We start from the raw sequence: 94,030 nt of genomic DNA, 5'->3' as shown, positions 1-94,030 counted from the left end.
GGCCGGCAGATCTGCCGGCCTCCCGCCGTCGTACTCCAGAACGTGTCGCTAACCGGCCAGCCCGGCCACGGCGAAGATGGCTGCGGAGATGCCGAAGCCCATCACGCCGATCAGCGTTTCCATGACGGTCCAGGTCTTCAGCGTGGTCTTGACGTCCATGCCGAAGAAGCGGCCCACCATCCAGAAGCCGGCGTCGTTCACGTGCGAGGCAACGACTGAACCGGCGGCACAGGCGATGACCAGGGCGGCCACCTGCATGGCGTTCATCCCGGCAGCGGCGACGCCCGGGGCGATCAGGCCGGCGGTGGTGGTGAGGGCAACGGTGGCGGAGCCCTGGGCGATGCGCAGGATGGACGAGATCAGGAAGCCGGCCAGGATGAGCGGGATGCCCATGTGGCCCAGGACGTCGGCCAGTGCGTCGCCGATGCCTGAGGTGCGCAGCACGCCGCCGAACATGCCGCCGGCGCCGGTGATGAGGATGACCGAGCAGACCGGACCGAGCGACGATTCGAGCAGGTTCTCCAGGACGCCGTTGTTGACGCCGCGGCGGGCGCCGAGCACGAACATGGCCACGAACACCGTGATGAGCAGCGCCACCGGGGTTTCACCCAGCGTCCGCAGGAACTGGAACCACTGTTCGTTCTTGACGGAGGCGGGCAGCACACCCGCTGAGGCCGCGGTGTTCAGGCCGGTGTTGATGAAGATGAAGAGCAGCGGCAGGAGCAGCAGCCCCATGATGGTGCGGAAGCGCGGCGGGTGGGATTCGGCCTCGGCGGTGGCGTGGCCCAGGAGTTCCGGAACCGGGAGCTCCAGCTTCTTGCCGGTCCAGAGGCCGTACAGGTATGCGGTGAGGTACCAGGTGGGGATGGCGGTGATCAGGCCGGCGATGGTCACGAGGCCGATGTTCGCTTCAAAGAAGGCCGACGCCGAGACGGGGCCCGGGTGCGGCGGCAGGTAGATGTGCATCACGGAGAACGCGCCGGCGGCGGGGAGGCCGTAGCGCAGCACTCCCCCGCCCAGGCGGTGGGCGACGGCGAAGACCACGGGGAGCATGACCACGAGGCCGGCGTCGAAGAAGATGGGGAAGCCGAAGACCAGCGAGGCCAGGCCCAGCGCGAACGGGGCGCGCTTCTCACCGAAGATGCCGATCATGTAGTCGGCCAGCACCTTGGCGCCGCCGCTGGTTTCCACGATGCGGCCGAGCATGGCGCCCAGGCCGACGAGCAGCGCCACGGTTCCGAGGGTCGTCCCGAAGCCGTTGATGAGCACCGGGACCACCTGGTTGGCGGGGATGCCCGTGGCGAAGGCGGTGCCGAGGCTGACCAGGATCAGGGCAAGCAGCGCGTGCATGCGCAGCCTGATGATCAGGAACAGCAGGACGCCGATCGCCACCGCCGCAATGAGCAGCAGCGGTCCCGCGCCCAGCGTTTGGGTCCATCCTTCGATGGTCATGGTTCTCCTTTGAAGCAGATTACTTGGGGGGTGGGTCCGCGCTTTTGGGGCGCGGAACCCGGGTCGTGCGGCTAGTTGGCGCAGGGCGCCTGGTTGGTGGAGAGCTCCTGGTTCGAGGAGAGCTCCTGGTTCGAGGGGAGCTGCAGGGCTGCCAGGATCTCCGCGATGAGTTCCTCAGGCGACCGGGTGATGTCCAGGCGGAGGCTTCCGGCCGCGAGTTCCTCCGCGGTCAGTGGTTCGAGGGTGGCCAGCTGGCTGGGCAGGAGCGTGGGCGGCATGAAGTGGCCTTCGCGGCCCTGCATGCGCTGGCTGAGGACGTCCGCCTCGCCGTGCAGGTGGATGAAGAGGACGCGGCCTTCGGCGTCGGACAGCAGCTGGCGGTATGTCCGCTTGAGCGCGGAGCACGTGAGCACGGTGCTGTGCCTGGAGCGCGCCCGTTCGGTCATCCATTTCTGGATCTCCTGCAGCCAGGGCCAGCGGTCCTCGTCCTGTAGCGGAACACCCTGGCTCATCTTGGCGATGTTGGCCTGCGGGTGGAACTCATCCGCCTCCGCGCATGCCCAGCCCAGATGCTTGGACAGTGCCGCGGCAATCGTGGACTTGCCGGAACCGGCGACGCCCATCACCACCAGGTGCGTGGCTGGATACTGCATCGTTTACCTCCGAAGAAGACGTCTTTGGCTTGTGGAAGAAGCTCAATCTGCAGTCCGTTTCGAACTGCGCTGGAGATAAGGTATCACCATTTGTGGCGAAAGATACTATCTTTGCGTGTCACAGGTCATACCTTTGCCTCAACTTCCGGTACGCTGGGAGAGCGCCTGCGGCGCGAAAGAGAGGCAGGATCATGTCGACGGCGACAGGGAACCACGCGGTCACCGCGTACGACGGCGGGTTGTCACCCGCTATGCATGAACGCGTACTTGACGCTGTTGGCGTGGCCATCGCGTCCGGAAGCCTCGCGCCGGGAAGCCGGCTGACCCTTGAAGGCCTGCAGCAGGAGTACGGCGTGTCCCGCACCGTCGCCCGCGACACCATGAAGGTCCTGGAATCGATGAACCTGGTGTACTCGCGCCGCCGGGTGGGCATTGTGGTGCAGAGCCCGGACCTCTGGAACGTCTACGACCCCAAGCTGGTGCGCTGGCGCCTCGCGTCAGACCGCCGCGCCCAGCAGTACGCCAGCCTCACCGAGCTGCGCATCGCCGTCGAGCCCATTGCCGCGGCCGGTGCCGCCCGCCGGGCGAGTGCCGCCGAGCGCAGCCAGCTGGTGGCCCTGGCCGCGGAGCTTCGGCGGCTGGGTGAGGCCGGAGACCTGGAGGCGTTCACGGCAGCCGATATCGCCTACCACCGGCTGCTGCTGAAGAGCTGCGGCAACGAGATGTTCTCGTCCCTCGAAGGGATGGTGGCCGAGGTGCTGACCAGCCGGACCCAGCAGGGCCTCATGCCGTTCAAGCCGCGCCAGGAAGCCCTCGAAGCCCACGAGAATGTTGCCTCAGCCGTGGCCGGCGGGGACGCCGTCGCCGCAGAGGCCGCCATGCACCACATCCTGGACGAGGTACGCGAAGCGATGGGGCTGCACTAGCCGCCGCAGGTTGAGCCCGTCGAAACCAACCCCGTTCGTTGAGCCTGGGCCCCCGGCGGCGGCTTCACGGTGGAAACCACCTTAGACGGCGTTCGTGGCCCTGAAGACGGGCGAGGCTTCAGGGTGCAGCGTGTAGGTCCGAAGCTCATCTGCGGACAGTGCCGAATAGTGCGAGAACTCCACAAGTGGAATGATCCGCCCCTGACGTTCGACGCCGGTTGTGGCCTCGGTGAGCGTGGCCAGGCCGTCCCCGACCAGTCGCAGTGAGAAACCGGGGGCCACGCTGTCGGCCGTCACGGGAACGGGCGTGACCAGCAGCAACGGTTGGCCCTGCCGACGGCGGTAAAGGCTTGTGAGACGGAACACCAGGAACTTCTCGATGTCGTCAAGGACAGGCGATACGAACACGATTCGCTCTGACCGTTCGCGCTCGGCCTCGGTGAGCACAAAGCGCCCGTCCACCTCGCGAAGGTACAGCTGGACTTCCCCGCCAAGATTGTAGAGGCACCATGAGTCGTCCCCGGACCTGGCCATGCTGTAATTGGCGGCCTTGGCCAACTCGGGAAAACGGGACATTGTGGGTTCTATATTGATAGTCACTTGGTCAGCACCCCGGCCTTCAGCAGTTCGTCGACCGTCAGAATTGTGCCGTCCGCGTCGCGGAACAGCACCTGGCTGGCTCCTCCGGCGCGGCCAAAGCCGGGGCCCACGACTGAACCCTCCACAGTCCACCCTTCGGTGCCCAGAGGCCAGTCTTCCGCCATCTGATACCGGGAGTAGGGCAGCTCCAGCGCATTCACCGGGAGGGATCTGGCTTCAAAGCTGGATGGGTTGCCGTCCATGAGCAGGTACAGGTGCGAACCGTCCTCACTACCAACCCTGTCCACGGTTCCGCCGTAGAGCCGGCGGAATTCGCTTAGGCTCTTGAGCGCCAGGCGGTCACCGGGCAGGGCGCCGTTATCGGGCGGGTAGACGTCAAACATACTTTCCCTCTCTGGAAAAGGCAGGCCAAAAGATCTTGAAGTTTGTTTACGTCAACGGGAAGAAGGGTGGTTTCCCTCCGGGCGCCAAGCACGCCTCACGCAATTCCTCCGGGGACATGTTGACGTAATGGGAAAAATGAACCAACCCCGATGCGTTAGAGGTACGCCGCTCAGCGCCGGTGGCTGCCTCCCTAAGCACCCAAGCGGAGCCATCGCGTTCCAAGCTGAATCCTGGCGCTACTTTGTCAATCGTGACAGGTACGGGAACCGTCAACAACTTGGGAAGACGTCGCTGCGACCGCCAGCTGCTGCACAGCCAGAAGACGATAAACAGCTCCGTATCGCGAGCGTACTCTGACGTAAAAACATCGTACTCGGGGTTGTTGCGGTCGACCTGTCCAACAACGAACAATCCGTCACGGACCAGAACGTGCCTGTAGTTGTCGCCGCTCGGGGCAAAGTACCAGGAGCCGTCGCTGTCGCTCTTGCTGGCTGTGTGCCCGGCTTTGGCAATAATGTCGCCTGTTCTGGCCATTAGTTCGTCCAGCTGCTGCTGCATGTCACTCACGGCGTCAGCACTCCTTCGTCCAGCAGCGAGTCGACCGGGACTGGCTTACCCAGATTATCCATAATCTGCAATTGCATGGCCCCGCCTTCCCGCCCGAAGGCAGGAGCAATCTTTGATACTTCAATCGTCCAGCCTTCCGCGCCCGGGGGCCAATCTTCTACCAACCGATACTTGGAGTATGCCTTCTCCAGTGACGCCACCGGCAGGGAACGGTCCTCAAAACTAGCTGGTACGCCATCCTCTATCAGTCCCAAGTACGACCCGTCGGAATCACCTATCCGGTCCACTTGGCCCCCGTAATCCCGGACGAAGGCTTTCAAGCTCATGTAATCCCAACCCGTGCCCTGGACCCTCCCCGCGTTGGGCGGATACTCGGACCATACGGCGCCTTCTCTGCCCGGCTTGGTGTAGCGCTCGTCGTACTCAGCTTTGCTGAACGGAGTTCCCTCGGGAGCGCGGCCCCAGGGAGCCTGCGGATCGGAGACCAATTCCATGGTCTCCCTGTTGACATCCGTAATCGCAGGGTACGGCGAGTGCTCGGCGTGGACATCACGTGGCAGCCCGTACAGCGCGTCCTCGGGTTTGGGCTCGTCGTCCACGTGGGGCACCCGTTCGCCCGGGACCTCGGACGAACCGGCAACCGCCTTGGCATCGTCGTCGGGAACGTCGCCCGCCCCCTCGCCGCGGGGCGCCGGGCTCTCCTCAGCCGCCCCAGGCCGAGCCACCCTGGCATCCTCGTGCCCCAGAGGTGCAGGTCCGTTGCCTTCGGCGATGCCCGTGCGAGGGAGGTCCGTGGCGTCGGGCGTGTGGCTGGGCGCGGGCGCTTCGACGCGGACGTCGGCCAGTTTGTCCAGCAGCTTCGCCGTAGTTTCCGGCATGACGACGTCGGATATCTTCAGGGCAACAGAGCCTGGCTTCGACAAGACGGCACCGGCCGTTCCCAGGGCATCGGCGGAACTGCCCAAAGCAGGAGCCAGCCTTCCTAGCCGGGAGCCCTCCGTCGCGGCGGCACCCATCTTTTCGGCGGCCATTCCGGCCTTGCTGGCGGCCGTCCCCGCCTTCAATCCGACGCCGGCGCCACCGGCAAAAAGTCCCGCAACGTCCACCGTAGCGCCGCCGGCCGCGTACCACGGGTCCTTGCCCCACTCGTCGTAGTAAACCGCACCCTTAACGGCGTCGCCCACGGTGAGCATGGCATTCAACTCTTCCGCGGAGAACTTTCCGTCGGCCCGCGAGATCGCCCGGTGAGTGGTCAGCGCCGCGCCGGCGAGCATCCCGAGGCCCTGCCAGGCACGGACCTGCTGCTCCTTGTCCGTGGTACCCAGGAGCGTGTACAGGCCCTGGCCGGCACCAACCACTGCGGCAAGGGCGCCCTGCCCCAGGGAGGCGAGCCCGCCCGCGCGAAGGGAGACGTTGGCCGGCCCCCATGGCTGGTCGGCAATCTCTAGGTCGCTGCCCAGGAAGTGCTGCACGTTCGAAAAAACATTCGACAGGACGTCCGTGGAGCCGTTCAGGTTTTGCCTGGGAATGACAGCAGCGGAAACCTTCTCGCCACCGGCCAGTACATTGAGTGCGGAAGCGCAGGCGGCGTCTGAATCCAGGATGTCCTGGGCCAGCGCACTGCAGCGGTCATAGGTTTCGCGGCGCTGATCGACAATGTCGATCTTCGACTGCCAGTCATCATTTCCCAGGATCAGCTCGTCCAGTGCGCTGACTTCAGCCCTCAGGGCCTCAACCCGGAGCTTCAGATCCCGCGTCCGCCCGGCAAAGGAACGCAGCGCCGCGGAGCACTGTTCAGCTATGCCCTGCAGGCTGGCCGCGCGGTAGGCGATCGGCGAGAATCCAGAAAGCACCACGCCTTGTTCCGGTGCCTCGTAGGCGCCGGACAGGCCGGTCCATGTCCGGGAAGCGGCATTCACTCCCGCACTGATCGATGCACTGGCCCCGGCAAGTGCGGTGGCGTGCGTTTCCAGCGCGTCGGCGTCGGGCAATGGCGGGAGGCCGCCGACGTCGATACCGCTTGCTCCGGCCCCAATCGTGCAAACTTCCGCGAACCCGCTGCTCATCGCCGTCCTGATTCCCTAAATTTGAAGTGGTTAGTTGGGCCGCGGTTGCGGGCCGGCGGCCTTTGCCCAGCCCGCCGGCATTGCTGACGCCCCGCGGGCCGCGTTCGCTGCCATGTTCAGGTCACCGGCCGCGTAGTGGCCGACTGCTTCCGCCGTGCTCTCCAAAACGTTCACGCTCTTCGAAACCAGCCCCTGGGTCGCCGGAACGATCACGGCCTCCACCAAGGCGCCGAGGGCCGCCTGGACCACGGGCGAGGGCACCGACTCGGAGACACCCATCAGCGCTGCCTGCATCTGGCCAATTGGCTCCTGCAGCCCCTGGACAGACGATGCTGCTGAGCCGATCACGGCCTGGCTGGCCGGCACGTCGATGTTCCATGCACCTGCCATGGGAATGAACCGCCGCGTCAGCCGATGCCCTGCACCGCGTTGCGGGCAGAAGTGGCGGCGGTTGTGGCGGATTCATCGTTAAGCCCAAGGGTGCTGCGGACCAGGGTGACGATGGCCCGCACTTCGTTGGCGGCGCTTCCCCAGCGTGCCTCGACGGCCTGGTACTCGGCATCCACGCCGTCAGCGCGGAAGTCAGCCATGGCCTGGTTGACATCGGACTGGCGCTGGGCGATGAGGCTTTCCAGCTGGGCTGCGAGAGCCTGGATGTCTCCCTGCACCTGGGATGAAACGTTCGTGTCGTAGGCAATGCGGTTTGCAGTCATGGTTTGTGTCGGAGCCCTGGCGGCCCCTACTCCGTTCCGGATCTAAAGGGTGTTGGTGACGGAATTCAGCAGGCGCCCGGCTCAGCCGGCGCGCCCCTGGAAGCGGGCGCCGTCGAAGTTCGCGGACCCCTCGGTGCGGCGGGCGTTGTCGCTGGCCGCAAGATCGCCCTGCTGGAATGCCGTATTCATCCCCGACTGGCCCTCGACAATAGCCGCGAGTGCAGCGTTCAGTTCGGTGGCCACCAGATCGGACCGGTTTTTGAAGGAGTCGAAGGACGCTTTTCCGGCACCGCTGAAGCGGCCCTCCAGCGGAGCAACAGCGTCGACGAACCTGCGGACCAGGGCTCCGAGGTCCTGGTGCGATGCGTCTGTCTGCTTGTTCAGGCTGCCGAGCGTGTCCGCGCCCATGTCGAAGATGGCCATGACTCCCCCAAATGATGTTCTGAGACTAAAGATGCTCTGAGACCGTACCCGCGCCGGACGGCGACGGCACGTTCAAGCATGGACATGGAGGCCGCAATATGTCCAGTCGATGCAGTAAATAAGCCCCCGTGCGGCCCTTGACTTGCACAGCCACGCAGAACCCGCGATAGGTTTAAGGGCTGATAGCCGCCGCGCGGTGGCCACAGCGGGCCGTGCTTGCTTACTAAGGGGGAAACAGGCGATGGCTGAAGATTTCGACTCAAGGCTTCTCGAGTCGGCGAAGGTCCGCAAAAGCCGCCTGGATGATGCATTTCTGTTTGGCAGGAATCTCCAGGAACGCAGCTACTCAACGTTCACTGCCCGGCTGCTGCAGTCACTTCTGGTCGCAGCCCTGATCGCTGCCATCTGCGTCGGGTACAGCTTTGTCCAGCACCTGCTCAGTGAGCAGTCCAGCCAACCCGGTAAGTCCAGCCAGCAGGCTGGCGCATCCCCCGTGGCGCACAACTACCAGGCGGGAGCCGCATGAGCACCTCACTGAGCCGCATCACCATCATCGGTGACAACCGGCATCTCGATGTGCGGCTCCCTTCTGACGAGCCGGTGGCTTCCCTTCTTCCGCAACTCCTGCAGCTGATGGCTGACGAAGACGGCTCCGTGACGAGTACCAAGAGGACCGGCGGGCTGCAGGCGCCGGCCGCGTCCTCAGTGCTGACCACAAGCACCGGGACCACGCTCGAGGACTCGCTCAGCCTGCGCCAGTCCGGGATCACCGACGGCACGCTGCTGTACCTTCGCGACGACGTCAGCGTGCCGCCCGCACCTGAGGTCTACGACGTTGCCTCATTCGCTGCCGACACCACGGAGCGCACACCCGCCCTGTGGTCCGGACGGCTGCGCACCACGGGGCTTGCCTCCCTGGGAGGCCTCCTGCTGGCAGGGTCCGTCATTGCCGCGGTGATGTTGCTGGACGGACCTGACGCAGGCGTCGGGGTGGCCCTCGCCGCAGCCTTGCTGGTGGCCGGCGCCGCCCTGGGCCGCTGGCGCTCGGTGCCTGCCGGACTTGCCCTGATACTGGCGGGCCTGGCAGCCGCCGTGGCGGTCGCCCTCACGCTGGAGCCTCTCGCCCAGGCGGCCGTGCTCTCAGCCGGCGCTGTGGTCTCAGGCCTTGCCGCCGCCGCCGTGGCTACGCGCAGATATGTGCCCTTCCTCTCCAGCGCGGGCCTCCTGGCCGGGCTCAGCGGGATCTGGACGCTCATGGGCTGGAGCACGGGGGACGTGCCGCTGGCGGCAGGAACCACGGGCATCGCTGCCGTCTTCGCTGTGGGCGTTGCTCCGCGCCTTGCCACCGTGCTCACCGGGCTGAGCGCCCTGGACGACGACCAGCGGCAGGGCAGGCGTATCAGCCGAAAGAGCACACTGGACGCCGTCCGTGCAGCGCACTCCACACTCACGGGGTGGACTCTGGCCGCAAGCGGCATGGCGGGGCTGTCCGCCGTCATCACCGCCACCGCTGCCGACAGGCCCGCATGGGCAACGGCCCTGGCCTTCTCCCTGCTGGGGGCGCTGACGCTCCGCGGGCTCTCCCTGCCGCTGTTGAGCCAGCGGGCGGGACTGTATCTGGCCGCTGCCGGCTCCTGCCTGGGCGTCGCCGTCGCCCTCTCCCTTGCGTTGCGGCAGCCCTGGCTCGTGGGTGGCGTCGGGGCCGTGGCCCTGGCCATCCTTCTCGCCTCAGTGGTCAGGGTCCGCGAGGAGACGGCGGCCCGGCTCCGCTTGACGGCCTCCCGGCTGGAACTTCTCTGCGTACTGGCCACCATCCCCCTGGTTCTGGGCTTGTCCGGGACCTACACACAGCTAGGACAGACCTTTGGCTGATCAGCCCCGCGCAGGTTTCCCCTTCTCCTCCGCATCATCCGGAGAACCATCCGCAGCCCCGGGACAGGTTACGACGACGGCGGGCAGCGGCTTTCCGGGCATGTCACCGGCCCTGCCGGTCACTGCCCTCTCCGCTTCGGAGACCGTTGCACACGTGACCAGGCCCCGGGCGGCCGGCACCCGCACGACCAGCCCCCGCGCTGTGGCGGCCGCCCCTGCCGTTTCTCCCGCGGTGAACCCGGGGACGCGCAGGAAGGGCGGCGACACGCTGTGGGAGCGCGTGCGGTTTGAGGTGACCGACGCCGTCACGTCCGGTGCGCTGTCCGAACGCCTCATCCGCGCCAGCGCCGACGTCGAGGCTCCCATCACCACGGGGCGCCGCATCGTTGTCCTGGGCACTGCCGGCGGCGCAGGCACCACCACAGTCACCGCCGTACTGGCCAAACTGCTGGGAAGCATCCGCCAGGAATCTGTGATGGCCGTGGACGCAACAGACCAGTCGGGCATGCTGCTGCAGAGACTGGGTACTGCTACTGCAGCGCCACTGTCCGTCCTGATCCAGCAGTTCCGCACCCAGCCGGTGCGGACTCTGCCAGACGCCACAGCGAACGCTGCGGCGTGCGGCAACCAGGTGTTCGCCGCCGCCCGGACCGATGTGCGGGCGATGGCGGACTCCCCTGTGCCCCTGGCCGAGTGGACAGATGTGTCCTCCACCCTGTCCCGGTTCATGGCCGTGACAGTAGTGGACGCCGGAGCCTCTCCCCTGTCCCGGCACGCGGGAGCCCTGCTGGAAACCGCCCATGCCGTGGTGCTGGTGTCCCCTCCCGGTGAGGAAAGGGCCCTGCCGGGTGGGGACAGGGCTCTCCGGTTGGAGTCTGTGCGGAACACCTTGGCCGAGGCCTTCCCGAACGTGCAGCAGGTGGCTGTTACAGTGCACTCGCGGCAGCAGATGCATTCTCGGCTGGAGGGCAGGAACCCGGCTGGGAACCTGCTGCCCTTCGACCGGCATCTGGCTGGCGGTGGCGCCCTGCAGCTGAGCAGGCTCGGGTCGCGGACAAGGATTGCCGCCACCGAAGCCGTCGGCCGGGCGCTCCTTGCCGCAAACAGGGCCTGACCATGACCACCAGAATTGTCCACCGCCCCGCCCGGACCACGCTGCCCGAGCAGGCTCCGCCGTCCTCGCGGCTGGATGCACCGCCACAACTGGCCTCGGGCGCAGGAGGCATGAACCTGCTGGCGTTGGTGCCCATGCTGGGTGCCGCCACGTCCGTCACAGTCATGATGCTGTTCCGCGGATCCTCGCTGGCCGGCATCGGCGCCATCATGATGGTGGCCACCGTCCTGGCGTCAGTGGTCCTCATGTTTTCCCAGCGCGGCAAGGCTACCCGGCAGCGCGCAGGAAAACGCCGGCTCTACATGGATTACGTCCGCCGGCGCCGCCAGGACTTCGAGGGCGAGGAGCAGCAGGCACGCACCGCAGCACACGCTGCCAACCCACCGGCCGGGCACCTGGTGGAAAGGGTCATCAATGATCCGCACCGTCTTTGGGAACGCCGGCGGACCTCCGGGGACTTTCTCGTGGCACGGTTCGGCACGGGCACTGTCCCCCGACGGGACATCGCCGTGCAGGACAGCGGTGACGCGGTCGAGCGGCCTGACGCGTTCATGCTCTCCGAGGCGGAACAGCTCCGCGAGCGCTTCAGCCGCACCCCCAACATGCCCTTGACCCTTCCCCTCGGCTCGGTCTCCGACATCTCGATCGTCGGAGACCGGGCGACGGCTCTGATGGTCTGCCGCAGCCTGCTGTGCCAGCTGGCGGCCGGGCAGTCACCCGAGGACCTGGAACTGGCCATTCTTTCCGCGGACCGGGACGGCGCGGCGTGGGAGTGGACCAAGTGGCTGCCGCACCTGCAGGACCGCGGAAAACTGCGCTGGGCGGACTCGGCGCAGGGTCTGGCCGCGCTCCTGCGCAACTCGCTGGATGCCCGTGCCGCCGCGCTGAGCAGTGCGGCAAGGAACTTCCAGCGGCTCGCCCCCGACGCGCTGCCGCGGCTGGTCATCATCACGGACCTGCCCGGCCAGAACGCGGCGCCGCTGCCTGGACTGCCGCCCGAGGTGCCTCTTAGCCAGCTGGCCGTCACCAGGATCCACGTCCTGTCCGGGCAGCAGCAGGAGCCTGGCACGGTGGACCTGAGGCTGACGGTGGCACCGGACACGCTGACGCTGGAGGTCACGGCCAGCGGCCAGGCAATCATCGGCACCGCAGACGAGGTTCCCATGGTGGTGGCGGAGGCTGTGGCACGGTCACTGGCACCGCTGCGGCTTTCCGAGCTGTCCCACGAGTTCGGCCAACACAAGTCATCCCGCAGCTATGCCGAGGCTTTGGGCCTGGACGGCTACACGGCAGAGGCCATGCTCCAGCTGTGGAGTACGCCGCGCGGGACTGACTTCCTGCGGATCGCCGTCGGCGAGGACGAGGACGGTACGCCCGTCCACCTGGACCTGAAGGAGCCCGCCCAGCAGGGCATGGGACCGCACGGCCTGTGCGTCGGTGCCACGGGGTCCGGCAAGAGTGAGCTGCTCCGCACCATCGTGCTGTCCCTGATCGCGTCGCACTCCCCCAAGGACCTGAACATGGTGCTGGTGGACTACAAGGGCGGGGCCACCTTCGCCCCCTTCCAGGAAGCGCCCCATGTGGCAGGACTGGTCACCAACCTGGTCAGCGACGCAAGCCTGGTGGACCGGATCTACTCAAGCCTCTCCGGGGAGGTCAAACGGCGCCAGGAGCTGCTGAAAAACGGCGGGGACTTTGCCCACATCAATGACTACCGCCAGGCCAGGGACCGCCAGCCGGACAACCCCGCGCTGGCTGACCCCATGCCCTACCTGTTCGTGTGCATCGACGAGTTCGGCGAACTTCTCACCGCCCGGTCGGACTTTATTGACCTGCTCCTCTCCATTGGCAGGATCGGCCGCTCGATCGGCATCCACCTGCTGCTCGCTTCCCAGAAGGTTGAGACCGGAATGCTGCGCGGCTTGGAGACCTACCTCGCCTACCGCATTGCCCTGCACACGAATTCCGAGAGTGAAAGCCGGACCATTATCGATGTGCCGGATGCCTACCACCTGCCCAGCACCCCGGGACACGGCATCCTGAAGGTGGACACCACGGTGTTCAAACGGTTCCGTGCCGCGTACGTCTCCGTTGCGCTTCCTTCGGCTGAGGACGAGCGGTTCGAGGAGGCGGATGCCGTCCTCCCCGTCGGCACCTTCCGTCTCGATGCCCGGGACACCCGGGAAGCTGCCGAAAGTACGGCGGCGGCAGACGCCGTCGTACCTCGTCCGGCCCCTCCGGAGCTGGGAGCTGCCGTCCCCGCGGAGGCGGCGACCATCCTGTCATCGCTGGTGGGATTCGCTTCCGCCCAGCCCCGGCAGACGCCGCCGGTCTGGCTGCCGCCGTTGCCGGCCGCGGTGGCGCTGGGCAGGACCGGCGCCTCCCTGGACCTGACATCCGCCGGGCCGCGGCTGCGGCAGCCCCGCTACCTGAACCCGTCCGTCGGCATCCTCGACGATCCGGCGCGGCAGTGGCAGGGCCCGTGGCATCTGGACCTGACCGCGCGCGGCGGGAATCTCGCCGTCATCGGCGCGCCCCAGAGCGGACGTTCAACGGCGTTGCGAACCGTTGCCGCGTCGCTCGCCTTGAGCCACAGCGTGGACGACGTCAACCTCTACGCAGTAGATCTGCAGGGCAACTCGCTGGCGGCGCTTGCCGGGCTGCCGCACTGCAGCGGCGTGGCGGGACGCGGAAACAGGGAACTGATCCGCCGCACCCTTGAGGAAGTGCAGCATCTGATAGCCGAGCGGCAGGCCGCCTTTGAGAGGCACGCCGTGGACTCCCTGCCCGCAATGCGCGCGCTGCGCAGCCGGGGCGGCGTCCCGGAACTGGGCTGTACCGACGCTTTCCTGCTGATCGACGGCTTCGGGAGCCTGACCACGGAGTTCCCCGAACTTGAGGACGTGGTCACGGATGTGATGACCCGCGGCAGCTCCCTTGGAGTCCACGTGCTGGTGACTGTCCGCAGCTGGTCCGAGGTCCGGATGTCCCGCCAGTCCCTGCTGGGCAACAGGATCGAGCTGCACATCTCCGACCCCGCAGATTCGATCGACCGCCGTCTGGCCAGCACCCTCGGCGCCAACCGGCCCGGCAGGGCGCTGACCATGGACAAGACCATCGGCCAGTTCGCGCTGCCGTCGCTCGCTGAGACAGCCGACCCAGGCAGCGCCGGCCGGGATCTCGTCGAGCTGTCCGCCGCGCTGTCGCAATACGCCACCCGGCGCGCCGCCCCGGTCCGGGTCCTCCCCGGGCGCGCCGTCCTTCCATCCGAACACCGCTCCTCCCCGGGCGCGATCGCACTGGGCATCCGCGAGCAGGATGCCGGCGTGGAGGAGCTGGAGCTGCTGGGAAGCGACCGCGGCGCCGTCATTTTCGGCGACCCGGAAACGGGCAGAACCAACCTCCTCCGCACGGCAGCAGCCCAGCTGATAACCGCGCACCAGCCCGGCGAGCTGGTCTTCGCCGTGTTCGATCCCCGCCAGCAGCTCCAGAACTTCATTCCCGAGGAATACCTGGGCGAGTATGCTGCCAACGGCCAAAGGGCTGGCCAGCTGGCCGAGTTCGTGGCCAGCCAGGTGCGTGACCGGCTCGGTGACGGAAGCACAGCGCCGGTGCGGACTCCGCGGATCGTGCTCCTTGTGGATGACTACGACATCCTCGTTGCCACCGGCAACCAGCCCCTGCGGCCGCTGGCCGGATATCTTCCCTCCGGTGCCGACGTCGGACTTCACGCCTTGGTGACGGGCCGGACCAGCGGCGCGGCCGTCACCGTCCATGATCCGTTCATCGCCGGCCTCCGGGCTGCCGGGTCCCCGGTGATCCTGTTCTCCGGGGACAGGTCCGAAGGGGTCATCGCAAACGGTGAGCGGCCCCTGCCCCTGGCTACCGGACGAGCCAGGATCCTGCGGCCCAGCCGGAACCCCGTCATGATCCAGACATTCCAGTTTGACGGCGAGGTCCCGCAGTGACCTACGAATTCCACCTCATCTGCCCTGAAGATCCTCGGCTGGGACGGTTCGCGTACGCCTCTGAACAGTTTGAGAACAAGTTCACCGTGGTGGCCGTCAAAGACACGGAGCACCTGGTCCTGGGCTTCGACGGCGACGACCTGGCGCTCCTGACGGCCCCTCACAGGGTCCCCGGCGAGGAGCTCGGGAGGATCTACGGCAGCGAGACCGCAGCCCAGCTGCGGGGCGACGCGTGGGTCTCGGAGATCAGCTGCCCCAATGACAAGGACACTGCAGAGGCGGTTCGGTCTTTCCTAATGATCACGGTGATCGGCACCCGGGGATTGCTCATGGATCCGCAGTCCAATGAGCTCATCAACGCGGACTGGGGCAAACGAGCGGCACCGGGCACATGAGCGGCGCGCCCCTGGCAGTGGTCCGGGTCCCAGGCCGGCGGCCATGGCTGAGCCGCACGTTGCTCGCAAGGTTGCGTGAAGCAGCGCAGGGCGCGGCCGGGCTGGGCATTGTGACCGTGCAGACAGAACGCACGGCACGGCCCAGCTACCCCATGCTCGCGTTTCTTCGCTCGGCCGGCATTCCGTGGGTCACGCCCGGAGCCGCGGGGCTGGAGGACGGCTTCGCCGGGGCCCCGTTGCCGGAGGGCCACACACCATGCCGCGCCACCGTGATCCGAGGGAGCGTGCTCCATGAGGCCAGCGCCGGCCTGAAAATAGGCGACTTCACGGAACGGCTGTTGGGCTCGTGTGTCGGGTTGGCCCCGCTCCTGATGGACGATAGCGAGCCGTTGGGCAGGGCCTGGGATCCGGACAGACTGACCACCTGGCTCCGTCAGCGAATGCCGCTGGCGTGTGCGCTCGTTGCCGGCGCGGGTTTCGCAGGCACGGTGACCGCGTACCGGACGGAATCGGGCGTGGTGGAGGCTTTCGACGTGCTGGCCGAGCGAGATGGAGAGGCCGTACCCGCTGCGGCTGCCGCCGCGGCGGCTGCGGTGGAAGCCAACGTGCAGGAACTGTCCATAGAGCGGCACTTCGGCGCCGACGGGCCGGGCGTCGGCGCCGGGATGGACCGGCTGCGGATGCCCGAGCTTCTGGTTCTGGGACCAGGGCGTCACCTGGGCATCCCGGTGGATCCAGAAGTGGCCGCGGTCGCAACGGCTGAGCTGGCCGGCGTCGCGCCTTTCCAGCACCTGGTGGTGCGTTACCGCCAGAGCGGTGAGGGGGACCTGGGCCGGGCCAGGGACGTGCAGCACAAACTCCTGTTCCCCGCCGCAGGATGAGGGACCGCCGTCAGCCTTGAGGCGACGGGCTCCGGGTCCTCTAGACGTAGCCGTCCACGATTGCGGCAGCGATTTCCTTGTACGCCCTGCGGGTTGCCGGGGAGATCTTGTCCAGGGAGATGCGGTCGCCGTCCGCCACGCCGCGGTCGTGGGGGACGGTGATGAGCTGCCGGCAGTAGCCGGCCAGGTGTTCCTCAATAGCCCGTTTGTTCACACGGCTGGACACCTGGTCCTTGTCTGTGACCACCACGACCGCGTTGCGGGCGAGGTCCTCGTAGCCGTGGCCGGCAAGCCACTGCAGCGTGTTGCGTGCGCGCTTGGCGCCGCTCACCGCGTAGCCCGAGGCGATCACAAGGTTGGTGGCCTCCGGGAGCACCCCGGCCATGGCCGGGTGGGACACGCCGGTGCCGCAGTCCGTGAGGGTCACGGCGTAATACTGCGAGACGAGGTGTTTGATCTTGAGGTATTCGGATGCCGTCAGGGCGTCGGACAGGGCAGGATCCTGCTCACCGGCCACTAGGTGCAGCCGGTTGGCGTGATGCATGTAGTCGGTCAGCGTGGTGAGGGACTTGATGCGGTCAACGTCCCGGACGATATCGGTCACGGTCCGCGGTTTGACCTTCTGGTAGATCATTTCGCCCATGGCCCGTTCCGCGAGGTCACCGCTGTCCGGGTTCGCGTCGATGGCACACGGGTGGTCGCCGCGGTACTCGGCCAGGATCATGCCGACGCCCACAGTGGTGGAGGTCTTGCCGATGCCGCCCTTCAGGCTGAGGATTGCGGTGTTGAAGCTACCCGAGAGCGGCCGGGCGATCCGGCGCTCCAGTTCGGCCTCGTCCTGGTCCTTGGCGCTGGGGCCCAGGTTCACGTAGCCGCCGGTGGCCGCATAGAGTGCTCCACGGATGCCGGACGTGGGGCGCGGCCGGTCCGGCCGAACAAACTGTGTTTCCGCATGGGCGAAACCGTAGGCCTGCCGCTCGGCGGCTGTGTCTGCCTGCGCTGTGCCCGTCTGTTGATAGGTTACAGGCGGCTCATCCCCCGGGGCAGACACCGGCTGCTTTGGAGCTGCGGTTTGGGGAGCGGCGCTTCCCGGGACGGGAGCTTCGGGGGTGGAAGCCTGCGGCATGGAAGCTTGGGGGGCGGCCACGGGCTCAGCGCGGCCGTCCGGAAATACGTGGAACTCTCCTTCCTGGCCGCTGGAGTGATCCGTCGCCTCGGCCCGCACAGGACTCCCGGACATCTTGGCGTAGTCAGCCAGGACAGCAATGGCTGCGGAGTAAGGATCTACGCCTTCGGACGGCGAAATGAACTCTCCGCCCACGGATACCCTGCCGTCGGCAAAGACCTCAACCTTCGTGGCCCCCAGTTCCATCCCTGCTCCTCAAGATCTTTGGACGCCAGGCGACGCCACCAATCGATCCTAGCCGGATGGCCGGTCGAGTTCCTGGTTGGCCGACGAAACATAACCCCGCTGGTTGAGCTTCCCGGAGCGGTTGAGCCTGTCGAAACCAGGCCCGCTGGTGGAGCCTGTCCGAACCAGGCTCGCCAGCGGCCGTCGCCCCTAAAACCTCTCCCGCCCCTAGAGCCGCGCCTCAGAGAACGGCACGCTGGGCAGGCGGCCCGCCTGCCAGGGCTCGGTGGAGCGCTCGCCCGGAGTGTGGCCCCGGCCGTCATGCAGGATGGCACGGACGGTGGCGCCTGCAGCCCAGAGTCCCGCAAGAACGATGATGATGAGCAGTTCCATGGTGTTTCCCTCGGATGAGTGGTGGTGTTGATTGGGTGATTTCAGTGTGTCCGGCGGGCGTGTGAGCAAGCGTGTGAACGCCCGCTGACGGCGCGGAACGCCGGGGCTAAAATGACGCGTATGGCCGAAAGCCTTATTCGGCTCCTCGGTCCGCCCGCGATCGAGTCCACCGACAACGCTCCCCCGCAGCCCCGGGGCCGCAAGGCCTGGGCGGTGCTGGCCTACCTTGCGCTGCAGCCGGACGGCACCGGGCGGTCGCGGCTGGCAACGCTGCTGTTTCCGGACGCGGCTGATCCGCTCGGCGCCCTGCGCTGGAACCTGTCCGAGCTCCGCCGGACGCTCGCCGGTGTCTCGTTCGACGGCGATCCGCTGCGGCTGGCGCTGCAGCCGCCGTGGCGCTGCGACGCCGTCGAACTGGTCGGGTCGGGGTCGGTCCGACGCCCGGACCCGCGCAGCCTGAACGGCCAGCTGCTTGAGGGGCTGTCCTTCGTGGATTGCCCGGTCTTCGACTCCTGGCTGGCGGACCAGCGCTACCGGCTGGAGAACTGCGCGCAGTCCCTGCTGTACGAGTCCTCCGTGTCCGCCCTGGCTTCGGGCGATCCGCGCGAGGCCGCCGAGCTGGCCACACGGGCGCTGCAGCGGGACCCGTTCCACACCGACTGCAACGCCGTGCTGGTCAGGGCGCTGGTGGCGATCGGCGAGCACCGGCGTGCGCGCGAGCACGTGACCAAGTGCGCCAACCTTTACCGCGATGAACTGGGGCTGCCGCTGCCGCCCGAAATCCGCACAGCGCTGTCCGGCGCCGCACCGGAGACAGACCCGGGGATTCCCGCCACCGTGGCGACGGTGCGCTCATATCTCGACGCCGGCGGGGCCTCGCTCTCGGTCGGAGCCGTGGACCGGGGGCTGGACCAGCTGCGGCTCGCCGTCGTCCTGGCGCAGCGCACGCCTGACCGGCACCTGCTCGCCGAGTCGCTGGTCACACTGGCGGGGGCGATGATCCACCAGGCGGGCGGCCGCGGCGCAGAGGTGGCGGATTTCCTCCACCGGGCGCTCTCGGCCGAATCGCCGTCGGACACATCGCCGTCGGACAAGGCGCCGACGGAAAAGTACGACGGCGCGTCCCCCACGGCGGCGGCCGCCTACCGCGAGCTGGGGTACCTGTCCGTCCAGCGCGGCGTCCCGGACCGCGCGGCCGGCTGGCTGGAGCGGGCCGGCGCCGCTGCCGCCGGGTTCCCTGACGAGCAGGCACGGGTCCTGGCGATCCAGGGAATGCTGGCGTCGGATACCGCCCGCTATGGCGACGCGGTGGATGCGTTGACCTCGTCCGTCAGGCTTGCCCGCGAGGTGCGGAACCGCCGGCAGCTGGCGTTCAGCAGCGCGCTCCTCGGCCGCGTGTGGCTGCTGCGCGGGGAGCTGGAACTCGCGGCCGAAACCCTGGACCACGCACTGCACTGGATTCTCGCCGAGCACTGGACAGCGTTCGAGCCCTTCGTTGCCGGAGTGCGCGGCGAAACCTACCTCGAGGCGGGCGACCTCGAGGCGGCCGCGGAGATGATCGACCGGTCATGGGTGATGGCGGACCTGGCCGGGGACCACTGCTACATGGCCCTCGCAGCGGGGGCGGAAGCGCGGCTGTTCCTGGCACACGGCGACCTGGCCGCCGCACAGCACTGGGTGGAAAGGGGCATGGAGCCCAAGCCCTGGTACCTCTGGTATTCGGCCCGGCTGCTGGACGTTGCGGCGGAGGTGGCCATCGCGGCGAGGTCTGATCGGGCCGGAGCAGTGGCGGAGCGGCTCGGGGCCCTTGCGAGCCGGAGCGGAATGCGGGAGTTCGTAGTCAGGGCGCAGTCCCACCGCGCCGTGCTCGGTGACGAGGCCGCAGCCCAGGCCGTTCCCTGGCTGGCGAAGGAGATTGACAGCCCGGCGCTGACGGCTTTCCTGGCAGCCCGCCGCCAGCTCTGAACAATCAGCGGTAACGGGCGCGATCGGTCAACGTCCGGCTGACTTCCAGAAAGACCTTCACGCCGCCGTCAGTGAGCTGCCCGCGCCGCGAGAAGATGTCTTTGATGACCAAGTCCCACAAATCGCCGGGTCGGTCCAGGGCCCGCCTGCCGGCAGGCGCCAGGACCAGCCGGCCATTCAGCTTCCGAAGAAGCCGCCATTTGGTGAGGTGCTCCCGGAGTTCCAGGACGGGCGGTACGTTCGCCTCCCGGTTCGCCTTGCCCACTGCGCGTTCCACCATCGCGGGCCTCAGGTAGCCGCCCTTGGTGAGTTCCACGCCGTCGGGCGATGGGGTCCAGGAGGTCGGAAAGTACGACGCCGGAGACCGGCGCCGCTTCCAAATCTTCCGTTTCGTCGTCCGGACCGGCGAGAACGCCTGGCTTGCCGCTTGGGTCCACGTACCGAATGCCATACATGTGACGGTCCTCCCACCCGAATGCGGCCTGAACGGCCAGGTGGAACTGAGCTACCGCCAGCCCCGCCGGCACCTGAAGCCTGCGCCAGATCTCCGGCTCCGAGCCCTGGATGCTGATGCGCAAGTCGAAGGCGGGGACGGTGTCGGTTGATTGCATGGTGGCAATTGTTCCAGAGCGCGCAGTGGTTGACGTTCAGCCGGCGGGGACAGGCGCAACCAGCGGGCTCGATATGACCCGTAGGCGTCACCGCCAGAAATCGGTCAGCCGCTCGGCGAGGGCTCTGCCTTGCTCGTATCCGGCTCGGGCGGCGGGCTGCCGCAGCGACGGATCCATCGCGTTGGCGCCGAACATGTGCTCGGAATCGCTGTCCGGGAAGATCGTCTCGACTCTGCTGCCGCGTGCGCGCAGTTCGTCGACCTGTGTGGCGAGGTGCATCCCCCAGCCCACCGGAGTCCGTGACCTGCCGCCGAACGGCGACAGCACCAGCACCCGCGCGTATCCGGCTGCCAGGTCGGCATTGTCGGCGTTGGACCGGTAGCCGCCGTCGATGTACCGGCCGCCGCCGATACTGTACGCGAAGCCACTGGAACAGCTGGCGGCCACGGCGTCCACCAGGTCCACCCCGCTGTGGCGGTCGAACACCACCGGCTCACCGGAATGGGCATCGACCGCCGTGATGAGCACCCGCCGCTGCGGCCAGAGCTGATTCGGCAGCCGTGCGGCGACGGTAGCGCGCCACCGCGTCTGCCCGGAGCCGTCCGACGCAGCATCCAGCTCAAGCGCCGCCGCGCCCATTCTGCGGCGCATGTCGGCCGCATCCTCGGCGGCGGCGATGATGGCGCCCGTCCGCTCCAGATGGTTCGTCACGGGCCGCGCCGGGACAGGTCCCCCGCCGGATCCGGCAGGACCAGTCCGTGGCTGGGGCGCTGCGGCGAGGATGTCGGCAAACAGCTCGGCCGGGTTCGCGCCGGTGATTTGGGCCGCGGCGGTGGATCCGGCCGATGTGCCGATGATCAGGTCGGCCGCGGTCACATCCAGCCCGGCCTCAAACAGGCCGGCGATGACGCCGATCAGCCACGCGTTGCCTGTCGATCCGCCGCCGCCGAGGACCAGCGCCCGCTCACCCGCGGCGCGCATCCGGTTGGTGGCGTCGACCAGCGGCTGTTCCTGATGGGACCCCGGCCGGTCAGAGGCCGTTGCCGGGGCGGGATGCAGAGTTGAAGAAGGTGTTGTGTTCATGGGAGTCGCCTTTCGCGAATTGCCTGTGTAGGCGCTCCCGGTGGCGACTAGCTCAGCCGCGCGATCGTGGACTGCAGGGGAGCACCCATTGCGGATACTGCGTTCATGGGTCTCACCTCCTGCCAGCGGGTCACGATCGCCAAGACGTTAGCACGCCACAGCGCGTGTGCGCAATCAATCCGCGGGTTAAAAAAGCAGGGCCCGTCCGGAGACGGGCCCTGCTCAGAAACCTTGCGGTCCCAGATTATCTAGGAAATTAGATAGCCTGGATGTTGACGGCCTGGGGACCCTTGGGGCCCTGCTCGGTTTCGAAGGAAACCTTCTGGTTCTCTTCGAGGGAGCGGAAGCCGGAGGAGTTGATCGCGGAGTAGTGCGCGAAAACGTCCTGCGAGGAGTCGTCCGGGGAGATGAAGCCGAAGCCCTTTTCAGCGTTAAACCATTTGACGGTGCCAGTAGCCATTATTTATGTCCTTCGTGAAGGTGGAGGAAAAGTCCCGACTTTCGGGTCCTCCGGTGTGGGGTGTTCAAAACCGCTACTTCAGAAGAACGCGGACTTTCGACCGCGCGTACTGCCTGAACTACCAAATGCAAACACAACAACGTGATCAACTCTACAGGACATCCACCAGCGCAAACGCCAAACTTGCAGGAACAACCTTTCGGAGGCAGCGCCCCGGCCGGAAGAACGGAGAAGAACCTACTCCTGCACGTTCCCGTCAAGTGCCGGGCTGTAGGCCGTGTACCCGGGCCGCAACCGGACGGACCGCTCGCCCAGCACCTCGATGTCCTCCCACATCACGAAGAAGGATCCGCGGTGCCGCCACCGCAGCAGTTTGGGCAGCGGCCACGGCTGCGTGAGGCTATTCCGCTCGTAGCCCAGGAACGAGGACCAGCTGTGCGGGCTGACCACCAAGCCCAGCAGGCGGGCATCGGCCATCAGCCGGTGCGGGGCGCCGTCCACCACAAACCTGGCGTCGGCCACGCGCCCCAGCCGCACGCCGTCGTCGTTATGCACCGGTGTGCCCAGGAGGTCACCGAGGATCACGGCGGCCCCCCGATCCCGGAATCCGGGCGATGATCTTGTCCCGGATCCAGCGCTCCACCCAGTCGGCGTCGAGGCCCTGGCCGCTGACGCCGAGCCGGACCACCACGCCGACGTCGGCCACGTCCGTCCACGGAATCCGGATCAGCCGGGACGACGGCGGCCTGCCGCCGAAGATGCGCGTCCCCAGGACCGGACCGGTCAGCAGTGCGGTGAGCACCGGCGCCGGCGTTCCCTCGGGAATCACCGCGCCCAGGGGAAGCTCAGGCGCACCCTCGGGGACGCCGAGTTCGAGGTCGTCCACGGTGGTGACGGGGACGCCGTCGGAATCCAGGACCTGGCGGTCCAGGAGGTGCAGCTGGGCGTCCAGGGTCTGCCCGGCGACGGGCGGAACGGAGGGCAGCGGGCGGGGTGTTGTCATGCGCCGGCTCCTGTCACGATCATCAGCGGTATGGCCGCCAGCGAGGCGACGAGGATCACCACGAGGTAGATCATCGCCACCACATTCACGCCCCGGCCGTTGACGTGTTTGGCCATGTACTGGGGGTCGTTGGCCACGATCAGGATGGGCAGGTAGGTCAGCGGCAGCGCCACGGCGGAGAACACCACGGAGTATTCGGTGACCAGCACGGGATCCACGCCGGTGGCCAGCACCGCCAGCCCCACGAGCAGGCAGATCATCATCGACAGGTGGAAACGGGCGGCTTCCGCGGGCTTGCGGAACTTGCCCCAGGACCAGCCGAAGAACTGCGCCAGCGTGTAGCCGCTGGAGAGCGTCGTCTCCAGCGCCGCCCCGAATGTCGCCGCCACCACGCCGATAAGTACGACGGCGAGCCCCAGTTTTCCGGCGCCCGCCGCCACCGGGAGGATCACCTGGGACAGGGACGTGACGGCGATCCCGGCGGGAAGGAGCACGACGGCGGCGCACGCGGCGATCGCGACGGACAGCAGCCCGCCGAGCGGGAACCCTATCAGGACGTTGATCCGCGACTGGATCAGGTCCTTGATCTTCCACCCCTCCTCCACGGCGCCGGAGGAAAAGAAGAACACCTCATACGGCGTCATGGCGGCGCCGAACAGGGCAATGGCGAAGTACCAGTACGTGGCGCCGGTCTCCTCGGCCGGGACGGCGGGGATGGCCTGGCTGGCAAGGTTGCCCCAGTCCGGCTTGAGCAGGAACAGTGCCACGGCGAAGACGATCAGCGTCAGGCCCAGGAGTCCGGTGACGTTTTCCATGATGGAGAACTTGACCCGCCAGATCACCAGCCACACGGCCACCGCGGCCAGTGGAATCCAGAGCAGGTAGTTGACGCTGCTGGCCAGCTGCAGGGCCAGCGCGATGCCGCCGATTTCCGCCGTCACGGTCATCAGGTTGATGAGGAAGGAGGCGGACAGGTTCGCCAGCCCGGCCCGCGGCCCCAGCCGTTCGCGGATCACCTCGAACGTGGCCCGGCCGGAGGCGGCAGCCACCCGCCCGGACATGTTGGCGAACACACAGATGCCGACGACGCCCACCAGCACCACCCACACGAGCGACATCCCGAACCGGGATCCGACGACGGCGTTGGTCACCAGGTCGCCGATGTCCACGAAGCCGCCGATGGCGGTCAGGATGCCGAGGGCCACGCCGAGCAGGCGCTTCATTTCTTGCCCACCTTCGATGTCAGCTGCGCCAGCGCGTCCTCAGCCGCGGCGAGCGCCCGGGCGCCCTCGGAAAGTGACGGTCCGCCGTCGTCGGACGACACGGCGTTCCGCGCGGTGGTGAGGCTGGCGGCCGAACCGTCCAGAACCTTCAGCGCCTCCTCCCGCACTTGCCGGTCCGCGGGCGAGCTGGGCGAGAGCCGCAGGACGGTGTCGCGGCTGGTCTGCACTTCCTTGAGCGCGTCGTCGAGCGAGGTGGAGGTGGCGGCCCTGGTGAGCTGGCCGCCGGAGTCGAGGCCGACGGCGAGCTTGGCGGTGGCGATGGCGGAGGAGCTGTCCTGGGCGGCGGTGGACACGGTGTCCGTGACCGCGCTGCCGGCTGAGCAGGAGGTGAGGAGTGCTCCGAGGCAGGCAACTGAAACGAGTGCCCGGCGTCCCGTCCGCGGTCCGGCTGGCCTGGTCAGCACCTTCCCTCCAGCCTCCGGGCAGGCCCGGTCCGTCCGAAACGCCACTGCATTTAGTTGCCTTGAGCTATGTATAGCACTGCACGCCGGGAAACAGCAGAGCGCCGCGTGGGCAACTTGCCGGGTGCCCGAAACGGTGGCCGGGGCCGCCTGCCGGGCGTATGATCCCGGCATGGCCCGGCATGGGACGGCACTGAGCCGCGCCCATGACATGCTGCCCGAGCCCTGCTACCCGGAGGTGCACCGATGGAAATGCCCAAACCGACCGAGGCTGACAAGGAGCACTTCCGGGCCGTGGTGCCTGACCATCCCGAGGTGGTCATCAAGCCGATGTTCGGCAACCTGGGGGCGTTCGTCAACGGCAACATGTTCGCCGGGCTGTTCGGGCCGACCATCGGGATCAAACTCTCCGACGGGGACCGGGAGGTGCTCGAGTCCTCGGAGCGGACGGTGCCGTTCGGCCCCGCCGAGCGTCCCATGGGCGGGTACACGGGCCTGCCGGAGATGTGGAACGAGGAAGGCGACGGCGACGATGCGCGGGCGCGGGCCTGGACGGAGAAAGCGTTCGCGTATGTCGCCAGCCTGCCGCCCAAGGCCGCGAAGGAACCCAAGCCCAGGGCCGCCAAGAAGTAGCCATGCCACCGTCTTCTGCCGCCGCACGTGACATCGACACCCTGGTCATCGGGGCGGGGCAGGCCGGCCTGGCCACGAGCTACTGGCTGGGCAGGGCCGGCGTCGACCATCTGCTGCTGGAGCAGCGCCCGGAACTGGGCGGCGCGTGGCAGGACCGCTGGGACTCGTTCTATCTGAATACGCCGAACTTCGCGTTCCTGCTGCCGGGGATGATGTACGACGGCCCGGAGCCTGACGCCTTCCTCCCCCGGGACGAGGTGATCGAACTGTTCCGGGACTACGCCCGGAAAATCGGGGCGCCTGTGCAGCTGGGGACCGAGGTCACGCGGGTTGCCCGGGCCGCCCGGGCGGGTGGCGGGCCGACGGCGGACGGCGGGTTCGCCGTCGACACGAACCAGGGGCGCTGGCTGGCACGGAACGTGGTCCTGGCGAACGGGGCCTATCAGCGGCCGCGGATTCCGCCGTCGGCCGCCAAACTCCCCCGGCACATTGCCCAGCTGCACAGCCATGAGTACCGCAATCCGCAGCAGCTGCCGGCCGGCGTGGTGCTGGTGGTGGGGACCGGGCAGTCGGGCGGGCAGATCACCGAGGACCTATTGGCCGCCGGCCGGGAAGTGCACCTGTCCGTCTCGGCCTGCCCCGAGGCACCGCGGCGCTACCGCGGACAGGACACGTTCTACTGGCTCCTCGAGGTGAACCTGCACGGGCCGGACTACGGCATCAACGGCCTGCAGCTGGAGCAGCTCCCCTCGCCCGCCGCCCGCTTCATGTGCAACCCGCTGGTCTCCGGCAACGACGGCGGGCACAGCATCCGCCTCCGGGACCTGGGCCGCCGGGGCGTCCGCCTGCACGGCCACTTTGAGGGAACGGACGACGGCGTCATCACCTTCAGCGACGACCTCGCCGCCCGCATCGCGCTGATGGAGCAGGCGTTCGGGCAGCGTATGCAGGTGATGCTTGACGCGTACATTGCCGCGGCCGGGATCGGGGCGCCTGCTGCTGAACCTGTGCCGGCCATCGACTGGCAGCCGTCTTCCTCCGGGGCGCGCCTGGATCTTGAGGCCGAGGGTATCAGCACCGTCATTTGGAGCACCGGCTACGGGCTGGACTTCGGCTTCCTGGACATCCCGGTCCTCGACGAGTGGAACTACCCGCGCCATCAGCGGGGCGTCACCGAGGTTCCGGGGCTCTATGCGGTGGGGCTGCCGTGGCTCACCAGGCACGCATCGTCCACGGTAGCGGCGGTGGGGATGGACGCGGAGTACGTGGCGACGCACCTCGCCGCGCGGTAGCCGCTGGTTGAGCTTGTCGAACCCAGGCTAGGAGTTTTTGTCCAGATAATGGCTCCTAAAGCCCCCGGAGCGGCCATTATCTGGACAAAAACTCGGCGCCGGTGGGTTGAGCTGCGGTGAGCCCGCGTAGGGCCTGGGCCTTGCCCGCCGTTCACGCTGCATTCTAAAATTAGAGAACTTAGTTTTAGAATGCAGCGGGAGGCGAGTGAGATGGACTGGCAGGGCTGGGCGTTGTTCGGGCTGCTCGCCACCACAGCCCTGACCGCGGTGATGATCGCCTGCCAGATGGCCGGCTGGACCCGGCTGGACCTGCCGCTGGTCCTCGGCAGTCTCGTCACGCCGGATCCGGACAAGGCGCGGATCGCCGGTTTCTTCATCCACCTCGCGGCCGGGCAGGTCTTCGCGCTCGGCTACGCGGCGGTATTCGCATTGCTGGGCAGGGCCACGTGGTGGATCGGCGCGCTGCTGGGGCTCCTGCACGTCGCCGTGGCGCTGACCGTCATTCTGCCCCTGCTGCCCGGCATCCATCCCCGGATGGCCAGCACCCGGGCCGGTCCGGCCGGCCGAGCAGCCCTTGAACCGCCTGGCCTGCTGGGCCTGAACTACGGAATCCAGACGCCGGCGGTGGCCGTGGCAGCCCATCTGGTCTACGGCTCGCTGCTCGGGCTGCTCCTCACCGTCAGTTGATGCCTCCCCGGACCGAGAGAAGGTGACCCATGAACCACGACAACTCCCCCGCCCTCGCGGATTACGGGCTGCTGGGAGACACGCGCACGGCCGCCCTGGTCTCGGCCGACGGCGGCGTCGACTGGCTCTGCGCGCCCGCCTTCGACGGCGAACCCGTTTTCGGTGCCCTGCTCGGCGGCCCGGACGCGGGTACCTTCCGCATTGGCCCCGCCCTGCCCGCCAAACGCCTCGTCCGCCGGTACCGGCCGCACACCGCCACGCTTGAGACTGTCTGGGCCACAGACGGCGGCGGCACCCTGACACTCACGGAGGCGATGGTGGCGGAAGTGTCGGGCCGCCTGCTGCCCACAACTCTCCTTGTCCGACGGCTGGAGGCCGAGGGCGCACCGGCGGAGTCCGCCGTCGTTTTTGACCCGCGCCTCGGCGAGCGCCATCTCCGCCCCCGCGTCCGGACGGGACAGCATGTGGTCTGCGAATGGGGCGCCCTGGCCATGTCGCTTGGCTGCAGCGGCGGGCTGCGGGTGGAGCCGGGTACGACGGCGGCAATCACCGTTGAGCCCGGGCGTCCCGTTCTGATGGTGCTCGCCCTGGCGCACACGGAACCCCTGATCTGGGTCGATCCCGAAACTGCGTGGGACCTCGTGAAGAATGACGAGACCCGCTGGCGGGAGTGGGCGTCAGGCATCAGCGAAGACGTGCCGTTCCGGGAACCGGTGCTGCGGAGCTTGCTGACGCTGAAGCTGCTGACCTATTCCCCCTCGGGCGCTCCGGTGGCCGCCCCCACCACGTCCCTGCCGGAGGATCCGGGCGGCATCCGGAACTGGGACTACAGGTACGCGTGGCCGCGGGACGCCAGCATCGGGATCGCCGCGTTCCTCGGGCTGGGCAAGGACGGCGAGGCGCTGAACTTCCTGAACTGGCTCCTGCACGCCAGCAGGCTGCAGCGCCCGCGGCTGCCGGCCCTCCTGACGCTGACCGGAGGGCATGTCCCCCGCGAGCGCACCCTGGAGAACTGGCCGGGCTACGCCGGCAGCGCTCCGGTGCGGGTAGGCAACGGCGCCGCGCACCAGCACCAGCTCGACGGCTACGGCTGGGTTATTGATGCGGCGTGGAACCTCGTCCGGCAGGGGCACCGGCTCAATTCGGAGACCTGGCGGGCGATGCGCGGCTTCACGGATCTCGTGGCACGGCGCTGGCCGGAACCCGACGCCGGCATCTGGGAAGTCCGCGCCGACACCGCGCACCACGTGCACTCCAAGATCATGGGCTGGCTCGCGCTGGACCGGGCCTTATGGATCTCCGAGACGCACCGCATCAGCGCCCGGCGGAGGCGCCGGTGGGATGCGGCGAGAAGCGAGATCTCGGCGGACATCAGGACCCGGGGATTCGACGCCGCCCGGAATACGTACACCCGTTCATACGGATCGGCCGACCTGGACTCCGCCCTGCTGATCCTGCCCGTGACGGGCTTCGAGTCGCCGGACTCTGCACGGCTGCGGGGCACGGTGGATGCCGTCCGGGCGGAGCTGTCGGCCGGCTACCCGTTCCTCTACCGCTACCCGCCGGGCCAGGACGGGCTGCCCGGGGACGAGGGTGCCTTCCTGCCGTGCTCGTTCTGGCTGGCTCAGGCCCTCGCGCTGACGGGAAGGGCGGCCGAGGCTGCGGAACTCTTCGAGGCGCTGCTTGGGGTTGCCGGTCCGCTGGGCCTGTTCAGCGAGGAAGCCGATCCCGCCACCGGGACGCTGCTCGGCAACTACCCCCAGGCCATGACCCACGCCGCGCTGGTCCAGGCAGCGTTGGCCCTCCGCGACGCTTCGCTGGTTGAGCCGACCGACCAAGCTAGGAGTTTTTGTCCAGATATTGGCTCCTAAAGCCCTCGGAGCGGCCATTATCTGGACAAAAACTCAATGCCGATTCCGTACCCTGCAAGCCATTGGTTCAGCCCGCCGCATCCCAAGCCTCTCGAATTCCGAGCCCCAGCGCCAACGGACGTCATTTCCCCGGGTTGAGTTCTCCGGGCTCTAACCCGCGGTGAACACGTTCTTCGCCACGGTCATGGCGGACATGGCCTTGGGCCAGCCGGCGTAGAAGGCGAGATGGGTGATGGCCTCGATAAGTTCCTGTTCGGTGGCGCCGTTCCTCCTGGCGTAGTCGAGGTGGAAGTTCAGCTGCTCCGTGTTGCCGCCGGCGAGGAGTGCGGCGACGGTGAGGAGGCTGCGGTCGCGCTTGGAGAGCTCGGGCCGCTCCCACACCTCGTCGAAGAGGACGCGGTCGGTGTAGTGGACCAGGCCTGGCGCGAAATCTCCAAAGGCGCGCTGGCCGCCGGTCCAGCCGGTTGTCTGGTCGGTCATGGTTGTTGTCCTTTCAGCGGGGATCGATGGGAACAAGTCAACGCCCTTTTCCTGCCCCCGCGGGAGTCCCTGCCCATACGGGTACTGGCAGGGACTCCCTCAGACCCGGATGGTGGACGTAGCGTGGTGGGCATGGACAACCGCAGCGAGATCCGTGAATTCCTCGCCACCCGGCGCGCGAAGCTCACCCCGGCGCAGGCTGGCCTGCCCACATTCGGAGGCACCCGGCGTGTCCCCGGGCTGCGCCGCGAAGAGGTTGCGCTGCTGGCCGGCGTCTCGGTGGAGTACTACACCAAACTCGAGCGCGGTTCGTTCGCCGGCGTCTCTGAAAGCGTGCTCGAGTCGCTCGCCCGGGCGCTGCAGCTGAACGAGGCCGAACGGGACCACCTGCACAATCTGGCCCGCGCGGCGTCCCCCTCGGCGCGGCCGCGGCGCAGGCCCAGCGAGGCTGTGACCCCCAGCATGCAAAGGCTGCTGGACTCAATGGTCGGCGTGCCCGCGTTTGTCCGCAACGGCCGGCTGGACGTCCTGGCAATCAACAGCCTCGGGCGTGCCCTGTACTCCGAGGTGTACGGCCAGGACGCCGCACCCGTGAACCTCGCGCGTTTCGCCTTCCTCGACCCCCGCGCCCATCTCCTCTACCCGGACTGGGAGAAGGCAGCCAGCACCTCCGTAGCCCTCCTCCATACGGAAGCGGGCCGCGACCCGTTCAACAAGTCCCTCACCGAGCTGATCGGGGAGCTGTCCACCCGTTCGGACGACTTCCGCAAGCGGTGGGCGCAACGCGACGTCCGCCTCCACCGCGGGGGCTACAAGGACTTCCACCATCCCGCCGTCGGGGATCTCCACCTGGCGTTCGACGCCCTCGAGCTCCCGAACGCGCCCGGGCTGACGCTTACCGCCTACAGCGCCGACCCCGGCACCCCGTCAGAGGACGGCCTCCGGCTGCTCGCCAGCTGGGCGGCGACAACGACGGCGACAGCAACGACGGCGACGGCGGCCACCGCCGCCGCCGCGTCGGTTGCGGCCACCGAATCGACTTCCACCACCCGCAAGGAGAACGCATGAACATCGAACCCACCAGGCCCACCGGCAAGAACCCGCCCGAGCAGTTCGCCGGTGATGTGTGGCTGGATCCGATCGCCCTTCCGCACGAAAGTGATCAGCGCATGATCGTGGCCACCGTCCGGTTCGCTCCCGGCGCGCGCACCGCCTGGCACTCCCACGCCCGCGGGCAGTACCTCCGCGTCACCCAGGGCGTGGCCCGGTTCGGTGGCCGCGACGGCAGGATCATCGAGGTCCACCCCGGCCAGACCCTGTACACCCCGCCCGGCGAAGAGCACTGGCACGCCGCCGCACCGGGTTGCTTCATGGAACACATCGCCATGCTCGAGAACGGTGACGACCCCGCCACGACCACCACCTGGCTCGAGCACATCACCGACGACGAGTACAACGGCACCCAGTCCTGACCCCTCGCCCGCGCCCCCTCGCCCGGGACTCTCGCTCAAGACCAACCACAGACCACCGACCGCAACGGAGACCGAACGATGCACACACGAACCCTCGGACAAGGCCTGACCGTCTCGGCTATCGGGCTGGGCTGCATGGGCATGTCACAGAGCTATGGGCCCAACCCCGGCAGCCGCGGGGACATGATCGCGGTGATCCGCTCCGCGTTCGACCTCGGGGTGACCTTCTTCGACACCGCCGAGGTGTATGGCCCGTACGTCAACGAGGAGCTGGTGGGTGAGGCCCTCGAGCCGATCCGGGGCCAGGTGCAGATCGCCACGAAGTTCGGCTGGCGCATCGAGGACGGAAAGAGCGTGGGCCTGGACAGCCGGCCCGAGCAGATCCGCCGCGTCGCCGACGCCTCGCTGAAGCGCCTGCGCACCGACGTCATCGACCTGTTCTACCAGCACCGCGTCGACCCGGACGTTCCCATCGAGGACGTCGCCGGCACCGTCGGTGAGCTGATCGCGGAAGGCAAGGTCCGGCACTTCGGGCTGTCGGAGGCGTCCGCCCAGACCATCCGCCGCGCCCACGCCGTGCAGCCGGTGACGGCCCTCCAAAGCGAGTATTCTCTCTGGACCCGCGACCCCGAGGCGGAGGTGCTTCCGACGCTCGCCGAGCTGGGCATCGGGTTCGTGCCGTTCAGCCCGCTCGGCAAGGGCTTCCTTACCGGCACGGTCAGCACGGCCACCACCTTCGCCGAGGGCGACGTCCGCGCCACCATCCCCCGCTTCACCGAGGAAAACCGGACCGCGAACGCCGCGCTCGTGGAGCACGTCGCCGCCCTCGCGGGCAGCAAGGGCACCACCCCCGCGCAGATCGCGCTGGCGTGGCTGCTCGCACAGCAGCCGTGGATCGTGCCCATTCCCGGCACCCGCAGCACCGCCAGGATCGAGGAAAACGCCGGCGCCACCGCCGTGGCACTCTCCGCCGACGAGGTCGCCGACCTGGACGCCCTCGCGCGGCGGATCGGCGTGCAGGGCGAACGCTACAACAGCCAGCACCTGGGATACGTCAACCGCTGACGGAAGGCCCGACGGCACCTAAGAAAGCACATGACGCAAACACACCCCCGCCCCGGCCGAACCGCCGCCCCCGCCGAGGGGCGCGGTTTCGTCGCGGCCACCGTCTCGTTCGTCTCCGTGTTCGCCGCCGGCGCCGCAGCGATCCCCCTCTACGACACCTACCGGAGCGCCGACGGCCTGACCAACGACCAGTTCTCGCTGGTGGCCGTCACGTACTTTGTCTGCGCCGTGTTCGCCCTGATCGTCCTCGGCCGGCTTTCCAACCACCACGGGCGCCGCCCCGTCGCGATTGCCGCGCTGCTGCTCGCCGTCGCCGGCTGCCTCACCCTGCTGTGGGTCCACAGCTTCCTCCCCCTCCTGCTCGGCCGGGCCCTCCAGGGCCTTGCCGCCGACCTCGCCTCCAGCGCCATCGGCGCCTACATTGTGGACACCGCTCCCCGGCGACCGCGGTGGCTTGTCGCGGCGGTGACCACTGCCGCCGCAACCGTCGGCCTCACCCTCGGCGTCTTCCTCTCCGGACTGCTCGTCGAGTTCGCACCCGCCCCGCGCGAGCTCACCTTCTGCGTGTTCGCCGCGCTCCTGCTGGGCTGCGCGGCAGCTCTCGCCACCCGTCCCGAGACGGTTGCCCGGACCCCCGGCGCGTGGTCCTCGCTGATCCCGCGGCTCGCCGTCCCGATGGCGTCCCGCCCCTTCCTGCCCCTCGCGTCGGGCATCTTCGTGGCCACCTGGGCGTTCGGCGGCTACTTCACCTCGTTCGGCCCCTCCATCGCCGCCGACAACCTCGGCTCGCACAGTCCACTGGTCGCGGCCGCCGTGTTCGCCTCCTACATGGCGCCGAGTTTCCTGGGCGGGTTCATTGCGGGACGCTTCAGCCCCGCGGCCGCGCAGCGCATCGGAATGACGCTGGTGGCCGCCGCGGGGCTCGGCCTTGCCTTTGCCAGCATGGCCGGAATTCTCGGCCTGTACATCGGTGCGGGCGTCGTGGGCGGCACCGGCATGGGCCTCGCCACCTCCGGCAGCATGAACACGCTCCTGCCCGAGGCGCTCCCCCGCGAGCGTGCCGGCCTGCTCGCCGTGATCTACGCCATTTCCTACACCGGGTCCGCTGTCCCCAGTCTCATCGCCGGCCAGGCCAGCCGCGTCCTCAGCCTCCCTGTCATCACCGCCGGCTACGCCGTCCTCGCCGGCCTCGTCTGGCTCGCCACACTTTTCGCCGCCCGGAACCCCGACGGCGTTCGGTGAGGGTACCGCCGTCGGCGTCTGTAAGGTGGGCCCGACGGCGGCCGGCGGCTGCCGCCGTCGGCCGTCAGTCCAGTCTTTTCCCAAGCTGCCGGTCCCACAGTGGCAGTGTCCCCTGGGAGGCGGCGATGGGCAGGATCATCGGGTGGCTGACGGCGGCGGTAGTCGTCACGGCACTGTTCGGCAGCGTCTACCTTGTGCTTCAGCAGGTGGAACGCCGGTCAGCCAATGACGCTCCGGCGGCCGCCGCCGCTGCGCAGGTCCAACTGATCGGCACGGGGACCGCGAGCGCCGGACCCCGGCTGGAACTGACCCCGGACAGCGGCGTGTTCATCCTGGTGTACGGCGCCGACGACAGGCCGGAATCAGGGACAGCCACCCTGCACAAGGAACTGCCGCTGATTCCTGCCGGGGTGCTGGAGGCGGCCAGGAGAACTGGGTACGACGCCGTGACCTGGCAGCCGGAGCCCGGGCTGCGGCTGGCGATCATCGCGAGGCCCTCCGACGGACGGGTGATCGTGGCCGGCCAGTCGCTCGCGCCGTACGAGGACAGGGACGGGTTCACGCTGGCCGTCCTGGCTCTCGGCTGGCTGGGCAGTGTCCTGGTGATCGCGGCGGGCTATGCCGCCACGGGGTACCTGCTCCGCCGGGGCAGTGTGCCGGACGGCCGCGGCTGAGCCCGGAGTTTCCCGGCCCGGAACCTCACGGGTCGATCCGGCGCACCTCGATCGGCCACAGCCGGGCCTCGCCGAGCTTACCGGCGATTTCCACGGCGCGGGCTGTGTCCACGCAGTCGACGACGTAGTAGCCGGCCACAATTTCCTTCGTCTCGATGAACGGACCGTCGGTTACGGCGTACCCGGTGCCGTTGTGCCTGACGAACTTCGCCTCCTCGCCCAGCTCATGGGCCTCCACGAACTCCCCTGAAGCGCGGAGCTCCTGCTGCAGGGAGGTGTGCGCCTGCATGATCGCCTCGATCTCGGAGGCGGGCAGGGCGTTCCAGATTTCAACATTGTTGGGGATCAGCATCAGATGTTTCATTGTTGTTCCTTCCCGGCAGGTGCCGAGTGCGTGTTCAGGCTGGATTCGGACGGGCACGCGGGGCTGGTCTCGGCGAGGCGTTTGTTCAGGTAGCGGCGCTCAGCTTCCGTCGGCGCGAGGTCCCGGGCCCGCCGGTACGCGAGGCCGGCCTCCGACTTTCGGCCCAGCCGGCGCAGGAGGTCCGCTCTCGCGGCCGGCAGCAGGTAGTAGCCCTCGAGTGACCGTGTCCGGTCCAGTTGGTCGATCAGCGCCAGCCCCGCCTCCGGCCCCTGGGACATGGCGACGGCGACCGCACGGTTGAGCTCGACGACGGGCGACGGTGCAATGTGCGCCAGGGCGTCGTAGAGCATGGCGATCCGGGCGAAGTCCGTGCTGTCCGGGCTGCCGGCCGTCATGTGGCACGCCGCAATGGCGGCCTGAATCCGGTAGCTCCCGGGCCTGGCACCGCGGGAAATGCCGAGCCGGTCGGCGGCCGCAAGCAGCGCGGCAGCCTCTGCAACGGCAGCCGAATCCCACAGTGCGCGGTCCTGGGCTTCCAGAGTGACCAGGTCCCCCGTCGCGTCAGTCCGTGCCGTCCGCCGGGCGTGGTGGAACAGCATGAGTGCCAGCAGGCCCATGGCCTCCGGTTCCTGCGGTGACCCGTCGAGCAGGGCGATCAGCAGCCGGGTGAGGCGGATGGCCTCCCGGACCAGCGGCTCGCGGATCAGTGAGTCGCCGCCGGTGGCCGAGTAGCCTTCGTTGAACAGCAGATAGAGCACGGCCAGGATCCCCGCCGTGCGTTCGGTGATCAGCTCCGGCGGCGGCACCCGGTACGGTATTCCGGCATCCCGGATCTTGGTCCGGGCCCGGACCAGCCGTTTGGACATGGTGGCCTCCGAGACCAGGAACGCGCGCGCGATCTCGGCGGTGGTGAGCCCCGCGACGGTACGCAGCGTCAGCGCCACGCGGGCATCGAACGGGAGGGCTGGGTGGCAACAGGTGTAAATCAAACGCAACCGGTCGTCGTCGGCCGCCGGATCAATGACGGCATCTTCGGCCAGCCCCTCGAGCTCCGCAAGAACTGTCAGTTCACGGACGGCCTTCCGTTCGCTGGCAGCGCTCCGCATGCGGTCGATCGCCCTGTTCCTGGCCACGGTTGTCAGCCACGCCCCGGGGTTCCGGGGAATGCCGCGTTCCGGCCAGTCTGCCAGGGCGCGGGCGAACGCGTCCTGCACACAGTCCTCGGCCAGGCTCCAGTCGCCCGTCACGCGGATGAGTGTTGCCGTGATCCGCGCGGTCTCGGCGGTGGAGGCGGTTTCGACGGCGGCCTGGACGGCCGCCGTCGTCGGTGCCACTTCGTCTCCGCTCCGGTCAGCGGAGCCGTCCGCCGGGCGGACGGCTACTCGCCGAACGGCCACACGGGCCTGATCTCGATCTTGCCGAACCGTGCCATGGGGTGCTTGGACGCCACCTCGATGGCCTCGTCGAGATCGGAGCACTTGATGACGTCATAGCCCGCGATCCATTCCTTCGTCTCCGCGAAGGGGCCGTCCGAGACCACTACCTCGCCGCCGCGGACGGTGACGGTGGTGGCGTCCTCGACGGGACGCAGCCGGTCGCCGTGCAGGGCGACGCCGCGTGCCTCCATCTCGGCCACCCATTCCTCGATGTTGTCCTCGGCTGCCACGTACTTCGGCGCTGTGGGATCGCTGCAGATGAAAAGCATGTACTCCACGATGACTCCTTCTTTTGGGGTTGCTACACCAGTACGACGGACGGGGTGCCGCCAAAAGGACACCCGGGCAAAATTATTTCCATCGGCCTCCCGCTAAGCCTGCCATCAGGTCTCCGGTTCCGACGGCCTTTCCGCCGCCGATGTCGCGCCGGCGTCAACGGAAGGCCGTTTCAGTTGCCCAGAAGCCGGCGTTCGTGGGCAAAGGCGATCAGCTGCAGGCGCGTCCGCAGCTCCAGCTTGTCCAGCACACTGCGCAGGTGCGTCTTGACGGTGGCCTCGGAGACGAACAGGCCCCCGGCCATTTCCCCGTTTGTGAGTCCCTTGGCGGCGAGGAGGAACACATCCCGCTCGCGGACCGAGAGAACATCCAGAACGGACAGATCTGGCCCCGCAACAGGCGCCCTTCTCGCCGCGTGTTCGAACAGCGAGTGCACCGATCCCGGCGCGATAACGGAGTATCCGGAGTGAACCGTCCGGATGGCGGCCAGCAGGAATTCCGGCTCGGCACTCTTGAGCAGGTACCCGCTGGCCCCTGCCTGTACGGCTTCTACAACTGCTTGGTCTCGGTTGAAGGTGGTCAGCGCGATGATCTTTGGCTTGTCCGTATTGCTGGCGTCAGCATGGCCGATGATCCGGCTGGTAGCAGTGACTCCGTCCAGGACGGGCATGCGCAAATCCATAAGCATCACGTCCGGACGGCGCTCGGCTGCCAAGGCCACGGCCTGTTCCCCGTCAGCAGCGTCCCCGGAGAACTCCATGTCCTGCTGGCTTTCGATGAGCATGCGGATGCCCGCCCGGAACAGTGGCTGGTCATCAACCAAGGCCACCTTGATGCGCGATGCGGCCTCAGTCACGATTGTCAGCTTCCACCGCCGTGGCGGACACCGCAACAAGAGCGGCCCGCCGGTTGGGCCGGTTGCCGGCCGCGTCATCCTCCGTCGGGTTGAGGTTTCCACCCGTGTAGGGGATGAACACCGTCACCCGGAATTGCTCGCCGTCCGGTCCGGCCGTCAGCCAGCCGCCCGCCATGTGCGCCCGTTCGCGCATTCCGGGAAGGCCCCGGCCAGTCCGGTGTGGCTCCACAGATTGTCCATGCTGGGCAGCCACAGTTGCCGATGCGACGTGCAAGGTCAGGCCCGGACCACTCCAATCGAAGTGGAGACGGACAGCCGTTCCCCTTCCTCCGTGTTTGAGGGCGTTGGTCAGGCATTCCTGGACGATTCGGAAGACCGCCACCTGCTGTCCGCCGGAAAGATCAACGCGTGTTCCGGACTCACTGGATTCGATTTGCAGGCTGCCCCGCTGCATACCCTCAATCAGCGCCTCAATGTCACTGAGCCGCGGTTGCGGTACGGCCATGCCGTCGTCGCGCACCCCCTCGATGACACGCTGGGCGTCCACCAGCGCATTCCGGGCCGATCCCGCAATGTTTTCCAGTGCCCTGAGGACAGCCTTCGGCTGGTCCTTGCTCAGGTACCGGGTTCCGTCGGCTTGCGCTGCAATGACCGCGAGGGAGTGGGCGAGGACATCGTGGAGGTCCCGGGCGATGCGCGTCCGTTCCTGCTCCACGATCAGGTCGACCTCGGCCGCCTCAAGCGTGCTCTGGGCAAGTTCCCGCGCACGGAACAAGGTGCCCCGCTCCTGGTAGAGGGCCAGCAGGAGCCCAAGGGCGAAGCACGCCGCGGCGATCAGGACGAACAGGGCAAAGAGTTGCCACCCGTTCCGTCGAAGCATCCCCATGTCGCCGTCGTAGTGAATGAACCACCCCACGCCGGCGCCGTACCTCCACGAGAGCATGAGGAAGGCCATGGCGGCGGCGAAGAGCACATTGGCACAGGCCGCGATCAGCCGCATCCACCCTTGGGATATCCAGGTCGTAAAGGCCAGCGCGACAAACGAACCGATGTAGATCGCCCAGTTGTTGTCATACATGGGCGGGATGGCGTGCGCCAGCTGGCCGCCCAGCAGCACAGTGATCAGAGCCAGCGACGCCACCGGCTGCCAAGCGGCGACGGAAATCGCCAGCGTGACCAGGACAAGCGGCACCGTGCCGGGCCACGAATGCAGTCCGCCCACTCCAAAACCTTCCATCGGCGCCATCCGGCCGGCTTCGGCCGTGCACCACAGGGAGAAGAAAATGACGGCCGCCACCGGGGCGCCCCAATGCCGTACAAAGTTCATGACTGGTTCCATGCCTGCCACCCTATCCACGGCTTTCCCGTGCATATGCCGTATCCGGCCAATCTCCACCCGGAAGCCAGAACAATCATGCTGACGGCCAGACATGCGCGACATAAAGCGATAGCCAGGGACCGGCGTCGTACTTAGTGAAAACGGGCCAGGATCCCGAACCGAGCCTGGCGGTCAACGCCCCATTTGGGTGGAGCACGCGATGCGCCGGCAGGGTTTTCCCAACGCATCGGGCAGACACTGGCGTCGCTGTACTTCAGGTCTCTGCATCTCCAAGGGGGAGGACGGACTCACGGCTAAAAAGCCGCGGGCCTTTGTATTCAATACGGCTGATCCCGATGCAGGAGGAGACAATGGCGTCTCGCAGGGAAGTACTGAAACTGGGTGTTGTGGGCGCTGCCATGACCGGCGTGTTGGCAGGCGCCGAGGCGGCGGCGACCACAGAGCCGATAAGTCAGAGCCAGCTTGCCCCGCAGAACAGGCCCGTCCCGTTCAGGGGCGTCTTCCGGCGGCCCCCGGAGCTCGTGCCGTTTCAGCGGGGCTTCGATGGCGGTGACCCGAAACGACCTTTCGAGCGCTACGCACTCACCCAGAAACTCGGTCAAGCCCGGATGCTGCCGGGGCTCACCACCACTGTGGCCGGGTTCAACGGAATCTTCCCGGGTCCCACCATCCGGGCAAGGCAGGGCACCAGGATCGAGGTGCGGATCCGCAACGCGTTCCCGCAGACCGGCCTGCTCCAGCCGGGGACGTTCAGCACCTCCACGCACCTGCACGGCTCGGCGTCCCTGCCCCAGTACGACGGCTATGCGAACGACATCACCGTTCCCGGCTTCTTCAAGAACTACCACTACCCCAACAGGCAGACATCGCGCACGCTTTGGTACCACGACCACAAGCACCACATCACCGCACAGAATGTGTATTCGGGACTCGCAGCGTTCTACCCCCTGTCGGACCGTTTTGACCGGGCGCAGCTGCCGCAAGGGGAGTTCGACGTGCCGCTGATGATTTCCGACGCACTCTTCCAGGCGGACGGCTCGCTCGGTTACAACGACAACGGCGAAAAGGGGCTGTGGGGCGACATCATCCTGGTCAACGGGGTGCCTTGGCCCACGATGAGGGTCAAGCCACGCATCTATCGGTTCCGCGTGCTCGATGCGTCAATCTCACGCTCCTACCGGCCTACCCTCTCCAACGGTGAACCCGTCTATATCGTCGGCACCGACGCCGGCATGACACCGGTGGTCCAGGCCGTGTCGTCGTGGCGGCAGGGCACAGCGGAGCGCTACGAAATCCTCATCGATTTCCGAAAGTACAGGCCCGGGCAGACCGTCGACCTGCGCAACCTCAGCAACAAGAACAACATCGACTTTGCCAACACGAACAAGATCATGCGGTTCCAGGTGGTGGCCGATTCGGGTTCCGGGGCAGGGTCCATCTCCTCTATCCCGTCGAGGCTGGACAACGGGGGCTCGCCCACCGCGTCCCGGGGCGGCATCGACACGATGAGCCTGACGCCGCAGATGGCTACGGTGAAGAGGCAGCTCAGGTTCGAGCGCCAGAACGGCCAATGGAGCATCAACGGGGTCCTGTGGGACGACATCGAAAGGTCCGGGTTCACCAAGCTGTTCGGCAACCCGCAGCCCTTCGCCGTCGAGCAGTGGACCATCATCAACCAGTCCGGAGGTTGGTTCCACCCCGTCCACATCCACCTGATCGATGCCAGGATCATCGCCCGCAACACCAACGGCGGCAAACCCTTCGCCTGGGAGCTCGGCCCCAAAGACGTCTTCTACGCAGGTGAGAACGAATCCATCACCGCGCTGATGCAGTTCGACGCCACGGCGCAGGAAGGAGGGAGGTACATGATCCACTGCCACAACCTGGTCCACGAGGACCACGACATGATGGTGCAGTACGCGGTGGCCAATTTGCGGACCAACGACCCGATCACGGCCGACCCGCCCAAACGTGACACCCTGCCCGCGAACGTCTTCCCGCCGGTGTACCGGCCACTGTTCCCGCCAGGGACGTGAGATGTATCCCTGACCGAAGCACGCCGGGCGGTCGGGCCCCGAGTTTTTGGGCAGATACCGCGACATGAATCGTGTCAAACGTGGATTACCTGGACAAAAACTCCGGGTGGGTGGTCAGGAGCGGTCGCTGGCTGAGCGTGCGAAACCGAGCCCGCAGACAACGTCAGTTCCGCGCTTTACAATGGGCATTCACAGGCAGGTGCGCGGGCGCTCCTGCTTCGTTCACGGCCGGTGTGAAGCGGCCGTGGGCGGATCATGAATGGGGATGACTGATCATGAGTGACGGCGCACCTGACTCCGGACCAGAACCCCGCGCCGTCCCGCCGCGAAGGCCGCCGAATCCTCCGCGTGCCGGAGCAAAAAAGGAAAGTCCGACGGCGGCCAACGGGCCGCCTGCCCAGCCCGCCATGCGGGTGGCGAGCAGGGAGGAAAGTCCCGCTCCGCCGTCGCTCGACAATTACGCAGAGTTCATCGCACGGCTGGACGCCGCGGCCGGCAAGCTCACTCCGCGGCGCGATGCCCTCAGCACGGCCCTGGGGGCCGCGGAAATGCTCTCCACCCAGAACCAGTCAGGGCTGGAGCTGTGGGGTCAGCGCCTCTCGCTCATCAGTCAGCTCCTGGCCCGGCACAGCGGACCACGTGAGGCGCGGAGATACAGCACCCTGAGGGAACTTCAGGACGTTGCAGCCAAGATGGAGCGGATGTTCACCAGTCGGACGCAGCGCGTGCAGGAAGTGTGCCGGTCGATCCGGGCGCGCCGGGACCAGATCAACACGTCCCTGTTTGAACTTGAGAAGAGCAGGGTCAAGCTGACGTCGTCCCGGATGCTCGCGCTGGAGCGGGAAAATCTCCGGAAGGCCGCCGATGATCTTTCCCTCTCACCGGAGGGCCTCAGCCTCGGCTTCCCGGATCCGGGCCTACGTGAAAGTCTTCGCGAAGCGCGGGAAGCAATCGTTCTGGCCGAGGCACTGCTGGAAGTGAAAGGGAACTGATCATGCCAACTCCACGCAGCGAGAACCGGGAAATCTGCAGCTTCACCTCCAAGGAATGGACGGGCAGGCCGGCCGACGGCGCGGGCGCCATGTTCGGCGGCCTTTCCATCATCGGCTTCGTGCTATGCCTGATCCTGATGATCTTTGCGCCTGGCCTCAGGGACGTCGGCGCCACAATTGTGTTCGTCGGAATCTTCGCTGCGACGTTCACGGTCCTGGCCATCCTGGGCACGAATTCGCGCGAGCGGGCCTTTTTGCAGCAGCTGACCGGAACTGTCAATGAGGTGATGCTTGAACTGACGGCCGACCGGACGACGCAACTCTCGCCGGATGAACTCCGTTCCCTCCTGGTCGAGGGCGGCAGCCACCCGCTGCTGGTGAACGGGGTGTCCGGCCTGCGCTTGAAGGTGGTTCGGGCACAGCTGCCGAAGCAGAGCAACAAGCCGAACACGGAGGCGGTCACCACGACGCGGATCGTCATCGCAGCCACCCCTCCCGATTACGGAATCGGCAGCTTTGACCGGCTGCTCGAAACTGCAACGACAGACCCAGGCTTCAATTCGGCCGCGTCGTAGCGCTGCAGTGTAACGGCGGCGACGTCGGGAAGAATGGGCGAGTACGGATCGAAGCCACGAAGGGGGCCGCATGGTCGTTGACTTCATACTCCTGCTCATCGAAGGAGCACTGGCCTTTGTCGAGCATCTGTTTCTGCACGGAAGGGCTTCGCGCAGAGGCCGAGTCCGCAAGAGCCTGGAACGCCGGATAGCTCAACGCTCCGAAAACGCCCAGAACTGATCTGCGGCAGAGCCCTGAGCATACAATCGCCCAAGTAGGGAACATCTGGCATCGCAGCCAACTTGGGGGAACATACAGTGCTGGAACTGAAGCGCATCTACTGGACACGGGTGTCCCTTCGGATGGCATACTCCGCGGCCATTGTTTGGCTCGCCGCAGCGTTCGTCTTTTCCTTCCAGCCGAACACAGTCCACACGACCTTCGGCGACGCCGGCCCGTCGGTCACCGACATCCTGGGCAAGATGTTCGACGGCGTCCTGGCGGCGGTCACGGCCCCGGGGCTCGTCATTGCTGCCCTGGTGATCACGGTGCTCATCATCCGCTCCCGGGATGTGCGGCGGCGGGATCCCGTCCGCCGTTTCACCCGGCAACAGCGCCGCGAAGGAATGGCCCGGGCCGACGGCCAGTGCGAGATGGAGGCGGGCTTCGGCCGCCGCTGTTCCCGCCCCGCCGAACATGGCGACCACTTCTATCCCTGGTCCAAGGGCGGCTCCACCAGCCTGCAGAACTTCGTCGCCGCGTGCAGCGGGTGCAACCGGGCCAAGGGCGCGCGGATCCCGTCGCCTTCGCAGCAGGAAAGGCTGGAACGACGACGGCGGACGTACGTCACGCTCGAGGACGCGGTGATCGTCGGGGAACGGCAGCCGCTGCCGTAGTCCGGCGAACGGCGCGCGTCCACTGCAACGCGGGCGTCGCAAGCACCGACCTGCGGAATGACTATTGACCCACCCCGGGACCGACACGGGCTGAGCAGGTGCGAAGAAAGCAACGCTGGGTCACTTAGCGCCCAATTTGCCGCCTTCATTGGGCGCTAAGCGGCCCCGCGGTGCCCCAAGTTGTCCGCGGCGACCTTTAGAGTGAACTGACTGGGTGTGAGCCGCCGCACGAAGGACACGATGGACTACTACGCAATCAACGCGCTGCGTGAGAACCATGCAGGCTGGTCCCTGCTGCGCGCCCAGAACGCCCCGCTGGCCATCTCGTTTTTCATGGCAGCATTCACGGAGCCCAACCAGCCAGCGTGCTGATGGATGAGGCGACGCTGCTCGCGCACCGGGAAGCGTGGGGAACGGTGCCGCCCCGTCGAGGGCTGCACTGGGCAGGCTGACGGCGGAGGAGGCTGCACTCTATGAGGCGCTGGGCAATGACACGTACGGGCCGTCCGTCCGCCTCGAACAGGAGCTGATCCGCTGGGACTGGGCCCTGGAGCGCCTCCACCCCGCTGGTTGAGCACGCCGAAAACCCCGGCCGGACCTTTACCGCCGCCCGCCTGCCACCCCGGCCCCGCGGGCGCGCCGGACGCGGGTCTTGCCGGTGTGCACCAGGAACGGAACCGCACGGCGGTGCACCCGCCCATGCGAGGCATGAACCGCCGCTGAGGGAACCGCAGCGGGCACTGCCCGCTCGGAAACGGCACGCTCCCGCAAGGCCCTCGCGTCCGCGCCCCGGTAGTAGAAGTGCTTGGCCGTCTCCACGAGCACGAGGTACAGCACCACCATTCCCACAAGCGCCAGGAAAAAGGGGCCAGGCAGGGGACGGAAACCGACGAGGCTGCCGAACGGCGTGTACGGAATGACGGCCCCGGCCGCCGCCACGGCCAGAACGCCGGCTGTGAGCGTGGCCGAGGCGCGGCTCCGGAAGAAGGGGATCCGGCGCGTCCGGATGACGAAGACGATCAGTGTCTGGGTGGCGAGCGATTCCACGAACCACCCGGCCCTGAACTCCTCCGGCGCCGCCTGGAAGACCCAGAGCATGAGCCCGAACGTCGCGAAGTCGAAGAGCGACGAGATAGGCCCGAAGATGAGCATGAAGTGCCGGATGGCGCCGATGTCCCAGTGCGCGGGCCGCCGGAGCTGGTCCGCGTCCACCCTGTCCGTGGGGATCGCCAGCTGGCTCGTGTCGTACAGCAGGTTGTTGAGCAGGATCTGCCCCGGGAGCATCGGCAGGAAGGCCAGGAACGCGCTGGCCGCCGCGGCGGAGAACATGTTGCCGAAGTTGCTGCTGGTTCCCATCAGCAGGTACTTGATGGTGTTGGCGAAGATCCGCCGCCCGCCCACCACGCCGTCGGCCAGCACGCCAAGGTCCTTCTCAAGAAGAACGACGTCGGCCGCGTCCTTCGCGACGTCCGTCGCGCTGTCCACGGAGATGCCGACGTCGGCCCGGTTCAGTGCGAGGGCGTCGTTAACGCCGTCGCCCAGGAAGCCGACGGCGTGGGCCCGCCTCAGAACGATGACGATCCGTGCCTTCTGCTCCGGTGAGACCCGGGCAAACACGCGGGCGCCGGCGGCGGCCGCGGCCAGTTCGTCGTCGTCCATGTCGCTGACCTGGGCACCGGTGAGGACGGCGCCCTCGGGCATGCCGAGCACGGAGATCACGTGCTGTGCCACGAGCGCGTTGTCGCCCGTGGCCACTTTGACCTCGACGCCGAGCCCCGCGAGCCGCTGGATCGACGCCCGGGCGTCGGCCTTGGGCTGGTCGATGAAGCTCAGGAAACCCGCCAGCGTGAGGCGGGTACCGCCGTCGTCCTTGTCTTCTGCGCCAGGCCCGGCGGCGGGCCCGCTCGCGACGGCGACTACCCGCGCCCCGCGCCGGAACAGTCCGTCGAGGAGCGTGCGGGCGTCGGGACTGACGCCGGCGCAGCGGTCGAGGACCGCCTCGGGCGCGCCCTTGAGGATGCGCACGGGGCCGCCGGCCCGGGCCACCGTGGTCTGGATGGTCCGCGTTTCGTGGTCGAAGGGGCGAAGGCCCAGCCGGTGCTGCCCGGCGAGCTGCGGCAGGAGTTCCGGAAAGGCCTCCCACAGGGCAGCGTCCACGGGGTTCTGCCCGGCACCGGAGGCGCCGGGTTCGGCGGGGTCGGCCTCGCAGCACAGCAGTGCGAGCTCGACGAGCTGCCCGGCCGCGTCCTGCCCCGGAGTGACCGGCAGCGCCTCCTCGAAGCCGATCCGCCCCTCGGTGAGCGTGCCGGTCTTGTCGGTGAGGAGGACGTCCAGGTTGCCCAGGTCCTCGATGGCGAGCAGCCGCTTGACCAGGACGCCGTCCTTGGCGAGGAGGCGCGAGCCTGCGGCGAGGCTGGTGCTCACGACGGCGGGCAGCAGCTGCGGCGTGATGCCCACGGCGATGGCGAGGGAGAAGAGGACCGAGTCGAGGAGCGGCCGCTGCAGCAGCAGGTTGATGGCCAGGATGCCCCCGGTGAGCGCCAGCCCGACCCACAGGAGCATGAGCGAGAACTCCTTGAGGCCGCGCTGGAAGGCCGTCTCGGGGAGGCCCTGGGCGAGGCCCGCGGCGATGTGGCCGAACTCCGTCTGGTGCCCGGTGGCGGTGACCACGGCGCGGGCGGTCCCGGCGTGGACCACCGTGCCCATGAGCAGGCAGCTGGAGAGGTCTGCGAGTGCAGAGCCGGCCGGAACGGGGTGCACGGACTTCTCCACCGCGGCCGATTCGCCGGTAAGGACGCCCTCGTCCGCCTCGAGGTCGTCGGCCTCGAGCAGGCGGGCGTCCGCCGGAACGATGTTCCCCAGGCCGATCCGGATCACGTCGCCCGGGACGAGTTCCCGCACGGGCAGGGGCCGCTCGGCCCCGGCCCTGACGACGACGATCGTGTGGCTGATGCGCCCGTGAAGATCCGCGGCGGTGCGTTCGGCCCTGTACTCATTCACGAAGCCGAGCAGGGCGCTGCCGAGCAGGATCGTGGCGATGATGGTCGCGTTCAGCTGGTCACCGGTAGCGAACGACATCCCCGCGGCGGCCACCAACAGCCCCTGCAGCGGGCTCGCGAACTGGCGGACCAGCACGTGCGGCCAGCTGACGCGCCGCGCCTCGAGGACGTTCGCGCCGAGGGCCAGGCGGCGGCCCGCTTCCGCCTCGGCGAGCCCGTCGGAGGCGGAGCCGAGCGCCGAAAGAACATCCCCGGCTGGCATCGTCGCCGCCCGGGCGACGGGCAGCTGCACGGACTGGGGGTGAGTCTGCACGCTCACGAGGCACACTCTACGCTCGCCCATCCCGGGCGCCTACACGCGGGAACGGGCCGGGGTTGGCAGGGGCCAGCCTCAGTCCCGGTCGTACCGGGCGAGTGCCTCTATGTAGACAGCGGCGGTTTCCTGGTCGCCCCTGTCGGTGTATTTGGCGATGATGTTCGCCAGGTCGTGTTTGATCACCCAGTGCGCGTCATAGGGTTCACGAGGAACCGGAACGTAATCGTTCATTGTTTCTCACCCCCTTGCGCATCCTCACGCTCCAGCAGATAGCGCAGAAACGCCGCCTGGTTGTCGATTTCCCGCTGTTTGCGCGGGGAAACCCACTCCAGCAATTCTTGGTCCTCAGCCATGTTGTCCACCCCTTCCAGGCTATGGATTGATGGTGAACCCGTTCATTCAAGATCGGCGAAAGTTTCAGGCAAGATCAGCCAAGTCTTCCTCTACAGCAACGCGGTCAGGACTCCAGCCCACGAAGGGTCTCCTTCGCGCCGTCGCCGTGCAGGCTGGCCAGGGCGTCGGAGTAGGCGGCCACAAAGCGCTCGTTGTCAACGAGGTCGCCGAAGACTTCCCGGTTCGAGATGAAGGACAGCGGGTCCTGCCGCTGGCGCGCTGCGGCGGCCATGAGCGTGTCCTTCAGCCGGTCCACCACGTCAATAGCACTGCCCTGCTCGTCAACGCCTTCCGCATACCGGGCCCAGCTCGCCACGATGGCCGCTGACCGCCGGATATCTCCCCCGTTACCGAGGTTGATGCGGACCACGGGCAGGAGCCACTTCGGGATCCTGTCCGAGCTCTCGGCGCACAGGCGGGCCAGAGTGTCGCGGACGTATTCGTTGGAGAACCGCTCGATCAGGGTGCGCTTGTAGGCGTCGAGGTCGATGCCGGGCACCGGCTGCAGGGTGGGGGTTGCTTCCCTGTCCATGTAGTCGAGCAGGAACCGGGCGAACAGCGGGTCCTGCGCCGCCTCGTGCGCGTAGCGGTAGCCGGCGAGATGGCCGAAGTAGCACATGCCCTGATGGCTGGCGTTGAGCAGCCGCAGCTTCATCAGCTCGTACGGCTCCACGTCCTCGACGAGCTGCACGCCGGCCTTTTCGAAGGACGGGCGGCCCAGGCTGAAGTGGTCCTCCAGCACCCACTGTTCGAACGGCTCGCAGACCACCGGCCAGCCGTCCTCCAGGCCGAATTCCTCGGCGATGGCCCGGCGGTCCTCGTCCGTGGTGACGGGGGTGATCCGGTCCACCATGCTGTTGGGGAACGGCACGTTCTCCGCCACCCAGGCGCCCAGCTCCGGATCCTTGAGCGACGCAAAGGCGGTGAACATCTTTCGCGCCACGTCGCCGTTGCCCTGGATGTTGTCGCAGGACATCACGGTGAAGGGCTCCAGGCCCCGATCACGACGGCGGCGCAGGGCTTCGGTGATGAGCCCGAAGGTTGTGCGCGGCGCGGCACCCGGCTGGAGGTCGTGGACCACGTCGGGGTTCCCGGCGTCGAAGTCCCCGGTGACGTGGTGGAAGTTGTACCCGCCCTCGGTGACTGTCAGCGAAACGATGCGGACGCCGTCGGACGCCATTTTCTCGATGACCGCCTCGGGGTCGTCGGGGGCGAAGAGGTACTCGATGATCGAGCCGATGACCCGGCCTTCGCGCGTGCCGTCGGGGTTCTTGACCACCAGCGTGTACAGGCAGTCCTGGCCGTCCATGACCTGCTTCATGCGGGCATCGCCGGGCAGGACGCCCACGCCGCAGATGGCCCAGTCGCGTGCCAGGCCGGCGTTCATCAGCTGGTCCAGGTACATGGCCTGGTGGGCGCGGTGGAAGCCGCCGACGCCGAAGTGGACGATCCCCGCGGTCAGGGCCGACCGGTCGTAGGACGGCCTGCCCAGGCTGACAGGGAGTTCGGTAAGTGTTGCATTCGTGAGCATGTGCTGTTTCCTTTCGGCGCGGGCTGTCAGCGGCCCGGGTAGACGACTGCTTTGAGCTGACCGGGCTGCTTGCCGGCCTTGAGCGCTTGCTCTGATTCGGCGAGGGTGAACCTGCCGGTGACCAGGATGTCCAGGTCCACCTTGCCGTCGGCTATGAGCTGGATGGCCAGCGGCCAGGTGTTGGTGTAGCGAAACACGCCGGAGAGCCAGATCTCACGGTTCTGGATGAAGGAGACGGGGAGTTCGACGTCGTCCGCCCCCAACCCGACCAGGATCACCTTGCCGGCGGGGCCGACGGCCCTTATGCCGGAACGGACCGCCTGGGGTGCGCCGGAAGCGTCAATAAACGCATCGACGTCGAGCCCTTCCACGCTGTCCGTCCGCGCGTTCAGCGCGTGCGTCGCCCCGTGCTCCAGCGCGAACGCGAGCCGGTCCTCGGCGATGTCGCTGATGTAGATCTCGGTGGCGGCGAACGCGCGGGCGGCCTGGGCGGCGATGATGCCGATGGGTCCGGCGCCGGCGATCAGCACCCGGCTGCCGGGCTTGATGCCGGCGCGTTCGCAGGCCCACAGCCCCACCGAGAGCGGCTCGATCAGGGCGGCGGCCTCGTCGCTGACGGTGTCCGGGATGTCGTACGCGAAGTCGGACTGGATGGTGACGTATTCGGCGAAGGCGCCGTCGACCGGCGGGGTGGCGTAGAACTCGATGTCCGGGCAGAGGTTGTACCGCCCGGCCTTGCATTGCCTGCAGGTCCGGCAGGGGCGCTGGGGTTCGACGGCGACCCGCTGGCCGATGCGTGCGGGGTCGACGGCGGTTCCGACGGCGGTGATCCGGCCGGAGAGTTCGTGGCCGAGGATCAGCGGGTGGTCCACCACGTAGTCGCCGATCCGGCCGTGCTCGTAGTAGTGGACGTCGCTGCCGCAGACGCCGACGGCGGCCACCTGCACCAGGACCTGGTCGGGCTCGAGGCCGGGGACGGGCAGGGTTTCCATCGACATGCTCCCCTGGCGCTTCAGGACGGCGGCGCGCATGGTGGCGGGCGTTGCTGGTTCCGTGTGGATGGCGGACTGGGCGGTTGATGTGGTCATCGAGGTGTTCCTTGGAAAATCGGGAGTGGAAGGGCGCTATTTGACGGCGCTGGTTATTTCACGGCGCCAAGGGAGAGGCCCTGGACGAGCTTGTCCTGCGCGGCGAAGCCGGCGCACAGCACGGGCAGGGAGATCACGACGGCGGCGGCGCAGACCTTCGCGAGGAACAGGCCCTGGCCGGAGACGAAGCCGGTGAGGAACACCGGGGCGGTGCCGGCGACGACGCCGGTGAGGACGCGGGCCAGCAGGAGTTCGTTCCAGCTGAAGATGAAGCAGATCAGGGCGGTGGCGGCGATGCCGGGCATGGCGACGGGGGCGATGATCTTGCGCAGGATGAGCAGGAGGCTGGCGCCGTCGATCTGGGCGGCCTCGAGCATTTCCTCCGGGACTTCGGCGAGGAAGGAGCGCATCATCCAGACGGCGATGGGCAGGTTCATGGAGGTGTACATCAGGATCAGGAACCAGATGTTGTCCAGCGCGCCCACGGTCCTCGCGAAGAGGTAGAGCGGCAGGATCGCGGCCACCACGGGCATCATCTTGGTGGAGAGGAAGAAGAACATGACGTCGGTCCACTTCTTCACCGGCCGGATGGACAGGGCGTAGGCGGCCGGGATGGCCAGTGCCAGGACCAGGACGGTGGAGAGGACCGAGGCGGTGGCGGAGTTGATCAGCGGCGGCCACGGGCTGACCCCGGAGCTGGCGCCGAAGAATTCCTTGTAGGCGTCCAGGGTGAGGTTGGCGGCGATGGACGGCGGGTTGGTGGCGGCGTCGGTTTCGGAGTGGAAGGAGGTCAGGATCATCCACAGGACCGGTGTGGCGAAGAGCAGGGCCAGCAGCCAGGCGGCGATGCCGGCGGCGGTGTTGTTCCGGGTGGGGTCCATCCGGGACTTGCGCCCGGATTTTCCGAAGCTGAGGCGGGAGCCTGTCTTCACGGCGGCGGGGCCGGGCTGCGTGCTGTGCGGCGTGGTGAGGGTGCTCATCGTGCTGCCTCCTTCTTGAAGAGCGAGAAAACGGTGCGCAGGGCGAAGGTCGCCACGATGATGGTGCCGATGACCACCACGACGCCGGCCGCGGAGGCCAGGCCGTATTCGTTGGCGAAGTAGAACGTCTGGTAGATCGCGTAGGGCAGGTTGGCGGTTCCCAGTCCCCCGGCGGTGAGGGTGAAGACGGAGTCGAAGTTCTGCACGATGTAGATCGCGCCGAGCAGGCCGCCGAGTTCGATGTACTGGCGCAGGTGCGGCAGGGTCAGGTGCCGGAAGATGGCCCAGGGCGTGGCGCCGTCCATCTGTGCGGCTTCCACGGTGTCCATCGGTCGGGACTGAAGTCCGGCCAGCAGGATGAGCATCATGAACGGGGTCCACTGCCAGACCAGGGACACGATGACGGCCATCAGCGGCGCCTGGGACAGCAGGTCCAGCTGGGGCGCGGCGTCGTTTCCGAACAGGGACCAGACCCAGGTCAGGATCCCGTTGATCAGCCCGTAGGTCGGGTTCAGCAGGGCGTGCTTCCAGATCAGGGCGGCGGCCACGGGCACCACCAGGAACGGGGCGATCAGCAGGGTCCGCGCCAGTCCCCTGCCGATGAATTTCTTGTCCAGCAGCAGGGCCAGGCCCAGTCCGATCAGCAGACTCAGCAGGACCACTGAAACGGTGAGGAGGATGGTGGTGAAGATGGCCTGGCGCAGGTCCGGATCGGTGAGGACCGTGACGTAGTTCTCCAGGCCGGCGAAGGCGGTCTTGTCCGGGCTCAGGCTGTTCCAGTTGAGGAACGAGATGATCAGCGTCACCGCGAACGGGAGCTGGGTGACGATGATGAGGAAGACCAGGGCCGGAAGCAGCGGTGCGCGCCGTGCCCAGGCCAGGGCGCGTTCCCGTGACCGGGCGTTCCGTGAGTTGGTGTTCCGTGGAGGTGTGGCTGCGTTGTGTCCCGGACGGGAGATACGCGCCGTTGCGGTAGTCATGGTGTTCTCCTGCGGTTGGGTTGAGGTCACTTGTACTTGGTGCCGACTTTTTCGGCGGCCTGCTGGCCCTTGGCCAGCGCGTCGGCCACGGTGCCCTGGCCCGCGATGGCGGAGCTGACGCCCTGGGAGACGCTGGTGCCCAGGGCCGCGAATTCGGGGATGCCGACGAACTGGATCCCGACGGCGGGGCGCGCCTGGGCTCCGGGGTTCTTCGGGTCGGCGTTTTCAATGGCGAAGCGTTCGGCCTTGAAGAACGGCGCGGCCTGCTGGAACTCGGCGTTCTCGTAGGTGGAGATGCGCTTGCCGGAAGGGACCTTCGCCCAGCCGAGCTTGGCGGCAACGAGTTCCTCGTAGTCCTTCGAGCTGGCCCAGGCGATGAACTTCCCGGCAGCGTCCTGCTTCTTCGAGGCCGCCTGCATGGCCCAGGACCAGGTCCACAGCCAGCCGGAGGACTTGGTGTTTTTCACCGGTGCCTGGGCGTAGCCGATCTTGCCCTTCACTGGTGATGCCTCGGATTCCAGCGCGCCGGCGGCCGAGGTGGCGTCGTACCACATGGCCACCTTGCCCTGGCTCATGTTGTTCAGGCACTCGGTGAACCCGGCCTGCGCGGCCCCGGCCTCCCCGTGCTCGCGGACCAGCTTGGTGTAGAACTCGGTGGCGGCGGTGAACTCGGGTGCGTTGACCTGCGCGTTCCAGTCCTTGTCGAACCAGGTCCCACCGTAGGTGTTCACCACGGTGGTCAGCGGAGCGAAGACCTGGCCCCAACCGGGCTGGCCGCGCAGGCAGATGCCCTTCATCCCCGGGGCTGCACCGTCCACCTTGGCCGCAATGTCGGCCACCTCATCCCACGTCGGCTTCTCCGGCATCGTCAGGCCCTTGGCCTCCAGGATGTCCTTGCGGTACATCAGGAACGAGGACTCGCCGTAGAAGGGCTCGCCATAGAGCTTGCCGTCCTTGCCCGTGAGGGATGCCGTGTAGGCGGGCAGGATGTCCGCCTGGTTGAACTTGGGATCCTTGGCCACGCTGTCCAGCGGTGCTAGCCAGTGGTTGGCCGCGAAGAAGGGGATCTCGTAGTTCGACAGGGACGCGACGTCGTACTGGCCGGCCTGGCTGGAGAACTCCTGGCTGATCTTGGCCCGGACGTCGTTCTCCGGCAGGACCGTGTAGTTGACCCGGATGCCGGTTTCCTTCGTGAAATTGTCCGCGGTCAGCTTCTGCAGGTCCTCCATCTGGGGGTTGTTCACCATCAGCACGTTGATGCTGTTCGGGTCGCCGGCAGCTGATCCGCCGCCCGCACCGGCGCAGGCCGAGGCGGACAAGGCGATGCACAGGGCACCTGCGGCCAGTGAGGCGGCGCGCATGTTGGGACGCATAAGAACTCCTTTGTGCTCAAGAGTCGGGACACGAGCCGGGCCGAAGTAGTAAGCCAGACTCAAGGGCCGCTAGGCCCGGTCGGTTCTCAGTTGAGATGCTCATATGAGCAACAGCAAATGCTCATCTGTCATGTGACTCTAGTCATATATACTCGTTTGAGCAAGAGGCAATACTCAAATGATCAGGTGTGCGAGAGGTGACGAGCATGACGGAGCATTCCCATGAGGAGCTTCTGGCGCGCATCAGCAGCGAGTACTACCTGGAAAACCGCTCCAAGGTGGAGATCGGCGCCAGCTACGAGATCTCGCGGTTCCAGGTGGCCCGGCTGCTCACGGAGGCCCGCGAGACGGGCATCGTGGAGATCAAGGTGAACTTTCCGTCCCGCGTCTCCAAAGCCGACATCCGCCGCATCGAGTCGGCGCTGGGGATTGGCGAGGTAATCGTCGCGGACACCAACGGGGATGTGATCCAGGCGCGCGGCATCCTGGCCAAGGCGGCCGCCGTCGAAATCTCCCGGCAGGCACCAGCGGGCGGGACCATGGGCATCTCCTGGTCCCGCACCCTGGACGTGGCGTCGCGGCTGGTCCGGGAGCTTCCCCGGTGCGACGTCGTCCAGCTTGCCGGCGCCCTCCCCACGGAAGGCGAGAGCAATCCGCTCGAGCTGATCCAGCGGCTGGGACATGTGAGCGGGGGGCTCACCTGGCCGCTGTGGGCACCGTTGGTGGTGGAAGATCCGACGACGGCGGCCGGCTTGCGCCGTCAGCCCGAGATCGCCGAGGCACTGGCCAAGGCGGATTCACTCGATCTGGCCGTCGTGGCAATCGGGGCGTGGAAGCCGGCCACCTCTACCATCTGGGACCGCGCCGACGCCGGACTGCGCCAGGCGGCCATCGAGGCCGGCGCAGTGGCCGAGTGTTCAGGCCGGCTGCTTGACGCTGCGGGTGTCCCGGTGGAATCGGGGCTGGACGAGCAGATCATCGCCGTCACCATCAAGCAGCTGCAGCGGACCCCGAAGGTGATTGCCGTGGCCCAGGGGGAAGGGCGCGCTGAAGGCGTGCTGGCCGTGGCCAAGGCCGGGTTCGTCACCACCCTGATCATCGATTCACCGCTGGCCCGGGCCCTGACTGACCTGATCGCCGAGTCCGCTGGCTGAGCCTTTCGAAACCCAGCACCGTTGGTTGAGCTGTTGAAACTGCTTCGGTCGCCGTCGTACCGCGCAACTCCACACCAACGCGGTCCGCGTCAGCGAGCGCCGCGAGCCACCTTGAGCGCCTAAACTCCCTTCGCCCTGGCCTGAACCAGATTGGCGAACGGCAGTCTTCCGTAAATGCCGATGAATTTCGCGTGGTACATGGCTTCGGCAGAGTTCACCTCGGAAGCCGGCAGTTCCTTCCACGCGATGAGTAGCGATTGGGAGTCGGCGAGTTGCCAGATGAGCCGCCCGTCCCAATGGCCCACAGGCTTCCCGCGGCCGAAGTCAGTGAACTCCTGAATATGTTTTCGTAGTCCCCGGTTGCCCGTGCTTCCTGGACCTGCTTTCCCGATGTACAGGACGTCAGCTTTCTCGACCCACTCGTCCTCCAAGGCAGGATGGGGCAGGGATGGATCCCGCTTCTTGAATCGGGCTCCCGAGCTCTTTGCAAGGAACTGTCGTTCGAAGCCCTCGGGTTTGAGCACCACATAGATTCCGGTGGACCTCGGAACCCGGTTGATGTCGAGCTGATCAAACGATCTAAATCCAGCGAACCCGTCGTCTGTTAGCGTCTGCTTGTTGATCTGCAATGCGTGTTCCTTAATCTGGATCGTTGCGCCTGAGCAGATACCGGCTACTCAAGGTGTGCGTAATCCGGTAGCGCGAACGTCTGGGCTGGTGGGCCGCCCCGGCTCATACGGGTGGCGATTCCACGCACCACCCGCGTGCCGGCTACGCGCACAGCAGCCTGCAGCAGGGCGACGCCGGCTCGTGAGGTGGGGTTCGCGATCCTCGGTACACCGGGCGGCAGCTTTTGGGTCTGGTTGACCCACGGCCGCATTATCCGCTCATACGCGGCCAAGCCATCGCATAGGGCCGTGTGCTTGGCGATCTCTCCCGCCAGCACGTAGGCCCCGACGACAGCGAGAGTCGTGCCCATCCCTGTCATCGGGGAAGGACAATGGGCGGCGTCACCGACCAGCACGACGTGGCCTTTCGACCATCGAGGGGCGTGCACTTGGCCCACTTCCTCGAAGTACAGGTCCTCGACGTCTTCCAGCGCTCTAAGTACGCGGTCGGTCTCCCAGCCGCCGCCGGAGAAGGTCTGGCGCAGCAGTGCGCGCTGCTCCTCCGGTGTCCGCCCGCTGGCGGGGTCGCGCTTTTCACCCCGGGACAGCGTGCGGGTAATCAGCACACGCATGGTGCCGTACCGGTCCGGCCGCAGGGAGATGGTGCCACCGGGGGTGTTGAACCACCGCCACCAGTCGGTGTCCGAGTCGGTGCGGGCGATCGTCGCCCAGGTCGCCTCCAGACCCAGGGACGTCACTACCGGTTCGTCACCGAAGACCAGCCTGCGGGTGTCGGAGCCGATGCCGTCGGCGGCGACGACGAGGTCGAACCGTTCCGCGCTGCCCTGCTCGAACGTCACCAGGGCGGCGTCGCCTTCCGGCTGCAGCGATGTGATGCGGTCGCCGAAGCGGTAGTCGGTACTGGCAGAGGTGTTGGAGACAAGCAGCTCGGCGAGGTCGCCGCGCAGGATCTCCACCTCGGAGGTCAGGCTCATGCCGCTTGGGTCCCCGACCGGGAACCGCGCCAACACCTGCCCGCGCGCCCCGACGAACTCCAGCCCAGACTCACCGGTGTGGGCAGCGCGGACCTGGTCCTCCAGCCCCATCCTCCGGATGACCTGAAGTCCCGCCCCGTTGACGTCAACGTTCTGCCCACCGGTGCGCAGAGCCGGCGCCCGCTCCACAACGGTCGTGCGCCAGCCATAGCGCTCCAGCCAGTAGGCCAGCGCCGGACCGGCGACGCTCGCACCTGCGATCAAAACGGAAGGAGTAGGCATGCTCCGAGGGTAGCCCAAGCAACCCTGCCGAAGATGCGGAAGAGTTTTTGTCCAGATAATGGCTTCTGGAAGCCTCTGAGCGGCCATTATCTGGACAAAAACTCGAAATGCGTTGCCTTTGGATGTCCGCGGTGCCCCTTAGAGTGAACTGACGGCAAGTGAGGCGCAGCACCGCGAGGACCGGATGGACTACTACGCAATCAACGCCCTGCGTGAGAACCATGCAGGCTGGTCCCTGCTGCGCGCCCAGAACGCCCCGCTCGCCATCTCGTTTTTCATGGCCGCCTTCACCGGTCCCAACCAAAGGAACCTCGGCCGGCAGCAGCTCATCGACAGCCTGGACGACGTGCTCTTCGGCCTGCGGGATGCCTACGGCGAGGACAAGTTCCCGCGGCAGGCAGCTGAATACCTGGACGACTGGGCCGCCCCCGAAAGGGCCTGGCTACGGAAGTACTACATCCAGGGCCACGACGAGCCACGGTACGATCTCACCCCTGCCGCGGAGGATGTGGTCCGCTGGGTGGAGAGCCTCAAGGGCAGGGACTTCGTCGCCACCCAGTCGCGGCTCACCAGCATCTTCGCCGTCCTCGAGCGGCTGGTCCAGCAGTCCGAGACGGACCCCGAGGTGCGCCTGAACGAACTGCAACAGCAAAGAGACAACATCGACGCCGAGATGCAGCGCATCCGCGACGGCAACATCCGCGTCATGACAGCCCCTGAAGCGCTGGACCACTTCCAACAGCTGCAAGCATTGGCCAAGGACCTCCTCTCCGACTTCCGCGAGGTCGAACAGAACTTCCGGAAACTGGACCGCCAGGTCCGCGAGCAGATCGCCACGTGGGATGGCACCCAGGGCGAGCTGCTGGAATCCATCTTCGCCAACCAGCAGGACATCAGCAGCTCCCTGCAGGGCCGGACGTTCCAGGGCTTCTGGGACTACCTCATGTCGCCGGAATCCCGGCGGAAACTGCAGGAACTCCTCCAGCGCGCCACCCAGATCGAGGCACTGGCCAGCACCGATAACCTGCACGCGGTGACCAATCTGCACCAGGACTGGCTGCCCGCCGTCGAACAGACGCAGGGCACCGTCCGCCAGCTGTCCCAGCAGATGCGCCGGCTGCTGGACGACAAGGTGTTCCTCGAGAACAAGCGCATCATGCAGCTGATCCGGAGCGTCGAATCGGGCGCGCTGGCAACACGGGAACAGCCCCCGCAAGGGGACTTCATCGCCATTGACGGTCCGCAGGTGGACATCACGTTGCCGTTCGAACGGCCGCTGTACGAGCCCAGCCGGCGGGTCATGGTGGAGGACCACATCGAAACCGCCGACGACGCAGACGTGGACGCCGGCGCACTGTTCAGCCAGTTCCACGTGGACAAAGAACGGCTCAAAGCCAACATCGACGCCGTCCTCGCCGAGGCGGAACAGGCCACTCTCGCCGAGATCACAAAGAAGCACCCCGTCACGCAGGGGCTGGCGGAGATCGTGGCCTACTACCAGCTGGCCACGGAGTCGGACTGGGCCACCATCAACGCAGAGACTGAGCAGCACATAGCCTGGCAACTGGAAGACGGCAGCATGCGCGAAGCCACCCTCGAACAGATCATCTTCGGAAGGCCCGCATGAATCCGGCAGCGAATTTCCCAGCCACAACCGAAACGGAAAGCCGCACGCCCGAGGAACTTCCCGGCGTCGTCACCCGGCTCTTCAAAGGCGTGCTGTACGCCGAAACTGACGAGAAGATCTGGCAGTCGCTGCTGGGCCTGTCCTCGCAGGTCCGCGACTACGTGTCCGTGCTTGGGCTGGACCTGATCCTGGACGAGTCCGAGGGCTACGCGTTCCTGAAGTCGCGCGAGGATCCCGACGGCACGCTTCCCCGGCTCATCGCCCGCCGCACGCTCACCTTCAACGTCAGCCTGCTGCTGGTGCTCCTGCGCCGCCGCATGCTGGAGTTCGACATCAACAGCAGCGAAGTCAGGCTCATCATGACCGAGCAGGACATCGTGGACATGGTCTCGCTGTTCCGGCCGGAATCCAGTAACGAGGCCCGGACGCTGGACCGGCTCCGTGCCGACATCAAGAAAGTGGTGGAGCTCGGCTTTCTTCGGAAGCTCAAGGGACAGGCGGACACGTACGAGGTGGCCCGCATCCTCAAGGCGTTCGTGGACGCCCAGTGGCTGGAGGAGTTCGATACGCGGCTGGCGGACTACCGTGCGACGCTCGCCGGAACGCTGGGCGCCGAGACGCTGGGCGCCGGGACCCCGGAGGAGGACAGCAAGTGAGCACTGAAGTGCAGGACACGCTCTTCAGCCTGGAGGAAAAGACGGACGACGGCGGGACTCCCCCGGGCTTCCGGCTGCACCGTCTGGAGCTGCTCAACTGGGGCACGTTCCACCAGGGCGTGCGGACATTCCGGTTGGACGGCGCCAACAGCCTGCTCACCGGCGACATCGGCTCGGGCAAGTCGACCGTCGTGGACGCGATCACCACCCTGCTGCTGCCGGCCCACAAGATCGAGTACAACAAGGCGGCCGGCGCGCAGAAGAAGGAACGCTCGCTGATGTCGTACGTGCGCGGCTTCCACAAGAGCACGCGCAGCATCGGCGGCGAGTACTCCAGGCCCGTGGCCCTGCGCAGCACCGGGGCACTGACCGTGGTGCTCGCGGTCTTCCACAATGCGGTGCTCGGCAGGTCGGTCACGCTGGCCATCACGCTGTGGGCCACGCAGGAGGCGGGCCAGCCAAGCCGCTTCTACTCCCTGGCCGAGGCGGACCAGTCCATCGCGGCGGACTTCTCCAACTTCGGCCAGGATCCCGCCAAGCTGAAGAAGAAGCTCCGTGCCGCCGGAGCCGCCGTGCACGACACCTTCGAACCCTACGCCGCGGCCTTCAAGCGGCAGTTCGGCATCAGCGGCAACCAGGCCATGGAGCTGTTCCACCGCACGGTGTCCATGAAGCAGGTGGAGAACATCACCTCCTTCGTGCGGATCAACATGCTGGAGGAGGACAACGTCGCCGAACGGATCGGCAAGCTCATCCACCACTTCGACGACCTGAAGAAGGCCCACGAGGCGGTGCTGCGGGCGAAGGACCAGATCGCCCTCCTGACCCCGATCAGGGACGGCGCCGAACAGCACGCCAAGCTGAGCCGCGAGGACGAGCTGGCCCGGCAGCAGCGGGACCAGCTGCACCCCTGGTTCACGGACCGGAAGCTGCAGCTGAGCCTGGAGCACCAGCAGGAGCTGGAGCGGACCGGGGAACGGCTGCAGGAGGACAGTGCCAAGCTCCGCACTGAGACCGCCGATAAGCGGCACGAGCTGCAGGCAGTGCAGGAGGATATCCGCACCAACGGCGGCGGCCGGCTCGCCGCGATCGATGCCGACATCGCCCGGCTCGCTGGTGAATCGAGGACCCAGCGGCAGCGCTTCGACACCTACACGGAGGCCGCGAAGGACCTGGGGCTGAGGACGCCCGAGGACAAGGTGCTCTTCGACGGCAACCGTGCACGGCTCGGCGACGTCGAGAAGCAGCTCGCCGAACAGTCCGATGAGCTGCAGGAGGACCGGACTCAGCTGACCATTGCCCGCACCGGACTGAACAACCGGCTCACGGAAATCGGCGCCGAGCTGCGCAGTCTGCAGTCCCGCCCCAACCTGCTGCCGATCCCCCAACTCGAGCTCCGCCGTCGGCTGTGTGACGGCACGGGGATTGCGGAAGCGGCGCTGCCGTATGCCGGCGAACTGCTGCGGGTCCGGGACGGTGAGGGCGCCTGGGAGGGCGCGGCAGAGCGCACGCTGCACGGCTTCGCGCTGTCCCTGCTGGTGCCGGCCGAACACTACGCGGCGGTGAGCAGCTGGGTGGATGCCAACAACCTGAAGGGCCGGCTGGTCTACCTCCGGATCGGCGAATCCCCGGCGGCCAGGACGGCGGAGCCAGGAACGCTGGCCGCGAAGATCGCCATCAAGCCGAACACACCCTTCCGCAACTTCCTGCTGGACGAGCTGGCCACCCGGTTCGACCACTACTGCTGCGACACCCTCGAGGACTTCCGCCGCTATCCGAAGGCGCTCACCGTCAACGGCCAGCTCAAGGGCGGCCGGGGCAGACACGAAAAGGATGACCGGCGCGAGCTCACGGACCGCCGCAACTATGTGCTCGGCTGGGACAACCACGACAAGATCAGCCGCTTCCTCGCCGAACAGGACGAGGTGTGGGGCCAGCTCCGGGTGACGGATGCGCAGCTGGCCAAGGTGAACGAGAGCCTCGGCGCGCTGGGCCGGCAGAACCAGCAGCTGGGCACCGTCCGGTCGGTGGCGGACTTCGGCGAGATCAGCTGGCAGCTTACGGCGCGAAGGATTGAGGAGCTCAAGGCCGAGAAGACCGAGCTGGAAACCGCCAGTGACGTGCTCAAACAGCTGACCGCCAAGGAATCTGCCGTCACCGCCGAGCTTGAGCGGCTGGAGGAGCGCGTCGGCAAGCTGCGCGAGCGCCTGGGCGCGAACGAGAAGGACGCGCGGGACATCTCCGAGGCGATCGAGGAATGCCGCGGCATTCTCGCCGAGACTCCCCTGACGGACGACGGCGGGGTGCTGGCCGCCGTCGAGCAGCTCACCACCGCGGCGCTTGGCGAGAAGACGCTGACCTACAAGAACACAGGCACGGCGGAAAGCACCGTCCGGGCCGGGCTGACGGACACCATCGACGCGCTGTCCAAGCGCATCGCGCGGGCGGCGGAGGGCACCGTCCGGCTGATGGCGGACTTCCGCAACAAGTACCCGAACGAGACCACGGACATCGACGCCGCCCTCGAGGCGGCGCCGGACTACAACCGGCTGCTGGAGCAGCTGGTCAGCAACGACCTGCCCCGGTTCGAGGCGCACTTCAAGGAGTCGCTGAACCAGAACACCATCCATGAGGTGGTGGCATTCAACGCGTTCCTGGACAGCCGGCGGCAGGACATCGTGAACCGGATTGGCGAGATCAACCAGTCGCTGGCGGGGATTGAGTACAACCCGGGCCGGCACATCCAGCTGGAGCACCAGAACAGCTCGGACCAGGACGTGCGCGAGTTCGGCGTGGATCTGCGGGCGTGCTCGGAGGGGACCATCGGCGACGAGGACCAGTACTCGGAGCAGAAGTACCTGCAGGTGGAGCGGCTGATCGAGCGCTTTCGGGGACGCGAGGGCCTGACCACGCTGGATGAGCGGTGGACGGCGAAGGTCACGGATGTCCGGAACTGGTTCACGTTCTCGGCGTCGGAGAAGTGGACCGAGACCGGCGAGGAGTTCGAGCACTTCACGGACTCGGGCGGCAAGTCCGGCGGGCAGAAGGAGAAGCTGGCGTACACGATCCTCGCGGCGGCGCTGGCGTTCCAGTTTGGGCTGGGGTCTGGTGCTGGCGCGTCGAAAAATGCGAAAAGCGGCCGGAGTTTCCGATTCGTGGTGATCGACGAGGCGTTCGGGCGCGGGTCCGACGAGTCCGCGCGGTACGGGCTGCAGCTGTTCCAGCGGATGAAGCTGCAGCTGCTGATCGTCACGCCGCTGCAGAAGATCCACGTGATCGAGCCGTTCGTCTCGCACGTGGGCTTTGTGGCGAACACCAACGGAGACGACTCGCAGCTGCGCAACATGACCATTCAGGAGTACCGCGACGAACGGGACCGGCGTGCCGGCTGAGACTTCGTCCTGGACCACGGTGGCCGGGCTTCGGGCGCTGTCGCTAAAGGCGTGGAACAGCGGGGCGCTGCTGCGGGAATTGCTGGAGCCGTCGGGCGCGTACCCGCGCCGCCGTTCGCTGAAACGCCCGACGGCGGCAGCCCTGTTGAGCGATTACGCTGCGGCCCATCGGTGGGCGGCTGAGCTGTTCGCTGGGGCGGGTCCCTACTCGTTGGAGACGGTGGAGGTGGGGCACCGGACCGTGGGCTCTAACCGGATTCCGGCTGCTGCGGTGTTCGTGACCGTGGAGGACGAAGTTGCCTTCGTTGGGAAGTCCCGGGAGGCCGCACGGTTCCAGGAGCTGGCCTCTCAGCTGGGTGAGCTGGATCCGCTGCTTCTGGGGTGGGCGGCCCGGCGGACGCTGAAGCTTTTGGAACTGGGTTCTGATGCTCTGACTGCTGCTCGGGTGGCAATGTGGCTTCGGGACAATGCTGTGCCGGGCATTTACGTCCGGCAGCTCGCACTTCCCGGCGTGCACACAAAGTTCATCGAGCGGAATCGGCAGGTTATTGATCAGCTGCTTGCCGCTCTTTCGCCGGTATCCGAAGGCAGCGAGGCGGATACCGACTCCGAAGCCTCCGCGGACGTCCCTGAGCCGGACGCGAGCGAGTCTGATGCTGCCCTGGAAAGCGGTGCCGGCCGTACCCCGGCGGCCCGCTTCGCCCGACGGCACGGATTCCTGCACCCGCCCGAGCTGGTCCGGTTCCGCATCCTCGACCCTGAAATTTCTGTGCTGGGCTGCGCCAGGGACATCACTGTGACGGCTGAGGCCTTCAGCACGCTCCAGCTGCCGGTGCACACCGTGATCGCGACAGAGAACCAGGTCAATTTCCTCGCATTACCGGAGCGGGGCGAAACCCTCGCCCTCTATGGAGCCGGATACGGATTCTCTTCCCTGCGTGACGCGGCGTGGCTTCGCGACTGCCAGATCCTGTACTGGGGCGACATCGACACCCATGGCTTCCGAATCCTGGACCAGCTCCGCGCGGTGCACCCGCACGTGGAGAGCGTGCTGATGGACGAGGAAACGCTGCTGACGCACAGAGACGCATGGGGACAGGAGCCGACGCCGTCGAGGGCGATCTTGACCAAACTCACGGCCACGGAAACCGCCCTGTACGAAGCCCTCGGCAATGACACCTACGGATCAGCCGTCCGCCTCGAACAGGAGTTGATCAACTGGCACTGGGCCCTCAAACGCCTCCTGTGATCGAGCCTATCGAGATCCGCTGGTTGAGCCCGTCGACAGAAACCTAGACCCCTCGTCCCGTACATGTGCGGCCCCCCCCGAGAACTACTTCCTCCACACCTGGTTCTCGGAACTTTATTTGCTTCGAATAAAGTTCCCTAAGATCAATAAATGTGGGTTGACACCCGCCCGCAGCCTGGTTTGTCCCTTCACCGCGTTTGCCCAGACTTAGCGACACGGTAGCTGCCCCCGCTGGTAAACCCAGGTATGCTGGCGGCATATGGTCGGGCGAACGGGCACCGCTTGACCCACGACATGTAGGCCCTGGTGAACAAGCAGTCTCCAGACACAGGTGCCCGATTAGAATTTCTAGCCGGCCACAGACTCTGGGTGGAATTCAACCAGATACTTCATGAAGCGGATATTCCGGGCCATGGACAGGGCCCGGCGGATCCGCAAATCGTCTCCCTGGGCGATTATGACGCCTTCGACAGACTGTCCCGGTTCGAGCAATGCTTCCTGAATGAACGAACCCCATGTAGCGCTGGATCTGGCCGATGACGGCGTCGGCGGCCCGGCGCCGCTTCAGCTCGACGACAAGAAGTCGGGTGCGATCCTTGCTGATCGCCAGGATGTCCATTGGTCCAGTGTCGGTGGGGTACTGCTGACCCACCGACTGACCGTCTTCCTCGTAGATGTCGTACCGCCCAAGGACGTGCTGGCCCAGTTGTGGACCAGCAAGTCTTCGAGCTGCTTCGACGACCTGCTCCACCTCATCGACCATGACCCCTTGGCGGCGGGCCAGCTTGCGCGGGGGCTGACCTCGTACTGGGCGTAGTGGAAGATGTGCAGGTCCAGATAAGCCGCGCATCGTTCAGCGACATGGTCCATGAAGTCGATGAATGCCGGGCGTTTCCTCCTCCAGGCTGTGGGCGGTGAAGGCAGGAATTCGGGGTAGTTATTCACCCGTCAGATGCCCGAGGGGGACGGTGAGGCTGCTTCCTTCATCTCACGGGACAGGCCCAGGCCCATGACGACGAGGACCGGGGTCGCCATGATGACCGCGAACAAGAGGACGGCTCCGCCAATGAACGGGACAGCCATGAGGGCCGCCAGCAATGCAAAGCCAGCGAAGCTGATGGAAGTGATCGGCGCACCGCGGGTCTTTCCGCGCTGCATCGTCAGGAGCACGATGCCGGACGTGATGTTGCCCAGGGCGGCGATCAGCAACAGTAGCCCGGCGATGGAGTTGGCGCGGAACCCGACGCCGGACGCGAGGAGCAGGATGAAGCCCAGCACGATCCCCACGATGCCTGCGGCGACCCGGAAGCCGGAGGACTTGGGCTTCGCTGCTGCCGGGGCCCACTGCGGCGTGCGCTGCTGGGGCGGGTAGGGAGCGTACTGCGGCTGCCCATAGGAGAGCTGCTGCACGTAAGGCTGCTGGCCATACGGCGCCGGTGTCGGCTGGCCGTACTGAGGCGGCTGGTAGGCAAGGAAGGTCTCGGGTGCCTGAGGCGGGTAAGGCTGCTGACCGTACGGCGCAGGCGCCGTCTGCGGGTACTGTGGCGGCTGGTTGGCCTGGACCGGTGCCTGCTGCGCGTAGCCTTCGGGTTGCCGCGGTGCCGGCGGGACCGGCGGGTAGTTTTCAGTCAATGGATCCCCCATGGAGTTGTATGTTCGGAGTCAGATTACACGTGCACGGCTTTCCCAAGGGGCAGTTTTCAATCAAGGCTTCCGCAGATTCTGGCCACCCTTCCACACTCGTCGCTTGGGACTGGGTCCTATCTCTGCTCCATCCTTCTGGTTGAGCTTATAGCGACCCAGCTGACGGAGTCAGAGTCCGACCGCCGCAACAAATGAATCCCCCAATCGCTACGGCAGGCCATGTCGTCCAGGCGCCCCGGATTTGTAGAAGCGCCGGGCCGAGGTTGCTGGCCAAACCGCGTATTTTCACGAGGAATGCCGCTGTACTGAGGGGTACATGTTCGCGCTTACTGCTTCTTCCACTCGCCACAGCGCGTTGACTTGAACGTTTGTCCTTCGATAAGGGTCACCATTGGGAAGCCGCCGGGAACAATATCGTTCTCGATGATGTCGCCCCCATTTGATCCAGTTCGAGTGATGGACCAATAACAACTGGAGGAAACAGCCTTGGTGGTCCGATAGTCACCTGGAGGCATATCCGTGCCGACTGTCCACACTCCTTCACCTATCGTGTTGGCAGCGGCGGTCTTCTCGGCCCCGGTTACGGCTATCTCACGGGCTTTGACGGCTGCTTCCGCCTTCTTGACGCCTTCTTCGCGTTCCGCGAGTTTTGCGGCCGACTCCGCTTCTGACTTCACCAACGCGTCTTCGCGAACCTTCAACTTTGCAGCAGCGTCGGCCTCGAGCGTTGCACTGGTCACGGGCTCTGCCGCCGAATCGCGACTGTTGCTCACGCCAGCCGCGATTCCTCCGAACAGCAAGGCTGCCGTGCCAGCTATAGCGACTGCTGTCGCCGCATTTCGGCTTGGGAGTGCTGCCCAAGACTTCCTCTTAAAGATGAGCGCGTACAAACCAGTCAAAAGCGCAGCGAGGCCCAGAATGACAAGAATCGACTCACCGTTTCCTGTCGCTGTGTTGGAAAGGACAATTAGGGCCAGCAGCCCTCCCACGATCCAGAACGACGGGCCGAGCGGTCCCTTCGGCGGCCGGGGACCCATGTCCCGAGCCGGTGGCTGAGGGGGCGGTCCATAGCCTTGCGGCGGAAAAGGTCCCTGTTGGTGCTGCGGCGGGTACGGCTGATGCTGGCCATACCCTTGCTGAGGATACTGGCCGTAAGGCGGTTGCTCGGGCCCTTGCGGAAAGGGCTGGGGTGGCGGAAAGTTCGGGTCGTTTGTCATTGGATTGCCCCCATGGAACGTTACAGTCGCTTCGTCGCGTCGAGGTCACATTAGCACCGGCTCGGGTACCTCCGCGCAAAGGCGTGATCGTGACGTCAATTCAAGGCTCAGGGCCCGGCAGGGCAGGTGATTCAGACTCGCACAGTCCTTTGGGGGGCGCTGAGGCTGCCTTGGCGTGCTGGTGGCATCTTGTCCAACAAGCCCGTACCACTTGCTACGCTGGAATCCCCCCCAAACAACCCGCAAGCGAGGCATAACGTGCACGAGGACGCCGTCCGGTTCCTGTCCCAGCCGGTGGAGGCCCAGCCCGGCTCACCGCTCCGGGTCGCCGTCTACTCCCGGATCGCCGAAGCCATCCGCAACAACCTGCTGCAGCCCGGCTCCATGCTCCCCACCGAGACCGAGCTCGGCACCGACATGAAGGTCAGCCGCACCGTCGTCCGCGAAGCCCTGATGCTGCTCGAGGAGGACGGACTCATCCGCGCCCGCCGCGGCGTCGGCCGGTTCGTCTCCGACACCCTCCCCCGCATCGGCATCGAACGCATCCGTCCCTTCGAGGAGGTCCTCGGCGGCCCCGGACACCAGGTCGAGATCAAGCGCATCCAGGTGGAGAAGCAGCCGGCCTCCGAATTCGTGGCCCCCGGCGTCGGCGTCGACCCCGGCAGCGACGTCTGGCTCTGGGACTCCGTCCTCATCCGCGACGGCGAACCCATCGCGCATCTCCAGGAAAACATCTCCGCCCTCCCTGTCAGCTTCGCGGGCGGCGCCGCGGCGCCTTTGGACATAAACGACGACGGCGGCATCACCTTGCTCACAGCGCTCAACAAGGCGGCGGGCCGGGGACTCGGGCCGGGTGAGTGCCAGATCAGCCTGAGCCAGGTCGGCCCGAGCCGCGCCAAGCTGCTGGACCTGCGGGCCTCGGACCCGGTGCTGGTCCTCACCCAGTACGTCCGGCACGCGAACCGGCCCTTCTACCTGGCCAAGTGCCTCATCGCGGACCGCGCCGGGCACCTCTCCGTGATGCAGTCCCTCCAATCCTGAGCGGGCCGGGAGCGCAGTCACACCGTGCGTTTTCGCTTCAAGGCGTAGAGAAATTTCCCGTCGTGTTCGTGCAGAACAGACTATTCGAAGAGTAATGCCCCGGCCGCAAACGGCCGGGGCACGCCTTGCGCCCTGAAGCTGCGCGTTCCAATCAATGCCGCATGTTCTAGAGTCCAGTCTTGCTCACGCCGTAGTCGGCCTGCGCCGGGGTGAAGCCCTCAAAGAGCAGTTGGTCAACCAGCCCGGCACGCGAGAAGGACGTGTATTCCAGGTAGTCCTTGGCCTTTTTCGCTGCCTGATCGTTCCAGTTGACGCTCACGCGATCCACTGCCCAGGTCGCATCGGCTGTCGAATACTTCTCAAAGACCAGCTGTTTGATGAGACCGGTGCGCGAGAATGCGGTGTACTCGAGATAATCCCCAGCCTTCTGCAGGGCATTCTGCTGACTGATCGTGCCAGCTTCGGCAGCAGCCTTCGCAGCAGCTGCAGCCTCCGCCTTAGCCTTTGCAGCAGCGTCAGCCTTGGCCTTGGCCTCAGCGTCAGCTTTCGCCTTGGCCTCGGCGTCAGCTTTAGCCTTCGCCTCCTTGGCAGCCGCGTCAGCCTTCGCTTTGGCCTCCGCATCAGCTTTAGCCTTCGCCTCCTTGGCAGCAGCGTCGGCCTTAGCTTTTGCGTCAGCCTCAGCCTTAGCCGCGGCGGGATCCAGCGTTGCAGTCTCGGCCGGAGCAGCAGTTGCGGGAGCAACCGAAGAGTCATTGGAAGTGGAAACGGCCGGCTCAGACGACGGGGCAGCTGCACTGCGGCTGGCGTTGAAGATAATGCCGAGGAGGATGAAAGCGCCCGTGACGATCAAGGCCACTTTCTTGTGCCTGTGGTAACCCTCCAGCGGAAGGCCCTGCTTATCGCTTGTCTTGTTCACCAGTACGAGGATGAGGTCGATCAGGGCCCATATCCCCAGACCGCCGAAGGTGATCAGCTTGAGGATGCCAGTACCGACTTTGCCCAGATAGAACCGATCCACGCCCAAACCGCCGAGGAGCAGGGAGAGCAACCACGTCACGAGGAATGACTTATTGCCCTGTTGTCCCTGCCCCCTCTGCGGGTACCCATAAGCGGCGCCCGGTATGGGCGGCTGCTGGGACATTTGCGGGTGCGGCTGCTGATTCAGGACTTGCCCCGGGTACGGCGTCTGAGCGGGCTGGCCAGGGTACGAAGCCGGCGGCTGCGGCGGCATGGCCGGCGGCCATTCGGGTTGACCGAAGGCGGAAGCCGCTCGGGGTGTTAGAGGCTGTTCGGGATAGGACTGGGGCATGCTGTTCCCTTCGATGGTGTGTCATGCGGATCATCTCGTCTTGAGGGCGTCTGGATTTCCCATCGAAAGCCGGCTTCCCCACAAGCCGCGTATTCCGCATTCATCTTTTTGCCACATGCTCAAGCTCGGCGTGGGTTTGGCAACGCAATACGCAAGGTTCAGCGCAGGATTTTGCAAAGGTCTGGCGTGCGTCAGACCCGCCGTCGGATCCTGACGGAAATCGCCGAGACAGCTGTAACGCCAGGTACGTGAATCGGCCCTGCTACCTCGCCAAGTGCCTCATCTCGGACCGCGCCGGGCACCTCTCGGTGATGCAGTCACTCCAGTCTTAAACGAAACGGCTCCGCCAGCTCATTCTCCTGGCGGAGTCTTCAAGCTAAGGGCAGTTAGTACTACCGACGGCCTTGCAGGCGTTCACCCGGCCATACGCCCAGAAGGTGCCAGTGCCGGAAATTTTGTCGGCGGTTGATTCGACATTTGCCCGGACGGACGTGTTCGTGGCGCCGGCATGCGAGCTCCAGGCAAGGGCGGCGGTTGCAGCGACAATGGGCGAGGCCATGGAGGTACCGCTGGCAATGTCATAACCCGTGTGCCGGCCGTTCTGCGTGCCCAGGACGAAGGTGTGGTTCGGGAAGGTCGAGTAGACATTGACACCGGGAGCCGCGACATCCACCCACTGGTCGCCGTAGCTTGAGAAGGATGCCTTGGCGTCGTTGTTGTCGGTTGCGGCCACGGCGATAACGTTGGGATAAGCGCCCGGGTAGATCTTGGCCTGGGTGCCGGCGTTGCCTGCTGCGGCGACGACCACCACTCCCCGGTTCCACGCATTGTTGACCGCAGCTTCCAGCGTGCGGGATGCGACGCGCTGCCCGAGGCTCATGTTGATGACCTTGGCACCGTTGTTGACGGCCCAGTTGATGCCGTTTGCTATGGCCGATGACGAGCCGGATCCGCTGTCGTTCAGCACCTTGGCATCCAGGATGGTGCAGCTCGGGCACACACCAGCCACACCGATCGTGTTGTTGGCGGTGGCGGCAACGATGCCGGCGACGTGTGTGCCATGGCCGTAATTATCTTCACCCGTTGCGGTACCACTGAAGTTGGCGCGTGCAACAACCTTTGGCGCAATGTCGGGATTGTCGCTTGCAACACCTGAATCAACAATGGCGACTTTGATGCCGCTGCCGGTCGTGACGTTCCACGCTTCGACGGCGTCGACGTCAGCGTCCTGCTTGCCCGTGGCTACAGTCTGCGTGCCGTCGGTGTTGGTGAATGATTGGCCGTTGTTTTGCAGTGCATATTGGCGAGGAAAGTACTCGTCGGCTGTGGCAGCCGTAGCCAGCTCGTCCGGCTCGGCGTACTCGACCACCGGGTTTCGGCTTAGGGCTTCGATGAGCTGAAGCTCTTTGCCGGCCGGCACTTTGACAAGTTGGGCCCCGGTGCTGCCGATACCGGGACCCTCCTTGAGGCCGTGCTGGCGCAGTACGCCGGCCGCCGAGGCTTTCTCACGGAACTTGACCATGATTTGCCCGGAGATGTGCGACGACGGGGTTGCCGCGTTGCTCATGGTCGCCGCGTTGCTCATGGTCACCGCGTTGCCTGGAGCTGCAAACGTGATTGCGCCACTGCCTATGATTACCGCCGCGAAACAGGCCACAACGATTCTTTTCATGGGACGTATCTTGCTTCAATCAGCACCTGCTGGACAGCTAATGCCCGAAAATTACTCCCGCGGCCTGCCGCCACGTACTGCTAAAGGCACTTGGGTTGGTAGGCCGGATCCGCGGGGCCGGACGCCTGGCCCAGCGCGTGGGCCACGATCTGGTGCACCACGGGGTCGTTCGGCGTCTGGTCGTGTTCGAGGGCGTCGGCCGGGCACTTGTCCTGAATGGTGACGTTGGTGACCTGCCGCGCCGGGCCGCTGAGGAACTGGCTGTTGTAGGGAATGACCACTTCGTCGTGGACCGTGGAGATGACGGTGTAGGAGGGTCCGGCAACCGTGTCGCCGATGGAGTTGAGCTTCTGCATGAAAGCCGACCCTGCCTGCTGGTCGGCGCAGGCGGCACAGCCCAGGCCGGTGTAGTTGGGATCGGGGACAACGCCCGGCGACGGGACGATCACACCTTCGGTGCCGTGGTTGGAGGGTGCGATCCCGATGAGCTGGTGGACATACTTGGCGCCGCCCAGGAAACCCATGTAGTAGCGGGGCATCATGCCGCCCTGGCTGTGGCCCACGAGGTCCACCTTCTTCGCGCCGGTGGCGGCACGCACTGAGTCCACGAACGGGGCGAGTTCCTGCGCCGATTTGGCCACCGGCGCGGTGGCGTAAACACCATTCGTCTCGCCGTAGTTCAAGGCGAAGACGCAGTACCCGGCGCTCTTGAGGTACGGCGAGAGGGTGGACCAGTTCTTTTCCATGCTCTCGAAAGTTCCGGGCACCAGAACCACGGGATACGGATGCTCGGCGCTTGGTTTGCAGGACCAGTCATTGGCTCCGGGCGGGGAAACCTGCACAGTTCCCGCATGGGCCGGAGCCACGGCCAAGGAGCCGGCTAGTACGGCAATGGCGGCGGCGGACAGGGCTTTGGTGAGCAGTGACATAGAAACCTCTTTGTTCGTGTCAGTGGGGGTGCGGCCCGGCCGCAATCCGTGTTCAGCGGAGTCAGCCAAGGTGGTACCCAATGTAGGCAGCCCGGGGTCCGACGCCGCCATGGTTTTGCACGGACGTGCGCGGAAATCCGTGCCTGGGCGAACCCTGTCTGCCCTGACACGATGCCCTGCTTTCACCCAAAGTTACTGGTCAGTACGCTCTTACCAATCGCGAGGCCCGCGAACATCGCCAAACGCGCCTGCACAAACGTTCACTGCCGGGCCTTACAACCATGCCAGCTCGCCGCCACCCGAGTTTTTGTCCAGGTGTCGCGGCTTGAATCGTGCCAAGCGTGGATTATCTGTACAAAACTCGGGGCCGGCGAAGCGTTAGGCGACTGCCGGCACCTGGCCGTCCTCCGCCGTCGTGCTTTCAGAAAGCGACAGCAGCGTCTCCACCAGATGCGGCGCGAAGTCGTCCTCCAGCGACAGCACCACCCGGCAGCGGGCGCCGGGCTGCTCCGGGTAGTCCATGTACAGCCCGCGCATGTCGCAGACGGTCTGCCCGCGGCCCGGCCCGGACGTGGTGTCGACGTCGACATGCACCACCGGCGCAAGGGCGGGCTTAACAGCCCCAACAGCAAGCGCCGCGGCCAGAGGATCATGCATGGCGGAGCAGGCGCGGCCGAATAGGCCCTCGTAGAACCGGAAGTAGTAGCCCAGCATCTCCCCCAGCGCCCGCGGCACGGCACCGGACGAGGCGAGCAGCTCCTGCCGGTGGTTCTCCTCCAGCACGTTGGTCATGGTCACGTCCAGCGGCACCAGGGTCACGTCCCAGCCGGCGGACAGCACCAGGGCCGCAGCCTCGGGGTCGTTGGCGATGTTCGCCTCCGCCACGGGCGTGAGGTTCCCCGGGGCCAGGGCCGCGCCGCCCATGATGGTGATCTCCGCAACCAACTGCGGCAGCGAAGGCTCCAGCCGCAGGGCCTCGACAATGTTGGTCAGCGGGCCGATGGCCAGGACCCGCAGCGTGCCGGGGTGCTCGTGGGCGAGCCGCACCAGCATCTCCGCCGCGGTCTCGGGCGCGAGCTCAGCGGCCGCCGTCGAAAGCTCAACCTCGCCGATGCCGTTTTCGCCGTGCACCCACGGCGCTCCCCCACCGAAGGAACCGGAGAGGGGGTCGTGCGCACCGAGGGCGACGGGGATGTGCGCGTGCCCGGCGAGCTCGAGCAGGTCCAGGGTGTTGCGGGCGCCGACGGCGGCACTGACGTTGCCGCTGACGGCGCCGATCCCCCGCACGTCCGCCTGCGGGGAGGCGAGCAGGTAGGCCAGGGCGAGGGCGTCGTCGATGCCGGTGTCGCAGTCGAGGTAGAACGGGTGGCTGGTCATGGGTGGTTCTTCTTTCGGTTGGTGCGGAAGGTCTAGAGGGATTCGCCCTTGGGGGCGGGGACGAAGAGGCTGACGATGAACGCGGCGGCAGTGATGCCCACCGAGATCCAGAGGGCGGTGGCGTACCCGGCTGCGGTCGCCTGGGCGGCGAACGGGGCAACAATTACGACGCCGAGGCTCGCCCCGATGCCGAAGGAGGCACCGTTGATGCTGGGCAGGGAAGCTGGTGCCTCCTTGGGCGAGAGCAGGACGGAGAGTCCGTTGATGGCGGTGAGGAAGAGTCCGTTGTAGAAGATGCCGAGGGCGGCGACGGCGACCATCACCGCGATCTGGTTGGTAGAGAACGCTGCGGCCGCAACGGCGCAGGTCAGACTCAGGGCGGTGCCGGTGCGGAGGACCTTGATCCAGCCGCGGCGGCCGGCCAGCCAACCTGCGAGCGGCGCGGCGAAGACGCCGATCAGCGCGGCCGGGGTGAGGAACAGCAGGGCGGACACGGACGGGCTGAGTCCGAAGCCGGAGCCCTTGTCCTGGCTGAGCAGCACCACGGTGAAGTTCATGATGGCGAAGATGCCGGCCAGGGTCAGGACGGTGGAGGCGATGACGGGCCACACCTGGCGGGAGCGCAGCTGGTGGACGGCGATGAGCGGGTGGCTGCGGCGCTTCTCGATCATCCAGAAGGCGGCGAATGAAGCAATCGTGCCGACCAGCAGCGCCAGGGTGCCGGGGGCGGTCCAGCCGGCGGCCGACCCGCCGGAGACGAAGTAGGTGATGAACACCAGGAACACGGAGAGCGAGCCCGCTCCCCACCAGTCCATGGCGCCGCGGACGTGCTGCGGCCGCCCCTTCGGGACGGTCTTGAGGATGCAGCCGGCGGCGATGGCGGTGAGCACCAGCACGACGGCGAAGATGGACCGGAAGCCCAGGGTCTCGGACATCAGGCCGCCGACGTAGCCGTCCACTCCCCCGATGCCGCCGTTGATGGCGGCGATGATGCCCACGGAGGTGCCGAAGACGCGCGGCTGCAGGTTCTCGCTGAGCACGATGTAGGACAGGGCGAAGACGGCGCTGGACACGCCCTGCAGGAAGCGGCCGGCGATGAGCAGCGGCAGCGTGGGCGCGGCGATGCAGAGGACGGTGCCGACGCCCATGATGGCCAGCGCCAGCAGGAGTGCCGGGCGGCGGCCGATGAAGTCGCTCCAGCGCCCGATGACCGGGCCGGCGATGGCGCCGGCGAGGAAGAACATGGACTGCACGGGGGCTGCGGCGTCGGCGGACTGGCCGAAGCTGGCGGCGATCTGCGGCAGAGCTGGGGTGACCATGCTGGCGTTGAGCTGGAAGGACAGCACGCCGAGGAGGAGGGTGACAATGAGCAGGGCGGCACGGCGGCCGCTCAGTTTGGTCTGGTCCACTGCTTCATTGTCGACGGCGGCTGGCGGCGAGGCGGTGCCCGCGGCTGGTGTGTTCACATCAAACTCCTTTGTTCTTCAGGCTGGTCCTGCCTTTGGGATGTGAGTTGTTATACAACCATGTATGACGAACAAGTTCAACCTGCCGTACACTGTTTCCTAATCCGGCCGCCCTTGGCCCGACCTGATAGGACTTCTCTATGAGCACTCGACTTCCTGCCGTCACCGTTGTCGGCAGCATCAACCTGGACATCATCGCCACCACGGACCGGCTCCCCACCGCCGGGGAGACCATCGGCGGCGGCGTCCTGCAGCAGCAGCCCGGCGGCAAGGGGGCCAACCAGGCCGTGGCCGCCGCCCGGCTGGGCGGAAGCGCGCGGATGATCGGCGCGGTGGGCGATGACGCCCAGGGCCGCCTGATGCTTGAGGCTCTTGCCGCTGCCGGCGTGGACACTGCGGATGTGGCAGTGCTCGACGGCGACGCGACGGGCACCGCGCTGATCGTGGTGGACCGCGACGGCGAGAACCAGATCGTGGTGTGCCCGGGGGCCAACTCAGCGTTTTCGTTGGAGGGCGTCTCGCTTGGTCCCGACGAAACGGTGCTGTGCCAGCTCGAGGTCGGCCTGGACGTGGTGCTGGAGGCCGCCCGGAAGTCCTCCGGCTTCTTCGTGCTGAATGCCGCGCCGGCGATGGACCTGCCCGCGGAGCTGCTGGACCGGTGCGACCTGGTGATCGTCAACGAGACGGAGTACGAACTGATCCCGGCGCTGGCCGACGCGAAGCTCGTGGCTGTCACGTATGGAAAGGACGGCTCGGCGATGTTCGAGCGCGGCCGGAAGGTGGCAGAAGCACCTGCTGCTGCCGTGACCGTGGCGAACACAATCGGTGCGGGCGATGCCTTCTGCGCGGCGCTGGTGTTGGCGCTGCGGGCTGGACTGGATTACGGGCGGGCGCTGGCCGTCGCGAACGCCATCGGAGCGGACGCAGTCGGCGACTCCTCGTCCCAGCCGACGCTTGCCTCACTGGAGCAGTACGTTGCCCGGGTAGCTGGAGCCGGGGTTTCCGGGCAGTGAATCTGGTTTTCAGGCTGGCAAGGTCAGCCGATTTTGCAGAAGTCCGGAGAATCACGCGGGAGGCGTACCTCCACGCTGGGCATTTCACCACCAACCACCCGAACATGAGTGTGCTGGACAACGTGTAGCACCAGGCTGAGCACGCGGAGGTGTGGGTGGCCGAATGCCCCAATCCGGTGGTTGCGGCAGTGACGCTTACCTTAGCCGGACAACCGTACAGCGAGATCGCCATGGAAAATGAGCTCGAGTTCCGGATGCTCGCGGTTGACCCTGCGGTTCAAGGCAACGGGGTTGGGCGCGCCGTTGTCCGTCAGGTCATCGAACACACCCAGTCGTTGCCGGCTATCAGCGCGATCAGCATTAGGAGTGCGACGTTTATGGAAAGGGCAGATGGTCTCTTCGAATTCCTGGGCTTCCGGCGGGTTCCGGCCCGTGACTGGTACGCGCCGGGCGAGGACGTGCTTCTCTGGGTGTTCCGGCTGGAGCTAAAGGAGCTGGTGCTTTGGGGCACGCCGGCGGACCAGCCGGCGGTCGGGCTTCCGTACCACGAACGGACTCAGCGGGAGGTCCCGCCACAGATGACGTAGTTCTGCCCAGTGATGGATTTCCCATGCGGTCCCAGCAGGAAAGCGGCCAGGCCAGCCACGTCGTCCGGATCCACGAGGGCGCCCAGGGCAGGCATCTGCGCCGGGGTGGCTGCCCGGCGGGGGTCGTTAAGCATCGGGGTATCGGTCGGTCCCGGGGAGAGCTCGTTGACCGTGATCCCCCGCGGCGCGAGCTCCGGAACGCCAGCCCGTGGTGATCGGCGACGCGCTGCGCCTGCGCCAGGCCGCGGACGTCCTGGGCGTCGAGGCGAATATCCAGGTAATCGAGAACGTGGAGGACGCGGTGTTCATGCCCGGCCAGGTGAACGTGATTGACCTGCCGTGGGGCTGCTCTCCCCCGTGGCCGGCCATGCGGCGTATGAGTACGTCCGGGTGGCCAGCGAGCTGGCCATGGCCGGGAGGGTGCAGGCAATCTGCACCGCGCCGCTGAACAAGGAGGCGCTGCACGCCGCCGGGCACACCGAGCTGCTGGCCCAGCTGACGGGCACGGAGGAAGTGTCCATGATGCTCTTCAGCCCAAGATCCGGGTGATCCACGTGACCACGCACATCGGGCTGATGGACGCCATCCGCAAGATCAACCCGGACCTGGCGGAGCGCACCATCCGCCGCGGGCATGAGGCCCTGGTCCGGGCAGGCATCCCGAACCTAAAGATCGGTGTCTGCGCCATCATCCCGCGGGCGAGAACGGGCTGTTCGACCAGGGCGAGGAAGCCGAGAAAGTCGAACCGGGCGTGAAGGCGGCGCAGGCTGCCGGGATCGACGTCACGGGTCCGCTGCCCGCGGTCACGCTGTTCTTCCTGGCGGACCGGGGCGATTACGACCTGGTGGTGGCCATGTACCACGACCAAGGGCACGGGCCGGTGAAGGTGCTGGGCATCGAGGCCGGCGTGAACATCACGGTGGGCCTGCCGGTGATCCGCACGTGCGTGGACCACGGCACGGCCTTTGACTTTGCCGGCAAGGCGATCGCGGATCCGCGCAGCATGGTGGAGGCCCTGCACCAGGCGGCGGAGATGGCCACCCGGCCTTCCGTAGCCGTGTAGCAGCAGGGTTTTATTGGGGGCCGGAACTAGCATGGTAAGCACGCCCACGCGAAGGAGACCGGGAATGCTGAGCGCAATGCCAGGCGCGAGGAGATCTACCATCTCGCAGTCACCACCGGCCTGGCCTCCGTGGAGGAACTGTCGGCCCGGTTCGAGGTGACGGACTCCACCATCCGCCGCGACCTGGCGCTCCTGAACGGGCAGGGCCGGCTGGCCCGCACCTATGGCGGGGCCATGGCGATGGGCGCACCCGGAGGCGTCGCTGCGGCAGCGCACCGGCGAGGCGTTCGAACAGAAGCACGCGATCGCCCGCTGGGCAGCGTCCGTGATTGTGCCCGGGGGGGGAACATCCTGCTCGACGCCGGCTCCACCGTGGGTGCCCTGGCCCACGAGCTGCGGGGCTTCGATCGTTTGTCCGTGACCACGCCGGGCATCAACATCATGCAGGAACTCGCCGAATCCGAGGGCATCGAGGTGGACTGCCTGGGCGGCCGCCTGCGCACCGTTTCGCAGAGTTTTGTGGGGCCGCTGGCCGAGGCGGCGCTGGAGCGGATGAGCTTTGACCGGGTGTTCCTGGGCGCCGACGCCGTCACCGCCGAGGACGGCATCTGCGAGGCCGACCACGCCCAGACCCGGCTCAAAGAGCTGATGGCCCGGCGCGGCCGTTCCGTTTATGTTTTGGCGGATTCTTCGAAGCTGGGCCTGCGGCCTTTTCATGCGTGGGCGCGTTTGGCTTTGCCGTGGACTTTGGTGACGGACGACGGCGCCGACCCGGAGCAGGTGCAGAAGTTTCGGGACGCCGGGGTTGAGGTTGAGGTGGCTTCAGTTTCCGGCTGAACCCCGCTGGGTAGGCTACTGCTGGAACGCGAGAGACCTCCTTTACGGAATGGACGGGCACCCATGCACGCGGCGCTCGAGCACACCTACGCGGATGACTACCTTGAGATCCGCGAACAGTACCGCGGTGTCCATCTTAAGGCGGTGTGGGAAGCAATTGAACGGGGCGAGCTTCTACTGGGCGGAGCCATGGCGAAGGGCCCTTCACCGGATTGCTGATTTTCACCGGCGACAACGCGCTGGAGGCCGCCCATGCCTTTGCAGCAGCCGGCCCGTACGTCACCGGCGGCGTCGTGAGCTCGTGCACCGCCCGGCCCTGGACAACGGTGCTCGGAAAGAAGCGGCCACACCCATTCACTCATAAGCCCTAAAGCCCGGTCTCACCTTGTTTTAGACAGCGAGGTCCAGCGGGAGATCAGAGATATCTTTGAGGCGCTTACCTCGGATCATGATGTGTAACATCTCCCGCGCATCACCGTCTGCGTCTGACTCCAACGTCTCAAATAGTTCTGGCAAGGCGAAATGATAGACACAGTCGATGTCGCCAGTGCCCAGGGCCAAGGACGCGAGTCGACGAGGAAGCGGTTCGGCCGTCACAACGGCGATGTGGGGCGTACGGCCCTTACGATTTCGAATAAGATTCAATGCTTCCGACCGCGCATTTTGGGCACGATCAGACCTGAGCGTCCATTTGCATGAAATGACTGCATGCAGTAGGGATCGAGTCTGAACCGCATCTCGAATTGCCGCATACTTGGAGAAGGACTGTCCGACGAGATACTCGTCACGGTTAATAACTTCGTCAGATACGGGCTTTCTAGTGATAACCACGTCGGGAGCGATTGCATATGCATTGCCCAATGCTGCCTGCAGCTGACGCCTTTCTTTGACGATAGACTCAAGGTCATTCAAGTGTTCATATTGTTCATAAATTGAACCCTCAATTTTTTGCTTCTTAGTCATAAATCCCGGGTGGCTCTTGTCTCCGATTCTTCGGACTGTCCAATCTCCGGGGCGTATGGTAGCGAGCCGAGGAAAAGTGGCATCTAAAAAATCCGCTGTCGCCTGCTCAAAGCGGGCTCCAAGAGTCTGTCCCGATGGCTTTGGCCCGCTGCCTGCTGTACCAAGTCGATCGGCTATGCCCTGAGCAAACCGTAAGCTAGGTTGCTTGCTCCCATCTGAGTTGCTGGGTACGCCACCTTCACTCACGATAAGGACGTTGGATAGCTGAACGTGGTAAGCATGACGAGCCTGGGCCATCAGGGAAAGAGAGCCCTCGGCCAGTTCCGCCCCTCCTTCGAATATAAAGTCCGGTCCCCGGCTATATTCTTGATCTCCGGACGGAGGAAACAGTGGAAGTTCTGCCTGTTGATCGGACAAGTATTTCCTTCTAACTAGGAAAAGAATCCTATGGCCTAGGGCTCTATAAGTCACAGCATACGATTAGGCGGAAAAGTTCGCAAAGTTGCAGTTAGCGCAGACTTCGTAAGCTCACGAGCGTAATCGCTTTGACACAAGTTGCCAGCCTTATCAAATTCGGTTGGAGCTTTTGACCTGCCCTCGGAACCCAAATTCCCAGCACAACCCATAATCGATGCTTGTCACTGCTCGTGACGAAGCTGATCTGCAATCTGGACTCGTCTATCACTGGGCACTCGCAGGTACGCAAGCCAGGCGCGGTCGAGCTCTGTGCCGCCCCGTCGACCACGCTCCATCCACCGGATCAAGCGGCGTCGATCTCCGGGGCTGAGATCCCTCGCAGCGAAAAGAACGTCGCGCTCGTCGATCGGCGACGCCCCTCGTCCTGACGTACATCGCTTGCACTCGGTCACAAACGTTTCGGTTTCGCGCCCGTCAAAAGTTCGGATAGAGCGTCGCGAGACGGCGATGACAGCTGTCATTACGGGGTCGTCCGGATATGGCTCAGCACCTGCGATCCCACAGAGGGTACACATGTACCCGTCTCGAATAAGCACCGCCTGCCGGTCCTTGCTCGAAATTGCCTTGCGGGGCGCAGCCTGCCTGCGTTCGTGCGGGTCCCATACCGGCACTCCGGCCTTCACGAACCGCTGATCTTCAGCAAGTAGAGATGCGTCTTCAGCACTGGAGTGCAATATCCACCCGTAGTCCCTGAGATCACGTATCCGTCTGTCGATCTGCGAAATGCCGGGAAAAGCCGTTCGCAGTTCGTTCTTTGTGAAGGTACCCCCCTCACCGACCACCTGCAGGAGCCATAGCGCGCCACGAATCATGGTCCCCGCTTTGGCCTCCGAGTCATCCCATGCCGGTTGTTTCACGATATTCCTTCTAATCTTGCCTACCCAGGCGTGGTCATTTAGTTCTCGTGATCATACGATCCAGCGCCGGAAGCCGGGGTTCAGGCTCGCCGAGCCGTCGCTCGCGGCTGCACGGTACGCCAGGGCGGAAGCCTGCTGGCCATATCCGTTCCAAGCTGCGTGACACGATCCTCGATAACCTCGCCAGGCAACTCGAGCTTGCATGACGCCCAGCTCCCGAAAGACCCTGCGTCGCGTGGAACGGCCGCAGCAATCCAGTCTCGGGGCACTGAGCCCACTGCGGCGATGTCGAGGTCGGCGGTAAGCCGCACGACGACGAGCACCCAACGAGGGTCTCGTAGCATCACCCTGTACTCGTGCCGTGACAGGTAGGCAGTGAATCGTCCCGTCCGCGTTGTACTCTTTACCTCCAAGTGGGCAAACGCAGCGCCCTGGGCGAAGGCGATGTCGTATCCGAACCCATCAGACCACGTCGACACATGGTCGACACTGCCGTCAGCGCTCTCTTTGAGAAGAGAGACGAGCGCTGCTTCGCCCGCAAAACCAACCCGCTCGCGAGCAGCGGCGTCGACCTTGCCCCAACTAGTGACGAGCTGGTCATATATCCCGTCCGCATCAAGGCCCAGCACCGCCCCGGCCGAAACAATATCCGAGGGCAACTCTTCCGGTGACTGAACAAGCTCGTCGGCGTCCTGCACCCATGGTGGAGCTGCTGTCTCGAAGATCGCGCCGAGTATCAGATTGGCCAACGGAATCGGGGATCCGACCTGTTCCAGTAGCTCCATGTCACGCAGCCAACCGAGTGCCGTTGCGTATTGGGAGGGTGACAAGTCGCTGTACTGTCGGTGGGTCACCATTAGTGCCTGGGCGCGTGGGATGCCACCACTCGTCGGGAGAATTTCCAGCCAGCGCCGGGCAGCCAGCAGGATCGGCTCAGGTGGTAGACGCACGCAAGTGGCCCATCAACGACTGAAGGTCCCCCTGGTCGAGACCTCCACCGACCGCAGGCTCCTCGTCCAGATCAGCCAGCTGCTGAACCGCTGGATCGTCGAGAATGCCACCCATGAACTTCAGCTTTTTCGCAAGCCGTGCCGCGACCACCTCGTCGATAGTGCCTTCTGAGGCGAGGATTGTGATTCGGGTCGTGGCGTCTGGCCTGAGCCCTAGACGGTGAATGCGGTCTAGACTCTGCAGGAATCGGCCCGCGGCAAAGTCTCGGTCAACGTAAACCGCGTCATGGCACTCGTGATGCAGGCTGATCCCCTCGCCGAGAGTTGCAGGATTGGACAGCAGCACCAGACAGTCTGGGTCACTCCTAAACCGTTGGATCTGCTCTTCGCGGTCGGGCGTACCGCCGTGGACCACGGCAGGGCCAAACCGCGCCAGGATTCGCTGCAGGGTGTTGAGGCTGCGGATAAAAGTTGACCACACGAGCGTCTTTCGACCCTGGGCAGCATTCTCGCGGACTATCGCAAGCACTTCTTGGTATTTGGGCGACATCTCGTAGGTAGGAAGGTCCTGCATCAGCTGGTAGAGCGATGATCGCTCGGGAACCGGAAGCGGCGGCACTTGGTATGCAAGCGGCTCATACTGGGTGGTCCCAACTGCGAGCAGGGCAGGGCTGGTCGCAGCCATGAGCATATATACCAATATTCGGCCAAGAGCCTGGAAGTCGCCCTCGTGTCCGGTCGCGCGCGTGGAGAACTGACCAACGAGCGCCTCATAAATTTCGGAGTGTAAAGGGGGCAGCGGTACAACTCGCAGGCTAGTCTCCACTGGCGGCAGATTGAGCTCTTGTTTGGTCGTTCGTGTGAAGAGCGGTCTGAGCGTGCGGCTGGCATCCGCTAGGTCGCCACCGTTAACCGCCCGGAGTACGCTCTGGCGACCAGTACCGGGCCACACGAATCCGAAGAGGTTTTCGAGGTCCCTAACCCCGTTCGGGGCTGGTGTCCCCGTGAGGATGAGCCGGCGCCGCCCGCGCGGGCCGAGGGCGAGGCAGGCTGCACCGTATGCACCGTCCGCCCCGAGCTTCATACGATGGGCCTCATCGAGAATGATCATGGAGGGCCGCTCTGTGAGCCAGCGACCAAGTGAGCTGACCATGTTCGGGAGGCGCTCATAGTTGACGATGATTGCATCAACAGTGCTAGATAGGACGCCGTCGGCCACCTCCATGGACAGCGACGGCTGCAAGCATTCCCTGTTCTCGTAGCACCACGCGTCGTAGCTCGATTTGGGTCCGACGATGAGTAGTCGCTCGAGATTCTCTTGGCGTCTCAGCGCGTGAAATACGGCAAGTCCGACTCTCGTCTTACCAGCGCCCGGGACAGAGAAGTTGGCTCCGTGCCGAAGCGACAGCAGCTTGGCGATGTCGCGCAGCTGGAACGTTGTGAGATCTCCTGTCCATTCAGGCCCGAGAAGACGGGGCACAGCTTCGGAGCCCACTGCTTCCTTTGCTGTGCGGTCATTCAACTGACCAGACAGTGTCTGGGCGTCATGTAACGAGTCGACTACGAGCGCTTGTAGCTGTTCTTCCCAAGTCACATCACCGTCCGCCGTGTGCGGCCACCTGCTGAGTACCTCAAGGTTTGTTAGGAGGTCATCGAGCTCAATCTCGACGCTACCTGGTGACCGTTGCACGCTAGTGCGGAAGCCGACTGCCAGCCTACGGAGATCATCCTCCAGCCCTGGCCGAGCGATGAGCCGGGCGCGCGAGACCTCCGATGAGAGGCCGATGCTGAGGCTCGGGTGGTCGGCCATCATCACCTGGACCGGACAGCGTTGAGGAGCCAGGCAACACCTTCCCCGGGCGCGGAGAATGTGCGTCCAGCCTGGCGGGCGAGGCTTTGGAGACTGTCGCGGAGCACGATCAGTGCATCGTCAAAAGCCTCGTCGTCGAGGGCTCGCTTTGCCTTCGCCTCAGCGAACTCGCTTGCGCACTGAGTGACGTAGTCTGCTGCATCAGTCAGCCGCTCAGGTACCGCGGTCTGCCGCTTCACGAGTTCTGCATTCTGCCCAGCAAGCTTCACGGCGATGTCGAACGTATCTCGCGCCTGCTTCATGACACCGGACGCCCATGCGACATCCGCGGGATTCGCGCCCTTGCCATCAGTCGCCGTAGCCTTGGCACGGAGAAGCTGATTCGTGAGAGCTTCGGCCGCGGCAGAAGCACTACTCTGGCTTGGTAGGACCGCCCCTGGAATGCCCGGCACTGAAACCTTTTCCAAAACGGACAAGTTCGGTTTCAGGTCATCCGGGAGACGACTCTCGAGATAGCGCGTGTGGAAGTCTGCCTCAGCTAGGCGCAAGGAGGTCTTCGGGTAGTCCAGGAGAACCATTGCCAGACGCGATTGCATCAGGGTTTTGGCAGCATCAGAGTCAGTCGCACCGAGCTTCGAAAAGTCGCGGTGGAGCTCACGTAGCTTTTCCTGGTGCTGTTCGAAATCAACCAGACGTAGGGTCGCTCCGTCCGCGGTCTTACTGCGGTCGATCGCGTCGCGTATCAGCGCGTAGACCCAGCGGTCTCGCTGCAACGTCGCAAGCTTGATATTGAAATCCTTCGCAACATCGGATTCCGAGCGCCCGCGCCCCAGTTCCTCGTCGATTGCGATGAGCCGGTTGATGTAGGAGTAGTCACGCCGACGGTCCTTCCGTAGCTGGAGTGACAACTCCACGGCATTGATGTCTTTGCGCGAGGTGTCTTCCGGCAGAACGCCGACCCTAATATTTTGCTCGCCGAGATCGATCAGCGCGGCGGCTCGAGTGTTGCCGTCGACCAGGATCCCATGAGGGGTAACGATCCCGGGCTCGCGCTGGCCGACGTCATCCAGCTCGTCCATCAGCGCGGTGTAATCGGGGTCTGTTTGGTCTGGGTTGGACGGCCGCTGCCTAAGCAGATCGTGGAGGTAGTCCTGGGCTACGTGCCCCCAAGGGTTCTCCTCAATGGCCCTATCGCGTTGTGGGTCGAGCGTGCGCTGAGCACGGATTCGGTGGGTATCCGGGTTGAAGTAGAGCATGTCGACCGGCACAGAAATCACGTAGAGGTGGCGGGGCTCTCCACGCCAGTCAATCGTGACCTTCGCACCGTTTTCAGTCATCGCCAGCTTGAGACGCTGGTCGATCACTGCCTTGATCTCCTCCCCCTTGGGAGGAATGCCGAAGTCTGGCATGGAAACTCCTAAAACTAGATCAAAGTCAGTCTTCCGAAAATTGAGCCTTGACTGTCCGACGTCAATCCGCGACACGCTGTCGGCGAAAACCACATAACGCTGCAGCAACAAGATCATCCACAAACTGCGCCATAAATGAGGCGGCTAGCTGACCTTGGCGCGCAAGCGATCGACCGCAAACACCTCGTGGCGGGCGTGGTTCGCCTGCCCGCGGAACGCCCGCCACTCCCCTAGCTTGTACATTGGCACGCCGCGGCGAACGCGCACCTCAACCTCAAAGTCACGGCTGATAAAGTCAATCCTGCGCTCGATCTCACCGTCCGTGAGACTTCCTCCGAGCGCCTTCCGCAACCCCGCAAACGAGACAAAACCAGCATGCTCGCGTAGCGCGCGGTAGACCTCGTCATGGCTGCCCGCGCCGTGGCGGCCGGTCGGGGTTCCGTCTTTACGTAACGCGGATGCGATAGCGACCCCGACAGCACGGGCTACCGGTGGGGGAAACGCGTTACCGATCTGCCTGTAGGTTGTAGTTTTTCGCCCTTTGCGCTCGGCAAAGTCCCACTCGTACGCCTGGCCCGACCAGCCCTGAATGCGGGCAACCATCTGATTCGTCAGCTTGGGGACGAAGTCCACTGGGACATCGGGGCCCGGGGCTGCGTCTGCGATCCCAAGGCCGTCGACTCCGAGGGCGCGCCAATCGCGCTTCGCCCGTGTCGGGCCGAGGTCAGGCCCGCCATGCTTTTTGGAGCCGCCAACAATGGTCGGGGCAATCCGGTCAGCCCTCTTGGCCCAGACCTCGGCGCCCGGCCAACCGTTCGCTGCCATCAGGTCATAGAGTGCAGAGCCCACCGTCTGTACCGCAGGGGTCGGTTCAGGCCAGCTGAAGTAGGGCGCGAATTCTTCACGCAGAGCCACAAGAATGAAGCGAGGCCGTAATTGCGGGACACCGTAATCCTTCGCCTCAAGCAGCCGCCAGTCGGCGCGGTAACCCAGCTCGGCCAACCTGTCGAGGACGGCCTGTCGATACCCGGCAAAACGCGGCATCGATAGCCCGCGGACGTTCTCCAGCAGCACCGCGTCAGGCTGCATGCGACCAGCAGCCTCGACGGCCCAGGCAAACAAATCCCGCTCGTCCGACGAGCCCAGTTGCTTCCCAGCAATCGAGAACGGGGGGCAGGGAACTCCACCCGCGAGCAGTGAGACTCCCGCATGTTCGGCTGGGTCCCACACTGACTTGTCAGCGACGTCCCCGACCGCAACCTTGGGCTCGGACTGCCCCTCAGCGGCTGCAAGGCGCGACAGATTACGCTCGAGGGTTTCGGCGGCGTCGCGGTCTAGCTCAACAGCGAGCGTGTGTTGGAACCCGGCAAGGTGCAGGCCCAGGCTCTGGCCACCTGCCCCCGCGCAGATCTCGACCACTGTCAGCTCACTTGCGCGTTTCTTCTCATTCATGGTGCATCCATTCTTTCAGACTCCCCGCCTCCATCTGGGACGCTCGCCGACCGACATGAGCAACGCCACATAGGCTAACCCAGGTCCTTCAGGCGCGACGGGGTGACAACGCAATTTGAGCAATTAATCAGCGTCTTTGTAGTCGGGATTGCTGGCCCTTCGCATTTAGGCATGGTTGGTCTGTTTGTTCCGGTAGGGGCGGTGGCCGCCGGCGGCGAGTAGGCATCTGAGTCTGTAGTTGGTGAAGTTGCGAAAGCCGCGGGCGATCCTGCGGGTGGTCTCGATGACGCCATTGATCGCTTCAGTGGGGCCGTTCGAGGCGCCGAAGGTGTCGAAGTACGCGAGGATCGCTGCCTTCCATTGCTTGAGCGTCCGGCCGAGCCGGGCGACTTCCGGGATCGGGCAGGACGGGAATGAGGCGATCACCTCGTTGGCGAGTTGGCGGCCCTTCTCCGGTCTGGCGTGGTGGATGTTTCGGAGCTTCTGGTAGCACTGCCAGGCGAGGGTGACTTCATGGCCGTGGTCCCCGAGTGTAAGTTTCGCGTCGAGCCGGGCGGCCTGTTTGTCGGTGAGGTGTTCGGCGCCGATCTGAAGGGTCCGGCGGATGCCGTAGAGCGGGTCTCCCTTGCGGCCGCGGCGCCCGAGGGTGTCCTGCTGGACGCGGCGGCGGACCTCGTCAACCATGGCTGACCCGAGCTTCACGACGTGGAAGGCGTCCAGGACTGTGATGGCTTCGGGCAGCTCGTCGCGGATCGCGTTGGCGTAGTCGCGGAACGGATCCAGCGCAGCCGTTTTGATGCCTGCGGTGAACCCGGTGCCGCGCTCTTTGAGCCAGTCGGCGTAGGCCTTCCCGGACCGGCCCGGCACGAGGTCCAGCAGCCGGGCATGGACCAGGCCCTGGGCGTCGCGGGTGTGGTCCACGATCCCGGTGACCATGCCGGATCCCGGTGGGCCGGTGTGGGACCAGACATGTTCATCGACGCCGAGCGCGTCCACCCCCGTCAGCCGGCCCGTCGCTGCGATCCGGCGGGATGCTTCCACGCGGACGGCGTCCCAGATGGCGTGCCAGGAAACGCCGAGCTGGTGGGCCAGGGCCGAAACCGAGGTGTCGAAACGCTGCAGTGCATCGGTCGCCCAACCGACTGCCCTGGTCGTCAGTTTCGCCCGGGATGCCGCCATCGGATGCTCCTCGGTGAACGTCGTTCTCGGGCAGCCCGGGTCTGGACATCGCCAGACGCGCTTGGCCCAGAGCAGCCGCACCGGCCGGCCGAAACACGGGATGTCGTGGAGCCGGACCGGCCGTCGGCCATGGCCCACGGCAACGACGCCGCAGTCCGGACAGCCGGTGACGTCCTCCCCGGTCTCGACGCCCAGAACCAGGCCGGCCCCGGTCGCCGTGTCAGAGCTGATGTGGATGCCCTCAACACCGAGCAGCGTATCCGCGCGCGAGCACCACCGGCCGTGGGAACAAGCCACAGAGTTATTCATGTCAGGGTCTCTTTTGGGTATTGGTTTGCTTGGTCGCAACCAATTCAAAGAGGCTCTTCACGGTTCATGGGGAAATGGATCCCTGGAATGAGCATCATGCCGCCGTCCGGACGGCACTTCTCAAGAGAATAACCGATTTGTAGTTGGCGGGGTTGCGGTAGCCGCGCGCGGTGCGTTTGATGTTTTTGATGGCGGTGTTGTTGGCTTCGACCTTGCCGGTCGTCGCACCGGTAATGATCAGCACCTCGATCTCTTTCCACCAGCGGCAAACAGTGCGGTAGAGCCTGTTTGCCTCTGGCCGTGCAGCTGCCTTGACCAGCTTCTCGAGTTCGGCTTTCGCTGCCGCGGCGTCCTCCAGGGAGCCCGTGCGCAGCAGCGCCCTGAGCTGTTCCTTGACCTTCCAGACGGCCTGGAGCGTGCCGGTGGGATCGTCGGCGGCGAACACTTCTTCCAGCCTGTGGGCTGCCTTCTGGGTGAGTGTGTCTCCGGCGCGCAGGAGGAGCATCCGGTGGGCCCATGCCTTGTCGACGGCCCTGCCTCGGCGGCCCTTGACCTGCTGGGATAGGTTCTGCCGCGTCTCGGTCATGGCTTGGTTGGCCAGCGAGATCAGGTGGAAGTGGTCCACTGCGACCGCGGTGCGCGGAAGCCACATCCGCAGCGCCTTCCGGAACGCAGCAGACGGATCGATCGCCACGACCTGCACGGCCAGCCGCCAGTGCAGGGGGCGGGCGAACAGCCAGTCACCGACGCCGCTGTGGTCCCGGCCGTCAACGACGCCCAGGACCTGGCCGGTGTCCAGATCCACGATCGTTGTCATCCAAGGCTCGAACCGTGTCCAGGCCTTCGTGGCCGGGTCCTGGAAGTAACGCACGGACCGGAACCGGTGTTCATCGATGCCCAGCATCCGCGGGTTGAGCTTGTCCACGTCGGGCAGCCGCAGCAGGCAGGCTTCATTCAGCGCCGCCCGGACCATCCACCACGACACGGCGAAGCCCGCAGCTGTTTCCGATACGGCCCGGCCCGAGCGGATGACCGCGTCCACGAGCTGGTCCCGGAGCCGGCCGGTGGAGCGGGCGCGGCGTGGGACCTGTGGAGTGGACTCAAAGAACGACAGCCTGTCGCAGGCTGGTTCTTGGCAGTACCAGCGGTACTTGGACCAGAGCACATCCACGGGCCCGGCGACTGGAATATCACGGAGCCGTTGGAAGCGGCGTTCCTTGCGCCGTGACGAGATGACCCCGCAGCTCGGGCAGCCCGGCAGCTGGTCGGTTTCGATGATGACCTGCCGGCGGCCAGCTGTGACGGTGGAGGAGATGACGCGGTAGTCGGGCAGGTTGAAGAGGATGGTGGCAGCGTCGGCTGCCACCCCGGTAGGCTCGTTCAAGGCTCGTGGTCCTGTTCCAGGTTGAATGCTTAGACACACTCATCCCAGCAGGGCCACGGGCCCCTTTGTCTTCAACGACACGAACTCAATTCCCCACCAATCACGAAGAGCCTTCAAAGAGGCCCTGACTTCATTCCCGCCGCACCACGCCGCACCGGAAACGGCCAAAGCCGCGGCGGAACTTTCAGACCGCCCTAACCATGCTCAACTGCGAAGGCCCGGATTGCTGAATACCCTGGTGGCAGCCTTGACATTGCGGCTCTTCCTCAACAAAACCGCATTCTTCGTCAACAACTAGTGAATGGAGACGGTGACCTATAGCTCGACAATGTAGTCAGTTATACCCGCCCAAAACCCAGTCTCTGTAGGCCCCAGGATCGTAGCCAACCGCCGCCAAAAGCTTAGAGGATTCCTCAATGCAGCGCTCAAAAGCATCAGCCTGCGTAGACAGCAAATCATCAACGAGAACTCGTTCCCTGACTTTACGAGGTATCCGTGAAGACTGTAAACATTCGTTTTCATCACGGCTGACGGGAGGATGAATGGGCCGAACCAGTCCGTGTGGATCCAGCGAGAGCTGAGGGTCAGGCTTGAATCTAATAGCGATTGACACCAGATCATCATCGCCAGGCCCGCTTCCGGTCCTGTAAGTCATCAAGCTCCTGACGGAGGCCTTCAGTCCTGAGGAAATCCCCCGTGACACGATCCATTGAGTCAATCCAAGCATAAAGGCCTCCGTCGGGGAGGCCGTCTCCACAACCGCAACCTTGGTTGCCTCGGAGATTCCCCAAAGCGTATTGAACGCAGATGCATATGCCGAACAAGCATCGTATATCGATCCTGCAATCTCATTTAGAGTTGCCCTGGCGTCATCATGGACATTTTCCGCATCCATTCGAGTGGTGATGAAAAGCAGAAAATCTTCCTGCGTACTGCCTTGGCTCTGCAAGAGCCATTGTAAAGCAGCAAAATAGCTGGGAATCCCAAGATTATCGACTGTACGGGCAAAACCCCCGCACAAATCGATATTAATTGCATGGAAGTAGCCTTCTCGTCTGACACGCTGCCAAGGAACGGATTTCAGATTTCCGATATCGCGAAAATCACCAGGAAAAACTTCTGATTCGGAACTTACGTACTTCAACCGCTTGACGGAGAACTCGTTGGAATAAACATCGGACTGAGCCGGGTCATTCGCCGACACTGCCGTATTGAAACCAAGATACTTTAGGCGAACCTCATCGCGAAGGCAGATTGACTCGTGAAGATGCCGAACATCAAGGAAGTCATTTCCAGGAAGGGTAAGATATCGCAGCTCCTTTTTCCGCAACTTAAGATCGCGAACGAGGAACCCTATCTCACGTGACCATTGCACATTTCTGACGTATTGCTTCCGAGGACGGTGCCAAGCTTCAAACGCACGGTCGACGCTTACAGGAAACGGAGTGGGGCCGCTACCAATTAGAGCAGTGAGATCATTGTGATCATTTGACAACGACGGGTCCATGTCATCCACGGCCTTCCGCCTCCAAAACGCCAAGAATAGACCCAAGAAGATTATCCTGTTCCTTGGGGGACAGTTGATCCAACACCCCGTACACAGCCAGGACCTGTGTAATTGCCCTGAGTTTCAACAAACTACCCTCGCTGGGTGGCGTGTTATCCCCAGGTATCTCGTCCATTAGTCGCTGCAGTTTAAATTGCTGAGTAACTTCTTTATCTAATGAAAGAGTTTTATCACCAGGCCTAATGATTGTGACATTGGGAATAACGCCTTCACTGTCGGTGCGCAAAGCATTAGCCGCAGCTACGATTTCGCGAATTCGGTCTTCAGTACCGCGCGTAGCGCCGTGTCGAACTACTTCTCTCAGTTCCTGCGCCTGACGCTTTTGAGCTGTAGCGAGCTGACGCAGAGCACTGTGAAGCCAGCGCGTTAGCAAGACCGTATGAGGGTGCGAGGTATTGAAGCTTTCCCTATCAATATTCAATGCACCTTCAAGGCCCTGTTTAACGAATATTTCACAGGTTATTTGGCGAAGCCGTGTCAACTCGGCTACTTGATAGTTCAAAAATGTTGAGTCAAATAGCGTTCCGCTTGCACCGTGTATACGAATGAGGGCTCCCTGATGCTCCGTCGGCGCAATTTTAGGTGTCCAAAACAAGTAAGCATCAAACTCGAGCGGACCGGCGCTAACTTCACGCGGGAAACCCTTGAAGTGCTCACGCATGGATCCTAAAAATATCATCGGCTTTTTCAGGACATGCTGCGTTAACGGGAGATTCCTAAACTTGATTGGCCGCCTTAAACTCAGGCCGTCGATATTGACGGAAAAGTCGTAGGCCTCATGTTTCATACCGGAAAGTCCCCCAAGTTCGCGGAGAGTTTCCAACGGATTGTCGCTCCCCACAAGTTCCGCTGAGCCCTTGGTAGCATTAGAAATCTTGTAGATATAGGCCCAGTCATCGGCTACTGTCTCGTCAAGGACGTTTTTCTCGACATACGGAAGAGGTAGAGCGAGCGCGAGGTTCCAAACCATTTGCAGGTAGGTGTCAAATATATCCGCAAGCTTGACAGAAGTACGCCCCTGAACATAGGACCATACGCTATCTACCATCTTGGAAAATGCCTCCGCTGGATCGTCCTCTTCATCCCAGGGGAGACGTTGTGTTCGTCCCCGATCTTCGACGTGAAGGTCGGAAGCATCTAGTCGTCCAATATGGTAGAGCGGCACGGAGGATAGCGACTTTGCTGCACTTTCTTCGCTGAGTGGATTATCAATGGCACTCCACAGTTGCTCACTTCGTAGACTATCTCTTGTTTGTGGCCGTATGGAGTTAAGAACAATCGTAGTGCCATGCGCATCGGTATCGTTAGTTGGTTCCCGCCAGACCTTATAGCGACCCGCTTTGAACTCCGTCTCATCGCCGTTGCTAGGCTCATCGGCAAACTGCTGAAGATTGACTAAAACAATTGTTCGGAAGTCATCGCCCTTGGTCTTAGTGATGATTTGAAAGCTATGTGTCAACTGTGAAACGGAGAATATGCCGATTCCAAGCTTGCCGATAAGCTTGCGCCCTTTAGGACTTATTGTCGGATCTCCGGTCGCGGTAATTCCTAATTCTTGTCCCTGCTCGGTCCTCTTTGCACTACCACCGATATTGTGCAAAAGATGCACAACCGCATCGGGAGACATGCCGACACCATTGTCCTCGACCGTAATTCGACTGAATTTGGGTGCATCGGTTTTTATGGAAACCCAAGTTGCGTCCGCGTCGTAGGCATTAGCAATCAATTCCCTGATTGCCGATCCCGCTTGCCGATAGATTCCATCTGTAACACGGGCTATGACCCGTTCGTTCGTGATTAGGTTTGATTCGATGGATTCTGATTGTCGAGTCACGCTTCGAAGCTGCTGTGCTGCGTCCAGGTCACGTTGGTTAAGCAACGAACTCACCGGGCTCTCCTGACTGGCTATACGAAGGGAGCAGCGAAGCCGTGGCATCTGCTGATTTTCGTGCCAAGGGAGGCGGACCTGAATTGGTTCCCTGTTCGTCGTGAACCAGAAGCACGATATTTTTTGGAAAATTCCGCGGCTGCGTAGCTTCGCGAAGTCCTAAGCCCTTTCGTCCTTCCGCTTGGACATGTAGTTCCCGCTGCCCATTTGCAGCCATCGAGCCAGGTGCACCCCAAACAACGTGGCGGAAAGTCTCGGCATCATCGGGGTCTGCGAGATATTTCGAGTCAGTCATCGCGGGCCAAGAATTCGGATTCCCGGAATTTCCATTGGTTTTCGATGGACGGGTGGAAAAAGCAGGAGATGCAGTTCCAAAGGAGTCCGAGCGAGCCTGTGCATTGTGCACGGATCCCGTATTTTGAAAGTTGGGGGGGTGAGTCGCACCTGCCCAGGTTGAGCTGTCGACGGTACTGGTCAATGGGAGCCGAGCCCGACTAAAGAAGAGGCCGACTCCCCCTGCTCCCGAGAATAGGCTCGTATTCTTCCCCAGTGTCACGTGTTGTCCTATCAGTAAGTAGCAGGAGACGTCATGTCACACGCCTTCGCCTCCGGGGTTCCATCACACGAGTGGGGCATGACCGCTTCAATGCTACTGTCGCAGGCTCACCTTATCGTTCAAGCAGTCGTGTCCCACCGCCTGCGTACCTATCCAAACGGTGGGGTGGAAACTTCAGTCCGTCCCCGAGTCTGTACAGCATCAGTTCATGGACGTGATGGCGGGTGCTGAATACAGATAAACGCTCTCGATGACAAGGCCTCTCCACGCGGCTTGCGCTCCTATTTCAGCCGATTATCACCGACCGCATGCACTGTCTGAAGAAGTCACACACGGTAATGTCCCCGCATCCGGCCATTGACACAGTGCACCCCGCCAGAAGCCCAGGAGCGCGAAAGTGTTCAACAACTGGGCCGGCTTCCTCGTCGATGAAGCCCGCCGTGAAGATCGCCGCGAGCATGAGCCAACCAACACACGGGAACAACCGCCGCGACGACGAAGACTGCGCCGATGTAGAACACTAGGATCCGCCACAGCGCGGTCCGGACCGCCTTCCGCACACTCCGGGTCGGCTCCGTGGTCTCTGCTGCTGCCACGCACACGATCTCGGTGGCTCCGAATGCGAACGCCACCACGAACAGCGCCGTGGTAATTCCACTGAACCCGTCCGGCGCCAAGCTGTTCCCGGGCAAGTTGGCCAGTCCCTGCGACTGCACGTCGGCAGCCAGCCAAACAGCATTGCAGCACCCGCCAGGAGGAACCCGACGATCACCGCCACCTTGAGCCGGCGAACCAGAACTTGAACTCGCCGAAGTTCTTCACGCTGGTCAGCTGCACGGATGTAGGCATCCCGATGAACACGAAGGCCATCGACACACCGCTAGGGGATGGAAGATGCTGGCGGGCAGGCCTGCAGCACCGAGCGCTTCGGCCGTGATGACCACCATGAGCTGCAGCCACCACAGCCAGCCCACCGTCGCGTCGGCCACCAGCCCTTAGGCGTTGGATGGCGGTGTAGCCGGGGGTGCGGCCAGCCGCCGGACGTAAAAGTCACTGGCGGGTAACAGCAACAGGGAATATGACTTCCTCAGATATGAGACACGGTGCCGTAGGACATTGGGCGGTTTGACGATGCTGCAAATCAAGCACGGCCGATGTGTGGTTGTGCTTCAATTGGCTTTGGCTGGAGCCAATGTCAACACCAAGGGGGAAAAGCGTGCCAGACGTCGTCGGTGAGCACTACATGCTCTTGAAGGTGGAGCGTCGTAGTGGGACGTTCTCTGTCGTCCGCAAAGCGGTGGACGATCGAGACTCTTCGTTCGTGGCAGTCAAGCTACTGTCAGGACAGCCGGACGATGTGACGCGGAAGGTATTCAATAACGAGGCCAAGACGCTGAAGAGCCTGGCGCATCCCAACATTGTTAGTTGCCGCTGGTCAGGGATTGACGAGACCGGCACCTACGTTCTCGTCCTGGACTGGATCGAGCGGAACCTCGACGACGTACTCAAGGTATCAGGGCCATGGGAGTCTTGGGATCGTCTCGCGACTGACATTGCGTTGCCCCTGGTGGACGCGTTGGCCTACACACATCTGAAACAAATCGAGCACCGGGACATTAAACCCCAAAACGTCCTCGTCTCCGATTTAGGGGCTCCCCTCCTTGCAGACTTCGGAATTGCGAAGATCCGCGGCGAAGAAAACTCGACTCTTCAGACAGTCGCGGATTGGCACTCTAAACCGTACGCGCCACCTGAACTAAATGCGGATGTTCGATACGTTCGCGACGTCTACTCGATGGGCGTACTTCTCATTCAGTGCATGACGAAGGAACAGCTGAAGGACCTCGCAGGCGTACAGCGGGCACTGGAATCAATTCCCGTCCCACCTGACGTTCGACGCCTGCTGGGATCCTGTATCGCCATGCAACCAGACGAAAGGCCGAAGAACGCCAGCGACCTTCTCAGTGAACTCAAGGCGATCCAGCAGCGGCGCGACGGACATCAACAGATCACACGGAATCCCGTTTTGCTTCGTCTAACAAAGTCGGCAATTAGATCGCTCGGAGGAAGTGATGACGCGCGACAGAAGGCCGTGGGCAAGGTCCAAGCGGACCTCTCCGGTGACGTCTATGCGTCGTTCTTCAACGACCAGTCCTCAGGCAAGCCCCAGCGAGACAGCATTCGGCTCGACGGATCGTCTTGGAGCTTCACGCTGAAGTCCGATGAGACCGGCGCAACGGTCATCAAGGCTGCAGAACTGGACTTTGAGCGACTTGAAAATCACCGCCGACGCGCGGCGCCGCTACCGCAGATCTTCGACTGGACGTTCGCAGCGCCAGCAAACTCAGCACTCGCACGGGCGGGGATTGCAACCCTGATTGACACCATCGACGCCTTTTATGAAGCCAAAGACCAGGCAGAACAGGCAGGCCAGAAGGAGCGCGACGGCGATGAGCTCTTCGACACATGGCGTCGAATCCTAAACGCCCGCGAGGAGCTTGCGCGAGGCGAGAAAAAGCCACTGCCTTTCAAAAAGGTGCAGACCCGCGGCCGGGAAGCCGCTTTCACGCTGGAGTCCGCGGTCGACTACGACCTGGTCGGCACAGAGTGGCGCGTGAAAGACCAGAAAACTGACCGCAAGTTCGCTTGGGGCGAGGTCATCGAACACGAGGACGATCGAGTCGTTATCCTGAGCGCGCGACGCTGGGAAAATCTGCCTGA

At 65.3% G+C, this 94,030-nt stretch carries 85 protein-coding genes and 4 pseudogenes (1 of these 89 running past the window's edge); 35 read left to right on the top strand and 54 right to left on the bottom strand.

Translation table 11 applies throughout. The features are described 5' to 3' along the window. Window positions 1–48: 48 nt before the first annotated feature. Together ACFRAU_RS05050 and ACFRAU_RS05045 are read right to left on the bottom strand one after the other, a co-directional pair. Complete coding sequence (locus ACFRAU_RS05050) at window positions 49–1,452, bottom strand: GntP family permease (protein ID WP_377997105.1); 1,404 nt, start codon at window positions 1,450–1,452, stop codon at window positions 49–51. 71 nt (window positions 1,453–1,523) lie between these two features. Further along, the gene (locus tag ACFRAU_RS05045; protein ID WP_377999072.1) at window positions 1,524–2,105 is read right to left on the bottom strand and encodes a gluconokinase; all 582 of its coding nucleotides are present in this window, start codon (window positions 2,103–2,105) and stop codon (window positions 1,524–1,526) included. A 191-nt stretch (window positions 2,106–2,296) separates the two neighbouring features. Here ACFRAU_RS05045 and ACFRAU_RS05040 point away from each other — a divergent pair, with 191 nt between their 5' ends. Further along, window positions 2,297–3,031: a FadR/GntR family transcriptional regulator gene (locus ACFRAU_RS05040; RefSeq protein ID WP_377997103.1), complete on the top strand. Its 735-nt coding sequence runs from the start codon at window positions 2,297–2,299 to the stop codon at window positions 3,029–3,031. 81 nt (window positions 3,032–3,112) lie between these two features. On the opposite strand, the gene ACFRAU_RS05035 is transcribed toward ACFRAU_RS05040, so the two are convergent. The 7 genes from ACFRAU_RS05035 to ACFRAU_RS05005 all read right to left on the bottom strand — a co-directional run bounded on the left by ACFRAU_RS05035 (window position 3,113) and on the right by ACFRAU_RS05005 (window position 7,784). Then, window positions 3,113–3,607 carry an Imm61 family immunity protein gene (locus ACFRAU_RS05035; RefSeq protein WP_377999071.1) on the bottom strand — a complete coding sequence of 165 codons (495 nt, stop codon included), beginning with the start codon at window positions 3,605–3,607 and terminating at the stop codon, window positions 3,113–3,115. A gap of 20 nt (window positions 3,608–3,627) precedes the next feature. Beyond that, on the bottom strand, window positions 3,628–4,014 hold the full coding sequence (locus ACFRAU_RS05030; protein ID WP_377999070.1) for a glycohydrolase toxin TNT-related protein: 387 nt from the start codon (window positions 4,012–4,014) through the stop codon (window positions 3,628–3,630). A 46-nt stretch (window positions 4,015–4,060) separates the two neighbouring features. Further along, window positions 4,061–4,573: an Imm61 family immunity protein gene (locus tag ACFRAU_RS05025; protein ID WP_377999082.1), complete on the bottom strand. Its 513-nt coding sequence runs from the start codon at window positions 4,571–4,573 to the stop codon at window positions 4,061–4,063. Window positions 4,574–4,578: 5 nt separating this feature from the next. Then, on the bottom strand, window positions 4,579–6,648 hold the full coding sequence (locus ACFRAU_RS05020) for a glycohydrolase toxin TNT-related protein (protein ID WP_377999069.1): 2,070 nt from the start codon (window positions 6,646–6,648) through the stop codon (window positions 4,579–4,581). A gap of 30 nt (window positions 6,649–6,678) precedes the next feature. Beyond that, a complete protein-coding gene (locus ACFRAU_RS05015; RefSeq protein ID WP_377997099.1) occupies window positions 6,679–7,038 on the bottom strand; it encodes a DUF6507 family protein in 360 nt (119 codons plus the stop codon). 17 nt (window positions 7,039–7,055) lie between these two features. Then, window positions 7,056–7,361 carry a pore-forming ESAT-6 family protein gene (locus tag ACFRAU_RS05010; protein WP_377997098.1) on the bottom strand — a complete coding sequence of 102 codons (306 nt, stop codon included), beginning with the start codon at window positions 7,359–7,361 and terminating at the stop codon, window positions 7,056–7,058. An 81-nt stretch (window positions 7,362–7,442) separates the two neighbouring features. After that, entirely contained in the window at window positions 7,443–7,784 is a 342-nt protein-coding gene (locus ACFRAU_RS05005; protein WP_377997097.1) for a hypothetical protein, read from the bottom strand. 241 nt (window positions 7,785–8,025) lie between these two features. Between ACFRAU_RS05005 and ACFRAU_RS05000 the strand changes: the two genes are divergently transcribed. From ACFRAU_RS05000 to ACFRAU_RS04975, 6 genes are read left to right on the top strand one after another with little or no spacing between them, the layout of a single operon-like run. Further along, complete coding sequence (locus tag ACFRAU_RS05000) at window positions 8,026–8,310, top strand: hypothetical protein (RefSeq protein WP_377997096.1); 285 nt, start codon at window positions 8,026–8,028, stop codon at window positions 8,308–8,310. Beyond that, a complete protein-coding gene (locus ACFRAU_RS04995; protein ID WP_377999068.1) occupies window positions 8,307–9,656 on the top strand; it encodes an EsaB/YukD family protein in 1,350 nt (449 codons plus the stop codon). Before ACFRAU_RS05000 ends, ACFRAU_RS04995 begins: the two co-directional genes overlap by 4 nt. Then, window positions 9,649–10,770, top strand: a complete 1,122-nt coding sequence (locus ACFRAU_RS04990; RefSeq protein ID WP_377999067.1) for a hypothetical protein — start codon at window positions 9,649–9,651, stop codon at window positions 10,768–10,770. The genes ACFRAU_RS04995 and ACFRAU_RS04990 overlap by 8 nt, the downstream gene beginning before the upstream one ends. 2 nt (window positions 10,771–10,772) lie before the next feature. After that, a complete protein-coding gene (gene eccCa / locus ACFRAU_RS04985) occupies window positions 10,773–14,738 on the top strand; it encodes a type VII secretion protein EccCa (RefSeq protein WP_377999066.1) in 3,966 nt (1,321 codons plus the stop codon). Beyond that, window positions 14,735–15,133 carry a hypothetical protein gene (locus ACFRAU_RS04980; protein WP_377999065.1) on the top strand — a complete coding sequence of 133 codons (399 nt, stop codon included), beginning with the start codon at window positions 14,735–14,737 and terminating at the stop codon, window positions 15,131–15,133. The genes eccCa and ACFRAU_RS04980 overlap by 4 nt, the downstream gene beginning before the upstream one ends. Beyond that, the gene (locus tag ACFRAU_RS04975) at window positions 15,130–16,014 is read left to right on the top strand and encodes a DUF6177 family protein (RefSeq protein ID WP_377999064.1); all 885 of its coding nucleotides are present in this window, start codon (window positions 15,130–15,132) and stop codon (window positions 16,012–16,014) included. Before ACFRAU_RS04980 ends, ACFRAU_RS04975 begins: the two co-directional genes overlap by 4 nt. Window positions 16,015–16,054: 40 nt before the next feature. Here ACFRAU_RS04975 and ACFRAU_RS04970 read toward each other — a convergent pair whose 3' ends face one another. Both ACFRAU_RS04970 and ACFRAU_RS04965 read right to left on the bottom strand, forming a co-directional pair. After that, window positions 16,055–17,386 (bottom strand): MinD/ParA family protein, encoded by a 1,332-nt coding sequence (locus ACFRAU_RS04970; RefSeq protein WP_377999063.1) that lies wholly within the window; start codon window positions 17,384–17,386, stop codon window positions 16,055–16,057. A gap of 207 nt (window positions 17,387–17,593) precedes the next feature. Next, window positions 17,594–17,758 carry a hypothetical protein gene (locus ACFRAU_RS04965; RefSeq protein WP_377999062.1) on the bottom strand — a complete coding sequence of 55 codons (165 nt, stop codon included), beginning with the start codon at window positions 17,756–17,758 and terminating at the stop codon, window positions 17,594–17,596. Between the two features lie 120 nt (window positions 17,759–17,878). On the opposite strand from ACFRAU_RS04965, the gene ACFRAU_RS04960 reads away from it, so the two are divergent. Continuing rightward, window positions 17,879–19,723: a tetratricopeptide repeat protein gene (locus tag ACFRAU_RS04960; RefSeq protein WP_377999061.1), complete on the top strand. Its 1,845-nt coding sequence runs from the start codon at window positions 17,879–17,881 to the stop codon at window positions 19,721–19,723. 4 nt (window positions 19,724–19,727) lie between these two features. Here ACFRAU_RS04960 and ACFRAU_RS04955 read toward each other — a convergent pair whose 3' ends face one another. The 8 genes and pseudogenes from ACFRAU_RS04955 to ACFRAU_RS04920 form a co-directional block, all read right to left on the bottom strand. After that, window positions 19,728–19,988: a hypothetical protein gene (locus ACFRAU_RS04955; RefSeq protein ID WP_377999083.1), complete on the bottom strand. Its 261-nt coding sequence runs from the start codon at window positions 19,986–19,988 to the stop codon at window positions 19,728–19,730. A gap of 130 nt (window positions 19,989–20,118) precedes the next feature. Continuing rightward, window positions 20,119–20,334 (bottom strand): annotated as a pseudogene (locus ACFRAU_RS04950) (hypothetical protein); the annotation flags it as partial. Window positions 20,335–20,421: 87 nt separating this feature from the next. Then, window positions 20,422–21,417: a patatin-like phospholipase family protein gene (locus ACFRAU_RS04945; RefSeq protein WP_377999060.1), complete on the bottom strand. Its 996-nt coding sequence runs from the start codon at window positions 21,415–21,417 to the stop codon at window positions 20,422–20,424. Between the two features lie 256 nt (window positions 21,418–21,673). Continuing rightward, window positions 21,674–21,877: a cold-shock protein gene (locus ACFRAU_RS04940; protein ID WP_003806113.1), complete on the bottom strand. Its 204-nt coding sequence runs from the start codon at window positions 21,875–21,877 to the stop codon at window positions 21,674–21,676. A 237-nt stretch (window positions 21,878–22,114) separates the two neighbouring features. Continuing rightward, entirely contained in the window at window positions 22,115–22,462 is a 348-nt protein-coding gene (locus ACFRAU_RS04935) for a PRC-barrel domain-containing protein (protein WP_377999059.1), read from the bottom strand. Beyond that, window positions 22,449–22,880, bottom strand: a complete 432-nt coding sequence (locus ACFRAU_RS04930; RefSeq protein WP_377999058.1) for a hypothetical protein — start codon at window positions 22,878–22,880, stop codon at window positions 22,449–22,451. Before ACFRAU_RS04930 ends, ACFRAU_RS04935 begins: the two co-directional genes overlap by 14 nt. Then, window positions 22,877–24,103, bottom strand: coding sequence for an Nramp family divalent metal transporter (locus ACFRAU_RS04925; protein WP_377999057.1), 1,227 nt, complete (start codon window positions 24,101–24,103; stop codon window positions 22,877–22,879). The genes ACFRAU_RS04930 and ACFRAU_RS04925 overlap by 4 nt, the downstream gene beginning before the upstream one ends. Next, window positions 24,100–24,567, bottom strand: coding sequence for a hypothetical protein (locus ACFRAU_RS04920; protein ID WP_377999056.1), 468 nt, complete (start codon window positions 24,565–24,567; stop codon window positions 24,100–24,102). Before ACFRAU_RS04920 ends, ACFRAU_RS04925 begins: the two co-directional genes overlap by 4 nt. Before the next feature lie 243 nt (window positions 24,568–24,810). Between ACFRAU_RS04920 and ACFRAU_RS04915 the strand changes: the two genes are divergently transcribed. The 4 genes from ACFRAU_RS04915 (at window position 24,811) to ACFRAU_RS04900 (ending at window position 29,047) form a co-directional block, all read left to right on the top strand. Then, window positions 24,811–25,197, top strand: coding sequence for a TfoX/Sxy family protein (locus tag ACFRAU_RS04915; RefSeq protein ID WP_377997081.1), 387 nt, complete (start codon window positions 24,811–24,813; stop codon window positions 25,195–25,197). Between the two features lie 2 nt (window positions 25,198–25,199). After that, complete coding sequence (locus ACFRAU_RS04910) at window positions 25,200–26,489, top strand: flavin-containing monooxygenase (RefSeq protein ID WP_377999055.1); 1,290 nt, start codon at window positions 25,200–25,202, stop codon at window positions 26,487–26,489. A 210-nt stretch (window positions 26,490–26,699) separates the two neighbouring features. Continuing rightward, window positions 26,700–27,176 (top strand): hypothetical protein, encoded by a 477-nt coding sequence (locus ACFRAU_RS04905; RefSeq protein ID WP_377999054.1) that lies wholly within the window; start codon window positions 26,700–26,702, stop codon window positions 27,174–27,176. Window positions 27,177–27,205: 29 nt separating this feature from the next. Then, window positions 27,206–29,047 (top strand): glycoside hydrolase family 15 protein, encoded by a 1,842-nt coding sequence (locus ACFRAU_RS04900; RefSeq protein WP_377999053.1) that lies wholly within the window; start codon window positions 27,206–27,208, stop codon window positions 29,045–29,047. Window positions 29,048–29,197: 150 nt separating this feature from the next. Here ACFRAU_RS04900 and ACFRAU_RS04895 read toward each other — a convergent pair whose 3' ends face one another. Next, on the bottom strand, window positions 29,198–29,527 hold the full coding sequence (locus ACFRAU_RS04895; protein ID WP_377999052.1) for a carboxymuconolactone decarboxylase family protein: 330 nt from the start codon (window positions 29,525–29,527) through the stop codon (window positions 29,198–29,200). A 132-nt stretch (window positions 29,528–29,659) separates the two neighbouring features. Here ACFRAU_RS04895 and ACFRAU_RS04890 point away from each other — a divergent pair, with 132 nt between their 5' ends. The 5 genes from ACFRAU_RS04890 (at window position 29,660) to ACFRAU_RS04870 (ending at window position 33,980) form a co-directional block, all read left to right on the top strand. Then, window positions 29,660–30,595, top strand: coding sequence for a helix-turn-helix transcriptional regulator (locus ACFRAU_RS04890; RefSeq protein WP_377999051.1), 936 nt, complete (start codon window positions 29,660–29,662; stop codon window positions 30,593–30,595). Further along, window positions 30,592–30,999 carry a cupin domain-containing protein gene (locus ACFRAU_RS04885; RefSeq protein ID WP_377999050.1) on the top strand — a complete coding sequence of 136 codons (408 nt, stop codon included), beginning with the start codon at window positions 30,592–30,594 and terminating at the stop codon, window positions 30,997–30,999. Before ACFRAU_RS04890 ends, ACFRAU_RS04885 begins: the two co-directional genes overlap by 4 nt. A gap of 78 nt (window positions 31,000–31,077) precedes the next feature. Beyond that, window positions 31,078–32,064, top strand: coding sequence for an aldo/keto reductase (locus ACFRAU_RS04880; protein WP_377999049.1), 987 nt, complete (start codon window positions 31,078–31,080; stop codon window positions 32,062–32,064). 30 nt (window positions 32,065–32,094) lie between these two features. Next, window positions 32,095–33,306 (top strand): MFS transporter, encoded by a 1,212-nt coding sequence (locus ACFRAU_RS04875; RefSeq protein ID WP_377999048.1) that lies wholly within the window; start codon window positions 32,095–32,097, stop codon window positions 33,304–33,306. Between the two features lie 125 nt (window positions 33,307–33,431). Further along, on the top strand, window positions 33,432–33,980 hold the full coding sequence (locus tag ACFRAU_RS04870; protein WP_377999047.1) for a hypothetical protein: 549 nt from the start codon (window positions 33,432–33,434) through the stop codon (window positions 33,978–33,980). Window positions 33,981–34,005: 25 nt separating this feature from the next. Here ACFRAU_RS04870 and ACFRAU_RS04865 read toward each other — a convergent pair whose 3' ends face one another. From ACFRAU_RS04865 to ACFRAU_RS04845, 5 genes are all read right to left on the bottom strand, one after another. Further along, window positions 34,006–34,344, bottom strand: coding sequence for a YciI family protein (locus ACFRAU_RS04865; protein ID WP_377999046.1), 339 nt, complete (start codon window positions 34,342–34,344; stop codon window positions 34,006–34,008). Next, window positions 34,341–35,678: an RNA polymerase sigma factor gene (locus ACFRAU_RS04860; RefSeq protein ID WP_377999045.1), complete on the bottom strand. Its 1,338-nt coding sequence runs from the start codon at window positions 35,676–35,678 to the stop codon at window positions 34,341–34,343. The genes ACFRAU_RS04865 and ACFRAU_RS04860 overlap by 4 nt, the downstream gene beginning before the upstream one ends. A gap of 44 nt (window positions 35,679–35,722) precedes the next feature. Next, on the bottom strand, window positions 35,723–36,049 hold the full coding sequence (locus ACFRAU_RS04855; RefSeq protein WP_377997106.1) for a YciI family protein: 327 nt from the start codon (window positions 36,047–36,049) through the stop codon (window positions 35,723–35,725). 179 nt (window positions 36,050–36,228) lie between these two features. After that, window positions 36,229–36,921, bottom strand: a complete 693-nt coding sequence (locus ACFRAU_RS04850) for a response regulator (RefSeq protein WP_377999081.1) — start codon at window positions 36,919–36,921, stop codon at window positions 36,229–36,231. After that, window positions 36,905–38,239 carry a sensor histidine kinase gene (locus tag ACFRAU_RS04845; RefSeq protein WP_377999044.1) on the bottom strand — a complete coding sequence of 445 codons (1,335 nt, stop codon included), beginning with the start codon at window positions 38,237–38,239 and terminating at the stop codon, window positions 36,905–36,907. The genes ACFRAU_RS04850 and ACFRAU_RS04845 overlap by 17 nt, the downstream gene beginning before the upstream one ends. A 362-nt stretch (window positions 38,240–38,601) precedes the next feature. Between ACFRAU_RS04845 and ACFRAU_RS04840 the strand changes: the two genes are divergently transcribed. The 6 genes from ACFRAU_RS04840 (at window position 38,602) to ACFRAU_RS04815 (ending at window position 43,304) form a co-directional block, all read left to right on the top strand. Further along, window positions 38,602–40,287, top strand: a complete 1,686-nt coding sequence (locus ACFRAU_RS04840) for a multicopper oxidase family protein (protein ID WP_377999043.1) — start codon at window positions 38,602–38,604, stop codon at window positions 40,285–40,287. A 275-nt stretch (window positions 40,288–40,562) separates the two neighbouring features. Further along, window positions 40,563–41,279 (top strand): hypothetical protein, encoded by a 717-nt coding sequence (locus tag ACFRAU_RS04835; protein WP_377999042.1) that lies wholly within the window; start codon window positions 40,563–40,565, stop codon window positions 41,277–41,279. Window positions 41,280–41,281: 2 nt separating this feature from the next. After that, entirely contained in the window at window positions 41,282–41,854 is a 573-nt protein-coding gene (locus tag ACFRAU_RS04830; protein ID WP_377999041.1) for a hypothetical protein, read from the top strand. Window positions 41,855–42,151: 297 nt separating this feature from the next. After that, complete coding sequence (locus ACFRAU_RS04825) at window positions 42,152–42,730, top strand: HNH endonuclease (protein ID WP_377999040.1); 579 nt, start codon at window positions 42,152–42,154, stop codon at window positions 42,728–42,730. 240 nt (window positions 42,731–42,970) lie between these two features. Next, window positions 42,971–43,102 (top strand): hypothetical protein, encoded by a 132-nt coding sequence (locus tag ACFRAU_RS04820; protein WP_377999039.1) that lies wholly within the window; start codon window positions 42,971–42,973, stop codon window positions 43,100–43,102. 34 nt (window positions 43,103–43,136) lie between these two features. Next, window positions 43,137–43,304, top strand: coding sequence for a Wadjet anti-phage system protein JetD domain-containing protein (locus ACFRAU_RS04815; RefSeq protein ID WP_377999038.1), 168 nt, complete (start codon window positions 43,137–43,139; stop codon window positions 43,302–43,304). A 26-nt stretch (window positions 43,305–43,330) separates the two neighbouring features. Here the strand turns inward: ACFRAU_RS04815 and mgtA are convergent, their stop codons facing one another. The 8 genes from mgtA to ACFRAU_RS04775 form a co-directional block, all read right to left on the bottom strand. Further along, a complete protein-coding gene (gene mgtA, locus ACFRAU_RS04810) occupies window positions 43,331–46,048 on the bottom strand; it encodes a magnesium-translocating P-type ATPase (RefSeq protein WP_377999037.1) in 2,718 nt (905 codons plus the stop codon). 72 nt (window positions 46,049–46,120) lie between these two features. Continuing rightward, window positions 46,121–46,276: a hypothetical protein gene (locus ACFRAU_RS04805; RefSeq protein WP_377994883.1), complete on the bottom strand. Its 156-nt coding sequence runs from the start codon at window positions 46,274–46,276 to the stop codon at window positions 46,121–46,123. Continuing rightward, entirely contained in the window at window positions 46,273–46,398 is a 126-nt protein-coding gene (locus ACFRAU_RS04800; protein ID WP_377994884.1) for a hypothetical protein, read from the bottom strand. The genes ACFRAU_RS04805 and ACFRAU_RS04800 overlap by 4 nt, the downstream gene beginning before the upstream one ends. 104 nt (window positions 46,399–46,502) lie before the next feature. Further along, window positions 46,503–47,969, bottom strand: coding sequence for a mannitol dehydrogenase family protein (locus ACFRAU_RS04795; RefSeq protein WP_377999036.1), 1,467 nt, complete (start codon window positions 47,967–47,969; stop codon window positions 46,503–46,505). A 26-nt stretch (window positions 47,970–47,995) separates the two neighbouring features. Further along, window positions 47,996–49,057 (bottom strand): NAD(P)-dependent alcohol dehydrogenase, encoded by a 1,062-nt coding sequence (locus ACFRAU_RS04790; protein ID WP_377999035.1) that lies wholly within the window; start codon window positions 49,055–49,057, stop codon window positions 47,996–47,998. A gap of 53 nt (window positions 49,058–49,110) precedes the next feature. Continuing rightward, window positions 49,111–50,037 carry a carbohydrate ABC transporter permease gene (locus tag ACFRAU_RS04785; protein WP_377999034.1) on the bottom strand — a complete coding sequence of 309 codons (927 nt, stop codon included), beginning with the start codon at window positions 50,035–50,037 and terminating at the stop codon, window positions 49,111–49,113. Beyond that, the gene (locus ACFRAU_RS04780) at window positions 50,034–51,017 is read right to left on the bottom strand and encodes a carbohydrate ABC transporter permease (RefSeq protein ID WP_377999033.1); all 984 of its coding nucleotides are present in this window, start codon (window positions 51,015–51,017) and stop codon (window positions 50,034–50,036) included. Before ACFRAU_RS04780 ends, ACFRAU_RS04785 begins: the two co-directional genes overlap by 4 nt. A gap of 26 nt (window positions 51,018–51,043) precedes the next feature. Next, window positions 51,044–52,390 carry an ABC transporter substrate-binding protein gene (locus ACFRAU_RS04775; protein ID WP_377999032.1) on the bottom strand — a complete coding sequence of 449 codons (1,347 nt, stop codon included), beginning with the start codon at window positions 52,388–52,390 and terminating at the stop codon, window positions 51,044–51,046. Window positions 52,391–52,596: 206 nt separating this feature from the next. On the opposite strand from ACFRAU_RS04775, the gene ACFRAU_RS04770 reads away from it, so the two are divergent. Further along, complete coding sequence (locus ACFRAU_RS04770) at window positions 52,597–53,544, top strand: sugar-binding transcriptional regulator (RefSeq protein WP_377999031.1); 948 nt, start codon at window positions 52,597–52,599, stop codon at window positions 53,542–53,544. A 119-nt stretch (window positions 53,545–53,663) separates the two neighbouring features. Here the strand turns inward: ACFRAU_RS04770 and ACFRAU_RS04765 are convergent, their stop codons facing one another. Together ACFRAU_RS04765 and ACFRAU_RS04760 are read right to left on the bottom strand one after the other, a co-directional pair. Continuing rightward, the gene (locus tag ACFRAU_RS04765; protein WP_377999030.1) at window positions 53,664–54,173 is read right to left on the bottom strand and encodes a hypothetical protein; all 510 of its coding nucleotides are present in this window, start codon (window positions 54,171–54,173) and stop codon (window positions 53,664–53,666) included. A gap of 44 nt (window positions 54,174–54,217) precedes the next feature. Next, entirely contained in the window at window positions 54,218–55,429 is a 1,212-nt protein-coding gene (locus ACFRAU_RS04760; RefSeq protein ID WP_377999029.1) for an FAD-dependent monooxygenase, read from the bottom strand. Between the two features lie 184 nt (window positions 55,430–55,613). Between ACFRAU_RS04760 and ACFRAU_RS04755 the strand changes: the two genes are divergently transcribed. The 4 genes from ACFRAU_RS04755 to ACFRAU_RS04740 are packed head-to-tail and all read left to right on the top strand — an operon-like array spanning window position 55,614 to window position 62,353. Beyond that, a complete protein-coding gene (locus ACFRAU_RS04755; RefSeq protein WP_377999028.1) occupies window positions 55,614–57,056 on the top strand; it encodes a DUF3375 domain-containing protein in 1,443 nt (480 codons plus the stop codon). Continuing rightward, on the top strand, window positions 57,053–57,712 hold the full coding sequence (locus ACFRAU_RS04750; RefSeq protein ID WP_377999027.1) for a DUF4194 domain-containing protein: 660 nt from the start codon (window positions 57,053–57,055) through the stop codon (window positions 57,710–57,712). Before ACFRAU_RS04755 ends, ACFRAU_RS04750 begins: the two co-directional genes overlap by 4 nt. Further along, window positions 57,709–61,104, top strand: a complete 3,396-nt coding sequence (locus tag ACFRAU_RS04745) for an ATP-binding protein (protein ID WP_377999026.1) — start codon at window positions 57,709–57,711, stop codon at window positions 61,102–61,104. Before ACFRAU_RS04750 ends, ACFRAU_RS04745 begins: the two co-directional genes overlap by 4 nt. Further along, entirely contained in the window at window positions 61,094–62,353 is a 1,260-nt protein-coding gene (locus ACFRAU_RS04740; protein WP_377999025.1) for a Wadjet anti-phage system protein JetD domain-containing protein, read from the top strand. Before ACFRAU_RS04745 ends, ACFRAU_RS04740 begins: the two co-directional genes overlap by 11 nt. A 376-nt stretch (window positions 62,354–62,729) precedes the next feature. On the opposite strand, the gene ACFRAU_RS04735 is transcribed toward ACFRAU_RS04740, so the two are convergent. From ACFRAU_RS04735 to ACFRAU_RS04725, 3 genes are all read right to left on the bottom strand, one after another. Beyond that, entirely contained in the window at window positions 62,730–63,116 is a 387-nt protein-coding gene (locus tag ACFRAU_RS04735; protein ID WP_377999024.1) for an endonuclease NucS domain-containing protein, read from the bottom strand. Between the two features lie 185 nt (window positions 63,117–63,301). Further along, window positions 63,302–63,985 carry a hypothetical protein gene (locus tag ACFRAU_RS04730; RefSeq protein ID WP_377999023.1) on the bottom strand — a complete coding sequence of 228 codons (684 nt, stop codon included), beginning with the start codon at window positions 63,983–63,985 and terminating at the stop codon, window positions 63,302–63,304. A 338-nt stretch (window positions 63,986–64,323) separates the two neighbouring features. Then, window positions 64,324–64,770, bottom strand: a complete 447-nt coding sequence (locus ACFRAU_RS04725) for a hypothetical protein (RefSeq protein ID WP_377999022.1) — start codon at window positions 64,768–64,770, stop codon at window positions 64,324–64,326. Between the two features lie 702 nt (window positions 64,771–65,472). Between ACFRAU_RS04725 and ACFRAU_RS04720 the strand changes: the two genes are divergently transcribed. Next, a complete protein-coding gene (locus ACFRAU_RS04720; protein WP_377999021.1) occupies window positions 65,473–66,255 on the top strand; it encodes a GntR family transcriptional regulator in 783 nt (260 codons plus the stop codon). 166 nt (window positions 66,256–66,421) lie between these two features. Here ACFRAU_RS04720 and ACFRAU_RS04715 read toward each other — a convergent pair whose 3' ends face one another. From ACFRAU_RS04715 to ACFRAU_RS04695, 5 genes are all read right to left on the bottom strand, one after another. Beyond that, on the bottom strand, window positions 66,422–67,312 hold the full coding sequence (locus tag ACFRAU_RS04715) for an Ltp family lipoprotein (RefSeq protein ID WP_377999020.1): 891 nt from the start codon (window positions 67,310–67,312) through the stop codon (window positions 66,422–66,424). Between the two features lie 628 nt (window positions 67,313–67,940). Further along, window positions 67,941–69,236: a S8 family serine peptidase gene (locus ACFRAU_RS04710; protein WP_377999019.1), complete on the bottom strand. Its 1,296-nt coding sequence runs from the start codon at window positions 69,234–69,236 to the stop codon at window positions 67,941–67,943. 80 nt (window positions 69,237–69,316) lie between these two features. Beyond that, window positions 69,317–70,165, bottom strand: a complete 849-nt coding sequence (locus ACFRAU_RS04705; protein WP_377999018.1) for an esterase/lipase family protein — start codon at window positions 70,163–70,165, stop codon at window positions 69,317–69,319. Between the two features lie 378 nt (window positions 70,166–70,543). Further along, window positions 70,544–71,542 (bottom strand): nucleoside hydrolase, encoded by a 999-nt coding sequence (locus ACFRAU_RS04700; RefSeq protein ID WP_377999017.1) that lies wholly within the window; start codon window positions 71,540–71,542, stop codon window positions 70,544–70,546. A gap of 32 nt (window positions 71,543–71,574) precedes the next feature. Beyond that, on the bottom strand, window positions 71,575–73,008 hold the full coding sequence (locus ACFRAU_RS04695; RefSeq protein ID WP_377999016.1) for an MFS transporter: 1,434 nt from the start codon (window positions 73,006–73,008) through the stop codon (window positions 71,575–71,577). Between the two features lie 140 nt (window positions 73,009–73,148). On the opposite strand from ACFRAU_RS04695, the gene ACFRAU_RS04690 reads away from it, so the two are divergent. Together ACFRAU_RS04690 and ACFRAU_RS04685 are read left to right on the top strand one after the other, a co-directional pair. After that, window positions 73,149–74,021 (top strand): ribokinase, encoded by an 873-nt coding sequence (locus tag ACFRAU_RS04690; protein ID WP_377999015.1) that lies wholly within the window; start codon window positions 73,149–73,151, stop codon window positions 74,019–74,021. Between the two features lie 155 nt (window positions 74,022–74,176). Beyond that, window positions 74,177–74,608, top strand: coding sequence for a GNAT family N-acetyltransferase (locus tag ACFRAU_RS04685; protein ID WP_377999014.1), 432 nt, complete (start codon window positions 74,177–74,179; stop codon window positions 74,606–74,608). On the opposite strand, the gene ACFRAU_RS04680 is transcribed toward ACFRAU_RS04685, so the two are convergent. Next, window positions 74,578–74,742, bottom strand: coding sequence for an SDR family oxidoreductase (locus ACFRAU_RS04680; RefSeq protein ID WP_377999013.1), 165 nt, complete (start codon window positions 74,740–74,742; stop codon window positions 74,578–74,580). The two genes, ACFRAU_RS04685 and ACFRAU_RS04680, sit on opposite strands and share 31 nt — an antisense overlap. 205 nt (window positions 74,743–74,947) lie before the next feature. Between ACFRAU_RS04680 and ACFRAU_RS04675 the strand changes: the two are divergent. From ACFRAU_RS04675 to ACFRAU_RS04665, 3 genes and pseudogenes are all read left to right on the top strand, one after another. Beyond that, a pseudogene (locus ACFRAU_RS04675) lies at window positions 74,948–75,671 on the top strand (4-hydroxythreonine-4-phosphate dehydrogenase PdxA). Between the two features lie 93 nt (window positions 75,672–75,764). Next, window positions 75,765–76,508: pseudogene (locus tag ACFRAU_RS04670) on the top strand (DeoR/GlpR family DNA-binding transcription regulator). Between the two features lie 63 nt (window positions 76,509–76,571). Then, on the top strand, window positions 76,572–76,727 hold the full coding sequence (locus ACFRAU_RS04665; RefSeq protein WP_377999012.1) for a hypothetical protein: 156 nt from the start codon (window positions 76,572–76,574) through the stop codon (window positions 76,725–76,727). A 171-nt stretch (window positions 76,728–76,898) separates the two neighbouring features. Here ACFRAU_RS04665 and ACFRAU_RS04660 read toward each other — a convergent pair whose 3' ends face one another. The 10 genes and pseudogenes from ACFRAU_RS04660 to ACFRAU_RS04615 form a co-directional block, all read right to left on the bottom strand. Further along, the gene (locus ACFRAU_RS04660; RefSeq protein WP_377999011.1) at window positions 76,899–77,888 is read right to left on the bottom strand and encodes an NgoMIV family type II restriction endonuclease; all 990 of its coding nucleotides are present in this window, start codon (window positions 77,886–77,888) and stop codon (window positions 76,899–76,901) included. Between the two features lie 997 nt (window positions 77,889–78,885). Continuing rightward, complete coding sequence (locus ACFRAU_RS04655; protein ID WP_377999010.1) at window positions 78,886–79,590, bottom strand: protein NO VEIN domain-containing protein; 705 nt, start codon at window positions 79,588–79,590, stop codon at window positions 78,886–78,888. Between the two features lie 148 nt (window positions 79,591–79,738). Then, the gene (locus ACFRAU_RS04650) at window positions 79,739–81,565 is read right to left on the bottom strand and encodes a DEAD/DEAH box helicase (RefSeq protein ID WP_377999009.1); all 1,827 of its coding nucleotides are present in this window, start codon (window positions 81,563–81,565) and stop codon (window positions 79,739–79,741) included. A gap of 2 nt (window positions 81,566–81,567) precedes the next feature. Beyond that, on the bottom strand, window positions 81,568–82,974 hold the full coding sequence (locus ACFRAU_RS04645) for a transcriptional regulator (RefSeq protein WP_377999008.1): 1,407 nt from the start codon (window positions 82,972–82,974) through the stop codon (window positions 81,568–81,570). A 144-nt stretch (window positions 82,975–83,118) separates the two neighbouring features. Further along, window positions 83,119–84,426, bottom strand: coding sequence for a DNA cytosine methyltransferase (locus ACFRAU_RS04640; protein ID WP_377999007.1), 1,308 nt, complete (start codon window positions 84,424–84,426; stop codon window positions 83,119–83,121). Between the two features lie 165 nt (window positions 84,427–84,591). Further along, window positions 84,592–85,914: an ISL3 family transposase gene (locus ACFRAU_RS04635; protein WP_377999006.1), complete on the bottom strand. Its 1,323-nt coding sequence runs from the start codon at window positions 85,912–85,914 to the stop codon at window positions 84,592–84,594. A gap of 94 nt (window positions 85,915–86,008) precedes the next feature. Then, on the bottom strand, window positions 86,009–87,298 hold the full coding sequence (locus ACFRAU_RS04630) for an ISL3 family transposase (RefSeq protein ID WP_377999005.1): 1,290 nt from the start codon (window positions 87,296–87,298) through the stop codon (window positions 86,009–86,011). 334 nt (window positions 87,299–87,632) lie between these two features. Next, window positions 87,633–88,814 (bottom strand): hypothetical protein, encoded by a 1,182-nt coding sequence (locus ACFRAU_RS04625; RefSeq protein WP_377999004.1) that lies wholly within the window; start codon window positions 88,812–88,814, stop codon window positions 87,633–87,635. After that, entirely contained in the window at window positions 88,807–90,753 is a 1,947-nt protein-coding gene (locus tag ACFRAU_RS04620; protein WP_377999003.1) for an ATP-binding protein, read from the bottom strand. The genes ACFRAU_RS04625 and ACFRAU_RS04620 overlap by 8 nt, the downstream gene beginning before the upstream one ends. Before the next feature lie 1,029 nt (window positions 90,754–91,782). After that, window positions 91,783–92,304: pseudogene (locus ACFRAU_RS04615) on the bottom strand (amino acid permease); the annotation flags it as partial. A 221-nt stretch (window positions 92,305–92,525) separates the two neighbouring features. Between ACFRAU_RS04615 and ACFRAU_RS04610 the strand changes: the two are divergent. Further along, window positions 92,526–94,030: the start of an AAA domain-containing protein gene (locus ACFRAU_RS04610; RefSeq protein ID WP_377999002.1), read on the top strand. 1,906 nt of this gene lie beyond the right edge of the window; 1,505 of the gene's 3,411 nt are visible here — the first part of the coding sequence; the start codon lies at window positions 92,526–92,528; its stop codon lies off the right edge, out of view.

The sequence above is a fragment of the Arthrobacter sp. NPDC056691 genome (genome assembly GCF_042791415.1).
Taxonomy (GTDB): domain Bacteria; phylum Actinomycetota; class Actinomycetes; order Actinomycetales; family Micrococcaceae; genus Arthrobacter.
Note: the sequence above shows the minus strand (reverse complement) of the source record. Positions and strands in the feature narration are given on the sequence as shown.

Excerpts from the sequence above, each read along its gene's own strand:
- ACFRAU_RS05030 (WP_377999070.1), bottom strand. The coding sequence starts at position 4,014 with ATGTTTGACGTCTACCCGCCCGATAACGGCGCCCTGCCCGGTGACCGC.
- ACFRAU_RS04840 (WP_377999043.1), top strand. The coding sequence starts at position 38,602 with ATGGCGTCTCGCAGGGAAGTACTGAAACTGGGTGTTGTGGGCGCTGCC.
- ACFRAU_RS04770 (WP_377999031.1), top strand. The coding sequence starts at position 52,597 with ATGACGGAGCATTCCCATGAGGAGCTTCTGGCGCGCATCAGCAGCGAG.
- ACFRAU_RS05020 (WP_377999069.1), bottom strand. The coding sequence starts at position 6,648 with ATGAGCAGCGGGTTCGCGGAAGTTTGCACGATTGGGGCCGGAGCAAGC.
- ACFRAU_RS04735 (WP_377999024.1), bottom strand. The coding sequence starts at position 63,116 with ATGGTCGATGAGGTGGAGCAGGTCGTCGAAGCAGCTCGAAGACTTGCT.
- ACFRAU_RS04700 (WP_377999017.1), bottom strand. The coding sequence starts at position 71,542 with ATGACCAGCCACCCGTTCTACCTCGACTGCGACACCGGCATCGACGAC.
- ACFRAU_RS04905 (WP_377999054.1), top strand. The coding sequence starts at position 26,700 with ATGGACTGGCAGGGCTGGGCGTTGTTCGGGCTGCTCGCCACCACAGCC.
- ACFRAU_RS04995 (WP_377999068.1), top strand. The coding sequence starts at position 8,307 with ATGAGCACCTCACTGAGCCGCATCACCATCATCGGTGACAACCGGCAT.
- ACFRAU_RS04775 (WP_377999032.1), bottom strand. The coding sequence starts at position 52,390 with ATGCGTCCCAACATGCGCGCCGCCTCACTGGCCGCAGGTGCCCTGTGC.
- ACFRAU_RS05050 (WP_377997105.1), bottom strand. The coding sequence starts at position 1,452 with ATGACCATCGAAGGATGGACCCAAACGCTGGGCGCGGGACCGCTGCTG.
- ACFRAU_RS04855 (WP_377997106.1), bottom strand. The coding sequence starts at position 36,049 with ATGCTTTTCATCTGCAGCGATCCCACAGCGCCGAAGTACGTGGCAGCC.
- ACFRAU_RS04785 (WP_377999034.1), bottom strand. The coding sequence starts at position 50,037 with ATGAGCACCCTCACCACGCCGCACAGCACGCAGCCCGGCCCCGCCGCC.
- ACFRAU_RS04830 (WP_377999041.1), top strand. The coding sequence starts at position 41,282 with ATGCCAACTCCACGCAGCGAGAACCGGGAAATCTGCAGCTTCACCTCC.
- ACFRAU_RS04750 (WP_377999027.1), top strand. The coding sequence starts at position 57,053 with ATGAATCCGGCAGCGAATTTCCCAGCCACAACCGAAACGGAAAGCCGC.
- ACFRAU_RS05000 (WP_377997096.1), top strand. The coding sequence starts at position 8,026 with ATGGCTGAAGATTTCGACTCAAGGCTTCTCGAGTCGGCGAAGGTCCGC.
- ACFRAU_RS04650 (WP_377999009.1), bottom strand. The coding sequence starts at position 81,565 with ATGGCCGACCACCCGAGCCTCAGCATCGGCCTCTCATCGGAGGTCTCG.
- ACFRAU_RS04780 (WP_377999033.1), bottom strand. The coding sequence starts at position 51,017 with ATGACTACCGCAACGGCGCGTATCTCCCGTCCGGGACACAACGCAGCC.
- eccCa (WP_377999066.1), top strand. The coding sequence starts at position 10,773 with ATGACCACCAGAATTGTCCACCGCCCCGCCCGGACCACGCTGCCCGAG.
- ACFRAU_RS05005 (WP_377997097.1), bottom strand. The coding sequence starts at position 7,784 with ATGGCCATCTTCGACATGGGCGCGGACACGCTCGGCAGCCTGAACAAG.
- ACFRAU_RS05040 (WP_377997103.1), top strand. The coding sequence starts at position 2,297 with ATGTCGACGGCGACAGGGAACCACGCGGTCACCGCGTACGACGGCGGG.
- ACFRAU_RS04880 (WP_377999049.1), top strand. The coding sequence starts at position 31,078 with ATGCACACACGAACCCTCGGACAAGGCCTGACCGTCTCGGCTATCGGG.
- ACFRAU_RS04890 (WP_377999051.1), top strand. The coding sequence starts at position 29,660 with ATGGACAACCGCAGCGAGATCCGTGAATTCCTCGCCACCCGGCGCGCG.
- ACFRAU_RS04940 (WP_003806113.1), bottom strand. The coding sequence starts at position 21,877 with ATGGCTACTGGCACCGTCAAATGGTTTAACGCTGAAAAGGGCTTCGGC.
- ACFRAU_RS04665 (WP_377999012.1), top strand. The coding sequence starts at position 76,572 with ATGCACGCGGCGCTCGAGCACACCTACGCGGATGACTACCTTGAGATC.
- ACFRAU_RS04910 (WP_377999055.1), top strand. The coding sequence starts at position 25,200 with ATGCCACCGTCTTCTGCCGCCGCACGTGACATCGACACCCTGGTCATC.
- ACFRAU_RS04945 (WP_377999060.1), bottom strand. The coding sequence starts at position 21,417 with ATGAACACAACACCTTCTTCAACTCTGCATCCCGCCCCGGCAACGGCC.
- ACFRAU_RS04865 (WP_377999046.1), bottom strand. The coding sequence starts at position 34,344 with ATGAAACATCTGATGCTGATCCCCAACAATGTTGAAATCTGGAACGCC.
- ACFRAU_RS04930 (WP_377999058.1), bottom strand. The coding sequence starts at position 22,880 with ATGACAACACCCCGCCCGCTGCCCTCCGTTCCGCCCGTCGCCGGGCAG.
- ACFRAU_RS04925 (WP_377999057.1), bottom strand. The coding sequence starts at position 24,103 with ATGAAGCGCCTGCTCGGCGTGGCCCTCGGCATCCTGACCGCCATCGGC.
- ACFRAU_RS04835 (WP_377999042.1), top strand. The coding sequence starts at position 40,563 with ATGAGTGACGGCGCACCTGACTCCGGACCAGAACCCCGCGCCGTCCCG.
- ACFRAU_RS04970 (WP_377999063.1), bottom strand. The coding sequence starts at position 17,386 with ATGGAACTGGGGGCCACGAAGGTTGAGGTCTTTGCCGACGGCAGGGTA.
- ACFRAU_RS04975 (WP_377999064.1), top strand. The coding sequence starts at position 15,130 with ATGAGCGGCGCGCCCCTGGCAGTGGTCCGGGTCCCAGGCCGGCGGCCA.
- ACFRAU_RS04845 (WP_377999044.1), bottom strand. The coding sequence starts at position 38,239 with ATGAACTTTGTACGGCATTGGGGCGCCCCGGTGGCGGCCGTCATTTTC.
- ACFRAU_RS04635 (WP_377999006.1), bottom strand. The coding sequence starts at position 85,914 with ATGAATAACTCTGTGGCTTGTTCCCACGGCCGGTGGTGCTCGCGCGCG.
- ACFRAU_RS04640 (WP_377999007.1), bottom strand. The coding sequence starts at position 84,426 with ATGAATGAGAAGAAACGCGCAAGTGAGCTGACAGTGGTCGAGATCTGC.
- ACFRAU_RS04790 (WP_377999035.1), bottom strand. The coding sequence starts at position 49,057 with ATGACCACATCAACCGCCCAGTCCGCCATCCACACGGAACCAGCAACG.
- ACFRAU_RS04805 (WP_377994883.1), bottom strand. The coding sequence starts at position 46,276 with ATGAACGATTACGTTCCGGTTCCTCGTGAACCCTATGACGCGCACTGG.
- ACFRAU_RS04915 (WP_377997081.1), top strand. The coding sequence starts at position 24,811 with ATGGAAATGCCCAAACCGACCGAGGCTGACAAGGAGCACTTCCGGGCC.
- ACFRAU_RS04965 (WP_377999062.1), bottom strand. The coding sequence starts at position 17,758 with ATGGAACTGCTCATCATCATCGTTCTTGCGGGACTCTGGGCTGCAGGC.
- ACFRAU_RS04960 (WP_377999061.1), top strand. The coding sequence starts at position 17,879 with ATGGCCGAAAGCCTTATTCGGCTCCTCGGTCCGCCCGCGATCGAGTCC.
- ACFRAU_RS04875 (WP_377999048.1), top strand. The coding sequence starts at position 32,095 with ATGACGCAAACACACCCCCGCCCCGGCCGAACCGCCGCCCCCGCCGAG.
- ACFRAU_RS04655 (WP_377999010.1), bottom strand. The coding sequence starts at position 79,590 with ATGGAGCTACTGGAACAGGTCGGATCCCCGATTCCGTTGGCCAATCTG.
- ACFRAU_RS04690 (WP_377999015.1), top strand. The coding sequence starts at position 73,149 with ATGAGCACTCGACTTCCTGCCGTCACCGTTGTCGGCAGCATCAACCTG.
- ACFRAU_RS04820 (WP_377999039.1), top strand. The coding sequence starts at position 42,971 with ATGGACTACTACGCAATCAACGCGCTGCGTGAGAACCATGCAGGCTGG.
- ACFRAU_RS05015 (WP_377997099.1), bottom strand. The coding sequence starts at position 7,038 with ATGGCAGGTGCATGGAACATCGACGTGCCGGCCAGCCAGGCCGTGATC.
- ACFRAU_RS04870 (WP_377999047.1), top strand. The coding sequence starts at position 33,432 with ATGGGCAGGATCATCGGGTGGCTGACGGCGGCGGTAGTCGTCACGGCA.
- ACFRAU_RS04755 (WP_377999028.1), top strand. The coding sequence starts at position 55,614 with ATGGACTACTACGCAATCAACGCCCTGCGTGAGAACCATGCAGGCTGG.
- ACFRAU_RS05010 (WP_377997098.1), bottom strand. The coding sequence starts at position 7,361 with ATGACTGCAAACCGCATTGCCTACGACACGAACGTTTCATCCCAGGTG.
- ACFRAU_RS05035 (WP_377999071.1), bottom strand. The coding sequence starts at position 3,607 with ATGTCCCGTTTTCCCGAGTTGGCCAAGGCCGCCAATTACAGCATGGCC.
- ACFRAU_RS04705 (WP_377999018.1), bottom strand. The coding sequence starts at position 70,165 with ATGTCACTGCTCACCAAAGCCCTGTCCGCCGCCGCCATTGCCGTACTA.
- ACFRAU_RS05025 (WP_377999082.1), bottom strand. The coding sequence starts at position 4,573 with ATGCAGCAGCAGCTGGACGAACTAATGGCCAGAACAGGCGACATTATT.
- ACFRAU_RS04760 (WP_377999029.1), bottom strand. The coding sequence starts at position 55,429 with ATGCCTACTCCTTCCGTTTTGATCGCAGGTGCGAGCGTCGCCGGTCCG.
- ACFRAU_RS04795 (WP_377999036.1), bottom strand. The coding sequence starts at position 47,969 with ATGCTCACGAATGCAACACTTACCGAACTCCCTGTCAGCCTGGGCAGG.
- ACFRAU_RS04710 (WP_377999019.1), bottom strand. The coding sequence starts at position 69,236 with ATGAAAAGAATCGTTGTGGCCTGTTTCGCGGCGGTAATCATAGGCAGT.
- ACFRAU_RS04885 (WP_377999050.1), top strand. The coding sequence starts at position 30,592 with ATGAACATCGAACCCACCAGGCCCACCGGCAAGAACCCGCCCGAGCAG.
- ACFRAU_RS04900 (WP_377999053.1), top strand. The coding sequence starts at position 27,206 with ATGAACCACGACAACTCCCCCGCCCTCGCGGATTACGGGCTGCTGGGA.
- ACFRAU_RS04800 (WP_377994884.1), bottom strand. The coding sequence starts at position 46,398 with ATGGCTGAGGACCAAGAATTGCTGGAGTGGGTTTCCCCGCGCAAACAG.
- ACFRAU_RS04895 (WP_377999052.1), bottom strand. The coding sequence starts at position 29,527 with ATGACCGACCAGACAACCGGCTGGACCGGCGGCCAGCGCGCCTTTGGA.
- ACFRAU_RS05045 (WP_377999072.1), bottom strand. The coding sequence starts at position 2,105 with ATGCAGTATCCAGCCACGCACCTGGTGGTGATGGGCGTCGCCGGTTCC.
- ACFRAU_RS04680 (WP_377999013.1), bottom strand. The coding sequence starts at position 74,742 with ATGCTTAACGACCCCCGCCGGGCAGCCACCCCGGCGCAGATGCCTGCC.
- ACFRAU_RS04645 (WP_377999008.1), bottom strand. The coding sequence starts at position 82,974 with ATGCCAGACTTCGGCATTCCTCCCAAGGGGGAGGAGATCAAGGCAGTG.